The following is a 115,343-nucleotide window of genomic DNA, read 5'->3' on the forward strand; positions in this document are numbered from 1 at the left end:
TGGCGTAGGAAACGCTGGGCTTGGTTACGCCAAGTGCGCCGGCGATATCGATGGAGCGGATATACCCGTGCTCCTCCTTCATCATCAGCATAGCTTCCAGATAATCTTCCGCTGATTTATTGATTGCCATAATGTTTCCTCGATTCTTTCTGTTTTAATGCAGACTTTGTAGCTGAATACGCCCGGAACTCCGGGGACAGATGTTAAGCAATACCTTATTGTAGAGTATCATAATTCTCTTTTTTTTCAATAAATTTTCTCCGGGCAGGCTTTGACGTAAATTTCCCTGAGCTGACTTTAACGTTTTTTCGGGATGATTCAGTATGATTCGTGATAAAATGAAGCCTATGCCGAAAAAATTGTAAAATTTATACCCATTGCATTGTTATTATCGTTTATAATATATATAGTGTCTGCTCATTAAGTCCCCGTCGGACTTAATGAGCGCTGACGGCAGTTTGTCAGCAGCGTCGCGGCGCACCATCCAACGGAAGAGTGCGCCGGCAGACACTAATTGATGCTTGTGCTCAGGGATTCGGCCGTTGCCGAATCCCACTGCCGCAGGGTTTTCGGATGAAACGCCTGAAAACCTTGCGGCAGGCTACCGAATATGCTCTTTGTAGTATTGATATTTCAAGCATATTTGATAGCTGAGCACGCATCGGTCCGTGCCGGCTGGTTAATGCCCCGTCAGTATCGGGCCGGAACCGTGGAAATCCGGAAAGAAGGGTGAAAGAAGGGTGGATGATATGAAAAAAAAGAGAATAACAATTGCGGTCATACTTGTGGCGGCGGCATTGCTTCTGGCAATAATCGGATTTCTGTTTTATCAGCTGCGTGAAAGGGATATGCGTCTGACTGATCACATTCCGGGAAGCTATCAGACTGAGCATCCTGAGATAAACGGCCGGTATCTCGTGTTTAAGGATGACGGACATTTTGTCTTCTATCGGCAATTCGCGGTTCTCAGGAAAGGAACCTACAAACGCGAGGGAAAACACGCACACGTCTATATTTTGTTCTCATCGGACGGGAAAATATGGGGCCGGGTCGTATTATACGGTGAGAAGATATATTTAACAAAAAAAGACGGATTCAAGCTTCTCGAAATGGAAAAGATGAGCGACGAAATTATGTATATCAACGTGCAGGAAGAATAGAAGTGATGATTTTTCTCATTAGCGCTTGACAAAAGAGGTTAGAGGCATTAAACTAACAAGTGGTTAGAAAAGGCTAACCGCTGATTTCTGCGAAAGAGTTAGATGCAACTAACTATCGCGGACGCGCAGTGAGGCCGCCCGGTCTGCCCGCATCGCCGCCGGGGATGTCGGGGGGTATCGGAGAGTGCTGCGATAAACGCGTCCGGCACAGAATTTAAAATGTCTGTAGACGAAGGGAGTTGACTATGATGCCGATCACATTAGCGAATAAGGGTGATACTGTGGTGATTCGTAAAATAACCGGAGACGATAAGATACGGCAGCACCTCGCTGAGCTTGGTTTTGTAGTAGAAAGCAGAGTGACCGTGGTGAACGAGATCAAAGGAAATCTCATCGTTCAGGTAAAAGACGGCCGCATCGCTCTCGACAGGAGTATGGCCAACAGAATTATGATATAGAGGAGGCATGAGCATGAAGACACTGAAAGATGTGAAGGTGGGCGAGACGGTCAGGATTACCCGGATCAACGGTGTGGGGCCGACCAGACGGAGAATCATGGATATGGGACTGACGAAGGGCACAGAGGTTTTTGTCAGGAAGGTGGCGCCCCTCGGCGATCCCGTGGAGCTGACGGTCAGAGGGTATGAGCTGTCTGTCCGGAAGGCGGAGGCAGAGATTATCGAAGTAGAGAGGGTGTAGCCCTCTGCTCTTGTTCCGCACATGAGTTAGGCATATCTAACTGATGCACTGACGCGCGCAGCGACTGAATATGATTGGAATTCCAGAGCACAGGCTCTGACAACAAAGGAAGGAGAAGTTATTGATGGGTATCAAGATTGCTCTTGCGGGCAACCCGAACTGCGGTAAAACGACGCTGTTCAATGACCTGACCGGAAGCAGCCAGTACGTGGGCAACTGGCCGGGCGTAACAGTGGAGAAGAAGGACGGAAAGCTGAAGGGACATGAGGATGTGATCATCCAGGATCTGCCGGGAATTTACTCCCTGTCCCCCTACACACTGGAGGAGGTCGTCACCAGAAGGTATCTGGTCAGCGAGCGTCCGGACGTCATCATCAACATTATTGACGGAACCAATATCGAACGGAATCTGTACCTTACAACACAGCTGCTGGAGCTGAACATCCCGGTGGTCATCGCGCTGAACATGATGGATCTGGTTCGGAAAAGCGGTGATTTTATCGACACGGACAAGCTGCGCGAGCGTCTCGGATGCGAGATTGTCCCGATCAGCGCGGTCAAAGGCGAGGGCGGGCTGGCGCTCGTGGAGGAGGCGATCCGTACCGCGCAGAGCAAGGTGCCCGCGGAGCCGCCTCATGTGTTTACGGGCAGCGTGGAGCACGCCATCGCCCATATCGAAGAGTCGATTTCAGGCTTTGTGAACAAAGAAAACCTGAGATGGTACGCGATTAAGCTTTTTGAGCGTGACGAGAAGGTCATCGCAGAGCTTGGGCTGGACCGGTCGCTGATGGCGCATCTGGAGCAGCATATCGTGGACTGCGAAGAGGAGATGGATGACGATGCGGAAAGCATCATCATTAACCAGAGATATGCGTACATCAACACTGTCGTGGCGGATTCCATCCGCAAGAAGAGAGCGCGTCACGAGCTCTCCGTTTCCGACAAAATCGATCAGGTGGTGACTAACCGCATTCTGGCGCTTCCGATTTTTGCCGTCATCATGTTTTTAGTCTATTATATCTCAGTGACCACCATCGGTACGGTTGTTACGGATTTTACAAATGATACACTGTTCGGCGCATGGATTCAGCCGGGCGTGCAGAGCGCTCTGGAGGGAGCCGGCGCCTCCGGCTGGGTGGTTTCTCTGGTTGTGGACGGAATCATCGGAGGTCTCGCCGCGCCGATCGGATTTGCGCCGCAGATGGCGATCGTGTTCCTGTTCCTCTCGATTCTGGAGGACTGCGGGTATATGGCGCGTGTCGCGTTCATCATGGACCGGATTTTCCGCAGATTCGGACTTTCCGGAAAGAGTTTCATTCCGTTCCTGATTTCTTCGGGCTGCGGAGTCCTGGGAATTATGGCGACCAGAACCATTGAAAATGAGAAGGACCGGAGAATGACCATGATGACCACCACGTTCATTCCCTGCGGAGCCAAGCTTCCGGTCATCGCGACCATCAGCGGATATCTGATGGGAGGCGCCTGGTGGGTTGCTCCGACCATGTATTTCGCGGGAATCATTGTCGTCATCGTTTCCTGTATCATCATGAAGAAAATGAGAATGTATGCAGGAGAACCGGCGCCGTTCGTCATGGAGCTGCCGCAGTATCACATTCCTTCAGCAAAGGGCGTTCTGCTGCATGTCTGGGAGAGAGTCTGGGCCTTCCTGAAGAAGGCCGGAACGATTCTGTTCCTCTGCTGCGTGGTCATGTGGTTCCTGGCGAGCTTCGGCGTCAAGGACGGAACCTTCGGCCTGGTGGATTCGGAGGACAGCCTGCTGGCCGTCATCGGCGGAGCAATCGCATTTATCTTTGTTCCCCTCGGGTTCGGAACCTGGCAGGCCGTCGCCTCCTCCCTCAGCGGTTTTGTCGCGAAGGAGGGCATCGTTTCCACCATGGGAGTCCTGTCGGGTCTGGGCGAGATCGAAAGCTACGATTCCACGATGAGAACCGCCTTCGACGGGTTCTTCCCGACAAGCATCGCGGCAGTCTCGTTCCTGTTCTTCAACCTGTTTGATTCTCCCTGCCTCGCGGCGATCTCAACGCTTGCGAAGGAGATGGGAAGCAGAAGGTTCTTCTGGTTCGCTATTGCCTTCCAAAATGTGGCGTCTTACATGATCGCGCTGATGGTGTATCAGCTGGGGGGGCTGGCAATCGGGCAGGTTGCGTTCGGCCCTGCGACAGTGGTCGCCCTGGTCGTCGCAGTGTTCATTCTCTACCTGCTGTTCCGTCCGGATCCGAACAAAAGAGGACGTCTGCGGGTTCACGAGGGGGCGCCTGCTTAATAAACGCTGAGGCCGGAGACTGCAGGACTGATGTCCGGCCGAAAGATTATGCATCAAGAGGGGGGTGATGAGTATGACGGATATAATCATCTGTCTGATTGTCGCGGCGCTGATGGCGATGGCCGTCTTCCATATCGTCCGTGTCAAGCGGTCGGCGAAAGCCTGCGGCGACCGGTGTGCCGGCTGTTCCATGAGCGGCTCGTGCCACGCGGTGAAAATGCAGAAGGAACTGAAACGAATGGAGAAAATGAAAAAGGCGGGCACGAAATGAAGCTCACGAGTTCACATCTTAAATATCTGCTGGCGATTTATGAGATCGCGAAGGAGACGCCTGAGGTATCATCTTCCGGCATCGCCAGAAAACTGTCGGTATCGAAGCCTTCTGTGTCGACAATGCTGGTATCTCTTCAGGAGCGGGGCTTTCTGGTGAAGGAGCGGTACGGAAAGGTTCATCTGACCGACAGCGGATATCAGATCGCACGGAGGATCTCGGAAAATGTGGACACGCTGGTGGACAACCTGCCGAAAACAGGACTGGCGCTGACTTCCGGAGAGATTCACGCGATTGCCTGTATCGTCGCAACGGAAATGCCGGACAAAAACTTTACGTCTGTATAATTGTACCGGCGCTCCCGGATTCGGCTCCCGCCGAATCCGGCGACCGCAGGGTATTCGCGGGAACGCCAGGGCAACCCTGCGACCGGACGCCCCCTGCATTTTCTGCCGCTGAAACGGCGTACGACAACAGTACAGGAGATACGGGAGCGTTCAGAATGCCGGAGATTCAACTTCGGAAAACATATTTTTTTTAACTCCGGTTAGAGATGTTTAACCAAATGGATTGGACTGACTGACCGAGACTGAGGAAATGGAGGATCTAAATGAGCGTAGTAATCATCGGAGGCAATGAGTGCATGATTTGTCAGTACAAGGATCTGTGCAAGGAGTACAACTGCAAAGCGAAGGTGTTTGTAAACTATAATGAGGCGATGAAAAGAAAGATCGGAAGCCCGGACCTGATGGTCCTGTTTACCAGTACGGTTTCGCATAAGATGGTGAAATGCGCTCTGGCGAGAACGAAAGGAAAGGATACGGTGATCGTGCGCTCCCATTCCAGTTCCATGGCGTCTCTCAGGGACATTATGGAAAAGCACGCGTAGGGCTCCGGGCCCGCTCGCGGGATGATGAGGAGCGGGCGGCCGGGCATCAGGGAAGACGCCGGACCGGCATACAGACAGGAAGGAAATGACTATGACCAGAACATCAGAAGAGCTTTTGATTCGCCACTGTTCACCGACATTGGCAGGACTGAAGACCGGAAACATTTTCACATGCGCCGTGGAGGACCGGGAAACATTGTACCGTGACCTGCGGGAACTGAACCGGATGCTTTCACCGAAAGGGCTGCGCATTCTGCCGCTGCGTCATTCGGCGGAGAAAGCCATGCTGTATCTGTTTCGTCCGGTCCGCCTCGCATCAGACCTGGAGGATCCGCGGGCCAGGCGCATTCTGGACAGCTGCGGCTACTGCACTGACACGGTGAACGGATGCCTGATCCAGATGATGCAGAGAATGCGCCGCCTGGAGGGAAACCGGAGCTTTCCCCATGAGATCGGACTGTTTCTGGGTTATCCTCCGGAGGATGTGCGGGGATTTATTGAAAACGGTGCAGAGGGCTGCAAATTTGCAGGGTGCTGGAAGGTTTACGACGATGAGGAGCGGGCCCGGAAGATTTTCGATCGTTTTCGGAAATGTACTCGTGTCTATACGCGGCAGCTGACCTGCGGGAAGCCGCTGGACCGGCTCGCGGTTTCAGTGTGAACAGATATTCTGGGAGGGAAAACTGATGTATCTTGAAATGAATCACATCTTCAAATCCTTTGGAGATGGGGAGAATCGCACGGAGGTTCTGCATGACATTACCTGCGGCGTTGAGGAGGGCGATATCTGTGTGCTTCTGGGGCCTTCCGGGTCCGGAAAGTCCACACTGCTGAACATTCTGGGAGGCATTGAAACTGTGGACAGCGGTTCAGTCTGTATCGGAGGAGACGAGCTCATCGGGCTGGACGAGAAAGGCCTGTCGCGCTACCGGCGCAGGCATCTGGGCTATGTGTTCCAGGCATACAATCTGATTCCGAATCTGACTGTGAGAGAGAATATCGAGGTGGGGGCGTATCTGAGCGATCGTCCCCTTTCTGTGGATGAGCTGCTGCGGGTTCTCGGCCTGTGGGAGCACAGGAACAAAAAACCCAATCAGCTCTCCGGAGGACAGCAGCAGCGTACAGCCATCGGGCGCGCGGTGGTAAAAAAGCCGGACGTGCTTTTGTGCGATGAGCCTACGGGCGCCCTGGATTACAAAACCTCCGGGGAAATTCTGAAGCTGATCGAGGACGTCAACGAGATGTACGCGACTACCGTGATTCTGGTGACGCATAACGATGCACTGCGAAGGATGGCGGATCAGGTTCTGCGTCTGCGCGACGGAAGGATCCTGGAGAACACGCGCAACGCGGTGAAAACCGGGGCCGCGGATCTGGAGTGGTAACAGCCGCCGCAGATGCGGGACGATAACAGATGTTGAGGCTCTGAGCCAGTAACGGCTGCCGCGAACCCGGAATGATAAGGACTGAGGAGACAGCATGAAAAATCCGTTGAGAAAAAGGATCGGAAGAGAGTTGAGGGAGGAAGCGGGCAAGTATATTGCTCTTTTCCTGTTTTTGTCGATGACGATCGCGATTGTTTCCGGCTTTCTGGTCGCTGACGACAGTATGCGCTATGCCTACGAAGAGAGTTTTCAGAAGTATAATGTCGAGGACGGTCATTTTGAGATGAAGGAGAAGGCGGACGCGTCACTGCTCCGGGCGGTGGAGCGCCGCGGCGTCAGGGTGTATCCTTTGTACTACAAAGAAGAGTCGATGAGGAGCGGACGCACGCTCCGGGTGTTTAAGACTCGTACAAAGATAAACGGGCAGGATCTGCTGCGCGGCAGGATGCCGGCCACGTCGCGGGAAATCGCGCTGGACCGGCTCTTTGCAGTGAATAATGATATTGATGTCGGGGATACTGTTGAGGCAGGCGGACGTTCCTTCCGTGTCAGCGGATATGTGGCTCTGTCGGATTACAGCGCGATGTTTCAGAATAACGGGGACACGATGTTCGACGCGACGCATTTCGGGGTTGCGGTGGCGACGCCGAAAGGGTTTCAGCGGCTCGGGTCATCGCAGTTTCATTATCAGTATGCCTGGAAGAACAAAGACAGCAGTCTGACTGAGAAGCAGCAGAACAAACTGACGGATCGCATCGGGCGGACTCTGGTAAAGCACGGTGATGTGGAGAATCTGGTGCAGAGAGGTGATAATCAGGCGATTAATTTTACCGGCAACGACATGGGCGGAGACCGCAGTATGTTTATCACGTTTCTGTATATCATCATCGTGGTCATGGGCTTTATCTTCGGCGTCACAACCAGGACGACGCTGGAACGGGAGGCCGGAGCCGTCGGTACGCTTCGGGCGTCCGGATACACGCGGGGGGAGATGCTGCGACATTATCTTGCACTGCCGGCGACAGTGACACTGGCGGCCGCACTGGCGGGGAATCTTCTCGGCTACACGGTGATAAAGGGCTACATAGCGGACCTGTACTACAACAGTTATTCTCTGACGTCGTACCATACGCTGTGGAGCGGGACCGCCTTCCTCCTGACCACAGTGATTCCCTGCATCCTGATCACGATTATCGACGCCCTCGTGCTGCATCGGACATTCCGGATCGGGCCGCTGCAGTTTCTGCGCCGTGACCTGCATCGCAATGTGCGCCGCGACGGACACCGTGGCCCGCGCCATAACTTGGGCCGAGGCGGGGACCGCGACCTGCGGCAGGACGAGTACCGCGGCGAATATTGCAACGGGCGCCGCGACCTGAGCCGCGATGACCGTTCGCTGCGACTGCCGTTCCTCTCCCGTTTTCGTCTCCGAATCATTCTGCAGAATCGCACGGCATATCTGATCATGGCAGTTGGTATTTTTTTCGCCAGTGTTCTGCTTTTGTTCGGTCTGATGCTGCAGCCGCTGATTTTCCATTACAGCAGTCTGGTTGACAAATCCCAGATTGCCCGCTATCAGTATGTACTGAAGGCACCCGTTCCGGTCCGTACGCACAATGCGGAGAAATATGCACTGAAGTCTCTGAAGGTTAACGAAAAGGATGAAATCAGTGTTTACGGAATTCGCTATGGTTCTATCTATCTGGATTTGGAACTGCCGGAGAGGGACAGCGAGGTGATTGCCTCCAGCGGCTACATGGAGAAATATGGCCTGAAGACCGGAGACCGGATTGCGCTTCGGGAAAAATACAGCGGCAAGAAATACAGTTTCCGCATTGTCGGGGAATATGATTACGATATCGGTTTCGCACTGTTCATGTCGCGGCCTGCATTTGAAGCAACTTTTCAGGAATACGGCGGATATTTCAACGGTTATTTCTCCGACCTGAAGATCCGCGACCTGAAGGACAAATATGTTTCGACGGTGATTACGGAATCTGACCTGAAAAAGGTTTCTAACCAGATGGAGGATTCTATGGGCAGGATATTTGATGTCATCACCGGGTTTTCGGTGCTTCTGTATATGCTGATTATTTATCTTCTGGCGCAGCTGATTGTGAACAAAAACAGTGACGCGATTTCCATGATTAAAATTCTGGGATATTCGGATGAAGAGGTTGCGAAGCTGTACAATCGCGCTACCGGAATTATCGTAGTGCTGGCGCTGGTTTTCAGTACATTCTTCAGTACTCTGCTGCTCCGGGCGTTGTGGAAATCATTTCTTCTCAGCATGACAGGCTGGATCCCGTTCTACATTCCACTCCGCGTCTATCCGGAAATGGTGGCGATCGGCCTGGCGGCGTATTTCCTGATACAAAAAATCCTGATGCTTCGAATACGAAAAATCCCCATGGCCCGGGCCTTGAAGAATATGGACTGAAGTCGGCCGGCTGACTTTCGCACGGGCTGCGGCACCTGCGCAGGTGTTGTATTTGCGACCGGCCGTCCGACTCCCCACGCGACCAACAGCACTCGCGACTGACCGGCCGACTCCCCGCAACCGGCCGCAAACTCTAATATCTGTCATTCCCCAGTCTGCAATACCTGGCGGTATGATTCGACTTGGTCGGAGCTGATACCTCGCATCGTAAATTGACGATAACAAAGCCTCTTTAAAGCTCATCGGTCGGAAAATCTGCCACATTTCTCGAAAAAAACCAAAAATGTGGCAGAATTAAGTCCAGAATACAATGAATATTTCGTGTTTACTATGTATAAATGTACTAAAAGTGCAATTTACATGTCTCGTGTGCACTGCGACTTTACAAAATCAGGTACGAATGACTTAATTTAGATACTCTAATTACACGGCATATGTTATACATAGTAAAAAACCTCGAAAATCTGCCACATTTCTCGAAAAAAATCAAAAATGTGGCAACCTCGTCTGCTGTCTAACTCGAAACGGCCATAATATGAACATATAGTTCAAATTATCCCGAATGCGACAATGAATCAGTTTGGTTTTTGCAATAGGAAACGGCGGCCCATCCATCGGATCACCGCCGTATTCCTTTATGTTGAAGTTTGTTATGCATTGGCTTTGTTTTTTAGTACAAAGGCATCCGATTGGCTCGCTCGCCAACATGCTCGGCGCTCGTCGGCATCGCCAGTCTTCGCGCCTGCTGCTCGTTGTGTGCGCTCGATCGTTGCTCGCTCGCCAACCCGCGCCGTTCGCCAGTCTTCGCGCCCGCTGCTCGTTGTGTGCGCTCGCTCGGCGCTCGTCGACGTTGCCCGCTCGCCAACTCGTCGACGTCGCTCGCTCATGTTACTCGGGCGCCGTCTATTTCAGCGCTTCGCCGATTCCTTCGCTGAAGGTCGGGTGGGGGTAGATGGTTTTCGCCATGTCCTCCAGGGTCAGGCCGCTGACGATGGCCTGGGAGAACTGGCTGATCATGTCCGTTGCCCGGGCGCACATCATCTGGGCGCCGAGAATTTTGTGGGTGCCGGCGTCCGCGATGACCTTGATGAAGCCGCGCTTCTGAAGTGACAGGATAGACTTTCCGTTGCCGCCCATCGGGTATTTCTGGGAGACGATTTCGATTCCCTGCGCCTTGGCGTGCTCCGCGCTGATGCCGACACTGGCGATTTCGGGATTGGTGTAGATACAGGAGGGGATCGTGTTCATGTCTACCGGCGGCTCCGCGCCGTTCATGGCGGCGACGGCAGAGCGTCCCTCGGCAGTTGCCACGTGGGCGAGCTGGATGCCGCCGATGACATCGCCGATGGCGTAAATGCCCGGAACAGAGGTCCGGAAGTGAGAATCAACCAGAATCCGGCCTTTTTCCATTTTCATCGTACGGATTTCCTTGGAGGATTCCTCGGAAAAGAGCCCCTCAGTGTAAGCTCTGCGGCCGATGGAAATCAGGATCAGATCCGCGGTGACCTCCATGGGCTTGTCCTTCTCCGTAAAACAGCAGACCATTCCGTCTTCGCTTTTCCGGATTTCCGTTACCGTAGACTTAGTGTGGACATCGATTCCCTTGACACGTTTCATCAGCATCTTCAGATTCTGGCCGATTTCCTTATCCATGTTGGCGATGATGCGGTCCAGAGCTTCTACAATCGTCACTTTGACGCCCAGAGAACTGAATACCGACGCGAATTCGCAGCCGATAACGCCTCCGCCCACGATGAGCAGGCTGTTCAGCGGCCGGTTCCATTCCAGCATCTGGTCGCTGGTTACCACGCCCTCCTGATCCGCGCCCGGAATCGGGGGAAGCGAGGGGACAGAGCCGGTGGCGATCATGATATTGGTGCCCTCCAGCTCCTCCGTTCCGCCATCCGTAAGTTCTACGCGGACGCGGCCTTTGTCGAGAACAGTTCCGGTACCGTTATAGACTGTGACCTTGTTTGTCTTCATCAGCATCGCGATACCGCCCCGGAGCTGATCCAGAACGGCGTTCTTACGTTCCTGTATTTTTTCCAGATCAAATCCGTCGCCGTCAGTGCCGGTCAGACCGAGCTCCTCACCGTGCGCTTTAATCTCGTGGTACAGCGCGGCGGTGTGGAGAAGCGTCTTTGTGGGAATGCACCCGCGGTTCAGGCAGGTTCCTCCCAGCTGGCGGTTTTCAATCAGCGCCACCTTCATTTTGTACGTCTTTGCCGCATCGATGGCGGCCTCGTAGCCTCCCGGTCCGGCGCCGATGATGATCAGATCGTATTTTTCCATAGCTATATTTTCTCCCTTATCAGGTCAGTGATATCTTTTTTCATGGCGCGGGCGATTTCCGCCGGCGCCGCATTCTCCGGGATCCTGACGGCCTCTATAGCGCCGGTCATGTCAGCCTCCGTGTAGCGGCAGCCCGTAAGAGCTTCCGCGAACAAAGAAACTGCCGCCTGATCCATGGCGTCCGAGTAGAAGTTTATCTCACGGATGACGCCGCCGTTCACATGAAGCTGAAGCTGAACATCGCCCCAGTCGAACCGGTCAGAGATTTCGTGCTCAAAGGGGATTTTTCGGCCGTACTTCCATTCCCAGGATTCGAACTTCTCCGTAAGCTTCTGAATTTCATTTTGTGGAAGAGACTCGTCCCTGAACTCTTCGCAGGGCAGACCGTAGACCTCCGCAAAGGCCGATATCAGCGCCTCCGTCATCATTTCCACCGTGATATCCGGGCGGAACTCGATCAGGCTGGCGACCCGGGAGCGTACAGAATCGACGCCTTTAGAGGCCAGCTTTTTTTTGTCCACGTTCAGGTACTTTGCCATGTCTGCGCCGTTCACATTCAGCATCAGCGTGCCGTGATGGTAGCACTGGTCGCCGACCCGCAGAAATGCATTGCCGGAGAATTTGCGTCCGTCGACAGTGATATCGTTGCGGCCGGTTCGCTCGGCGTTCATGCCCAGCTTCCTGACCGCCAGGAGGATGACCTCCAGCTGCCGGTTCAGATCGTAATCCCCGGCTTTCACACAGAAAGTGAAGTTCAGATTTCCCAGATCGTGGAAAACCGCTCCGCCTCCGGAGAGGCGGCGGACCAGATATCCGCCGTCCTCCTCCAGCCGGCTGACTTTACATTCCTTCCAGCAGTTCTGATTCTTTCCGATTACGACCGTGTGTCTGTTCTGCCACAGATACAGGATGCATTCGCCGTCCTTCACATTCATGGTCAGATACTCTTCCATCGCCAGATTGCGATAGGGATAAGTATTTTCAGTGCGCATCCAGAGCAGTCTTCTGATCATAAATCAGTCCTCCCAGAGATAGCGCACGACCGGATGCCGGGCGGCTCCGACCTCGTCCGGTCGGCCGATGACCGTCGTATGGGGCGCGCTGTGCAGTGACTCCGGATCCGATTCCGCGGTTTCATAAAGCCTGCGCAGAACCTCGATGGCCTCGTCCAGAACCTCCCGCGGCTCCGTCTCCGTAGGCTCGACCATCAGCGCCTCGTGCACGATCAGCGGGAAGTACATTGTCGGCGGATGGATGCCGTAATCCAGCAGACCCTTGGCGACGTCCAGCGCCGAGCAGCCCGTCCGGTGCTTCAGCTCCGACAGATCCATGACGAATTCATGCATGCAGGTGGTGTCATAAGCCATAGTGTACAGGTCATCCAGCTTCCTGCGCATGTAATTCGCGTTCAGCACGGCGTTCGAGGACGCCTCCGGAATGCCTTCCTTCCCGAGGAACAAAATATAGGTCAGCGCTCTGACGACCACGGAGAAGTTGCCGTGGAACTGCTTGACCGCGCCCACGGTTTTGTCGCCGACCGCGTAATGGTACATTCCGCTGTCGTCCACCGTAATCTGATAACCCGGCAGGAAGGGCTTCAGGAATTCCTTGCAGCCCACCGGACCGCTTCCCGGTCCGCCGCCGCCGTGAGGTGTGGAAAAGGTTTTGTGCAGGTTGATATGGACACAGTCGAAGCCCATGTCGCCCGGACGGACAAGTCCCATGACTGCGTTCAGATTCGCGCCGTCATAATAGCAGAGACCGCCCGCCTCGTGGACGATTCTGGTAATCTCCGTAATGTTTTTGTCGAAAAGCCCGACGGTGTTCGGATTGGTCAGCATCAGGCCCGCGGTATCTTCGCCGACCGCTGCCCGCAGAGCGTCCAGATCCACGCAGCCGTCCTCAGCGGAGGGGATGCTGACGATTTCGTAGCCGCACATGGCCGCGCTGGCGGGGTTGGTGCCGTGAGCAGAGTCCGGAACGATGATCTTGGTGCGCTTGCTGTCATTGCGGTCCGTATGGTACGCTTTAATCAGCAGCAGTCCTGTGAACTCGCCGTGAGCGCCGGCTGCCGGCTGCATCGTGAAGGCGTCCATTCCGGCGATTTCGCACAGGGAATCGGAAATGGTCTTGATGACCTCCATGCTGCCCTGTACCGTGTCCTCCCGCTGCAGAGGATGGACCCGGGTGAAACCCTTCAGCGCGGCGGCTTCCTCGTTGACCTTGGGGTTGTACTTCATCGTACAGGAGCCCAGCGGATAGAACCCGTCGTTCACGCCGTGCGTGCGCTTCGCAAGCTTGGTATAGTGACGGCTGATTTCATTCTCCGAAAGGTGAGGGAGATGAAGCCCGCTTCTGCGTTTCAGTTTCTCCGGAACAGCCGTCTCCGGAACGTCGCATTCCGGAAGAAGGGACAGCTTTCTGCCTTCCGAACCGATTTCGAATATCAGTTTCATGCGTGCGCCTCCTTTCCTTCCATGACGGCCTTCGCGATGGCGACGACGTCGTCCATATCCTTCTTTGTATTCATCTCTGTAGCACACCAGAGGACCGCGTTCTCCGTGATGGGAAGACCTCCCAGAATCCCGTGGTTCTCCAGCGCCTTCATGAGCTTCTGTGAACCGCAGGGGCAGTCCGTGATGAACTCGTTGAAGAAGTCCTGACGGTACAGAGGACGGAAGCCCGCGCTTTCCAGCTGCTCAGCCAGATAGTGCGCCTTCGACATGCTCTGTGTGGCGACCGCCCGCATGCCGTCCTTACCCATCGCAGCCATATAGACAGAGGCGATGAGCGTGCAGAGATCCTGGTTTGAGCAGATGTTGGAGCTCGCCTTTTCCCGGCGGATGTGCTGCTCTCTGGCCTGGAGGGTGAGTACAAAGGCACGTTCGCCCTTGTCATCAGTCGTCTCACCGACGATGCGCCCCGGAAGCTTTCTCATCATCTTCGAGCCGGTGGCCATGAAGCCCACATACGGTCCGCCGTATGCGATCGGCATACCCAGCGGCTGTCCGTCGCCGACGGCGATGTCTGCGCCTGCTTCCGCCGGGGACTGGATGATGGCCAGAGAAATGGGGTTCACTCCCATGACCAGCTTGGCTCCGGCCGCGTGAGTAATCTCCGCGATTTTCTCGGCATCTTCAAAATTCCCGTAGAAGTTCGGCTGCTGAATGTAGACACACGCCGCTGCGGGGTCCTCCTTCAGCAGAGCTTCCAGCTCTTCCATGTCCGTCAGGCCGTCCCGCGCCGGAACCTCCACAAGTCTGGTGCCGCTGCCGAAGCAGTAGGTCTTCATCACCTGGATGACTCCGGGGTGCGCGGCCTCGGAGACATAGGCGGTCTTGCGCTTTCTGTCCTGGCACATCGGGATGGATTCCGCGGCAGCCGTCGCGCCGTCATAGTGGGACGCATTGGCCACGTCCATTCCCGTCAGCTCGCAGATCATGGTCTGGAACTCGAAAATCGACTGAAGGATTCCCTGGCTGATTTCCGCCTGGTACGGCGTGTATGTTGTGACGAATTCTTCTTTCGTGGACACGCTCTTCACGATGGCGGGGATATAGTGATTGTATGCGCCCGCGCCGCGGAAGATGCTCCTGAACACCGTATTCTTGTCCGCGATTTCCTCCATTTTCCGGAGGACCTCCATCTCGCTGAGCCCGGAGGGAATGTTCAGCGGCCGTTTCAGCCGGTTTTCCTCCGGAATACAGGAGAACATATCCTCGAAGTCGGAGTAGCCGGCCTCCTTCAGCATGGCCTCCTGTTCGGCTTTCGTATTCGGTACATATGAACCCATAGTTCTCTCCTTTGTTACTCTTCACTGAGGGTGCTCACGTATTCTTTGTAAGCGGCCTCGTCCAGGAGCTCTTCTTTGTCACTGATGTTCTCCACACGGATCATCCACGCCTCATAGGGCTCTTCATTGATGTTTCCCGGAGCATCCAGCAGTTCCTCGTTGATCTCCGCCACGGTGCCTGTGACCGGAGAATAGACATCGGAAACCGCTTTAACAGACTCGACGTCCGCAAAGGGAGTGCCAGCCTCGACGTCATCGCCCTCTTCCGGAAGGTTGACGAATACCAGCTCGCCCAGCTCGCTCTGCGCGTAGTCCGTCAGTCCGACCGTCGCGGTCGTGTCGTCGATCATGTTTACCCACTCGTGTGATTTAGAATAAAGAAGTGCCATTTTAAATACCTCCGATTTTACTTATGAATTATTATGATTTCCTGTAACTGATTCGTCTGCGGCTTTACGGAACGGCGGACCGTCCGGCCGCATTCTACTGTTCTCTTTTGTAAAACTGTGATTTCACCATCTTCGCCTTCACCATGCGGCCTCTCACCTCGACCTCGACCTCCTCGCCGAGCTCCCGTGCGTCCGCGTCGATCAGTGCACAGGCGACAGCCTTTTTAATGTAGGGGCACATGGTGCCGGATGTGGTGACTCCGATCTTCTTTCCGTCGCGGTATACGTTCATATGCTCGCGGATGATGCCGCGGCCGACGACCTCCAGACCGACCTTCTTGCGGGCGGGGGGCGTCTTGGCTTCGATGGCGGTCTTGCCGATGAAGTCCGGTTTGTCCATCTTCACAAAGATGCTCAGCAGCGCCTCCTTCGGCGTAATCGTATCGTCCATCTCGTGGCCGTACAAAGGCATGCCCGCCTCAAGCCGCAGGGTGTCTCTGGCGCCCAGGCCGCAGGGGATAAGACCTTCGTCCTTTCCGGCTTCCATCAGCGCCTCCCAGATTTCCGGCGCCTTCTCCATCGGCATGTAGATTTCCACGCCGTCCTCACCGGTGTAGCCGGTGGTGGAGATCATCACCTTTGTTCCGCACATGTCCTGATCAAAAGTGCAGGCATAGTATTCCTGCGGAACTGCATCCCCGGAAACCAGCTTCAGCAGAATCTTTCTGGCGAGGGGGCCCTGCAGCGCGATCTGACCGACCGTGTCGGAAATGTCCTCGAATGTGACGTCGCCGGACTGATGGGCTTTCACCCAGCTGAAGTCTTTGTCCTTGTTGGCTGCATTGACGACCATCAGATACTCCTCGTCGTTCTTTTTGTACACGATGAGGTCGTCGACGACGCCGCCTTCCTCATTGCACATCGGGCTGTAACGCGCCTGTCCGTCCGCCATTCCGGCGTAGTCGTTCGTAAGCAGCATGTTCAGGTTCGCCAGGGCATCCGGACCCTTGCACACGATCTCTCCCATATGAGATACGTCGAACATTCCCGCCTTCGTTCTGACCGCCATGTGTTCGCTGATCACGCCGGCCTTGTACTGAACCGGCATTTCCCATCCGGCGAACGGTACCATCTTCCCTCCGTATTTGACGTGCGTGTCGTACAGAGAGGTTCTCTTGAGTTTTTCTTCTGACATGTAATACCTCCTATGCTGTCAGCAGTGTCCGTTGGCGTCGCAGTGTGCAGTTATTAAAAAAGACACGCGAACTCACCTGTTCGTGTGCCCTGTCCGTTTACCTGAAAGATTGTCCCTCTTCGGTGCGCTACGCTCTCCAGGGGTCCGTCCGGATACAGTCCTTTTGCCTGAGAGTTTGCCCACGACGCCCCTTCGGCTCTGCTAACTGGTGCAGCATCTCCCGCATCCATCATTCGGAATAATAATCACCTATATTTTAGCATAGACAAAAAACGCGGTCAACAAATCAGAAACAAATAATTGTATTTTTCTGATAAACAAAGAACCGCCCGGGCCCGTGCGGGCGCGCCTGTCACACCGGCAAAGGCCGGGCCGGCGCAGGTTCGGAACCGGCCGGCACACGGGCGGCGCGGGCAGCTGAGGGGCCCGGCTTCGGCAGTCCCTGATCTTCGGCCGACGCGCCGGCGCTCACAGGGTCGCGTTTTCTGCAAGGTACTGCAGTCCGGCAGGAGTGATGGTCGCTCCGCGCCGGCCTTTGTGGATCTCGATGAATCCGCGCTGGTTCAGGTGCGCCAGCCGTTTGCGCAGCTGGATGTCGCTGACTGTGATGTGACCGGATTCCAGCAGATACTGAATCCGCGTCCGTCCGATTCCGCGTCCCACGGCGTTGGAATCGCTGATGATCCGCAGAATGGCGATATCGATCCGGGCCTGGGAGGGGAGTCCCTGCGGATCCTCCCGGACGCCGGCGTCCTCAGAAACTGTTTCCGGAAGAGTATGGAAGGTTTTGAAATACAGCGCGCAGTTCTCCAGCTCCCTGACATTGCCCGGCCAGCTGTGGCGCTGCATTTTTTCATACATCGCCTGAGTGGGAAGCGGACGGCTGTTTTCCAGAAAATAGTCAAACAGCGGGCGGATATCGGCCTTTCGCCTGCGCAGCGGCGGAATTGTGATCTGCATGACGTTCAGCCGGTAATAAAGGTCGTCGCGGAATTCGCCGCTTTGTACCTTCTCCGGAAGGTTGCGGTTTGTCGCAGCCACGACGCGGACGTCAATGTCGATTACCTGACTGCCGCCGACCCGCATAATCTGCTTCTCCTGAAGAACCCGCAGCAGGGAGGCCTGCATCTGAGGCCGGATATCGCCGATCTCATCCAGAAAGATGGTTCCGCCCCGGGCCCGCTCAAAAAGACCGGCCCGCCCGTGCTTCCGCGCGCCGGTGAACGCGCCCTCCTCATATCCGAAAAGCTCGGATTCCAGCAGACTTTCCGGAATGGAGGCGCAGTTCACGCCAAGAAAAGGCCGGTCCTTCCGGCCGGAGGCGTTGTGAATCGCCTGGGCAAAAATCTCTTTGCCCACGCCGCTCTCGCCGAGAATCAGTACGGTGTGGTCTGTGCCTGCGACGATCTGCGCCCGCCTGACGGTACGCTTCATCACTTCAGAGGTGTACATGATGTCGCTGAAGCGGTACCGCGCCACGAGCCCGCTTTTTTTCAGCGCGTTGGAAAGCACAGTTTCGCTGTTAACGATGGACATTTCGTCCCGCATGTTGACGGTGAACCCGATGCTGCGCTCCGCGCTGAGAAAACTCTTCTTATCCAGCGTATAGTGGGTCTCATTCAGTGTACAGGCGGCCTTCAGAATATTGTCTGCCGAATACAGCAGTGTCAGCAGTTCTTCCGGAATATGCTCCCGGAGCAGAATGCGGCGGTCATGGCGGAATCCGAACAGGCTCGCGGCTTTCTGATTGAAGAAGACCACTTCGCCGGCATCGTTGACAGCGAACGTCACATCCTCCGAATAATACAGATATTCGTCCAGAAGCTTCTCGCGGAGAAAGCGGTTCAGGTAATTCGCCGCAGAAGTCCTGGCAGGTTCAATGATCTTCATGCCGTAGTCGACGAGTCTGGAGGTAATCTCCGGATCATTCGCGCCGAGAAGCCGTTCAATCTCCATCATGGTTTCAAAACTGATTTCCCGGTATCCGCAGTCGATGACATGAGGGATATGAGACGGTACAAGGGCCGGTTCTGCGGGGGTGATGGCATATCTGACGCCGTCGTGGCCGTCCGGATTTTCCGGGTCGAAGAGGGTGAAGCGCACATGGTCCACGCCCAGTCCGTACAGCATGACTGCGGTCTCCTCTGCGGTGTCCCGCGTGTCGTTGACAATGAGTACCTCGCTGCCCGGCGGGATCGCCCGTATTTCGCCCAGACTGCTCCGGAGAATGCTCCGGTCCATGAACACGACGTTGTGCATGGAGACGGCGTGCTCCCGCAGATCGAAAATCAGCCGTCTGTCAGAGAGAAGATAGACGTCCGCATCGACCTGCTCTCCGGGCTTCAGCCGGCTGATATAGATTCCCCGAAGCTCCGCGGAATCGCGGAAGACGCTGTGAATTACGGCTTCCAGATGCTGCATCACAAGGCTGTTTTCTTCGTTTCGGTATACAATACTGATTCGTTTCATAGCTGAGTTCTCCTGACAAAAGAAAATACCGGGGGTTTTATTCCCCGGGTATTATTTTATCCTGTTTATATCCTGATTTCAATTATATTTCATACCCCGTCGGGAACACCGGCGTATCCGGCGGAGGACTGCGCTTCGCATCGGTCGCCCGGTTCGCGGTTCTGTCGCCGGCTGCCGCGCTGCGATGCTCGTCCGGACCGCAGTACTGTCACCGGCTGCCGTGCTGCGATGCTCGTCCGGTCAGCGCTTCTGTCGCCGGCTTTCGTGCTGCGACGTTCATCCGCCCCCGTCCTTATTCCGCTGCGGCGACCATTTCGCGAATGCTCCGCATGTCAAAGCCGGTGAGCTCCTCTATAAATTCATAGCAGGCTTCCAGTCCGTTAAAGCTGTTGGTATGAATCACGACGCCGTCCTTTGTTGCCGGATCCAGAATCACAAAGGCTTTGAAGCCGTCGTTGTCGCCCCAGTGCCAGAGCGTCTCGCGGCACAGCCCCCAGCCCAGGCCCCAGGAGACGCCCTCCGTAACCGGGTTCCGGAAGGAACGGATGCGCTCGACAGTTTCAGGCTCGCGGAGAAGCTGCAGAGCGAATTTCGTGTAATCGGATATCGTCACGCAGAGGCTGAAGGCCGCGTTGGGTTCGACGGCCACGGTTCTGCGGCAGGAGCCGCGGAGAGGTTCGATGACTCCGTCAGCGTCGAAGGTTCTGGACAGCGTCCGGTTGAGCGGCCCGGTCCAGATCATGGCGGCATCCTTCATTCCCAGCGGATTGAAGATTTCATCCTGAAGAAGCACATCAATCCGGGAGCCGGTGATTTTTTCAACGACATTCTGAAGAAATGTATAGGCCTTGCCGGAGTATCCGAAACCGGTTCCCGGCGCGAAAAGCAGGGGGAGAGGCGCGTCGCCCCAGTTCGGCAGGCCGGTGGCGTGAGTCAGCACATCCCGTGCGGTGACGTCGCGGAACGCGGGATCGTCTGTCGGCAGGGGTTCATCCGAATATTCCAGGAGGGGTCTGTCGAGACGCAGGAGCCCGCGATCCTCCAGCTTCAGTATACAGCGGGCGAATACAGTCTTGGTCAGAGATGCGATTTCAAAATGAGTAGATGCGTCTACGAGACGGTTCTCCTCCGGATCCGCAGCGCCGCAGAATCCGATGTGCGCAGGCTCTCCGCCGCGTATGAGGGCGAACGCCGCGCCCGCAACCCGATGCTTTTTCATCGATTCCGCAAGGAACATTTCCGGCGGATTTCCTTTGTCAGATAGTATGTTCAACAGTTATCTCCTCCTTATGATGCGCCCGGCTCTGGCTCCGGTATGAACTCCGTCTGAGGCGCTGAGAACGCCGTTGACAAAGACTGCGCGAATGCCTTCGCAGGGCTGTCCGGGATTGAAGTAGTCCGGCGTGTCCTCAATTTTGTCGTAATCGAAGAGGACCAGATCCGCATGCATCCCTTCTGCGATTTTTCCGCGGTCAGCGAGCCCGATTCTTTCGGCGGGCGCTCCTGTCATCTTCCGGACGGCCTGCTCCAGTGAAATCACGCCGCGTTTCCGCACATAACGGGAGATGATCCGCGGGAAGGTGCCGTAGATTCTGGGGTGGGGGACGCCGGGAAAATCGAGGGGCTCCGCTTCGCCGTCAGAACCCGTCATTCCGAAATCCTGTGACAGGATGTATTCGATGTCCTCCTCGCACATTCCGAAATTCACTTCGTTTGCCTGGAAATCTGAGGAAAGCACGATATCGAAGCACGCGTCCGCAGGGTCTTTTCCGGTCATCGCCGCGATCTCTGCGATGGAGTGGCCGACAAAGTCTTTGTTCGGGGCGCCTTCCGCGCGGGAGACAAAGATTTTGTCCCATCTGCCGGCGTGGCTTTCGTTGGCCTCATCGCGAAGGGCGGCTCTCTCCCGCGGGTCGAGCAGCCGTCTTCGGAGCTGCTCCTTTCCGCCCTCAAAGGCGTGTTCGGGAATATTGGTTTCCAGACCGGAGGCGGAAGCGGTATAGGGGTACTGGTCGAAGGCAATATCCAGTCCGCGGTCTCTCGCATCCGCGATGAGTTCCACCGCTTCCCGTACCGCGGTATGCCAGCACTCCTGACGGATTTCTTTCAGGTGAGAAATTTCGACCTTCACGCCGGTCCTCTCGGCCAGACGGATGACCTCCCGGACAGAATCTGTCAGCTGAAGCCCTTCGTTCCGCATGTGTGTCGTGTAGATTCCCCCGTACGGCAGGAGGACAGTACACAGCTCTTCCAGCTCCTCGCTCCGGGCGTAGGAACCCGGCGGATAGATGAGCCCGGAGGACATTCCGAAGGAGCCGTCCTGAAGGGTCTCCTCCAGCAGCCGTTTCATCGCGCTCATCTCCTCCCGTTCAGGTTTTCCCCTGCGAAAGCCCATGACAGAGAGCCGGAGGTTGCCGTGACCGGTGAGGAAGGCCATGTTCGTACTGTGCGTTTCTTCCTCGAGCAGTGACAGGAACCCGTTCAGATCAGAATACGGCAGCGGGTCATTTTTGTCAACATATTCGCTGAGGTAATACCGGAAGTCGTCCTTCCTGTCCCCACGGATGGGGAAGGCGGACATTCCGCAGTTGCCGCACAGCTCCGTTGTGATGCCCTGAAGGATCCGGCTGTCCGCAGCCGGAACGCGGAGCGCCGTGAGATCGCTGTGGGTGTGGATATCAACAAAACCGGGCGCCAGATAAAGCCCGGTTCCGTCTATGACCCTGCCTGCCCGGAGCTCCCGGCTGCCGCCGGGAACCACGGCCGTGATCAGGTCGCCGCTGACGGCCGTGTCGCCGGCGAACGCCGGCGCTCCGGTGCCGTCGATAATAGATGCGTTTTTAATCAGAATATCATATTCCATATAAAACTCCTGTAGATTGTCCGGTCCGGGCGGCCCGCCGTGAACTGCCCGCTGCTAATTGCTCCGGCCCGGGCGGTCCGACGCGAATCACTTCAACACGGACTGTCCGCCGTGGAAGCCCTGTTACGAACGTTTTTCGTTGCGGGCTGTTTTTTTGTCGAAAATAAACCAGGTGATGACGCCGAGAACGGGAACGATCAGTCCGATCGCCGCGGTTTTCGGGTCTGACATCAGTGTGTTGATCATCAGCGCGAAGAAAATCACCACTGCGAGGATGACTGTGACCGGATAGCCCCATGCTTTGTACGGGCGCTCCATGTCCGGGAATTTCTTCCGATAGATGATGACCGCAATGATACAGAGCGTGTTGTATACCATGCCGGCGAATACCACCAGCGAGGTGAGCTGGTCGAGGTTCCGCAGCATCACGAGGATGATGGAAATCACGGCCTGCGAAATCAGCGCCACCTGCGGGACGCCTGCTTTGTTCAGTCTGGCGTGGTTCCGGAAGAAGTGCCCGTCTTCCGCCATTTCATAATAGTAGCGGGAGAAGGCGATGATCATTCCGTTCAGTGCACCGAAGATGGCGATGAGCTGGGTCGCAAGGATCAGACCGCCGCCCGCGCCGCCGAAAATGGTTTTCGCGACGGTGGTGCCGAGGTACAGATCGTCGTTATTAATCAGCGAAACGATTTGCTCGTGCGGAAGCACCCGGTAAATGGAGAAGTTGAAGAGTGTATACAGGACGGTAATGCTGCCGATGCCGATGATCAGAGCACGGGGCAGGTCTCTGCCCGGATTTTTCATTTCCTCGGCTACAGGGTTAAGGTTCGTCCAGCCCTCATAGGCCCACAGTGTCGCGACGGTCGCGAAAGCGATCATTCCGAACATTCCGCCGAAGGATATGTCCGACCCCTCCGGCACAATGGAGAGGTCCGGATGCTGTTTCCCGAGAACCAGGCCGGCGAACAGAATCACGATGATCGGGATCAGTTTGGCGACCATGGAAATGTTCTGCAGGATGGAACCGTATTTGATTCCCAGGCAGTTGTATGCGGTGAGGACGATGATGATCACTATGGCGATCAGCTTGATTGTCATCTCCGACATGTGCATAAAGTTATTCAGCGCGGTTACCAGAGCGATGGCCAGTGCCGCGATGGAACCGGAACCGCTTATCAGCCAGCTCGTAAAACCGAAGGAATAGCCGACAGACGGGTGGTAGGCTTTGTTCAGATAGACAACCATGCCGCCTGATTTGGGATCGCTGGCGCCCAGCTCCGCGAAGCACAGTCCGCCGAGAATGGAAACAACACCGCCGATGACCCAGCACAGCAGAGCCATTCCCATGCTCATATCCGTCCGCTGCAGGACATAAGAGCCGAGGTAGAAGATGCCGGAACCGATCATGATGCCTCCGATGATGCTGATGCCGCCGAAGGTTCCGATCTCTTTCCGGAAACCGTTATTCTGTGTAGTCATAGTGACCTCCTTGAATGGTGAAAATTTTTTAATCGCAGTGAAAATTGCGACATTTGCATAAAGAGCAATGATCGTGCCAAACAAAGGTCACTTTTCAGGGTGGTCAACAGTCCTTTTTCTGCCGTCGCTCCTGCCACAAAGAAATACTCAGACAGGATATATCCTGTTTTTATCCCGTTTTTATCCTGCTTTTATCCAGATAAAGGCGCCGGCTGCCGAACATCCCGCGAGGCTCGCTGTCCCGTCCGACGCTGCCCGACCTGCCCCGTCAGTCCATATCGAGGAAATCCTTCAGCCCCATATACCGGCTGCCCCGGACGCCTTCTGTCGTTTTCGCGTGATACAGAGAACTGATCAGAGCTTCCTCGACAGCCTCCACGGACGCCTCGAACACGCGGTCGATGTTTTCGTCGAAAAACATTCCGTATTTCAGAAGATCGTTCTCGCTGTAATGGGAGCATCGGTTGGCTGTCGTGAAGGTGATCGCGATGTCTCCGCTTCCGTTTCCGCAGTAAGAGCCGGTTCTGGCGAGGGCGACCATGGCTCGTCTGGAGACCCGGGTGAGCTGCCGCTCTGAAAGAGGAAGATCAGTGGCGATGAGGATGATGACGGATCCCCGGTCTTTGTCCTCTCCGGCCGTATTGACCGCACGGGTTGTGCCGTCGGCGCATCCTGAGCTCTCGGCGGCGTTTTCGTGGTTCGCGCCGCGCATATTTCCCTCAGCGGCGCATCCGGCTGCCTTTGTGGTATCATAATGAACTCCGTCGATGACGAGATTGCCGGCGGAACCGTAATTGGTCATGACGAGCGCCCCGATCACGTACTCGCCGCCGTCCGCGGTGATCTTCCGGGAGGCGGATCCGATTCCGCCCTTCAGCCCGAGGCAGACCATTCCGGTTCCCGCCCCGACGGCGCCCTCCTCAAAATCCTCGGAGGCGCTGTCCAGTGCCTGACGGACATGCTCCTCCCGGACATGCAGTCCCCGGATATCATTGAGTCGCCCGTCGTTGCATTCGGTAACAAGACAGTTTACGGTTCCGGTGGATACGCCGATGTCCTCATTCTGTTCCAGCATATATTTTGTGAGAGCGGTAAACGCGGTTCCGATGCTGAGGGTATTGGTCATCACGATGGGAGTCTCAATAGTTCCCAGCTCCTGAATCTGCACCAGCCCGATGCTCTTGCCGAACCCGTTGAGGACGGAGCAGCCGGCCATGACTTTGTCCCTGAAAAGATTGCCGCCGTGCGGAAGAACGGCGGTTACGCCGGTGTTGATCTCTCTGTCCTGCAGAGTCACCTGACCGACCCTGACGCCCTGCACGTCTGTGATTTTGTTTCTGTCTCCCCGCTCAAACTTCCTGTGAAGCCGGATGGGGGCGTCCGATGGAATGCCCATAAAAAAATCCTCCTTGCTCATGATAATTTTCTGTCTGCAGGTTGTCTGCCCGTGTTTTGTTACTATTCTATCACAGCAAGATGTGTGCCACAAATTTTGTTCCGCGATTTACAGACAAAAGGCGTTTCAGGATAAAATATTAATTGAACCACAAACGCATCAAACTGTGATATAATGGCAGTAACAAAAGAGACGCCGTCTGCCGTATCGCCCCGGCGCTGCGGTCGGCAGGCAGGGTGAATTACAACGAAAGCGAGACAAGACATACATATGAAACTGATATCATGGAACGTGAACGGGCTCAGGGCCTGTCTGAAAAAAGGGTTTGAGGACGTGGTCCGGGAGCTGGACGCGGATTTTTTCTGTATTCAGGAGACAAAGATGCAGGAGGGGCAGGCGACGCTGGACCTTCCGGAGTATGAGGAGTTTTTCTGCAGCGCGGAGCGTAAGGGCTATTCGGGAACGGCGGTGCTTACAAAGAAAAAGCCGCTGCGTGTGCAGTATAATTTCGGGGAGCACACGGACGAGGGTCGCGGGATCATTCTCGAGTATGAGGATTTCTATCTGGTCAACGTCTATGTGCCTAACAGTCAGAATGAGCTGCGGAGGCTGGATTACCGGATGAAATGGGAGGATGATATCCGGGAACTGCTGGTGGAGCTCGACCGGGAGAAGCCCGTGATCCTCTGCGGGGACATGAATGTCGCGCATGAGGAAATCGACCTGAAGAACCCGAAGACGAACCGCGGCAACGCCGGATTTTCTGATGAAGAGCGGGCTAAGATGACGCAGCTCCTGGAGGCCGGCTTCACCGACACTTACCGGTATCTTTATCCGGATACTGAGGGAGTGTACAGCTGGTGGAGCTACCGGTTCAACGCCCGTAAGAACAACGCAGGCTGGCGCATCGACTATTTCATCGTCAGCGACCGTCTGCGGGATAAGATTGTGGACGCGAAGATCCACACGGATATCATGGGGAGTGACCATTGTCCGGTGGAACTGGAAATCAGACTTTGAAACGGGGGAGATTATGGAAAAAAGAATGACAGCGCGGCGCGCACTGACGGCCGCGGCAGCCGGAACTGTGGCCGGGGTCACCGCTTACGGTCTGTACAGGGGACTGAAGCACAGCAACAGGGCGCTGGTCGCAACGGAGTATCGTCTCCGCTCGGAACGTGTGCCCGAGGCATTCGAAGGATTTCGCATCGCGCACATTTCCGATCTGCAGAGTGAGTATTTCGGGGCGGAACAAAGGGATCTGCTGGAGATGGTCCGGAACGGGAATCCCGACCTCATTGCGATCACCGGGGATCTTGTGGATCGCAATCACACGGATTTCATGGCGGCACTGAAGGCGGTCTCCGGCTTTCTGAAAATCGCGCCGGTGTATTATGTGAACGGGAATCACGAGCTGCAGATCCGCCAGACCAGGATTCATCCGTTTTATGAGGAGCTGAAGCAGCTGGGGGTGCATGTCATGCTCGACCGCTGTGAGCAGTTTGAAAGGGACGGATCCCACATCAATATCATGGGTGTCGCGGAAACCAGCGTATACGCCGCCAAGGAGATCGGATGGGAGCTGGGAACCCGCTTTGAGTCTGCCGTGCTCCTGGAGAAGCTGCGGGATATCTGCGAGGAAAAGGACAGCGCCTTCACGATCATGCTGACTCACGAACCGCAGTACCTGACTGATTACGCGACGACTAACGTCGACGTTATCCTGTCAGGTCATGCACACGGCGGTCAGTTTCGTCTGCCGAACGGACAGGGCCTGTATTCCCCGGGGCAGGGCGTGCTCCCGAAACTGACCAGCGGCTTCCATATCGAAGGCCGCTCAGCCTTGCTGGTGAGCCGCGGACTGGGGAACAGCGTCTTCCCGTTCCGCCTGAACAACCGGCCTGAAGTGGTCTTCCTTACATTGAAGAGGTAGCCGCCGCGATGGATCTGCGGCAAACTGTCGACGGCCGCGGCAGGCCAACGCCTGAATCGCCTGCGCCGGCGCCTGCAGACCTGCGATGAACCGCCGACGGTCGCGGCTGGACTGTGCCTGAACCGTTCGCGCCGGTGGCCTGCAGACCTGCGACCGCAGCGCTTTTCGGCCCTGAAAATCATCGAAATCAAGCGGGTAAGAGAAAAGACTTTCTTTTTTCTCCCGCTGTTTTTTTGCGTCGATTTAATTGACATATTATACCAGTAATGGTAATATCGACCTTACAAAAGGGTTGCTTAAAAGAAGGAAAGGAGAACTTATTATGCCGAATGAATTTACGTTTGAAATCAGAAAACACCTCGGGACCCTGGCGGTCCGGAACAACGGCTGGAGCAAGGAACTGAACATCGTCTGCTGGAATGACCACTCAGTGCCGAAGTTCGATATCCGGGCCTGGGACAGGAATCATACGCATATGTCTCGCGGAATCACACTGTACGCAGATGAAATGCGCCAGCTGGTATCTCTGTACCTGGCGTATCAGAATCAGAAGACGGTGGATGAGGCGAAAGCAGATCAGGAGGCCGACCGGATGGAATATCTTGAGTATCGGAGGAAGACGGAGCAGTACCGCGCTGCTTCTGCCGCGGAGGAAACGGCTGCGTATGCTCCCAATAACCGGACCTCACCGGATATCGGTGCTCCCGACCGGAACGCCATGGCAGACGAGCCGCTTGCTTCCATGGAGGAGGGGGCGACGGAGGTTCCGGAGGAATCTGTACCCGGACCGGAAACGGATGAATATGCTCAGGATGTCCCAATGGATGTACCCATGCCGGTAAATCAGGACTCCGGTGCAGATGCGGCCTGCGCGGCGTTTTAATGAAATTTCGGAGGTGTGAAAAATGCTGAAAGGAAGGATAATGATTGAACGGTTTGTGATCTGTCTCATCGGTTTGAGTGTGGCGCTGACGCAGATCATGCCGGCCTGTGCGGCGGAATCCTCCGACGGAGCCGCATCGGCGCGTACAAAGGAAAGCCGGTCCGGGCTGCTTCTCCCGGACGGCGGACGGGAGAAGGCGGAAACGACTGTCCGGGTTTCTTACAACAAAAAAGAAATGAAGGAAATCAAAAAGGATCAGAAGGACGTTGTGAAGGAATTGAAGCAGGAGGATTTTTCGGGACTAGATCCGGGCGAGGTGGATGATGTAATGGAAAATGTTATGGAAGACTGCTACGATGACGCATCGCAGATCATGGAGGAGAAGACGTCAGAGCAGACCGCCGGGACAGCCGCGAAGCCTGTCAAAGCCGCAGGGAAGTCGGTAAACCCGGCAACGGGAGCTGCCAAAGCAACGGCGAAATCTGCCGAATCAACAGCGCGAACAGCCAAGGCTGCGGCGAAATCTGCCGGTCCGGCAACGGGAGCTGCCAAAGCGGGGAACCTCGTGTCAGTCGATTCCAATCTGAAACCGGCAACCTATAATATCGATGACAACGTGACTGTGACATTTGATGAAGAGAAAATTGCGCTTGATATTCTGGAAACCGGCAAGGAAGAGAGCGCTGGTGCCTCACACGGATTCCTTTCCCGGCTGACCGCTGTTTTCGCGGAACCGTGCTTCGCCGCCGGCGGAGATAAAACCAGGACGGCGTCTCACCGCACCAGAATCTATGACAGCTGGACGAAGAAAAAGTGCTTTGAGTGCTTTGTGGAAGCGCGTTTCACCTACAACAAGAAACGCAGGAGATGCACCGTGGAGACCCTGAGCCACTACGCCAAAAAGTTCTCAATCTTCACTTTGTTCTCCACCGTCCACGACAGAAAGTACACCGTAGATGACGACAGCCGCAGATCCCGGATCTGCCGTCAGGAGGGCTACATCCGGACAGGTATCAAGGTGCGCGGACAGCTGGTGGAACTGTCAGATTACTACGCCTGCGCGGCTCTTTCCTGCAATTACAAAGGCAAGGTCACCCGGAAAAGCAGAACAGCATGAAGCGAACGCCGGGTCAGAGCCGCGACCCGGAGACAGAGAACATGATACATGGAGGCGAGTAAGTTGAATGGAACATTTACGCAGCAGACGCTGCTTCTGACACTTCTGACCGCAGCACTGGCGGCCGCGGTCATATATTTTCTCGTGCGGCTGATCCGGGCACTGGAGTCCCGGAGAAATGACCGGAACGGGAAATGCGGAAAATGCAGCGAAGGCTGCTCCGGATCAAAGGATTCACCGGAACAGTCGAATTAGCGAAGCAGCGCGAACGGAATGAGTCTGCCGGCGGTACCGCAGCGCATCATCCGATGCCAAGTCCCCGCCGGCGATTGTTGAACTTTCACAATTATATATATTCCCCGTCCCGGTATTTATGGTATAATGTTTGTTCAGAGGATATCAGACTGCAGCGTATAGCATCAGGTCAGACATGGAACGGCATGGAGGTATGTATCTTGAAAATCAGACTGAAGACGGAACCCCGCGGCGAATTTCGGGACTTTGAGGTGAAGAAGGGAACCCGGATTGAGGAGATTTACAGGCAGGTGAGGGATGAGCTCCCTTATACTGTCCTGCTGGCGAAGGTGGGCAATGAGTATCAGGACCTTAATTTTGTGATAGAAGAAGAGTGCAGTGTGGAACTGCTGGATGTGCGGACGCAGGCCGCGAACCTGGTTTATCAGTATGGACTGGTTCTGATTTATCTGACAGCGGTTAAACATGTGCTGGGCGATACGGAGATGATAATCGACAATTCCCTGAATCAGGGGCTGTATGTCTACGCGCTGGAAGGTGCGTCCGGACGGGAAATTCACCAGATTGAGGATGAAATGCGGCGGCTGGTGGAGGAGGATATCCCCATCGAGCATCATCGCTATTCTTCGGAGGAGGGGATTAAACTTCTGATTGAGATGAAGCGCTACGCCAACCTGCGGGAGCTGCAGTTCCTGCCGGAGAAGGAGCATCTGGATTTCTACCGGCTGGAGGATTATCAGGATTATTTTTACGGTAAAATGGTTCCTTCAACCGGCTACATCCGGCACTTTGAGTTGCGGTCGTACCGCGGCGGCGTGCTGATCCGTTTCCCGCTCCCGGCGAACCCGGACGTGATCCCGGAGTACAAAGATCAGGTCAGGCTGGCAGAGGCCTTTGACGAGCAGGGACGCTGGGATCGTCTTTTGGGCGTGGATTATGTTGGTGATCTGAACAAAAAAATCGTCCGTGGTGAGGCGAAGGAGCTGATGATGCTTTCGGAGGCACTGCACGAAAAGAAGATTGCGGAAATCGCGGATATGATAATGAAGCGGAAGAAACGGATCATTCTGATTGCGGGTCCGTCCTCCTCCGGAAAGACCACATTCGCGCGTCGGCTTTGTATCCAGCTGAAGGTCAACGGCATGGACGCGCTGTACATGGGAACCGACGATTATTTTGTGGAACGCAGCCAGACGCCCCTGGACGAGCACGGCGAGCCGAATTATGAAGATCTGGACGCCATCGACATCGGACTGTTCAACCAGAACATGAACGATCTGCTGGCAGGACGGGAGGTCGATCTGCCGACGTTTAATTTCATTGAGGGAAAAAAAGAATACGGTAAGCGCATCACCAGACTCAGGCACGGCCAGCCCATTGTAATTGAAGGAATTCACGGTCTGAACGGGAAACTGACGGAGCAGATCCCGGCCGAGGAGAAATTCAAAATCTACATCAGTCCGCTGACCCAGCTGAATATCGATGAGCACGTGCGGATTCCGACGACGGACGAGCGAATGCTCCGGCGCATGGTACGGGACTATCAGTTCCGCGCCCACGACGCCCGGAGCACCATTGCGGACTGGCCCAAGGTCCGCGCCGGCGAGGACAAAAATATTTTCCCCTACAGCGACGAAGCGGATGTGCTGTTCAACTCATATCACGTCTATGAAATCTCCGTCCTGAAAAAATACGCACAGCCCCTGCTGGAGAAAATCCGTCCGGATGAGCCGGAATACGCAGAAGCCCAGCGGATTCTGAAGTTTTTGAACTTCTTCCTGCCCATCGAGGACGATTCCGTGATCGTCAACAATTCGATTCTCAGGGAATTCATCGGCGGCAGCGTTTTCGTCGAATAAACGCCGGGTTCGCCGCGCGCCGCGGGAGCACCGGAGCATTTCGCTGCGGGAGCGCCGTCTGAGGGGACCGTGCATCCTGCGCTGTCCGCCGCACGCCGCGGGAGCACCGGAAAGTGCGTTGAAAACAGGAAATAAAGACAGTAAAATACCGCCCGAAATGTTCGGACGGTATTTTTGGCATTTTCAATAAACTGTCTGGTGCATCTGCAAAACCGTAAATTTACAGGTCTGCCTTCCACAAACCGTGGAGTGTGCAGTATTCGTAAACGGCAACCGGTTTTTCTCCGGGAGCGACGGCAAAGACTGCCTCCGGCTTATCCGTGGGCTTCAGCCATCTGACCTGAAGGCTGTTTTCGGTTTCCAGCAGGATGCTGGCGATATAGTGCTCATCGGTCATCGGGTGCTCCACGCTGCCGACCTTGACGCTGACTTTGTCGCCTTCAACGGTCGCAACCGGTACGTGCTTCTCCTGTGCCGCATCGGTAGTGTTTGCTTTCAGGAGCTCCATGGGCTCCCCGCAACATACGATGGGAACTCCGGATTTATGAGCCATGATAACGATATTTCCGCAATGTGCGCATCTGTACATTTCTAACATAATGTTTCCTCCCTGTTAAGAACTTTAAGTTGTATGACCATTATATACCCCGCGGTGCACAAAGTAAACAGCAACAATTGCGGAAAATTCAGACGAGAGGGCAGATGAGGCGGCAACCGGGGCGGTACCCGAGCCGACAACCGAGCCGGCAACCGAGGCGGTGAGGATGCGAGAGAGATTCCTCCACACTCTTCGGGAAGGCCTTTGTACAAAAAGAAAATTTTGTAGGTTTTGTGGGTTAATTATTAACCTATAAAACCTACAAATCTGACTTTCCGGCATAAAGCATCCGGGAAGGACAGGGAGAACCTGCCACGTAATTCCCCGTTCGGGACCTGCCACGCAATTCCCCGGCCGGAGTTCGGCCGTAACTCGCCCGAGAAGCACATTTCCATGGATTGAGGATGATTGACGCAGCTGTCTGTGCATGGCATAATGGAGGAAAGTCAGAGCAGGGGGGATGCGAGATGAAAGAATACAAAAAGTTAGAGAAGAACGCGTTGAAGTACATGTACGTGGTTAACGGGATTGCCATTGCGATTTATGCGGTGGTATTTCTTGGCGTTGCGGCCGATCTCTGGTTCGGATGGATTTTCCCGGGAATCCCGCATCGGCAGATTGCGGCGGTCGTTGTGCTGGCGCTTTATGTGGCGCTTGCTGTGACGAAGATTTTGTCACCGAAAATACTTTATCACTGGTACAGGTATGCCATTGATGATGAAGAAATTAATATCCGTTCCGGAGTTTTTGTTAAAAAGACTGAAATCGTGCCTATCGAGCGGGTGCAGAAAATCGAGATGAGCCGGGGCCCTGTCGAGCGGAGGTACGGTCTGGCTTCGGTTTCAGTTGTGACTGCGGGCGGCGACGTGGATGTGCAGTATCTGCCGGCAGCGGAGGCGGAGGAAATTGCGGTATCGCTTAAGCGCAAGGTGAGCCGGATCGCTCAGGGAGAGGAGGTCCGGGCATGAATGAAAATGAGAGGATTGTTTACCGCAGTCATTTCAGCGTTCTGATTACCAAAGCGACCGGTGTGCTGGCCGCGCTGGCTGTAATCATTGTGACAAATCTGCGGGATGCGGAGACCCTTTTTCGTGAATTGCGAACGACCGGCGGCGTCCCGTCCCGGTACTGCCCGGTTCTGCTGGGGATCCTCGGGATGATTTTGTTCCTCGCGGCCCTTGCGGTGAGGCGCTGGCGGCGGACGTACATTATCCTTGACGGAACGAATCTGATTGTGCATCGTGCGACTATGGTTGACAGACAAAATATTATCGACCTGGCGACGGTGTCCAGTGTCAACCTTGAACAAAATCTTTTACAGATGATGCTCGGCGTCTATCGTATCCGCATCGATACTAATTCCGCCTCGACGGCTGAAGATACGGATGTAGACCTGGTTCTGGCCCGGGATAAGGCGGAGGAGTTTAAAAGGCTGGTGATGAGCCGGATGGGCTCGGAGAGTCCGGTGCCGGTCGATCCGCGGGAGCTGTATCATAACGGAATTTCCTATGGCACCGGAGCGGTGCTTCGCCATGCGCTGTTCTCCAACAGTATTGCCGGGCTCCTGATCGGCGTCGGCGGACTGATGCTGGGGAGCGGGATGCTGATTGATGATATTCGAGGTATTGATACCTCAGGCCTCGGGGAGTTTCTGACCAGCCTGGTGGTGCTGCTGGTGGCGGTCTGGTCGCTGGTCGGCACGCCCGTCAAAAGTTTCCTGCATCTCTATGATTTCCGCTGTATGCGGCACGAGGATTCGCTGCGCTTTGCATACGGTCTGACCAGGAGACGGGATTTCTCGATTCCGGTCAGTAAGATTCATGCCGTGACGGTGAATCAGGGTGTTCTGGCGCGAATTTTCGGCTGCGAGGAACTGAAAATCTCCGTGATCGGGATGGGTGATGATGACGACGAGGTATGTAATCTTTCCCTCTATCTGAGGAAGGACAAAGTCACCCCGCTTGTGAGCCGGCTGCTGCCGGAGTATGAGCAGCTTTATCAAATGAAATGGGAACGAAAGCGGACGATACTGACGGCGATAGACGCAGTTCGTTACGTGCTGATCTCGTCGGCGGTGATGGCGGCTGCCTGGCTTGTGATTCCATTGTCGTTCAACTGGAAACTGCTGATTGCGGCGGGCGTTCCTGCCGCCGCGGCGGTATGTTCTGTGTCTGCAGGCGCAACAGCGGGTCTCGCACTGGCAGAGAATGGCGTGGTAATCCGGGAGGGCATCTTCGATGCGACGCGGACGCTGGTCTTTTACAAAAAACTGCAGACGATGCGCTACGACGGAGGGCCGATCTGGCGTCATTTCGGCGTCAGTGAAGGAGTCCTCACGATGTTTGGCGGAATGTTCGGATCGTCGATATCGGTGGACGCTTTCCCGACCGAGAAATTTGAAGAGATCGCGCGCCGCATGTGCGAGGCGAGATGCTATTCGCCGCGTTTTGAACAAAAAAACGTCCGGAACGATCTCTCATAAGCTGAGACAATATGGGTCATCATGCTTCGCCATTTTCATAAATTCTTTTTCTCTCATATGAATTCCTCCTTGATTTTAGGCAAAACAAAACGACAGCCGGAATTGACTGCCGTAATAGTTTGCATGTATGTGCAGTTTGTAATGATATTGTATTGACATTAAACGAATAATTGCATATACTGACTACAGAAGAGAGGTGATTTTATGGCGACTACAAATTTGAATATAAGAACCGATAAGGAGATCAAAGAGCAAGCCGAGCAGATTTTTTCAGATCTTGGATTGAATATGACAACTGCAGTGAATATATTCCTGAGAGCAGTCATCCGAGAAAATGGAATCCCTTTTGATCTGAAACTGGAGGTTCCTAACAAAGTAACCGCCGCAGCGATTGAAGAAGGCAGACGGATTGCTTCAGATCCTGATGTAAAAGGCTATGCCGATATGGACGAACTTAAAGCGGCACTTGATTTCTGAACTCAGAAACGACGTGCTCGTATTGATGCTTTATCGACTCGGATCACATTCAGAGTTATTCAAAAAAATAGAATACTGAAAAATCGAAGAGAGGACGAGTCAGGTATATCTTTTGCCTGATCCCGTCCTTGCAGGGGAGCCGAAAAAAATCCGCTGACCATTGAAATCAGCGGAATTCGTTGCAATGCGCAGTCGGTTTCAACCGAATCGGAGATTCGGGAAACCGTTGCAGCTGACCTACCGCAGTGCTTTCGGCGCTTACGCTTGAAATCACTGGGTTAGGAGCAAGCAAAAGGTTCAGAGTTTTACCTCTGAACCTCAAAAAATGGTGGAGATGATGGGAGTCGAACCCATGTCCGAAAGCATTTCCGCAGCAGTTTCTCCGAGCGCAGCTGATGGTTTAGGTTTCGCTCGTCTGTCCGCCCGTCAGCAGGCTGATAGATCCGCTATCCCGTTGTTCCCTTGCAGATCCGGGAAAGTCTGTAAGGTTTTCCTGTATAATTCGATGCCAGGCATCCGGCCTACAGGGAAACCGGAGCTGACACGCAGCGCTGCTTATGCAGCCAGTGCGAAATTGTTATTATTATTTTTAGCGTTTATATTTAAACGGCCCTTTTTAACGCAGACTGGGCGACTGCGGCTCGCTTCTGCTGTTTCTACACCCCCGTCGAAACCTTTACACCCCCGCAAAGATCCGCCGGATATGGCGAACTGAATTTGTACTAATATTATACACGACTTTCACAAAAAGTAAACAGATCATCAATCGTTTATCGCCTCGCAAGTATTAATCGCCTATAATCTCACAAGTCGCTCCCGCAAGGCATCCACAGATCATCAATCGTTTACTGCCTCATAAATCGACGACGTTTACTGTATAATCGAGGGATTCGATGAACCGGATCACGTCGCCGGTGCGAAGGAAAACCGTTTTCTCATTGGTGTTCGGATGGAAACTCATGCGGTCAGCCGAGATGATTTCCCGGTCGATGAAGACGCGGATGTCGTGATCCGCGTTGCTGAGGAGCCCGAAAGGTGATACGACGCCCGGCGGAAGCAGCATCTTCTCGTAAAGACTGTTTTCCGACGCCATCCGGATACCCTTTGTCTGCGTCAGGTCCCCGAAAGCTTTCATATCCAGGCGTTTCCGGTCATCCATGATTACGAGAAAAAACTGAGTCTTCTTTTTGTTCGTAAGGAACATCGTTTTGGTTCTTACGCCTTCGATACCTTCGATGAAACGGTCCGCCTGTTCGGTTGTGAGCGCGGCTTCGTGTTCCACAAGCTGAAACGGAATGTTCAGTGCGTTCAGATGTTCTTCCACGGTTTTGTAACGATCCATGGTGTGCCTCCTTTGTGAGACGGCTGCGCAATCTCCGCAGAGTCGGTTCACGGTTTCAGCGAGATGAATTCACAGGGAAAAGTTGATGATCACGTTCAGCGCATGCTCCGGATCCGACGCACGCTGAATCGCAGAGTCAATGTCATCAAGCGGATATTCGTCGGTGATGAGGGTTTCCAGAGCTGCGCCCTCCGATGACATGATGCGGAAGACGTCTCGAACATCCTCCGGCGCGTAGCCTCCGGAGCCGATAATGCTCTGCTGTGCATAAGTCATATGAAGGAGATCGATGCTTCTGGCAGTGTTGTTTACCGCGACCGAGACGAATCGGCTTTCGATTTTTCCGTGTACAAAGAACAGGTCCAGGAGCGCAGACGCTCCGTCGGCGTCCAGCATGATATCGATATCGGCGGTTTTTCCTGTCAGCGACGGTGCTTCGTCGAAATATTCGCAGGCTTTGGAAACAAAGTTTTGTTCGTCCCTCATATTAAATACTTCGAACCCGAGCCCGGCAGCGATGCCGAGCCGGAGCTCCGACAGATCGCAGATCATGACTTTGTCTATGCCGAAATAGCGAAGAGCCGCGACCGCGGCAATGCCGATCGTCCCCGCACCGAATACCACGGCGTGTTCGCCCGCTTTCGGCTGTGAGCGGCGGGCGGCGCGGCAGCCTACAGTGAAAGGCTCCGTCAGGCAGGCGAGTCGATCGGAGATTTTTTTCGGTACCGGATAAAGGGAATGCTCCGGCTTTGCCTCCGGAATGAGAATGTATTCTGAAAATCCTCCCAGAGTTCCGGCGCGGGAAGTGTCATTTTTTGCGTACAGAGGATAGGGATATACGCGGTCACCGATATGAAAGTCTGTCACGTCGCATCCGACGGCAGAGACGACGGAGACGGTTTCGTGACCGAATTCGCCGCCGACCGTGATGCGATGACCGGTCCCCGGACCATGAGTATAGACGGCGGCATCCGTTCCGCATATACTGGAAAAGATATTGCGAATCACAACATCCCGCGGCCCCGGTACGGGGACCGGGACTTCCCGCACTTCGACAGATTTTTTTCCAAGATAAACGGCAGTTTTCATATTGTTTCTCCTATTGATTTCAGCGTTTTGACAACTCCATATTACAGTAGTGACATTGACTTTGCAATCGGCAATAATGAGATAAATGTTGAAAATTTCACCCGGCTTATGGCCGCCGGGCGCTGCTGCAGGTCATGTAGATGATCTGGGTTTCACTGCTTAGTGTCTGCAGCAGGTCGAGCGCTTTTCTGATGTGGCGGTCATCCAGATTGACAAACGGGTCGTCCAGAATCAAAAAAGGCTTTTCGTTTCTGAAGAGGGAGTCGATCAGGGCGAGGCGCAGGCAGATCATGACCGTATCTTTCTGTCCGGCGCTGAAATATTGCAGACTGCGTCGCTGCTCGCTGCGGCTGATCTCCACATTCAGATCTGTATCGAGATAGAGACGGTTCTCCGCTTCTGAAAGCGTGTTCACATAATGCGAAAGTCTCCGGAGGATCGGTCCGGAATAGCGTGCGGAAAGAGAATCCTTCGCTTCTGCGAGAAACTGCATGGCTGCATCCAGTAGATCTGCCTGCCGGTTTTCTTCCCGGATCCGAGCGGTGAGGACAAAAATTTCGTCTGTCTTTGCGGGAATCTCATCCAGTTGCCGATAAAGCGTCCGCAGCGTGTTTTCAATTTCTCCGATGCGCTGACGATCCCTGCTGATTCGGACCGACAGCGCGTGGAACTGCTCTGTCGGGTCGAGCTGCGCTGTCGTGTCAGGCCGCGCTGCCGGGTCGAGCTGCTCTGTCTCTGCCGGGTTGCTTTGCGGCGTGGATACGCACTCCTCAGAGGGAATCTCTGTGGGGGTGTCGTCTTTCTCGCAGAGGTTTTCTGAGAGCTCTGCCTGATGCTCCCTGCGGAATTGCTCCAGTCGCTGTCGGGATTCGTCCCGGCTCTTTTTTAATGCGCCGGTGATCTGGCGGCGTCTGACGGCGAGAGCATCAGACCGGTTTTTTTGTGCCCGCAGTTCTGCTACAGCGCTGCTCAGATCCTCCGCATTGTCGAGAAACGGCGACATTTGATGCACAAGCCGGTAGGAAAGGCGGTCGATCTGACTGTGCAGACCGTCCTCCGGATCGCTGATCAGTCGGAGCCGGCGCTGAAGCTCGCAGAACTCTGCCAGCAGTGCGGGATCCTCGACGGCGGGGCCCGGGGCTTCAGTGTGCGGCGAGCGGGGGATGCGTCCTATGACGGACGGGATACAGCCGAAAAGCACCGCAAGGATACCGGCAAACACAAGCAGGCCTCCGGGGAGCAGTGATGCCTGATGCGACAGCAGCATCAGAAGGATTCCGCCGATGATTGCGCATATGCCGGGGAGAACAGAGAGACGCCGCCGAAGCCGGCGCGGCGAAGCTGCGGCTTGTCTGTCGGATTGCTCCCGGTTCTCCGGGGCGGCTGAACCGTCCGGAGACCCGCTGCCCCGAGCAGGAGAGTCAGTCCGGAGGTGACCGGAAGGGCTGTCCGGGCGGCTGAACCGCCTGCTCAGTTCTGCGTATCGCTGCTGCTCCTGCGGGGAAAATTCCAGCAGCTCAAGCTGACTGTTCAGCCGGTCAATCTGCCGCACTATCGTTTCTGCCTGCTGCAGCAGATCTTCGGAGGGAGCACCGTCAGGAAAGCCGTCGTCGCTGAGAATTTCAGACGCATGTGCATATTGTCTGTCTGCCTCCTCACAGGCCAGCTCGAGATCCCGGGCCCGTTCCCGGACGGAGCGGACAGAAGCTCTTTCTGAACGTCGGACAGCTGACTGCTCGAGGGCGTCCCGGCGCTGCAGATTTTCCCGGAGACGGGAGCTTGTCTCCGATGCTTCGTTTTCCAGCCGGCGGATCTGATTTTTCAGACTGTCTTTGACGCTGACCTCACTGTAAAGCTCCCGGAGCCGTCTTTGTGATCCGGCGATGCTCCCGCCCTGACCGCGGAAAGGACGCAGTCCTGTCCGAAGCTCCCGGAGTTTTGCGACGGCGGAATCGTAATTGTTAATGTCATCGGTATCCTCCACCAGTCCGCTGATCTTGCTCTGGATGTCATTGGTGAGCAGCGGAGAATGTCCGGAGGCGCTCCTGCCTGCGGAACTTTCCGCGGTCTGCGGCATATATGTGCTTCGGCGGAAGGAGTCGGCGTCGATTCCGAACAGCTCCGTTCCGATGTTTTCGGAGAAGTCGGAGGATCTCCGGTCTGTGCTGCCGCTGTACAGCGCAAAACGGTCTTCGCGGGGAGTAACGCCGAAACTTCGCTCAATCCGGTAGGGCTGTTTTCTGTACAGGAATTCCAGACTACCGCCGAAGACGCCGCCTTGCCACGGCGTATACAGCTCACGGTAATTATCGGGAGCATTGTGACGTTTCTTTTTGGAGAATCCGTAGAACATGGCGGTGATGAATTCCGCCAGTGTGGTTTTTCCGAACCCGTTGGGTTCGTCGATGACAGTCAGATGCTCCCGGAAATCCAGAGAGCAGTCATGGAGACCGCCGAAGTTTTCAATATGACAGCGAAGCAGCCTCATAATGTGATCTCCTCTCCGCCGAGCGCCTGAAGACCGGCCCGGATCACAGCGTCTTTATCCCGTTCGGGGAGCTTCGATGCGAGTACTTTTCGGATGAATTCTCCCTTCAGGGAAACGTCGCCGAGGAACGTTGCGGGATCGATGGAAACGGAGGTTTCGTTAAGGATTTCCGCATAGAAAAAAAGCGGCGCAAGCTCCTGCTCCAGGGCAGGGAGATCAATCTGTGCATCCGGGGCACACGCTCCGGTCAGAATAAACCGGACCAGGCTTTCCGGGGGGATTCCCTCCGCCGTGTCCCGCAGCCGCTGCAGAATATCGGGGAATGTACGGCAGTCCGTGATGTCGGTGGGGACGCGGAAGAGCATTCTCTGCGCATGAGGAACAAAGGTATGTTCCAGATGATTTCCGGAGACGCTCAGGAGAACAAAGCCCTTCTCTCCGCATTCATCAAATCCGCGGCCCTCCGGGCAGCCGCAGTAGCAGTAAATCCCCCGTTCGTCCAGTGTTCCGTGCCGGTAGCTGTGCAGGTGGCCCAGGGCAAGATAGTCGATTCCTCTGTGCTGCAGAGCAGGCAGCGGAATCAGATCGGGACCGGCCTGGGATGAAAAGCTGACCGTGCAGCGTGACGATATTGACCTGATCCGGATCCGGCGAGAGGGCGTCGAAGCAGCCGGAACTGCTCTGCGGGTCCGGTTCGACGCCGGTAATGTCGACGTTTCCGTAACGATAGGTCTGCCACTGACTGCGGAATGTCAGGAGGTTTTCCGGGAGCCCTTGCAGTGGAAAAACACGTTCGGCGCTGTCATGATTGCCGCTGAGGTACAGATAGTCGATTGCCGGAGTCCGTCGGATAATGTCCAGCACGGTTTCCCTTGTTCGGGCCGTGACGATGTCCGCATCAAACATATCGCCGGCAATGATGATTCCGGTCACATGCTGCTCCTCAGCCCGTCTGACTATGCGCTCAAAGGCCCGGACGATTTCATAGCGCCGTCTGCGTGCATCCTCGCCGGACAGTTTCGTCTCCAGACTGGAATCCAGATGCAGGTCGGAACAGTGAATGAATTTCAGCGGTTCTCCGTCGGACTTTCCGGCAGCTCCGGGTGCTCTTGCAATAATGTTCATCGGTCCTTCCGTCATTGAAAACTCCTCTTCACAAATGAATTTTGCTGTAGCTATAGTATAGCGAACATTTGTTCTTTTGTCAATCGGAAGAGCGTTGACTCCGGCGGGAAGGGCTGTGCGGATCTGATCGGGCAGAGGGGTGCCGTCCGGCGTATTTTCAGTGATTCGGGGTGCTGCGTTCGACGGGGGGACAGGCGGAGCACTCCAAAAAAATAAAAAGAATCAGTAAAACCCCTTGCAAAATGAAAAATATTTGATAAAATATATTTGTACAAAATAAAAATCGAAACAACAGAACGTCGGCGAACCGATGAACCGGTGAACCGGGAAAACCAACGGAACGAGCGCCGGCCGATAAGAGGCAGGCCGGAAACAGAAGGAGGAAGACAGAATGAGTATATATGATTACAGTGTGGAAAAACCGAACGGAGAACAGCAGGCTCTCGCGGATTACAAAGGGAAGGTCATGCTGATCGTCAACACAGCGACAGGATGCGGATTCACGCCGCAGTACGAGGATCTGGAAGCGATGCACCGTGATCTTCACGAAAAGGGTCTGGAAATCATCGATATCCCGTGCAACCAGTTTGCCGGACAGACGCCAGGGACCGATGAGGAAATTCATCAGTTCTGCACACTCCACTATAACACGGAATTTCCGCAGATGAAGAAGGCGGAGGTGAACGGCGAGAATGAACTGCCGCTGTATCGTTATCTGAAGGAGCAGAAGGGGTTTGAAGGGTTCGGTCACGGACCTAAGGCTCTGGCGATGAGCGCAATGCTGAAGAAAATCGATAAGGATTATAAGGACAATCCGGACATCAAGTGGAATTTCACGAAATTCCTGGTGGACCGCGAAGGAAATGTGGTCGCGCGGTTTGAACCCACGGCGAAGATGCAGGATGTCCGGCAGGCCGTAGAGGAGCTGCTGGGATGAGCGCTGACCGTAAACGGGAGACAGTGATGACAAAGGATACAGCTGCCGATGCAGACGAGGCGCTGAAGCTTGAGAATCAGCTTTGTTTCCCGCTCTACGCCGCCGCTCGGAGCGTGGTCGGCGCCTACACCCCGCTGCTGAAACCGCTGGGTCTGACCTACACGCAGTATATCGTAATGATGGCACTGTGGGAGAGGGACGATGTCACTGTGGGGGAACTGGGAAAACGACTGCGTTTGGATAACGGAACCCTGACGCCTCTGCTGAAGAAGATGGAAAAAGCAGGACTGGTGGAGAGGAACCGGAGTGCGGAGGATGAGCGGCGCGTCAAGATCACCCTGACAGACAAGGGCCGCGATTTGAAGAACGGGGCGGGCAGGGTTCCCGCCGAAATGAGGCGATGCATGCCGGCGGATTTTACGCCGGAGGACGCACGGACGCTGTATGCTTTGTTATATAAATTACTGGGAGATTAATAATAAAAACGGCGGCGGCCCTGTAAGGGGAGCGCCGTCGATTGCCGGGGAGGCGTAATATATGGGAAATTCAGAGAATAAAGTTCCGCAGAATCTTATGGAGAAAAAAGAGGATCGGGACAGGATCATCGTCCGCACAAGTGTGATCGGAATACTGGCGAATGTGTTCCTTGCGGCGTTCAAGGCCGCGGCGGGAATCATGTCGAATTCCATCGCGATTCTTCTGGATGCGGTGAACAATCTGTCCGACGCATTGTCGTCGGTCATTACGATCGTGGGAACAAAGCTGGCGTCTAAGGCTCCGGACAAGAAGCATCCGCTCGGATACGGCAGGATTGAGTATCTCAGCGCCATGATCGTGTCGGCAATCGTGCTGTACGCCGGAATCACTTCAGCCGTGGAGTCTGTCCGCAAGATCATCCATCCGGTGAAGGCGGAATATACGATGGTTTCGCTGATTATCATCGTAGTGGCGGTTCTTGTGAAGCTGATACTGGGGAGCTATGTAAAGAAAAAGGGAAGGGATGCGAAATCCGGAGCTCTGACCGCTTCCGGTGCGGACGCACAGTTCGATGCGGTTCTGTCTCTTTCTGTTCTTTTGTCCGCGCTTCTGTATATTGCGACGGGAGTGTCGCTGGAGGCGTGGGTAGGCGCTGTTATCTCCGCGGTGATCATCAAGGCCGGCGTCGAGATGATGATCGATACGCTGAACGACATTCTGGGGAAGCGGGCGGATCCCGAGACCACGGTCAGGATCAAACGCCTGCTGTCGGAGGAGCCGGAGGTGCGCGGCGCATACGATCTGTTTCTGAATAATTACGGACCGGATAAAAATTACGGTTCGGTGCATCTGGAGCTTCCGGACACGATGACGGTGGAGGAGGTGGATGTGCTGACCCGCAGGGTTCAGGAGAAAATCTATGCGGAGACCGGAGTCATCCTGACCGGCGTGGGGGTCTATTCCTATAATACCGGAGATAACGAGGCGGCCGGGATTCGCAACCGTGTAATGGAGACGGTTCTGTCCCACGACTGGGCGCTGCAGCTTCATGGATTTTTCGTGGACATGGAGAACAAAGAGATGCGCTTTGATGTGGTGATGAGCTTCGAAATAGACCGACAGGAGGGCGTAGAGGCATTAACGGAAGAAATCCGGAAGCTTTATCCGGATTTCCGTGTGAGCATTGTTTCAGATGTGGATATATCGGACTGATTCCCGCGGCATCAGTTCACAAAGACTGCGTCTTCAATGATATCCCGGAGCGGGCCCGTCAATCATGTTCCCGCTGTGCGGAAAGACTTTCCTGCAGCCAGCGCCGGAGTGCCAGCGCATGGTTGCAGGCCGGATCCTTCGCCGCATACAGAAGAGTGATGTTTTCATGAAGAAGTGTTTCGCTGCAGAGACGGACGAAATCCGGAGCATCCGGATTTTCGTCCAGCTCCTGGCAGTATCGGTCGCAGAATTCCCGGAATTTCTCAGGATCGTGACCGAACCATTTACGCAGTTCGCCTGTCGGCGCGATTTTTTTTGCCCACAAATCAAGCCCGGCGGTCTCTTTTTTTACGCCTCGGGGCCAGAGACGGTCCACCAGCACGCGGAAGCCGTCGTCGGGCTCCGGAGCGTCATATATTCGTTTACATAAAATCTCATTCATCCGGCAGTATCTCCCTTCTGAAACGGTTCAGCAGACGTCAGTTATTTTCAATGAAATCCAGCAGATCCTGCGCGGAGGTCTGGATACCGGCGCGATCCTCCGGATCCCGTCCCAGTCTTGTATACACCTCTCCGACAAAGACGCCTGTATCTGCGAGACACCGGAACACATCATCGATGATTCCGCGGCAGATTTCCCGCTGCTGCATGGGACCGAAGGGATTGGCGAAATAGGTCTCGGAGAATCCGGTTTCCTGCGTGGTCCCCTTGGCCATGCGCCTGCTCCGGATAAAGATTTCCTTGGCTTCCTCGATGTCCTCGATCCGGCGCATTCCGGTCATGTCGTCGTAATTGTTGGCGTAGACGAACAGATCTACCGGGTGCAGATCGGTGATGACCGAATAGGGCGCTGCCGGTGTGATGACTCTGGCGTTAGACTGGTCCGGATTGAAGAAAATCGAGCGGTTCATATCCCGGTACGGGGTTCCCGGATCCAGATCGTCCAGCCGGACGAAGGCGCCGGTTTCCGTTCCCTGTGCATAGACTCTGCCATCCCGGATCTGAAAGCTTCCCATATCGTCGAAGACGATTTCGATGTTCTTGATTTTGTCACTGCCCAGGTTTTTCAGCGCTTCGATGGTTTCTGACTTCCCTGCGCCGGAATCGCCCATGAGACAGATGCCCTTCTTTTTGTCATTCTCCAGTGTGATGTTGACGAACGCCCCGTGGATGGGCAGCCGTCCGCGCTGCATCATCGCGACATTGTGCAGGGTGAGAACGGTTTTCTTCATGTATCCGAAGTAGGAGATTTTGTCACTGTAAGAAACGCTGCCGACCCAGAGATCTTCTTCGGTATCGTGATAGAAGGTGCACTTGTCTTTGTTGTCGCGGTTCCCGAAAATCAGGATGCAGTCCGGCTTGCGGGAGGCTTCCTCCTGCGTGGCGATTTCGAACAGATTGGCGCAGCTGACGCCGTTCGACATGAAATCACGGTGAAAATAGATGAATATGGTCAGTGTTCCCACCTTGGCCGGGAAACAGAAGTAGATATCCGGATTTCCTTCGAAGGTCGTGATGGGATTGACGGAGACTTCCTCAAAGGGCCATTCCCGTTTGTTTGATTTCGGGTGAAGGATCATCGGCGTCCGCATCATGACCGAGTCGATGAACAGCACGTTTTTCAGCACGGCGTATCTGTCGCTGAGCCGGAAGGAATCGTGCCGGTAGCAGGCCAGACTGGCGTTCGTGCCTGCGTTCTGCTGACGGAAAACCTTGTTCGGGCGGCCCATCAGAGTCTGCTCGATGCGGCGGAATGTGTTGATGATCAGGTGGTTGAAGGCGGAGTCGTTTGATACAAAGGCCGTGGATTCCGCGTCGCCTCTGCGGTTCGTCGTCACGGAATAGCGCTCCAGAGTTCTCCAGTAATCGTAAAGGCGCTCTACGAATTCCAGTGCGGTTTCGCGGTTCCGGACCAGAGAGGAGTCCGCCTCGTCGATGTCGAAGACCAGCAGCTCCCGTGCGGTTTTGCTGATGTTTTCCACTGCGGCGTCCTCGTTCCCGTCGGGACAGGCCCAGGCACAGAGCTTTTCGTCTTTTTTCTGCAGTTTGCGCAGAAACTGGCGAACCACCGCCTGAAATTCGGCGGATTTGATCAGATTGGATTTTGTTTCAGGATAGGACAGATCGAAGTTCATGATGACTTCGCTGTCTGTGAGGTACAGTTTTTCTTTCATTTTATTATCCTCCAGAACAGATTGGCGCTGCCGTCCGGCTGTTGTCTGATTAATGCGTGCTCAGCGGCGCTGCTTCTGAATTATTGTCTTGTGTCTCGTTGTCTTGTCTGTCGGCGTGTCAGTTTCCGTCAAGTTCGACGCGGGCTTAACTCACAGATGTTGGTTATAGATATCATACTATATTCCGCGTTTTTTTTAAAGGATTTATTCGCACTTGAGGAAGACCCTGAGGGCAGCTTGCGCCAGCCTTAAGACGAACGCGCAGCCGTTCCTGCGGACAGTTTCGCGAACAGCCTTGCGGCCGCCTCGCGGGTCGGTTCTGCCCGGATTCGCGCCCGGCTTTGCGGCTGGACTTGCGGCCGCCCCGGTCTGTGATATAATGAAGAACAGCGAAAATAACGGAATGAAAACATTCCTGTAAGCAGGAGGAAGTTTAATTGAAAAAGATTCGGACGACGGTTTCCGTCGCTGCGGTGATTCTGATCGCCTGCTGCCTGCGCGCGCCTTTCACGGGTACAGGTTCGATTGTCGGCATGATTCAAGAGGAACTTAGTCTGAGCAGCGGCAGCGCCGGGCTTCTGACCAGTATTCCTCTGCTTACATTTGGACTTTTGTCTGCATGCATGGGTCTGATTGGAAGAAAATACGGCGCCGGCCGCGTCATGGTGACGGGCGCCGGACTGATGATTGCGGGGATTCTGATCCGATCGTTCCTCGGAACAGCAGGGCTGTTTGCCGGAACCGTGATTCTGGGCGGCGGTATCGTAATCGGTAATGTGCTGGTGCCTGCCGTGGTAAAAGATTTTTTTCCGGAGCGCAGCGGCGAGATGACCGGTATATACACTACGGTAATGTCGGTGATGTCCGGGATCGCGGGAGGCGTCAGTGTGCCACTGGCAGAATGCGCAGGCTGGAGAACGGCTCTTGCGGTATGGGCGGCTCCTGCCGTACTTGCAATGATGTCCTGGATCCCATGTCGGAGGATACGTCTTTGCGAGGGGGCGCGGAGCAGCACATTTTCTGCGGTGCTGCGCTCTCCTGTAGCCTGGGCGGCAGGTGTGTATATGGGGCTGCAGTCTCTGATATTCTATTCCTTTGTTGCCTGGTTCGCGACGATTCTGCAGAGTCGCGGATTCAGTCTGGACGCGGCAGGATTCTACAACTCATTGTACCTGTTTGCCGGGCTGATCGGATCATTTGCGGCACCCGTCATTGCGGAGCGCTGTGTGAACAAAGTGCGGTTCGGCGGGTTTCTCGGAATCCTTTACGGCACCGGGATGCTGTTTCTCATTTTCGGAACCGGAGCTGCCGGAGTCTGGATGGTGATTCTGTTCTGCGGATTTTGTCAGGGCGCATGCTTCAGCTATTCCATGCTGATGTTTGTGTTTCATACGGAAAGTGCATCGGCAGCTGCGCTGATGTCCGGGTTCGGACAGTCGGTCGGATACCTGATCGCCTGTGTCGGCCCCGTTTTGTTCGGGGCGATTTATGATGCGGCCGGCAGATGGGAGCCCGCGATGTGGATCATGCTGGCGGTCTGCGGGGTGCTGGCCGTTCTGGGGGCGTACATCGGACAGGAAAAATATGTAGGATAGCATTCTGAGGTGAAAGATGATATAATATCGAATAGATTTTTCGAGAGATGAGGGAGTGGAATGTTAGAAAAACCAATCAGAGAAATGACGACGCGGGAGAAAGCCGCCCGGGCGTACAGGCTTTTGTCGGAGGATGAAGCGGTTCGGGGACAGGCTCGGGCTGCGCGGACTCTCCTGGAGAAACTGGAGGACCAGGATATGACGGTAGCCGTTGTCGGCCAGTTCAAGAGAGGCAAAAGCGCACTCTCTAACCGCATCCTTGGAGAAGATGTGCTGCCGGTGGGAATTGTACCCATTACCAGCGCAGTCACCCGCGTGAAATACGGAGAGCGGCGGGTAGAGGTCCGCTATGAGAACGGGATATGTGAAGAGATCCCTGAGTCTGACCTGCATCGTTTCATCAGCGAGCAGGAGAACCGGAACAACGAGCTTGGGGTTGCGGAGGTCGTGCTTCAGGCGCCATCCGGCTTTCTGAAGAGCGGACTGACCTTTGTAGATACGCCGGGCGTGGGATCCTTTCACAAAAACAACACTGAGGTGGCCTACGACCACATGAAGGAAAGCGATGCGGTGATTTTTCTTCTGTCGGTGGACAGCCCAATCAATCAGATTGAAATCGACTTTCTGCGGAACACCAGAAATTTCGCGGCCCGGTTCTATTTCGCAGTCAACAAAATCGATACCGTGAGTCCGGCGGATCTGGGGGAGTACCTGAAGTACTGTGAGAGCGTTCTGGAGCAGCTGATGGGCGAGAAGGAGATTCGGATATTTCCGGTGAGCGCCCGGACCGGAGAAGGCGTGGAGGAACTGAAGGCGGTGATTCAGGCTGATCTGGGAGAGCAGGCCCGCTCGATTATGGAAATGTCCACGGCCAAGAAACTGATTGATGTGATCGACCGGGCCGTGGAACAGCTGGACTTTTACTGGAAAGCCATGAATATGGAGTATAAAGAGCTGGACCGGCGGTTCGAGGAAATCGAAAAGACGATGACGGACATCCGTGCCAGAGCCGCTGCGTGCGAAGGCGGGTTTCATCTTCATCTCAATGAATACAAGATGGAGCTTTCCCGGAGGGTAAAGGAGCTTTTCGGAATGGAATATCATTATGATATCGATATGCTGAAGCTGGGAATTCTGGATATGGACCGACAGACCTTTGTGCAGAAAACAGAAGAACTCTGCAGCGACCTGAAGCAGACGCTGGACCGGATTCTGCTCTACCGGGAGGAAAACGCCTATACGGTATGCCACAGGATCAACGCCATCAACCGGCTGCTCCGGGAGCTGCGGCGCATCCGTGACAGTCTGGCGCAGGATCTGAGTCAGACATAGGCGAGGTATTATAATACATATGCGATTTGAAGGGGGAGGTAACCCATGTCACTTCTGACAGAAAAAGCCCTGGCGGCGTCACTGAAAAAGCTGCTGGAAAAGAAAACCCTGAATAAAATTACCGTGCGGGATATTACAGATGACTGCGGCGTCAACCGTCAGACCTTTTACTATCATTTTCATGACGTCTACGATCTGGTGGAATGGATCTTCACACAGGAGGCGCAGAAATATCTGTCGGACGGCATCGACGCGAAGAACTGGCGGGAAGTAATTTCAGATCTGATGGAAGGGCTCCTGGAGGAAAAATCCTTTGTCATGAATGCGTATTATTCCCTGAACAGACGACAGCTGGAGGAATTCATGCAGAAGCTGGCCAGACCTGCGATCAGCGACCTGGTGAGGCAGGTTGAGGGCACGCGGATCATCAGCGAGGAGGATCTGGAATTTGTGATCGATATCGCGACCTTCAGTCTTGTAGGCATCATCACGGAATGGGTAGCCGGAGGGATGAAGCCGGAGTACAAAGAAAAGCTGGACCGGCTGTTTGTGCTGCTGGACGGCACGCTGGAGGGAATGCTCGACAGAGTCGCAAAACGGTGAAATATTGTACATTTGCCGCCGGCTGTCCTGTTTTGCGGCAGGCGGAAGAAAATTGTCTATTGAAAGCTGTATCAGAGGGCACTATGCTGAAAAGCAGAAACGTATTTTTTAAGGAGAAGGATAAAAATGAGTGCAGTTGGAAATGAAATCAAGAAACTGGGGCTGATGAAGGCCTATGAGTTTCTGGACAGGAATCCGGAGGCGAATCTTCCCAAGCTTCTGGACTGGTTTGATACATATGCGCCGAAGGATGTTCTTTCCGTGCAGAGGGACGTCATCAGGGATATCGTGACCCGGAAGGACGGGAACTGGTATAATCTGCTGATCAGTCTGTGGAGTGATATCGACGACGATGTGCGGAAAACGATCTTTGAGAACATGCTGATCAACGCCAATGCGCTTGCGGCGCCGCAGGCGAATGAGAACAGAGAGAAATACGGATGCAATATTCCCTGGGTCATCGCGCTGAACATCAACGGGAGCGGCGACCGCCGGTATCTGGACTTCGACGAATGGGATGATGTGATCGAACAGGCAAAGGCGCTCGGAACCTTTATGTTTTTCATTGAGGGTGAGGAACCGCTGAAGTACCCTGAAGAAATCATCGCCCTGTGCAATAAGCATTATGAGTGCGAATTTCTGATGTTTACGGACGGTATGGGAATTACAGAGGCATTCGCCGATGAGATGCTGCGTGTGAAGAATCTGATCGTCGCTGTGGAGGTCTCCGGTACGCCGGAGGATCAGAAACTGGCTGAGACCGCGGAAATCCTTCATCGCAAGAAGCTTCCATACTGCGTGTCCTGCACTTATGATGAAGAGAGTCAGGAACGTTTTGACCGGGAGGATTTTTTCGACAAAATGATCGAATACGGCGTCAAGCTGTGTCTGTTCTTTTCCGCCGCGCCGGCCGGAAAGGACCGCGTCTATGACCGGATTGTGGAATATCGCAAGAAGAAACCGATCATGACGATCAACTTCTGCAAGGATTCTACCATTACCGGGGGATGTGTCGCCGGCGGAAGATATTACTGCAGCATCAGCGCCACCGGCGATGTGGAGGCGTGTTTCTTCTATCGGGAGTCTGACAGCAATGTGCGAGAGAAAAGTCTGGTGGAGTGTCTTCAGTCGCCGCTGTTCATGAAATTTCACGATAAAAATGTTCAGTGCGTGCTGAACCGGTAGACGGCAGGAATAGATGCGGCGGCCGGAGGGAAATCCCCGGGCCGCCGCGTTTCTTTGTTATCAGACTGTTTATGGACTCCGCCCTCTACGCCTCAATGCCCAGCAGGAGACGGTCCAGAATCTCTACCGCGTCCTGAATGCAGCCGTCGCAGCTGCGGAGGGGTTCGCCGGTGTCCACGCCTTTCAGCTGCCGACAGACGATGGACCTGTTTTTGTTCAGGAAAGCCTCTGTCGCTTCCTTCATCATCTGGTAGCATTCGCGTTTGGTTTTCGGGTGATCCATATCTCCGTCGGAAATTTTCATTCCGATTACCATGGCCATCGCGCTGACCGCGCCGCAGGTGCCCATGCTGCCCATGCCGAGTCCGAAGGGCTCTGCCATACGGAACACCTGTCTCGGGTCAGTGCCCATAACATTGCAGTAGGAGCAGGCGACGGCCTGCGCACAGTTGAAGCCCTGTTTGTGAAGCCTTGCGGCGAGTTCTTTTCTGTTCATATAGCGTATTCTCCTTTGTCCTTGGATGACCGGCGGAAACCGGCCGGTTTCAGTATACCGCAGCAAAGCACGGATTGCAAGGATACAGCGCTGTGTGATATAATCAGTGCATATAGAAATTAGCATTGAGGATGTGTGAATCATGAAGTATCAGGTGTTGAAAACAGAGGATTTCAGAACTTCCCGCTGGACAGGCGGAACGACGACGCAGCTGGCGATTTGGCCGCAGGACAGCGAATATCTGGAGCGTAATTTTGTCTGGAGACTGTCAACGGCCACCTGCGAAAAGGAGGAGTCGGTATTCTCCAGGCTGCCGGATTTCAACCGGGTTCTGGTGGTGCTGTCCGGCAGTGTGGTTCTGGCTCATGAAAATGTCCGGTCGGCCCGGCTGCGGGAACTGGAGCAGGACGCCTTTGACGGCGCGTATAGAACAAAGAGCTTCGGGGCGATCACCGACTATAATCTGATGGTGCGCAAGGGGAACGAAGGCAGCGTGGAGGTTATAGCGCTTTCTGAAGAGAACCGGACGCTGACCGTGGAGGACAAAGAACAGTACGCCATGGGAACGCAGGCGTTCTATTGCAGGGACGGATATGCAACTGTCGATATCAGCGGAACGATGGTAATGCTGAAGGAGGGAGAACAGCTGGTAATCGATTATGACCGGCGGGAATCTCTGCGGCTGTCCGTCATGGGAGAGGGTCATCTGATCCGGTGCAGTATCTGGTATAACTACGAGGAAGGAAGCTTCGGACCGACCCGGATCGAAAAAAAACCGGCGACGGCAGAGGATTTCCGCCAGTGTATCTTTATCGCCAACACGCAATACCGCTTCTCGAAGTATACGAATAAACGGCTGAAAAGCGTATGGTATGATGAGGAACTGCAGAAGGGTATCCGTGCGGTCAACCGGTTTGCCATCGCGGACATTCTGTTTTTCGCAGGAATTGCTCTGGTGGGTTTTCTGGGAGCGGGTCGCTTTCATTCGCCGATTCTCTGGATTGCGGCTTTCGTTGTCTGGTTCCTACTGTATTCTCTGCTGGTGGCGCCGGCCGTGTATTTTCTTGCGGTGCCTAAGCCGGTCGCGGCGCATATCAAGGATGTCAGCAGGCTGACGCCTTATGAGAGAGAGCTGAGGGAAAAACAGATGAACACCAACGAACGCGTGACCAGAATCCTGAACAGATATAAATTCAGCGGGACCGCGGAATACGATGAAGACGGGAACCGGCTGGACGACCTCAGCAGTAAAAAATTCTGAAAACATTTGCGAACAGGCTGAAACAAAAAAAGCGCTTCCGCGGCGGGCCAGGTTTGCGGCCGAAGACCGGGAAGCGGGGGGCAGTCCGCAGCCCGCCGGAGAAGCGGTGTATACGCTCCGGCGGAGTTCGGACCCGCCGGCTGCCGGAGCGCAGATATTCCGGGCCGGAACTCAGGCGGTTTCTGCACCGAGTTCGGAGGTGCAGTGGGGGCACCTGGTGGCGTCTGCCGGAATTTCACTCTTGCAGTAGGGGCAGATTCTGGTGGCCGGCGCGGCTTCCTCCTCCGGCGCCTTCCGGAGACTGCCGAGCTTGTTCAGAGCGCGGATAATGCAGAACAGCACCAGAGCGATGAGAATAAAGTTGATCACCGCCATGATGAAATTCCCGTATGCAAAGTGCACGTCGCCGATGTCGGCGGTCAGACGGGAAAAATCCTTTCCGACGACCAGACCCAGCAGAGGGTTCAGGATGTCGTTGACCAGTGAGTTGACGATGGCTGTAAACGCACCGCCGATGATAATGCCGACAGCCATGTCCATCACATTGCCCTGCATGGCAAATTCTTTAAATTCCTTTAAAAATGTTTTCATTAAAATTTCCTCCTGTCCTGAATACATTAGCTTCAATATCGTTCTGCTTCGGTAATTGCCGGACGACTGTTGTGCAGGCACCGGAAATGTACGGAGCCGGAGCACGGGCGTCAGATGTCTGCCGGCGCACCCTTCCATCGGATTGCTGTGCGCCGCGGCGCCTCCGGCATCACTTGACATCACTTATTGTATACTATACATTGTTTTTCTGAAAAAAGAAAGAACTTTTATTGCCTGTCGAATCGAAATCTGCCTGAGAACCTGCCGGAAATTTTTGCTGAAAGAGAGAAAAATTTCGCTGAAAGAGAGAAAAATTCATGGATTTTTGCTGCCGGCTGTTGTATAATATTCCAGTAATATTTTTTGCAGAAAATACAAGGACAGGATGGCGAGGCGAGAGTCGGCGGGATCTTATATCTCCTACTCACTCCTCAGGGCTTTCCGCCTTGTTTTTTGTTTTATCAGAAGCGGAACCCTATGGAAGGAGTGAGTATGAAAAAGTATATTTTTGTGACCGGAGGCGTAGTTTCAGGACTGGGAAAAGGCATCACGGCGGCGTCCCTGGGCCGCCTGCTGAAATCCAGAGGACTGAAGGTGGCCGCGCAGAAGCTGGATCCCTACATCAACATTGACCCTGGGACCATGAGTCCGTATCAGCACGGGGAGGTATTTGTGACAGAGGACGGCGCGGAGACCGATCTGGACCTGGGGCATTATGAGCGGTTTATCGACGAGAACCTGAACCGGTTCAGCAATCTCACCACGGGCAAGGTGTACTGGAACGTCTTGAACAAAGAACGTAACGGCGATTTTCTGGGGAGCACGGTGCAGGTGATCCCGCATATCACTGATGAGATTAAATCGTTTATTTACGAAGTGGGACGCCATTCAGACGCGGATGTCATCATCACAGAGATCGGCGGAACCGTCGGAGATATTGAAAGTCAGCCGTTTCTGGAGGCAATCCGCCAGGTGTCTCTGGAGGTCGGGAAAGAGAATTCTCTGTTCATTCATGTGACGCTGGTGCCGTACCTGCAGAGCTCCGGCGAGCACAAATCCAAGCCCACCCAGCATTCGGTCAAGGAGCTCCGGAGTCTGGGGATTTCTCCGGATATTATCGTGCTCCGCGCCAACGAGACCATCGATCAGTCGATCGTAGAGAAGATTTCGCTGTTCTGCAATGTCAAAAAAGACTGTGTGATTCAGAATATCACACTGCCGGTGCTCTATGAAGCGCCTGTCATGCTGGAGCGTTCCCGGTTCAGCTGGATCGTCTGCCGCGAGCTGGGAATCAACGCGGGTCCCTGTGAGATGGAGGACTGGATGAAAATGCTCGACCGCGTACATAATCGGGAAAAGGAAGTGCGGATAGGCCTGATCGGAAAGTATGTCAAGCTCCACGATGCGTATCTGTCCGTGGCGGAGGCACTGCGGCACGGCGGATACGAAAACGGGACGAATGTAGAAATCGAATGGATTGAAGCGGAGAGTGTGACGGAGGAGACGGCAGAGAAACTGCTTGGCGCGCTGGACGGCATTCTGGTGCCGGGAGGTTTCGGAGACCGGGGAATTGAAGGCAAGATTCAGGCGGCGAAATACGCCAGAGAAAATGATATCCCGTATCTCGGAATATGTCTCGGCATGCAGACCGCAGTCATTGAATTCGCCCGCGATGTGCTGGGATACAAAGACGCCGGCTCCGGTGAATTCACGCCGGGAGGCGCGCATAATGTCATCGATCTGATGCCGGACCAGCAGGGGAATATCCCAAAGGGCGGGACTATGAGGCTGGGAGCCTACCCGTGTGTGGTCGGCGAGAATACAAAGCTGCGGGAGGCCTACGGGAAGGCGGAGATCGCGGAGAGACACCGGCACCGTTACGAATTCAACAATCTCTACCGGGAGGAGATGACAAAGGCGGGTCTGGTGATTTCCGGAACCTCTCCCGACGGCAGACTGGTGGAGGCGGTGGAGCTTCCGGACCGGAAATTCTTTGTGGCCGTTCAGTATCATCCGGAATTCAAATCCCGCCCCAATGACGCGCATCCTCTGTTCCGCGAGTTCATCCGGGCGGCGTTGAAGTAGCGAGTGTATATGTCCTGCCGCGGCTCTGAAGCAGCGGGTGCATGCTCGGCTGCATCGCTGAAACGTTCTGCCGCGGCTCTGAAATGCCGGAGAATGTATGCTTCCGCATCGCCGCGGCGGCCGTGCTTCACATGCAGTTGATGTTTACATGGATTTTACATCAATTTTACATCGGAAAGATGGCTTTTTTTCTGATATCATAGTACACTTGTGGCAGGAAGGATGGAAACTATGATTTATCTTGTAGAAGACGATGGGAGCATCAGGGAACTGGTGACCTATACTTTAACAAATGAAGGATTTGAAGCCCGCGGCTTCAGCCGTCCCTCGGAATTCTGGAAGGGACTGGAGGAGGAAACGCCGGACCTCATTTTGTTAGATATCATGCTCCCGGAGGAGAGCGGCCTTGACATGCTGAAAAAACTGCGGGCACTGCCCCGCACCGCGAAGGTGCCGATCATGATGCTGACGGCCCGGGGCACGGAATATGACAAGGTGATCGGTCTGGACTACGGAGCGGACGACTACCTGCCCAAGCCCTTCGGCATGATGGAACTGATTGCGAGGATCAAGGCGCTTCTCCGGCGGACGCAGCCCTCTACGGGTGATGAGGAATATACGGCTGGCGACATTTCTGTCTCACTGGCGCGTCATACGGTGACGGTGAAGGGCCGGGATGTTGTGCTGACCCGGAAGGAGTTTGAGCTTCTGGAGCTTCTGGTGGAGAACAAAGGAATCGTGTTTACCCGGGATCAGCTGCTGACAAAGATCTGGGGCTACGCCTTTGACGGCGAGAGCCGGACGGTGGACGTCCATATCCGTTCTCTGCGGCAGAAGCTGGGCGAAGCGGGGCATCAGATTCAGACGGTGCGCGGGATCGGATATCGCATGGAGGAAACGGCGAAATGAGGAACCGGATCTTTTACGGGATTTTCAGCGTGGCCCTGCTGGTGCTGGTCGCCAGTATGGTCCTGATTTTCAGTGCGCTTTATACACAGTATTCCAAGGAATATGAGAAGAGTCTGCAGAACGAGGCGTATCTGGTGGCCGCGGCCATCCGGCACACCGGATCGGGATATTTTTCCGACCTGAAGGTGGATAAGCGGTACCGGATCACATATATCGCCAGGTCGGGCAAGGTCATCTACGACACAAGCGTCGATGCGTCTAAACTGCCGAACCACGCGTCGCGTCCGGAGGTGAAGGAGGCGATGAAAACCGGATACGGATCGGATACCCGGTATTCCAAGACCCTTTCTGAGAAGACTTCATACAGCGCGGTGCGGATGGAGGACGGGAGAGTGCTCAGGGTATCCATCACGCAGTTCACCCTGCTGACGCTGCTGCTGCGGCTGATGAAACCGATTCTGCTGGTGCTGCTCCTGACGATCATGACGTCACTGCTTCTGGCGTCGCGGATTTCCCGTCGTATCGTTAAGCCGATCAACGAGATTGATCTGGATGCCCCGACAGAGAATATGACATATCCGGAGCTGGAGCCGCTGCTCGTCCGCATAGAAGAGCAGAATGACATGCTGAATCAGAGAATTGACAAGCTGCGGGGCGATGTGGATGAGAAAACGCGGGAAGCGGAGTTCCGCAAGGAGTTTACCGCAAATGTTTCGCATGAATTGAAAACGCCCCTGACATCGATTTCCGGATTTGCCGAGATTATGAAGAACGGAATCGTCCGTCCTGAGGATGTGGAGAAGTTTGCCGGACGCATTTATGAGGAGGCGCAGAGGCTGATCGTTCTGGTGGACGATATTATCAAGCTTTCTCAGCTGGATGAGAATCAGATTACGGCGAAGAAGGAACGGCTGGATCTTTACGGTGTCGCGGAGGAGGTGCTGTATACTCTGAACGCCGCCGCGAAGGGAATGGACGTGAAGGTGGATCTCAGCGGAAAGCATGTCCATGTGGACGGAGTCTACCAGATTATAGAAGAAATCGTTTACAACCTGTGTGATAATGCGATAAAATATAATAAGAAGGGCGGGACGGTCCGGGTTTCCACCGGGATGGCGGAGGGCCGGCCGTATATCTGCGTGAAGGACACGGGCATCGGGATTCCGCAGGAGGATCTGGACCGGGTGTTCGAGCGGTTTTATCGCGTGAACAAAAGTCATTCCAAGGAGATCGGCGGCACCGGCCTCGGCCTTTCGATCGTGAGGCACGGCGCCGCGTACCATAACGCGGATATCCGGATCCAGAGCAGGCTGGGAGAAGGAACCGAAATCACCGTGCTGTTCTGACCGGCCGCGGAGGCTTCGCCTCCGTTTTCTGAAGAATGCGCGGAGAAGTGTGATGAGACTTAAACTGATTGCGACGGCGACGTTCGGCCTGGAAGCCGTCGTGAAGAGAGAAATACAGGCGTTGGGATATGACATCATCAGTACGGAGAACGGTCATGTCATGTTCTGGGGAGACGAGCGGGCGATCGCGCGGTGCAACCTGTGGCTGCGCTGTGCGGATCGGCTGCTTCTTTTGATGGGTGAATTCAGCGCCGTTACGTTCGAGGAGCTCTTTCAGCAGACCGGCGGGCTGCCCTGGGAACAGCTGATTCCGCCGGACGGAAGGTTCACGGTGATCGGAACCTCGGTGAAATCGCGGCTTCACAGTGTCCCCGCCTGCCAGAGCATCGTCAAGAAGGCGGTCGCCCGGCGGCTGGGGGAATGCTACTGTATGGACCAGCTGCCGGAGACGGGAGCGGAATACCGGATTAAAATCGGAATGATGAAGGACCGGGCGCAGCTGACGGTGGATACCAGCGGCGTCGGCCTGCATAAGAGAGGCTACCGGACCTCGGACGTGGCCGCACCCATCAAGGAAACGCTGGCGGCGGCGCTGGTGCAGCTGTCCTTCTGGAATCCGGAAAGGGTTCTGGCGGATCCCTGCTGCGGTTCGGGAACGATTCCCATAGAGGCTGCGCTGATCGGCAGGAACATTGCGCCCGGGATCTCCCGGGGGTTTGCCTCGGAGGGCTGGGAGCTGATTCCGGCTGAGGTCTGGAAGGAAGAGCGAAGAGAGGCGTTTAAGGCCATCCGCAGCGATGTGGAGCTGAAAATTCTGGCGGGAGACATCGACCGGAGGGCGATCTCCGCGGCGAGGGCGAACGCAGAAAAGGCCGGGGTGGACGATTGTATCGTCTTCCGGCAGATGGATGCGGCGCAGCTGCAGTGCAATGAAGAGGGCGGAGTCATGATCACTAATCCGCCCTACGGACGGAGAATCGGAGACGACCGCGAGATCCGGAGGATCTACCGGGCGCTGCAGGCGTTCTTCCGAACGCGCCCGACCTGGTCTTTGTTCCTCGTCACTGCGGACAAATCCGCGGAGAGAAATCTCTTCGGAAGGAAGGCGGATCGCCGGCGGAAGCTCTTCAACGGACGGATGGAGGTCTGCTATTATCAGTTCCACGGGGAAAAACCGGGAAAGGCCGCCCGGCGCAGCCCGGGAGAAAGGCGGGGAGAACATCTTGAGGATCGAGATCAATAAAAAGAGAAAGATTCCTCTCTATCTTCAGATTGAAAGTCAGCTGAAGCGCATGATCCTTGCGGGAAACATTCTGGACGGGGCGGTGCTGCCGTCGGAGCGGAAGCTGGCGGAGCAGCTGGGAGTTCACCGGAATACGGTGATTCGGGCCTATGCGGATCTCAAGGACATGGGGCTGGTGCGTTCGGATCGGGGGAAGGGCTACTCGGTCTGCTACAGTCTTCCGGAGGATCGCCCGCTGACGGCGGAGGAGCAGCGGCCGGTGAACTGGAGTCACGTGATCAAGGATGAATATCTGGACATGGAGGAACTCTATGACGATATTTTCCAGCGCTTTTCGACGGGGAAGGGAATTTCGCTTTCGGCGGGGATGCCGCCCTTTGTTTATCCGGAGGAGGAGATCGCAGACGATATTGTTGCGATTATGAATGAAAATCAGCTGCTTCCGGCCTACTCGGCGACGTATCAGGGGGACGGCGAGCTGCTGAGGCGGCTGCAGGATTATGTGCGTACAAAGGGCATCGAGGCGGGGCTCCGCCAGATTCAGGTGCTGAAGGAAACCAATCAGGCGCTGGATTATATCATCACCGCGATGACGGAGCCGGGGGACTGCGTGTTCATTGAAGAGCCCTGCTCGCCGGACGTGTACAGGATGATTGCACTGTCCGGCTGCGAGTTCTTTACGGTTCCGGTGGATCTGGACGGCATGGTGGTGGAGCAGCTTGAGCCGCTGATTGAAACAAAGAAGCCGAAGTTTATTTATGTGAATTCCAGTTACCAGGATCCGACGGGAAATATTCTGAGTCTGGAGCGCCGCCGGAAGCTGCTGGAGCTTTCCAACCGGTACCGGATTCCTATTGTGGAGGACGATGCGGGATCGGAGATGTATTTCGAGGATCGGCCGACTCCGCCGATCAAGTCGATGGATCGCTGCAGCAATGTGATATATATTTATTCGTTCTCGCTGACCTTTGTTCCCGGCATGACGCTGGCCTTTGTCGTCGCGGATGAAAAGCTGGTGCGCGCCCTGAGCTACCTGGTCTCCATTCACATCGTCTCCATCGGATGGATTACACAGAAGCTGCTGGCGCGGAATCTGAAAAACGGAACTTATCAGAGGAAATGCAGAGAAATAGCGGATCACAGCCGTCGGAACCGTGATATCATGTGCGCCATGCTTGACCGGCTCTCCGATATCGACGTCCGGTACATCAAGCCCAGAGGGGGCGTATATATCTGGGTCAGGCTGCCGCCGGGGCTCAGCGGACGGAGAGTGGCAGAGGAGGCGTCACGCTGTGATGTCGCCGTCGTTCCCGGGGAAGTGTTCTATCCGACCCGGAGAGGTGGCAAGGAGTTTATCCGCCTGAATTATTCCTATGAATCTGCGGAATGGCTGACGGAAGGAATGGACCGCCTGGTGCGGGTCATCAAAAAAACATACAAAGAAATTTCCGGAGAAAATCCATGATTTTCAACGGTTCGGGGCGACACAGGTACTGGTACTTAAAAATGGTTAAGCACTGGTACTTTTTTATGAAAACGAAATATTGTAAGATGGAAATATCAAAATTGACAGTTAATTATCGATGTACACTTAAATGAAAAAGGAGAATTATTATGGCAGTTAATCTTAAGGGAAGACATTTTCTGACACTGATGGACTTCACACCGGCTGAGATCCGTTACATGCTGGATCTGGCTCATGATCTGAAGGCCAAGAAGAGAGCCGGCATCTGCAATCAGGTGCTGAAGGGCAAGAACATTGTTCTCCTGTTCGAGAAGACTTCCACCAGAACCAGATGTGCGTTCGAGGTTGCCGCAATGGACGAGGGCGCAGGCGTCACGTTCCTGGACAGCAAGTCTTCCCAGATGGGAAAGAAGGAAACCATCGCGGATACCGCCAAGGTTCTGGGCAGATTCTATGACGGAATCGAGTACAGAGGATTCAAGCAGAGTGTTGTGGAAGAGCTGGCGGAGAACGCTGGCGTACCGGTCTGGAACGGCCTGACTGACGTCGACCACCCGACGCAGATCCTGGCGGATATGCTCACCATCGAGGAGCATGTGGCGAAGCCGCTGAACAAGGTCAAGGTTGTCTTTGTCGGCGACGTCAGAAACAACATGGCGTATGCGTGGATGTACGGCTGTGCCAAGATGGGCATGGAGTTCGTCGCATTCGGACCGAAGGAACTGGCCGCTGAGGTTGACAAGGATGTTCTGGCGAGAGCGCAGAAGGTTGCCGAGGAGACCGGAGCGAGCATCAGCGTAAGCAGCGACGAGTCCTGCCTGGCGGGCGCCGACGTGATCTACACTGACATCTGGGCTTCCATGGGTGAAGAGGATCAGATTCCGGAGAGAGTCAGACTGCTGACCCCGTTCAAGGTGACCAGAGAATTCCTGGACAAGACCGGAAATCCGGACGTGATCTTCATGCATTGTCTGCCGAGCTTCCATGACTTCGACACCACGATGGCGAAGGATCAGAAAGAGCTGGGATATGACATCCGCGAGGTGACCGACGAGGTGTTCCTGAGCAGAAATTCTGTCGTGTTTGACGAGGCGGAAAACAGAATGCATACGATCAAGGCGGTTATCGTCGCGACCATCGCATAAGAATCGTAACGGGTGCGTATTACTTACGCGGAATCAGGAAGGAGAAAAATATGTATCCCGGAATTCACAATTTCTCGGAGATCGGGAAGCTGAACAAGGTTCTGCTTCACCGGATCGGACACGAAGTGGAAGGCCTGGTGCCGGACAACTTCGCGAGACTGTTGTTCGACGATATTCCGTATTTGAAGGTTGCGGAGCAGGAGCACGACAGGTTTGCGCAGGTGCTGCGCGATAACGGCGTAGAAGTCATCTATTATGTTGACGAGACAGCGAAGGCGATCAGGGATCCTGAGGTAAAAAAGGCGTTTCTTAACGACATCCTTGACGAGAGCGATCTGAATTCAGAGGGCATCAGGGAGGCGATCTATGATTACCTGATCCGGATGCCGGAGAGAGAAATGGTCGCCAAAATCATCGCCGGCGTCAGAAAAACAGATATTCCGAATGTGGAGTCCAGGACTCTGGCGGATCTGATTTCGTCCTCGTATCCGTTCTATATGGATCCGATGCCGAATCTGTATTTCACCAGAGACCCGGGCGCCTGTGTCGGAAACGGTCTGAACGTGCATCACATGAGCACGGTGACCCGGAGACGTGAATCTCTGCTGCTGAAGTATATGTTCATGTATAACAAGGACTTTGCTCCGGAGGGATCGCAGCTCTGGTACGATTATGACGATCCGGCCTCCATCGAAGGCGGAGACGTGCTGGTGCTGAATTCGGAGACGGTTGCCATCGGTCTCTCGCAGAGAACGACGGCGCTGGGAATCGAGCGCTTCGCAGAGAATGTTCTGCATAAATCCACGTTCAAGAGGGTGATCGTGTTTGACATTCCCAAGAGCAGAGCGTTCATGCACCTTGATACGGTTTTCACGATGGTGGATTTCGACAAGTTCACCATTCATCCGGAAATCGAGGGCCCGCTCCAGCTGTTTGAGATCACGCTCAATGCGGAGGGGAAGGCTCATTTCGAGTCTGTGACGGACGAGCTGAGTCACCTTCTGGCCCGCGTTCTGAAGGTTCCCGCGGTGGAACTGATCCGCTGCGGCGGGAACGACGCCATGGCCGCGCAGAGAGAGCAGTGGAACGACGGCTCCAATACGCTGTGCATTGCGCCGGGAACGGTTGTGACCTATGAGAGAAATTATGTAACAAATGACCTGCTGGACAAGAAGGGAATCAAGGTTCTGACCATTCCGAGCTCGGAGCTTTCCAGAGGAAGAGGCGGCCCGCGCTGCATGTCCTGCCCGGTCAACAGAGATGATCTGTAACTGATGTAGATTTATTAAGAGATAGTGAGGAATTAAAATGGCAGAGAAAATTGTAATCGCGCTGGGCGGAAACGCCCTTCAGTCCGGAAAGGGCGAGGCGACCGCGGAAGCACAGCTGAAGGTCGTGAAGAAGACCTGCGAGCACATTGCGGATATCAGCTGCGCGGGATATGAAATCGGTCTGGTGCACGGAAACGGTCCCCAGGTAGGGAGAATCCTCCTGGCTTCCGAGACCGCGAAGGACGTCACTCCGGCGATGCCGTTCGACGTCTGCGGCGCGCAGTCTCAGGGATATATCGGATATCACATTCAGCAGGCTCTGAGATATGCGCTGGCGAAGAGGAACCGCAATATTCCGGTCGTCACGATTGAGACTCAGACTATTGTCGAGCGGAAGGATCCCGCATTCAAGACGCCGACGAAGCCGATCGGTCCTTTCTATACAGAGGAAGAGGCGAAGCGGATGCAGGAGGAAAAGGGATATACGATGAAGGAGGACGCCGGAAGAGGCTGGAGAAGAGTCGTCGCGTCCCCGCTCCCCCGCAAGATCGTTGAGATCGACGCGATTCGGACCCTGTGGCCTTCAACGATCACGATTTCTGTCGGAGGCGGCGGAATCCCCGTGGTCGAGAAGCGCAACGGCGCGCTGGAGGGCGTTGCCGCGGTTATCGACAAAGACTTCGGCGCCGAGCTGCTGGCTGAAGAAATCGGTGCGGACATTCTGATGATCCTGACCGAGGTGGAGAACGTTGCCATCAACTTCAACAAGCCGGATCAGAAGAACCTGACCTCCATGACGCTGGAGGAGGCGGACCGGTATATCGAAGAAGGCCAGTTCGCTCCCGGAAGCATGCTTCCCAAGGTCGAGGCGGCGATGAAGTTCGTCAGAACGTATCCGAACAAGAAAGCCATCATCACTTCTTTGGACAAGGCGGTGGACGCCCTGAACGGGAAGACGGGTACTGTCATCACTTTCGCATAATAAAATCACTGGAACGACAGAAACAGAAAGTAACACGGGTTGCTTTCTGTTTCTGTGATTAGAGGCTCTCCGCGCCTGAACGGGAAGATAGCGGGTGTGCGGCAGGCAGTGTGCCTGCGTGTGTTGTGTCTGTGTGCAGATATGGATGTCTGTATATGTGTATGTACGTGTGTGCATGTGTGTATGTGTGTGTCGCGGGAACATCGAATCTGAAATAAATGTCCTCAGGATTTTAGCAGCATTTGTTGACATGAGGAAAAGTATATTATATATTGTATTTAATGCGTGATCAGGAACGGAGTATGCCTGATTGCGGTGTGATATGCTGCACAGGGTATCTGACTCAGGGCATCCGGCCCGGTGACGGTACTCTGTGAACAGAGAAAGTATCAATTTATGTGTTCTGCAGCTCCGGCCGTTTGCGCGGTTTTCTGACGGGAACCTCAGGGGCTGCAATTTGGAGGAATTGTTGTTATGGAAAAAGAAAAGAATCTTGGCATAGGTAAGCTTACCTTATTTGCCATCAGTACGACGCTCGCATCGGGAGTGTTTTCTCTGTCAGGAGACTTCGCGGCCGGCGGTGCGCACACTCTGGCTGTCCTGATCGGATGGGCAGTCTGCGGAATCGGAATGGCGGGACTTGCAGTTTCCTTTTACAGGCTGTCTGTTGTCAAGCCGGAGCTGTCCAGCGGAATATTCAATTACGCGAAGACCGGATTCGGCGATTATATTGGATTTATCAACGGGTGGGGATACTGGATCAGCGCAATTCTCGCGCCGGTATCCTATGTGGCGCTTCTGTTCGCCACATTGGGGAACTTCTTTGACGCGTTCGGCGACGGGAACAATCTGCTTTCAGTAGTTGTCGGATCCCTTTATGTGTGGTTCCTGATTCTGCTGGTGTACAGAGGCGTGAATTCCGCGGTCGGCATCAACGCGGTCGTGGTCATCGCCAAGCTGGTTCCGATCATCTTTACGGTCTTTGCGATCATTCTGATGGGCGCGTTCAAGCCCTCCGTGTTCATGGAGAACTTCGCGGGCGCTCCGGACAGCCCCTCGCTGCTCACGCAGGTGAAGGGTACCGTTACGACGACGGTATGGACGTTCATCGGAATTGAGGGCGCCGTGGTGCTTTCAGCCCGTGCGAAGAACACAAAGATCGCGGGAAAGGCGACGATTAACTCGTTCCTGGCTCTGCTGATTCTGTACGTGCTCATCTCCGTACTCTCCATGGGCGTCATGCCGCAGGAGGAATTGGCTAAACTGAGCAATCCGCCGATGGCTGGAGTAATGGCCTATGTGGTGGGGCCCTGGGGCGCAACCCTCGTGAACTGCGCGGTCATCCTGTCCGTTGCCGGAGCAATGCTCTCCTACGTGATTCTTTGTACCGACAGCGCCTATCAGCCGGCAGTGAACGGTCTTTTCCCGAAGTTTTTGAGCAGGCTGAACCGTCACGACGCGCCGACCTGGTCCGTTCTGGGAACCGGCATCGTTCTTCAGTTCTTCATCATCATGATCTATGTGGCCGCAAGCTCCTACCAGAAGCTGTACGCGGTCTCCACCAGCACGATCATGTTCCCGTATTTCTTCTCGGCGCTGTATTATCTGAAGCTTTGTATTCAGGGACACGGCTGCGATAACGATGCAGGCGGAAAAGCCGGTGCGTGGCTGGCCGCCGTCGTGGGAACGATCTACGGTCTCTGGCTGCTGTACGCCACGGGCTGGCAGTATATTCTGATTACGACGCTGTGCTATGCGCCTGGCACGATTCTCTACTACTGGAGCAAAAAAGAGAGACACGAAAAGGTCTTTCCGAAAACAAGTGATCTGGCGGCCTTCATCGTGGTCATGGTGCTGTTCGTGATTTCCGTTATCCTGCTTGCAAACGGTACGATCAGGCCGTTCTAGGATAAACGTCGTCTGCTGACGGCGAGGCGGCCGGGGCGGCGAGGGCCGTTGGAACAAAGGCGGCCCGGATAAATCAGAAGACATAAAATAAAGCCTCTCGCAGAGTTCTGAAAGGTACTGAAGCGAGAGGCTTTTAGGTTGAGGACGTTTATTATGGCATATCGGGCCGCGCGCCGTCTGAGGAAGTATCAGCCTGTGCGCCGCCCGCTGTCGGCTGTCTGTGTCCGCAGTGCCGGACTGTGCCGTCACTGCTTGAAGTCGCCGCCTTTGATGATTTTTTTGTCGAATTTCGCCTTCTGTGCCGCAGGCACGCCTTCCAGACTTTGTTTCTGGATGGCCCGGATCTTCAGCGGCAGAGACCACAGATTGATGAAGCCCTCTGCGTCGCTCTGGTCGTAAACCTCATCCGCGCTGAAGGTGGCGAATTCTTCGTTATACAGAGAATATGGCGATCTGCTGGCAACCGGCCATGCGGTTCCCTTATACAGCTTCATTTTCACATCGCCGGTCATCAGTTCCTGGGTTTTGTCCACAAAGGCGGAAATCGCCTCCCGGAGCGGAGTAAACCAGAGACCGTCATAGCACAGCTCCGCGAATTTCTGCGCGACGATCGCCTTATAGGCCATGGTGTCGCGGTCCAGAATCAGTTTCTCCAGATCCCGGTGCGCCTGGTAGAGGATCGTGCCTCCCGGTGTCTCATAGACGCCTCTCGACTTCATTCCCACCAGCCGGTTCTCGATGATGTCGATGGTGCCGACGGCGTTTCTGCTTCCCATTTCGTTCAGCCTGGTCAGAAGCTCGATCGGTCCCAGCTTCTCGCCGTCAATCGCGACCGGTTCTCCCTTTTCAAAGGAAATCGTCACATATTCCGGCTCGTCGGGAGCGTCCTCCGGTTCGCAGGACAGAACGTGAATCGTCTTTTTATGTTCATTCCACGGGTTCTCAAGCTCACCTCCCTCGTGGCTGATGTGCCAGATGTTCTCGTCTCTGGAGTAGATTTTCTCCGTTGTCTGCTCAATCGGAATATTGTTCTGGTGAGCGTATTCGATGAGATCCTCGCGGGACTGGAAGTCCCAGGTTCTCCACGGTGCGATGATCTGCATAGCGGGATTGATGGCCTTAATCGCGGTCTCGAATCTGACCTGATCGTTGCCCTTCCCGGTGCAGCCGTGGCAGATGATGAACGCGCCCTCATCTACGGCGAGTTCCACGAGCTTCTGCGCCATCAGCGGTCTCGCCATGGAAGTTCCGAGGAGGTAATCTCCCTCGTAAATTGCTCCGGCCTTCAGGGTCGGGTAAATGTAGTCGGTGATAAACTCTTCTCTGATGTCGATCGTAACAGCCTTCGATGCGCCGGTCGCGATCGCCTTCTTTTCTATTGCATCGAAGTCTTCTCCCTGACCGGCGTTGCAGCAGGCAGCGATCACTTCGTAATCGAATTCTTTAATCAGCCATTTGAGAATAACGGATGTGTCCAGCCCGCCGGAGTAGGCAAGGACGACCTTTTCTTTAGACATATCGGGTTCCTCCTGAGATTGTTTTAATAAATATTAAACACATTGAATTTTATTTCGTGTATGTAATATAGCATATAGTGAATGAAGAATCAAGGGTATTTATCAAAAAATCAATAAAAATTTTACGAAATTTGTTTTTGAACAATAAATATTGTATTTTTATTGTTTCGGGGTTGAATAAAAATAGATATTAAATTATAATTTTCCCAATGCAATTTTGTCTGGAGGGAATAAAAATATGAAAGGTACGATTTATCTCGAAGACGGTACGGTCTATAAGGGCACCGGATTCGGATTCCGGGGGACCCGGGCGGGCGAGCTGGTTTTCAATACATCGATGACGGGATACCAGAAAACTATGACGGATCCGTCCTATGAAGGGCAGATTATCGTGATGACGTATCCGTTGATCGGAAATTACGGAGTCAATGACGTGGACTTTGAATCCGACAGAATCCACGCCTTCGGACTGGTGGCCAGAGACGTGTGCTTCCGCCCGTCGAACTGGCGGTGCGTCAGGACGATCGATCAGTGGATGCGGGACGAGCAGATTCCGGGCGTATACAATGTAGATACCAGAGAGATTACGAGGCGGCTCCGGCGTATGGGCAGCCAGAAATGTGTCATATCCACGGAGGATCTCGGCGTCGAGGAGCTGGCGCGGATCTGCGGGGAGTATGAGATGCGCGGAGATGCGATGAAAACGGCGGGCGTGTCCGAGGTGACAGAGTGGAAGGCGGAGCATCCCAGGTACCGCGTCGCAGTGATGGATTTCGGCGTCAAGCGGAGCATCCTGAAGGAGCTGGCGGCCAGAGGCTGTGACCTGACTTTGTTCCCCTACGGCACAAAGGCCAGGACGATTCTCGACATGCATCCTGACGGAGTCTTCCTCACCAACGGGCCCGGCGACCCTGAAGAGGCGGCAGAGGCGGTGAAAATTACAGAGAAGCTCGTCACAAACAGTAATTATGGAGAGCAGGCCATGCCGATCTTCGGGATATGCATGGGACACCAGATTATTGCGCTTTCTCAGGGGGGAGAAACCTACAAGCTGAAGTACGGACACCGGGGCGGCAACCACGGAGTGTTCGACAAAAATACCGGGCGCAGTTATATCACCTCGCAGAACCACGGATATGCGGTGAAGGCGGAAAGCATCATTCTTCACGGGCTGGAGGTGACGCATCTGAATCTGAACGACGGGACTGTGGAGGGGATGCAGGCCATCAGCAAGCCGGTCTTTTCGGTGCAGTTCCATCCGGAATCCAGTCCGGGACCCAACGACGCGGGATATCTGTTCGATAAATTTATTGAGTTGATGGAAGGAGGACGCTTATAATGCCGAGGGACTATTCATTGAAGAAGGTGCTGATTATCGGTTCCGGGCCGATTATCATCGGGCAGGCGGCGGAGTTCGATTACGCCGGGACACAGGCGTGCAAGGCGATTTCGGAGGAAGGGATTGAAACCGTCCTGATTAACAGTAATCCCGCCACGATCATGACAGACAAGGGCATCGCGGACAAAGTATATCTGGAACCGATTACTGAGGACGCGGTTACAAAAATTATACAGCAGGAGCGACCGGACGGCGTGCTGGCCGGCTTCGGAGGACAGACCGGTCTCAATCTCGCGATGGCGCTGGATGAAAAGGGGATTTTCGAAAAATACGGGGTCAAGCTTCTGGGCGTCAATAAAGAAAGTATTCATAAGGCCGAGGATCGGGAGGCGTTCAAGGAGCTGATGGATCAGATCAAAGAGCCGGTTCCGCCCAGCATCATCGCCACAGGCTATGAAGAATGCCGGGCTTTCGCAGAGGAAATCGGTTATCCTGTCATCATCCGGCCCGCCTATACCCTGGGCGGTACCGGAGGCGGAATCGCCCATAATGAGCGGGAGCTGCGGGAGCACTGCGATATGGGCGTCGCGAAAAGCGCCATCGGACAGATTCTGGTAGAGAAATCCATAGCGGGCTGGAAGGAAATCGAATACGAGGTGATGCGCGACAGCAAGGATAACTGTATCGTCGTCTGCAACATGGAGAACCTGGATCCGGCGGGGATTCACACCGGCGACAGCATCGTCGTGGCGCCGACGCAGACCCTCAACGATACACAGTATCAGATGCTCAGGGATTCGGCGCTTAAGATTATCCGCAGTCTGAAAATTGAGGGCGGCTGCAACGCCCAGTTCGCCCTGAATCCCGACAGGGATGAATACATCGTCATCGAGGTCAATCCCAGAGTCAGCCGGTCCTCTGCGCTGGCCTCGAAGGCGGCCGGCTATCCCATCGCCAAGATCGCCGCGAAAATCGCCATCGGCTATTCGCTGGATGAGCTGAAGAACTATGTTACAGAGGGCTCCAGCGCGTGCTTTGAGCCGGCGCTGGATTACTGCGTGGTCAAGATTCCCAAATGGCCCTTCAATAAATTCCGCACCGCCTCGCGGAAACTGGGAACACAGATGAAGGCCACCGGTGAGATTATGGCGATCGACCGGTATTTCGAGGCGGCGCTGTCCAAGGCGATTTCCTCTCTGGAGCTGGAGGGTACCGGACTGCGGATTCCCTATGTGACAGGACTCAGCAATGAGAAGCTGACTGAAAAGCTCCGGGCCTGCGACGATGAACGGATTTTCTGCATCGCGGAGGTTTTCCGCCGTCAGCTCATGACACTGGAGGAGGTCTTCGCGGAAACAAAAATCGATCGCTGGTTTCTGAACAAGCTGAAGGGCGTTGTCGACATGGAGGAGCTTCTGCGGAACTCGGAGGTCACGGCGGAGCTGATTGAAGAGGCGGAGCACCGGGGCTTTGAGGAGGAGGAGATCATGGCGCTCACCGGCGTTCCACGGGACGTCCTGCAGGATATCCGGATCTATCATGATATTTATCCGGTCTACAAGGTGGTGGACACCTGCGCCGGAGAATTTGAGGCGCTTACGCCCTACTATTACTCCAGCTACGGAGGAGAAAATGAGAGCGTTCCTTCCGGACGGGACAAAATCCTCGTGGTGGGTTCCGGCCCCATCCGCATCGGTCAGGGAATCGAGTTCGATTACTGCTGTGTACAGGGCGTGTGGGCGCTCCGCGAAGCGGGCTATGAATCGATTATCATCAACAACAATCCGGAGACGGTGAGCACCGACTTTGATACCTCGGACAAGCTGTATTTCGAGCCGCTCCACACCGATGACGTGATGAATGTCATCAAGCAGGAGCACCCTGAGGGAGTCATCCTGCAGTTCGGCGGACAGACCTCGCTGAATCTCGCGTCCCGTCTGGCGGCCCGGAGCATCAATATTCTGGGAACAAAAAATAAGTATATCGATCTGGCGGAGGATCGGGAAAAGTTCTCGGAGCTGCTGGATCTCCTTGATATCGCGACGCCGAAGGGCTGTGCGGTACGCACGGAGGAGGAGGCCTTCGAGGCGGTGGAGAGACTGGGATACCCGTTGGTCGTCCGGCCGTCCTTTGTCATCGGCGGCAGAGCCATGCAGGTGGTGTACAGCGACGCGGAGCTGAAAAAATATCTGAAGGAAGCAGTCCGGATGTCTCACGAGCACCCTGTCCTGATCGACAAGTACGTGGAGGGCCGTGAAATGGACGTGGACGCCGTCGCTGACGGTGAGGACGTGCTGATTCCGGGGATTATGGAGCATTTCGAGCGGACCGGCGTTCATTCCGGCGACAGCTGCACATCCTATCCGCCGTATGATCTCCCGCGGGAGGTAATCGCGGAGCTTGTGGAGAGTACAAAGAAAATCGCGAAGGCGCTGCACATTGTGGGACTGGTGAATATTCAGTACGCCTGGGACGGAGAACAGGTGTATGTGATTGAGGTGAATCCGAGAGCGTCACGGACGGTACCGATTCTCAGCAAGGTTACCGGAATCCCGATGGTCAAAATCGCGGTGGAGGTTATGACCGGATCCAGGCTCGCGGAGATGGAGTGGGGAACCGGACTGTATCCGGACGCGGATTACTATGCCGTCAAAATCCCGGTGTTCTCAGACGCCAAGCTGACCGATGTGGATGTCGCCGTGGGTCCGGAGATGAAATCCACAGGAGAGGTTCTGGGGATAGATCCCGACTTTTCCACGGCGGTGTACAAAGGCTTTCTGGGCGCCGGCGGCAGGATCCCCACGGCCGGATCAGCCTTTGTGAGCCTGAAGGATCACGACAAGACGGAGGAATCGGCAGAAATTATCCGGGAATATGAAAAGCTGGGTTTCCGGCTGCTTGCATCCCGCGGAACCGGCGAATATCTCCGGGAGCACGGACTGAAGGCGGAGCAGATCGATTACGGGGAGGTGATTCCCCGGATCGTGAACGGTGAGATTCAGATCGTAATCAATACACCGAAGGCCGTCAACCGGATCGGCGCGGACACATTCCCGATACGGCGCGCCGCTATCGAGAGGAATCTGCCGGTGATGACCTGCATGGACACGGCGGGGCTGTTCCTGCACGCCGTCCGGCTGCGGCAGGAAGGGAAGGAGCTCACGTACAGCGCTTTGTAACGGCGGGAGTCCGGCCTTTGCAGCAGCGAGAGCCTGACCTTTGCACCGACGGGAAACAATGCTTTCAGACGCCGGGAGAGCCTTGCGCCTGCGGCGCCGCCGTTATATAATGGAGACATGGACAGGAAATGTGAATTGCTGGTCCCTGCGGGAGGGACGGAACAGTTGATTGCGGCGGTAGAAAACGGCGCCGATGCAGTGTACATCGGCGGCCGCCTTTTTAATGCCCGGATGAATGCAGGAAATTTTGACGACGAAACACTGCGGCGGGCGGTGGATTTCGCGCATCAGCGGGGCGTCAGCGTGCATGTGACGATGAATACACTGCTGCGGGACGAAGAGATGGGAGATGCGCTGAAATATGCGGCCTTTCTGTACGAGACCGGCGTGGACGCCCTGATCGTTGCGGATCTCGGGCTCGGAAAGCGGATTTCGGAGCTGATGCCGGATTTTCCGCTGCATCTTTCCACGCAGGGGACGATTTACAGTCTTGACGGCGTGGAGGCGGCCGGCCGGCTGGGCTTCGAAAGGGTTGTGCTCGCACGGGAGCTGAGTCTGCATGAGATACGGACGATCTGTGAAAATACTGCGATGGAAATCGAGGTTTTCGTTCACGGAGCGCTGTGCATCTGTTATTCCGGGCAGTGTCAGCTGAGCCGTTATTTCGGCGGACGAAGCGGAAACAGGGGGCAGTGTGCTCAGCCGTGCAGACTCGGGTACCGCAGCCTGACGGATACGGGTGCAGAAGAACCCGCACCGGCTTATCCGCTGAGTCCCGGAGATCTCTGCCTGGTTGATCATCTGGGGGAACTGGTTTCCGCCGGCGTGACGTCTCTGAAGGTGGAGGGCCGAATGAAATCCGCCGACTATGTGGGCGTGGTGACATCTGTCTACCGGAAATATCTGGACCGGGTCTGCGCAGGGAAAAGCGGCAGAGTTGAGCCGGAGGATCGTGAGGCGCTTGCTCAGATTTTCAACCGGGGAGGGTTCACGGATGCGTATATCCGCGGCGAATCGGGTGCGGAGCTGATGTCCGGAGACCTTCCGAAGCACGGCGGAATCTATATAGGCAAGGTGCTCCGCCGGATCCCCAGAACGGATCTTCTGGAAACAAAGGAGGATCTGCCTGTTTCTCTGGGGGACGGAGTGGAGATCCGCGGCGCAGAGCTGTGCGGAAATGTCGTTACGTATTGCCGGAAAACAAAGGGAAAGCTTCACATCGGAGATATACGGGGCAGCGTGAAGCCCGGCGATCCGATCTACCGTATTTCTTCGGCGTCACAGCTTGCAGCGGTCCGGAAAACATATCAGCACACAGGACTTGACGGAGGAAAGGAACAAAGGAAAACCCGCGTGGATCTCCGCATCATCGGCAGAGGAACCCGCATCACGGCGATCGGCATCCATGAGTCCGGTAAAAGGGCGGAGGTGCGCTCCGGGGCTTTTGAACCTGCCGCAGAGCCGCTGGATCCGGAGCGGCTGGAGGCGGCGCTGCGCAGGAGCGGAAACACGCCGTTTTACATCGGCCGGATACGGTTCGACGGGGATTTCGGTATGCGCATGAAGGCTTCTCAGATGAATGAACTGCGCCGGCGCCTGCTGAAGGAGGTAGGGGACTCGCTGACCGTGCGCCGACCGAAACCGGAGGTGGTGGACTTTTCCTTTGTGCAGGAAACGCAGCCCCGGGCGATGGAATATTATTTCTATACATGGGATCGGTATCTGCAGAGCAGAAACGGGCTCCCCTCTCACGGGCTTCCTGTGGTCTGTGTGGTGCCGCTGGCGGAATATTTCCGACGGTTCCGGGAGGCGGGAGACGGTGCGAATATCGTTCCTTATGTTTCCAATGTGACGAGAGGAAGGGAAGAATCCGTATTGCGGGAAAACTTCGCTGAGATCTGCGAAATCTGCCGTGAGACGGGGGTTTATGTAGGGAATCCGGGATGGATCCGGCCCTTCCGGAGCGCCGGAGTGCCGGTTTACGGCGACTATGGACTTAATGTGTACAATTCGCAGGCGCAGGCGGCGCTGGACATGCTGGGCGTGCGCTTCAGTGTGCAGAGTCTGGAATCCGATGACCGCAGTAACGGGGCCGTTCCTCTGATGACGCTGCAGCATGAACCCGATGGAAGATATCTCGTTTCTGAGAGATACGGCGTGCTGGAAAAGGTGGATCGTCCATGGTCGGACCAGACACTGCTGGTGGCGAAGGATGCGGATGAGCCCTCGGAGGACCGTCTGCCGGCCCGTGACGCCGGCTGTGAGGTGTTCCGCTATTACTGGAAGTGATGGTATGGCGCCGGAGGTGAAGCGTTTCGTTACTGCTGAGGATGCCGGTATGATACCGGCTGCTGACAAAATATGACTGGACAGAATATAACGCCGTGGAACAGTCTGCGAAAATGTGTTTCAAATGTGTTTCACCGGATTTTAAAAGAGGATGTTGCGAAAACATCCTCTTTCAGGTTTCATTCTATTTTACTAACGGTTCTATGCTTCCAGATTGGCAAGAGCTTCCTGCTTTTCCTTCTCTCTGGCCTGCATAACCTTTTCATATTCTTCGTCGGTCATCTTCATCATGGTGATGCCGGTGAATCCGTAGAAGATGGATACGAGCGGATTGATCAGGTTCAGGAACGCATAGCGTCCATAGCCTCCGCCCGGGCCGCCCCAGGTCTTGACGCCCAGGAACTTCTGCATCGTAGCGCCGCAGGTGTTCCACGGGACGAGGCAGGATGTGATTGTACCGGAGTCTTCCAGTACACGGGAGAGGTTTCTCGGTGCCAGACGTCTGTCCTCATAGGTTTCCTTGTACATTCTGCCCGGAAGTACGAGGGACAGGTACTGGTCTCCTGCGATGATGTTCATGATGATGCAGCTGATAACGGTGACGGTAACCAGTCCGCCGGTTCCCTTTGCGAAGTGCAGCAGGGACTGTGCGATTTCGCCCAGCATGCCGGAAGCGTCCATGATGCCTCCGAAGCACATTGCGCAGAGGATCAGGTTGATGGTCCACATCATGGAATTCATACCGCCCTTGCCGTCGATCAGCTTGTCGATGTTGTACTCGCCGATGATGGAAGTGCTCAGACCCTGTTCCTTAGCAAGAGCTGCGAAGTCTCCGGCGTCCATTGACAGGAAGCTGTCTGCATCATAGGATGCGATCTGATCCGCCAGCTTGTCCTGCGCCTGTGTGTAAGCGTCGGTGAATCCCGGTACGGAATAGCCGTAGTGCAGGATTCCCGGCCAGTCGGCCAGACCGATTCCGTTGAAGATGGAGCCGATGATCATACCGGCGACGATACCGCCCATGATGCCCGGGATCGCGGGGATCTTCAGAGCAACGATGACGATAACCAGAATCGGCGGGATCAGCATCCACAGGTTCAGCTTGAAGTTGATCAGGCAGGCCTGTCTCATCGGTTCAACGATGTCCAGATTGTTTCCGCTGGCTCTCATACCCAGAACCAGGTAGATGACCAGAGCGATGATCAGAGACGGCGTAACCGTATAGATCATATGGCGGATGTGATCGAACAGCGTGGCGCCCGCCATGGCAGGAGCCAGATTGGTGGTGTCAGACAGCGGCGACATCTTGTCTCCGAAATAAGCTCCGGAGACGACAGCGCCGGCTGCCATGCTGGACGGGATTCCGAGTCCCGTCGCAACGCCGATCAGTGCGATACCGATGGTTCCGGCGGTGGTCCAGGAAGAACCGGTCGCCAGTGCAACGATACAGCAGAGCAGGCAGGCTGCAAACAGGAAGATGCTCGGCTTCAGAATCAGCAGTCCGTAGTAGATCATCGCGGGAACGACGCCCGCGGCGACCCAGCATCCGATCAGCAGACCGACCTCAGCGAGGATCAGAATGGCCTGCATGGAGCGGTTGATGGAAGCCAGCATGCCGGCCTCCAGGAATGACCATTTGTAGCCGTTCAGAGCGGCCACAATCGCGGCAAATGTCGCGGAAGTAAGAAGTGCGATGTGTACTTCGCCATAGTCACAGGCGAGTGCATCCCCAAATAATTTTCCAAGGATGCCCAGACAATACATTAATACGATCAACGTGAAGAAGAAACATAATAATGCTTGCCATAGAGGTATCTTTCTACCCATAATAAGTCCTCCTCAATAAAGACAAGTAAAATAAAATAAACCCATGCCCTCAGGCATTATTTATTATAAGAGACGCTTATTGATTTGTCAAGATTATGTGAAAATTCCGAGAAGCAATAACACAAAAATAACAAAGTGATGCGGTATCGACTCATAATAAAATGTTATCGATTCGGAGACGCAGGGAAAACGGGACGAGAGAAAGAGACGGCAGAAAAGGGCAGAGGGGAACGGGGAAAGAGTGGAGAACGTGATCGGCGACGGGCTCCGGAGGGGGTACAGGAAAAGCGGACAACAGACGAAGCGGCCCTGTGAAATCACGGATCGGCAGCCGCCGGGGGAGGGTCGGGTGAACCGGCCCCGTGAAATCGCGGATCGGCAGGCGCTGAGACCCGGTCAGGTGAACCGCGCCCCAGAGGCCGGAGACCCGGGTTTTGCTTCGATATATATAATGTAAGGAAAAGAAAATCAAAAAAACGTAAAATTAATTTTAAAAAGATGTTGACAAGGGAGTGAACAGGTGGTAATATATTAAATGTTCGCGGCACACGCGAGCACGGAAACCTTGAAAAATGAAGGGTTCCGGAAGAACCTAGAAAACCACATAGACAGGAAACGAAAGTCAAACAAGACAAAAAGAAACAGGTTGAAACAACCTTGGATCATGTACCAAATGATCCCCAAGATTTCCTAAAACAGTAATACGGTAACAGAAACAACTGTAGAAACAGACGTTAGCGTCTGACCGGATTAAACGGAAGGAAAGAGATAGTAAGCCGAAAGGCTTAATATACCATTTTCATTAAGAGTTTGATCCTGGCTCAGGATGAACGCTGGCGGCGTGCTTAACACATGCAAGTCGAGCGAGAAATCGCGGAAGGAAGCTTCGGTAGAATTCCGGGATGGAAAGCGGCGGACGGGTGAGTAACGCGTGGGAAACCTGCCCTTGACAGGGGGACAGCCGAGGGAAACTTCGATTAATACCCCATAACGCAGAGAGACCGCATGGTCCATCTGCCAAAGATTTATCGGTCAGGGATGGTCCCGCGTCTGATTAGCTGGTTGGTGAGGCAGCGGCTCACCAAGGCGACGATCAGTAGCCGGCCTGAGAGGGTGAACGGCCACATTGGAACTGAGACACGGTCCAGACTCCTACGGGAGGCAGCAGTGGGGAATATTGCACAATGGGCGCAAGCCTGATGCAGCAACGCCGCGTGAAGGAGGAAGGCCTTCGGGTCGTAAACTTCTGTCCAAAGGGAAGAAGAATGACGGTACCTTTGGAGGAAGCCCCGGCTAACTACGTGCCAGCAGCCGCGGTAACACGTAGGGGGCGAGCGTTATCCGGAATTACTGGGCGTAAAGAGTGCGTAGGTGGCTTTGCAAGCGTAGGGTATAAGGCGACAGCCCAACTGTCGTTGGCCCCGCGAACTGTAAGGCTTGAGTACAGGAGGGGAAGGCGGAATTCCTAGTGTAGCGGTGAAATGCGTAGATATTAGGAGGAACACCGGTGGCGAAGGCGGCCTTCTGGACTGTAACTGACACTGAGGCACGAAAGCGTGGGTAGCAAACAGGATTAGATACCCTGGTAGTCCACGCTGTAAACGATGAGCACTAGGTGTCGGGCTCGCAAGAGTTCGGTGCCGGAGCAAACGCATTAAGTGCTCCGCCTGGGGAGTACGCACGCAAGTGTGAAACTCAAAGGAATTGACGGGGACCCGCACAAGCAGCGGAGCATGTGGTTTAATTCGAAGCAACGCGAAGAACCTTACCAGGGCTTGACATCCCTCTGAAAGGCCGGGTAATGCCGGTTCCCTCTTCGGAGCAGAGGAGACAGGTGGTGCATGGTTGTCGTCAGCTCGTGTCGTGAGATGTTGGGTTAAGTCCCGCAACGAGCGCAACCCCTGCCATTAGTTGCCATCATTCAGTTGGGCACTCTAGTGGGACTGCCGGGGACAACCCGGAGGAAGGCGGGGATGACGTCAAATCATCATGCCCCTTATGTCCTGGGCGACACACGTGCTACAATGGCCGTCACAGAGGGAGGCGAAGGCGCGAGCCGGAGCGAAACCCTAAAGGCGGTCCCAGTTCGGACTGCAGGCTGAAACCCGCCTGCACGAAGCCGGAGTTGCTAGTAATCGCGGATCAGAATGCCGCGGTGAATGCGTTCCCGGGTCTTGTACACACCGCCCGTCACACCATGGAAGCCGGGGGTGCCCGAAGTCGGTCGAAAAGGCTGCCTAAGGCAAAACCGGTGACTGGGGTGAAGTCGTAACAAGGTAGCCGTATCGGAAGGTGCGGCTGGATCACCTCCTTTCTAGGGAGACACGTTTGCTGTCTATGGGTTTACTATGGGCTTGTAGCTCAGGTGGTTAGAGCGCACGCCTGATAAGCGTGAGGTCGGAGGTTCGAGTCCTCCCAAGCCCACCAAAATCCTTTTTAAGGATTTTATTTATCACGGGAAACCGTGGAAGTACCTTGAAAATCGAACAATGGAAAATGCAAACAATGCATCACAGAAAAGAGATCGAGATGAAATATCGTATAGGTATTAGCGAAGAAGCTAAGCAAATAGGGTAAGAAATCTACGATTTCAACCGAGAAGCCAAGAAAGCGAAAAACAGGAAAAGTTTTTTGACAAAGAAAGCCCATACATGAGCGCCATGTATGGCAGCCAAGGAGAACCGTATGAAGCGCGAAAGCGCGGCATACAGGAAAAGGCCAAGCAAAGAAGGGCATAAGGCGGATGCCTTGGCACTGGGAGCCGAAGAAGGACGTGACAAGCTGCGAAAAGCTGCGGGAAGGAGCACATATCCGGTGATCCGCAGATATCCGAATGGGGGAACCCGCCTGAGGTAATGCTCAGGCATAGTCATGCGAGTAAAGTAGTATGACATAAGGCAACGCGGGGAACTGAAACATCTAAGTACCCGCAGGAAGAGAAAGCAAACGCGATTTCCCAAGTAGCGGCGAGCGAACGGGAAAGAGGCCAAACCGGGTGCTTGCACCCGGGGTTTAGGACCATCAGAAGACAGTAACATCCTAGTGGAACATGACTGGAAAGTCAGAGCGAAGAGGGTAAAACTCCCGTAGACGAAAGGATGAGCTGCAGGATGGGATCCGGAGTAGGGCCGGACACGTGAAACCCGGTCTGAAGAAGGGGGGACCACCCTCCAAGCCTAAATACTACCCAGTGACCGATAGAGAAGAGTACCGTGAGGGAAAGGTGAAAAGAACCCCGGGAGGGGAGTGAAAGAGAACCTGAAACCTTATGCCTACAATCGGAGGGAGCGAAAGTGACCTCGTACTTTTTGTAGAACGGGCCAACGAGTTATGGTGTGCAGCGAGGTTAAGGTGCTGGAGCACCGGAGCCGAAGGGAAACCGAGTCTTAACCGGCCGCAGTTGCATGCTGTAGACCCGAAACCGGGTGACCTATCCATGTGCAGGTTGAAGTGTCCGTAAAAGGACATGGAGGACCGAACCCGTATCTGTTGAAAAAGGTTGGGATGACGTGTGGATAGCGGTGAAATTCCAATCGAACCCGGAGATAGCTGGTTCTCCCCGAAATAGCTTTAGGGCTAGCCTCGTGGAAAGATGCCTGGGGGTAGAGCACTGAATGTTCTAGGGGCCTTCACCGGTTACCGAAAACTATCAAACTCCGAATACCAGAGCATCATACACGGGAGTCAGACCATGTGAGATAAGTTTCATGGTCGAAAGGGAAACAGCCCAGACCGCCGGCTAAGGTCCCGAAATTCAGGTTAAGTGGAAAAGGATGTGGGGTTGCTTGGACAGCTAGGATGTTGGCTCAGAAGCAGCCATTCATTCAAAGAGTGCGTAATAGCTCACTAGTCGAGTGACCCTGCGCCGAAGATGAACGGGGCTGAAACCTGATACCGAAGCCGCGGATACTGAGAAGTATGGTAGGGGAGCATCGTGTGCAGGCAGAAGCGGAATTGAAAGAGACCGTGGACAGTACACGAGAGAGAATGTTGGCATGAGTAGCGCAAGGCAGGTGAGAATCCTGTCCACCGAAAATCCAAGGTTTCCTGAGGAAGGTTCGTCCACTCAGGGTTAGTCGGGTCCTAAGGCGAGGGCGAAAGCCGTAGTCGATGGAAAACAGGCAGAGATTCCTGTACCACCGAAGGTCGCAGAGTGAAGCGGGGACACGGAAGGATAGGCTGAGCGCGCCGCTGGTCGAGCGCGTCCAAGCGTTGAGGGAGCATGAGCAGGGAAGTCCGTTCATGTGGAACTGAGGCGTTAAGGGGAGGCAAGAGAGCCGGAAGCAGCCGATTTCACGCCGTCAAGAAAAGCCGCTGGCGAGACCCAAGGTGCCCGTACCGCAAACCGACACAGGTAGATGAGGAGAGAATCCTAAGGTGAGCGAGAGAACCATTGTCAAGGAACTCGGCAAAATGACCCCGTAACTTCGGGAGAAGGGGTACCACGGAGACGTGGTCGCAGTGAAAAGGCCCAGGCAACTGTTTACCAAAAACACAGGTCTCTGCGAAAGCGAAAGCTGAAGTATAGGGGCTGACGCCTGCCCGGTGCTGGAAGGTTAAGGGAAAGTGTCAGAGCAATCGAAGCACGGAACTGAAGCCCCAGTAAACGGCGGCCGTAACTATAACGGTCCTAAGGTAGCGAAATTCCTTGTCGGGTAAGTTCCGACCCGCACGAAAGGCGTAATGATCTGGGCGCTGTCTCGACAATGGACTCGGTGAAATTGTAGTGCCGGTAAAGATGCCGGCTACCCGCAGCAGGACGGAAAGACCCCATGGAGCTTTACTGCAGCCTGATATTGAGCCTCGGCGCTGCATGTACAGGATAGGTGGGAGACTATGAATTAAGTACGCCAGTATTTAAGGAGTCATCGTTGGGATACCACCCTTGCAGCGTTGGGGTTCTAACCGTGCGTCGTAAGCCGGCGCCGGGACAGTGGCAGGCGGGCAGTTTGACTGGGGCGGTCGCCTCCTAAAGAGTAACGGAGGCGCCCAAAGGTTCCCTCAGCGCGGACGGAAATCGCGCGAAGAGTGCAAAGGCAGAAGGGAGCTTGACTGCGAGACAGACAGGTCGAGCAGGGACGAAAGTCGGGCTTAGTGATCCGGTGGTTCCGAGTGGAAGGGCCATCGCTCAACGGATAAAAGCTACCCTGGGGATAACAGGCTGATACCCCCCAAGAGTTCACATCGACGGGGGTGTTTGGCACCTCGATGTCGGCTCGTCTCATCCTGGGGCTGGAGTAGGTCCCAAGGGTTGGGCTGTTCGCCCATTAAAGAGGTACGCGAGCTGGGTTCAGAACGTCGTGAGACAGTTCGGTCCCTATCCGCTGTGGGCGTTGGAGATCTGAGTGGGGCTGTCCTTAGTACGAGAGGACCGGGACGGACTTGCCTCTGGTGCACCAGTTGTTCTGCCAAGGGCACAGCTGGGTAGCTACGCAGGGACGGGATAAGCGCTGAAAGCATCTAAGTGCGAAGCCCTCCACGAGAAGAGATCTCCCCCGCAAGGTAAGGTCCGTGGGAGACTACCACGTTGATAGGTCGGAGGTGTAAGTACGGCAACGTATTGAGCTGACCGATACTAATAGACCGAAAGCTTGGCCGGAAGGCATTCCGGAATGTGATGAAGAAGCAGGAACCATTGTTCGGTTTTGAGGGTACCAATTCTCAGAAGAACTGAATCCGGTGGCAATAGCGAGGAGGTCACACCTGTTCCCATCCCGAACACAGAAGTTAAGCTCTTCAGCGCCGATGATACTTGGCGGGTGACTGCCCGGGAAAGTAGGACGCTGCCGGTTCAGAAATCAGAAGACAGGTCAGAAATGACTTGTCTTTTTTTTCGCGCGTTTTCATTCCGGCGAATCGAAAATGTTTTTTTGCTCGGCGGACGCAGCTGCGGCAGAATCTTTTTTGTTTATTAAATTTTCTTAACTCTATTGAATTAGGTTATTTTTGTGTTAATATTTAGGTAAAGACCGATTCGGCACAGGCTGTTTTTCACAGGCAGGGGCCGATCCGGCCAGAAACTGTTTTTCAGGTGACAATTATGTGAGAGGGAGTGACATTTATGAAAAAGAAAAGTAACATTGTCAGTGTCATCGTCCTGATTGTTGTCGTTGCGGTTCTCGTTATCGCGGCGTTCACAACCGACGCCAAGAGCGTTCAGAAAACCTTCTGGGCTCTTGTTCCGCCGGTCATAGCGATTGTCCTGGCACTTGTCACCAAAGAAGTTTACAGCTCATTGTTTATCGGTATAGTTGTGGGAGGTCTTTTGTATTCCGGCTTCAGCTTTCCGGGTACGATCAAGCACGTCTTCACCGACGGAATCGTAGCTCAGCTTACGGATGCGTATAACGTCGGCATCCTGATCTTCCTGGTCATTCTGGGAATCATGGTATGCCTGATGAACAAATCCGGCGGATCCGCAGCGTTCGGAAGGTGGGCGCAGAAACACATCAAGACCAAAAAAGGCGCACAGTTCGCCACCATCGTCCTGGGTATTCTGATTTTCATCGACGATTATTTCAACTGTCTCACAGTGGGAAGCGTCATGCTTCCGGTCACAGACCGTTTCAAGATTTCCAGAGCCAAGCTGGCATATCTGATCGACGCGACCGCGGCCCCGGTATGCATTATCGCACCGATTTCTTCCTGGGCCGCTGCAGTATCGGGTTTTGTCCCCGGCAACCAGAACGGAATCGCGCTGTTCTGCAGCTGCATTCCATGGAATTTCTACGCGCTGTTCACGATTACGTTCATGTTCGCTATTACGGCAATGCAGGCTGATTATGGCTTGATGGAGCTGCATGAGCTGAATGCGACGACAAAGGGCGATCTGTTTACGACGCCGGAGCGTCCGTATGCGGAGGCGGACAAAGCCAAGCTGAAAGAGGACGGAAAACTGTTCGACATGCTGATTCCTGTCATTGTGCTGGTCATCTGCTGTGTGATCGGTATGCTCTGGAGCGGCGGAATGTTCTCCGGAAAGAACTTTGTAGAAGCCTTCGCCAACTCAGATGCTTCCGTAGGACTCGCGGTCGGTTCATTCTTCGCCCTTCTCATTACTCTGGTCATTTACATGGTAAGACGTGTAATGAATTTCACAGAGTTTATGGCCTGTGTCCCCGACGGATTTGCAGCGATGATCGCGCCGATTCTCATCCTGACCTTCGCCTGGTCACTGAAGGGCATGACGGACAGCCTGGGCGCGTCTGTCTATGTCGCGGATCTGATTAAAAACAGCGCGAGCAGTCTGATGAACCTGCTGCCGTTTATTATCTTCCTTATTGCGGTCGGCCTGTCCTTTGCCACCGGCACCTCTTGGGGAACGTTCGGAATCCTGATCCCGATCGTTGTTACGGCGTTCAAGGACACCGATCCGAACCTGATGATCATCGCGATGTCCGCCTGCATGGCCGGCGCTGTCTGCGGCGATCACTGCTCGCCGATTTCGGATACCACCATCATGGCTTCCGCGGGAGCCCAGTGCTACCACATCAATCACGTCAATACGCAGTTGCCTTATGCGATGACTGTCGCGGCGATTTCCGCGGTCACGTACATTGTGGCGGGATTTTCGCGCAACGTGGTCGTGTCGCTGGTATTTGGCTTTGTCGTACTGATCGTTCTGCTGTACTTCCTGAAGAAGAGGGAACAAAAGAAATACGGCGCGGCCTGGGCAGACTGATTCTGCGCCCCGGCGCGTCCGGAACACGAGCCCCGGCTGTATATGAAGCCCCCGTCTGTCTGTGCTGATTGCAGACAGACGGGCTTTTGCTGTTTCTGCAGAAATCACATAAATTGGCAATTATTACCAACAATCTATGGACGGAATTTACATTTTATGCTATAATTAGCGCATGCTCATTATGTTCCTGCCGGACTTAATGGGCGCTGACAATGATTTGTTTGCAGCGCGCGGCGCACAGCCGGCTGCAGAGGGCGCCGGCATGCGCTGACTGATGCCTGCGCTGTGTATGCTATGCTGCGCCCGGCTCAGGTGAGGGAGGTCGTTACATGATCGTATTGAAAATTATATTTTGTGTGATGATCTGCGTACCGCTGGCCTGTGTGGGATGGTTCCTCTTTGAAAAGCTTCTGGAATCTGCCACCGGCGGCAGAGAATAAACGGGAGTTATTGATGAACAGAGGGCTTTTTATATCATTTGAGGGGCCGGACGGCTCCGGAAAATCCACGCAGATTGAGTATCTGAAAACCTATTTCCGGGAACGGGGGCTCGACTGCGTGTTTACCCGTGAGCCGGGAGGCACAGAGATTGGAGAAAAACTCCGGGAGGTGATCCTGGATAAGTCGAATAACGAAATGTGTGATATGACAGAGGCCCTGCTGTACGCAGCCAGCCGGGCGCAGCACGTCTGTCAGCTGATCGGCCCCGCGCTGAATGAAGGAAAGATCGTCGTCTGCGACCGCTTCATGGACTCCAGCATCGCCTATCAGGGCTGCGGGCGACAGCTGGGAGACAAGGTCAGAGTGATTAACGAATATGCGGTCATGGGCATAATTCCCGACCTCACATTCCTGCTGGAAATCGATCCGAGAGTCGGAAAGGGAAGAATCCGGGCGGACGAGAGAGACAGGCTGGAGAATGAAAAACTCCGGTTCCATAAACGCGTGTACCGGGGTTACCTGCAGCTTGCGGAACAAGAGCCGCAGAGAATTGTGCTCATCGACGGGAGCCGCAGCCGCGAGGAGATGAGAGCGGAAATCACGGGGCACATTGAGAGACTCCTGGAACAAAGGGAAGGGCAATGAAGCTGACGGATTACAGAAAATATGGAAACGCGGCGGAGCAGCTGTCAAAGGCGATTCTGTGCGGTCATATCTCACACGCATATATTTTTGAGGGTGACAATGACGTGGACAAGGTCGGATTCGCCAGAGCCTTTGCCGGCGCAATTCTCTGCAGAAACGCTCCGGGTGAGGGCTGCGGCCAGTGTCCCGTCTGCAGAAAGATCGCCGGAGATAATCATGAGGATGTCTATCACATCGTGCCCGTGGAAGAAAAGAAAGGCTATCCTTCGGTGAAGGACGGCGCGATTGAAAAGCTTCTGGAGGATCTGAAAACCATACCGACAGCGGGAGACCGGAATATCGCCATTATTGAAGGCGCGGATACGCTGACGCCGAAGGCGAGGGGCCATCTTCTGAAAACACTGGAGGAACCGGCGCCCGGAACGGTGATCATTCTTTTGTCAGAGAACGTGTATAACCTGTCGCCACCCATCAATTCCAGATGCGTCCGGTATCATCTGATGAATTTCACCGATGCGGCAGATACGGAGATGGATGCGTTTGCCGATGAAATACTGCGGATGACCCTCAGCGGAGCGTTCTTCTTTGACATTTGCAGGAAACTGGACGGTGAGATTAAGGGCAGGCCGGACGCCTTCACATTTCTGGATGCGATGGAAAACCGGATCGGATATCATCTGCGTGAACAGACGCCGGAATTTCAGAGCGCGCGACTGGCGAAAGGAGTCCGTGACGCGGAAAAGGCGAAGGAAAGGCTGCGGCGGAACATAAACTATAAATATGCGATCAGGGAGCTGATTTTAAAACTGGAGGAAAATAAATGGTAAATGTTGCTGGGGTGCGGTTCAAAAGTACCGGGAAGGTCTATTACTTTGACCCCTGCGATCTGGATGTACAGCCGGGGCAGGGCGTGATCGTCGAGACGGCAAGAGGGATGGAATTCGGCACAGTAACGATGGGAATCACGCCGATCAAGGAAGAGGATGTCACGCGTCCGCTGAAGAAGATCGTACGGATTGCCGGAGAGAAGGACATCGCACGTCACGAGGAAAACGAGAAGAAAAAATCCAGGGCGATGAAGACGTGTCAGGAGAAGATTCAGAAGCATCACCTCGAGATGAAGCTGATTGATGTGGAATACACATTTGATAATAATAAGATTATCTTTTACTTTACGGCGGACGGACGTGTGGACTTCCGGGAGCTTGTAAAGGATCTGGCCGGCGTTTTCAAGATGAGGATTGAACTGCGTCAGATCGGCGTGCGGGACGAGGCGAAGATGCTGGGAGGCGTGGGCTCCTGCGGAAGAGGGCTCTGCTGTGCCACCTGGCTGTCGGATTTTCAGCCCGTTTCCATCAAGATGGCGAAGGTGCAGAATCTGTCACTGAACCCCGCAAAAATCTCCGGCGTATGCGGCAGGCTGATGTGCTGTCTGAAGTATGAAAACGACGTCTACTCCGAGCTTCGGAAGGGAATGCCGGATGTGAACGAGCGTATCGAGACGCCGGAGGGGCTCGGAAAAGTTATCGAATCCGACGTCCTGACCGGAAAGATACGGGTGCGGATCTACACCGGAGAAAAAGACGATACCGGTGCTGACAAGCTCAGCGCTGATGTTTACACCTATAAAAAGGACGAGATAGAAAGATTTGACAAAAAAGACCGGAAACCGCAGAACGGCGGAAACAGCGGTGCCCACGGAAAGGGACACGACAGATCCGGAAAGCATCATCAGGAGCACGCTGCGCCGCGGAACGGTGCCGGAGGAGATAAGAGTTTAGGGAACGGAAAGGCCGGAAACCGCCGTCGCCGCCGCCGGAAGAACAGGAGAAACGACGGAGGAATGAATCCGCAGGAGTCCGGCGGAGGCGTCAGAGGAACCGGAAATGACAGAGACGGAAATGAAAGAGAAACGTCCGCTGAGAATTGACGATACCGGCTTCGGCAGCGTTCGCATTCTTCAGGATCCGGAAACGTTCTGCTACGGGGTCGACGCCGTGCTTCTCGCGGGATTCGCGGCTGCGCGTCTGAAGGGCAGGAGCCGGCCATCAAGACTTTGTGATCTGGGAACGGGAAACGGGATCGTTCCGCTGATTCTCTCGCACAAAACGCATATAGGCGATATGTGGGGCGTCGAGGTCCAGGAAGAGGTCTGGCGTCTTGCCGTGAAGAACGTTGAGCTGAATGATCTGGAGGACAGGCTGCATTTTCTGCACGCAAATGTCCGCGATATCCGGACGAGACCAGTCGAATGTCAGAGTCCTGCCGGTCAGCCGGTTTTCCCGGCAGAACTGGGAGGACCGGGAAGCTTTGACGCGGTGACTATGAACCCTCCGTATACGGCAGCCGGGAGCGGACTGCCGGCCGGAAACGAGGCCAGGACCATCGCCCGCCATGAGGTTGCGGGAAGTCTGGAGGACTTCCTGAGGGCAGCGTCCGCGCTTCTGAAAGACAAAGGGCATCTGTTTATCGTACATCGGCCTTCCCGGCTTATTGACCTTTGCGAGCTGTGCAGAAGGCTCCGGCTGGAGCCCGGAGAAATTGTCTTTGTGAGCGGAAAACCGATGGAGAAGCCGAATATCGTATTGATGCACTGTGTGCGGAACGGTAACCGCGGCCTGCGCATACTGCCGGAGATGCATGTGAGAGAACCGGACGGGAGCTTCTCCCATGAGATGCTGAAGCTTTATGAACGGGAAACGCCTGTGCGGGATGCGGCCTCCGCGATGCGGAAAGACAGAGAGGGACCGCCGCTGCGGTCGGAGAACGACATACCCGCAGCCGGAGGGAAACCCGGTGCAGAAGCTGAATGTAAAGATAGTGTAAAATAGCAGTTGCTATTATTTGGAAATTTGTATATAATATTCCACAAGGGAAGACGGGTGTATCGCCCGTCAGGAGTTTGGAGGTTTGAGCCATGATAACAATTGATCTGAAGTACACATTGATCTGCCTGGTGTTTGTTGCGCTGATCATCCTGCTGATCTTTCTCTGTGTCCTCGCGAAGAACCTGATCACAACGGTGAAAAACGTGAATAAGGTCGTCGATGACGCCTCGGTGGTGTCCGGCGTTGCCTCGGATAAGGCGATGCAGGTGGACGGAATTGTCGGGGATCTCGGTAGCGCGCTGAATGACCTCACCGCGGCCATGAAGGGGAATCAGAGCCTGGTGGGCGCCATGACGAACGTCGCCAAGGCGGCGGCGTCGACGGTGTCCTATTTCAAAAGTTCGGATCCTGCGGAATACTACAATGAAGAGGAAAAGAAAAAGTGGAAGAAGCACTGAATTTGGAACCGGACCGGAGAGGCCCTGAAAGGAGACGTGAGAAATGAAAGCTACTGGTATCGTGAGACCGGTTGATGCGCTTGGCAGGGTTGTGATCCCTGTGGAACTGAGACGTAATCTCGGGATAAAGACAGATGATTCGCTGGAGGTCTTTGTCGATGGGCAGTATATCATGCTGAAAAAGTACGAACCATCCTGCATTTTCTGCGGCGATATCGATGATATCCGGCTCATTCACGGAAAGAGCGTATGTGCGAAATGCATCGAGGAAATGAAAAAACTGTAATGTTTTCTTAAGAATAATTAACCTGCCCCGTGCAGGTTATTTTAGTTATCTTTGTTGAAACCGCCGGCGATAATTAGTATACTAATAGATGGAGAAAAAAAGCAACTGTTTTGGAGGGAAATGTGGCGAAATTTTTAGTACAGAAAAGTGAACCGTTAAACGGAGAAGTATATATCAGCGGCGCAAAGAACGCGGTGCTTCCTCTGATGGCGGCGGCGCTCCTCAGCGGAGAAACCTGCCGGATCGAGGACGTCCCGGATCTGCGGGATGTGGAAGTGATGAAGGAAATTCTGACCTCGCTGGGGGGAAATATCAGGGAATCAGAGGACTCGGTTCTTGAAATCACCTGTGACTCCATAACGACGAACGAGGCTGATTATGAGCTGGTGCGGAAAATGAGAGCCTCCTTTCTGGTTCTCGGGCCGCTGCTTGCACGCACGGGCAGAGCCAAGGTGCATATGCCGGGCGGCTGCACGATCGGTGCGAGACCGATTGACCTTCATCTGAAGGGCTTCGAGGCGCTGGGCGCGGAGGTCATTCAGAAGGATAATTATGTCGAGGCGCTTGCGCCCGCCGGCGGTCTCAGAGGAGCCAGCGTTTATCTGGATTTTCCGAGTGTGGGAGCAACGGAGAACATTATGATGGCGGCGGGGCTTGCGAAGGGAACCACCTATATCGAGAACGCCGCGGAGGAACCGGAAATCGTTGATCTGGCGAACTTTATGAACAAAATGGGAGCCCGGATTAAAGGCGCCGGTACGGATACAATTAAGATCGAGGGCGTGGAAAGCCTGAAGGGCTGCTTCCATACGGTTATTCCGGACCGGATCGAGGCGGGGACCTTCATGCTGGCAGGCGCGATCACCCGGGGACAGGTTCTGATCAAGAACATTGTTTCCGACCATGTCAAGCCTATTACCGCCAAGCTTCGCGAATGCGGCGTGACTGTGGAAATGGGTGACGAAGGCATGTATGTGGTGGCAGATCAGGGACCGCTGAGCTCTACGGACATCAAGACGCTCCCGTATCCGGGCTTTCCGACGGACATCCAGTCGCCGTTTATGGCGTTTCTGACTACGGTAGAAGGCTCCAGCACAGTGATTGAAACGGTGTTTGAGAATCGTTTCATGCATGTGGCGGAGCTGAACCGGATGGGTGCTAACATCCAGACAGAGGGAAACAAGGCGTACATTCAGGGCGGAAAAACCCTGGAGGGAGCACAGGTGATCGCAACAGATCTGCGGGCCGGCGCAGCGCTCGTTCTGGCCGGTCTGGTGGCGAACGGAACTACTGAGATCTCCGAGATCTATCACATCGAACGCGGCTACGAGAAGTTCATGAAGAAATTCAAGGCGCTGGGTGCGAACATTCTGAGAATCGACGATTAAATTAACAGTCGTCTGCGGTCGGATTACCGGCCGTCCGGCACAGATCCGAAGCAGACGGGAAAGAACAAAAACGGAAAGAAGCGGAGGGAGAAAATGGCGGATTTAAAGTATCTGGAACTTCTGGCTAAGGACTATCCGAATCTGGAGGCTGCATCGGCAGAGATCATCAACCTGAATGCGATTCTGGCGCTGCCGAAGGGCACGGAATATTTCCTGAGCGATCTGCACGGTGAGCATGAGGCGTTCATCCACATGCTGAAGAGTGCGTCGGGGACGATCCGGATGAAAATCGACGAACACTACGGAGGCATTCTCAGCGAGCAGGACCGGGACGATCTCGCAGCGCTGATCTACAATCCTCAGGCGGAGCTCAAGCGACGCCATAAAAGCGAAGCCGACTTCAACAAATGGTGTACCACTGTGATATATCGCCTTATTACGATATGCCAGTCGGTGTCAACAAAGTATACCCGCTCCAAGGTCCGGAAGCGCCTGCCCGGAAATCTGGCCTACGCGATGGACGAGCTGCTGCACGCAGATGACGAGGCGAACAAGAATCACTATTATGAAGCGATTATCAGTTCGATTATAGAATGCGGAATCGCGGACCGCTTCATCGTGGCGATGGCGGAGGCAATTTCCGATCTGGCGGTGGATCATCTTCACATTATCGGAGATATTTTCGACAGAGGGGCGCATCCTGACCAGATCATGGATTTCCTGATGAATTATCATGATGTGGATTTTCAATGGGGCAATCACGATATCGTCTGGATGGGGGCGGCCACAGGAAACTGGGCCTGCATTACCAATATTCTCCGCATGAACATCAGCTACAACAATTTCGATATGCTGGAGGTGGGCTACGGCATCAATCTGCGTCCGCTGGCAACCTTCGCGGAACGCGTCTACGGCGACGACCCCTGTGAGAAATTCATGCCCCACATCCTGGATGAGAACATCTACGACCCGGTCAGCCCGCTTCACGCGGCGCAGATGCACAAGGCGATTGCAATCATGCAGTTCAAGATTGAAGGACAGCGGATCAAGGCGCATCCTGAGTATGGCATGGAAAAGCGGCTTCTTCTGGATAAGCTCAATCTGAAGGAGGGAACGGTTACCGTCGAGGGAAAGGTCTGGCCTCTGCGTGACACTAATTTCCCGACGGTTGATCCGGAGGATCCCTATCGCCTCACTCCGGAGGAGGAGCAGGTCATGGACAGCCTGGAGGCCTCAATCCTGAATTCCGAGAAGCTTCAGCGCCATATCCAGTTCCTGTTCAGCCACGGAGCTTTGTACAAAAAAATAAACGGGAATCTTCTCTATCACGGCTGTGTGCCTATGGACGAGCAGGGCGAGTTCGTGGACGTCACCCTGGGAGGCGGGACCTATCGCGGAAAAGCCCTGATGGACTACCTGGACAAGCAGGTGCGCGCGGCCTATTTCTCGCCGGACGAGTCTCAGGAGGTAGGGCGCTCCGGCGATCTCATGTGGTACCTCTGGGAAGGAAGCAACTCTCCTTTGTTCGGCAAAGAAAAGATGACCACGTTTGAGCGTCTGTTCATCGCGGACAAAGCCAGTCACAAGGAGCCCACACGCCCGTATTACAAGCTGATTCGTCAGAAGGAGCCTGTGCAGCATATTCTGAGGGAATTCGGGCTGGATCCCAATCACGGTAAGATTCTGAACGGTCACGTTCCGGTCAAGATCAAGGACGGCGAAAGCCCGATCAAGGGCGGCGGACTGCTGTATGTGATCGACGGCGGAATTTCCAAGGCCTATCAGAAGCAGACCGGAATCGCGGGCTATACCTTTATTTTCAATTCGCGGTTTATGGCGCTGGCAGAACATAAGCCCTACACGCCGCTGCAGCCGGACGGTACGCAGACCTTCACCTCACCGACCCTGCAGATTGTAGACACCCTGCCCGAACGTATGCTGATCATCGACACCGATCAGGGCGCCGAGCTCGTGGAGCAGGTAAACGACATGAAGGCTCTCTGCGACGCATACCGCCGCGGTCTGCTGAAACAGCAGTATTAGGTATTAAAGGACGTTGATTTGCCGACGGCTCGGTCGGCGGACTGATGTCGGTAATAAGCGACAAAAGCATATTAAAACCCCTTGCAATCGTTGAAATTGCAAGGGGTTTTAATTGGTGCGCCACGGGAGACTCGAACTCCCAACCTACTGATTCGTAGTCAGGTACTCTATCCAATTGAGCTAGTGGCGCTTACGCATCTCACGTACCTTTTAATTATAACGTGTTTCAGCGCGTTTGTCAAAGGATATTTTTGTAAATTTTGGGTAATTGGAGCGTGTCGGCAGACGCTGACTGATGCCTGTGCCCAGAATTTCGGATGAAACGCCTGAAAAAGACCGCACCCCGTATCGTTGTCGTACGATACGGGGTGCGGCGCGTGTTTAAGGATAAACGATATGAGTTGTTATGCAGTGATAGCGTCTTCTTTCTTTACGTTCTTTTTCAGCTGTACGTCCGGTTCCTTCGGCAGGTGGAACAGCGGGATGAAGCGGTCCAGACCGGTGAAGGTCAGGATCAGCAGTGAGAATACCGCGATGATCGCCATGAAGTTATACCGGATGAAATCCGTGTTCGCGAATTTGTACAGCGGGTAAACGTTGGCTGCGATACCTACGTAGAATGCGAGGTAGACGTGCCACGGAATCAGCTGAGAACCGAATACGCCCATGGCGTCGCCGAAGGTGGCGTTTCTGAGCTTGATGCGGTACATGTCCTCTTCGCTCGCTTCGATGTTCTCCTCCGCGATGTCCTTGATAATCGGTCCGACCGTTACGATCTGAGCCATCTCGTCGGACAGAATCGCGTTACCGATGATGCACAGCAGTCCGTTGCAGGTCATCAGCTGGCGTACGTTCCTGGAAATCGCAACGATGCCCTTGGCAATCGGGTCGAATGCGTTCATGGCAGCCATGATTCCGCCGAACGCGGCAACCCACATCATCATGACGACAACCCAGGAACCGGCGTCAGAGAATCCGCTCATGCACATATCCAGGTACTTCTGCAGACCGCCTTTGAAGAAGGAAGTGGTTCCGGCCGGAATGCCCAGGATGTAGGCGGACAGGATTCCGGAGCCGATGCAGACGAAGGTGTTCAGGCCGATGACAGCCAGAACGATAACCAGAATCAGCGGAATGATCATGTACATCGCGACCGCATTGTCAGTACCGACCTGTGAAAGCAGGTCCACAGCCTGAGGACGCTCTGTCTTCAGGTACTCCATGGCGCTGTCCGGAATTGTGGACATGACGGCGGAGGTATCTGCGTGCGTCGTGGGCAGACCCATGACGATTCCCGCGATGACAAAGCAGATTGCCGCTGCGATCAGGCACAGGATTGACCACACTCCCTGATAACGGATACGGTCGATAACCTCGACGCCCTGAATACCGGAGGATACGATCGTCGTATCGGAAATCAGACCGATGTTGTCGCCGAAGCAGGCGCCGCCCGCAGTCGCGCAGGTAACCAGCAGCAGACAGCCGTCCGTTGTGCAGGACGGGTCTACGATGTGGCAGAGCCACAGGAAAATCGGCGCACAGGCTGCGAATGTTCCCCAGGAGGTTCCGGTCGCAACAGACAGAACCGCGGTGGACAGCAGTCCGACAACGGCGATGTAACGGGCAGTGATACCCGCCTTCAGCGCCAGATTAATAACAGAGGCGCCGACGCCGGTGGACATGAATGAGTTCGCCATTGCGTAAGCGAACATCAGAATAAATAACGCTACAATAATGTTGGTAACGCTTTTGATGGCGGCAGACTGGCATTCCTTGAATGTCAGGTGCTCGGTGAAACGCGCGATGATAATTGCGGCGATGGTTGCCAGCGGCGCAGCGATCAGCGCGTTCTGCCCGGCGATCATGAGCCCCGCAAGGACGATGATCGGCAGGAATTTGATAATTGCTTTCAGGATTTTCATTCTCCCTCTCCTCGTTGATTAGTGATAACAAATAACAACTCGTTATATTTTTAACGCAAGACTTGTGCCATGACGTCAGATATGAAGAAAAGGAGATACCCAAAAAAGGATTCGCCGCAAGTTGTGAGAATATGCGGACAGACAGAGGCAGATCCTCTGAAATAGATCAGTAAAGAATGAATATCAACTGCAACACGACCCATAAATGAGATTTATCAAAATAAATCGACCCATAAACGGGTCATAAAATGAGAGGATGAGAAAGAGAGAAGACTGAGAAGATAAGAAAATGAAAAAACTGCGGCTGTGAATCCCTGTCGCGAGATCCGCAGCCGCAGGTTGCGAGTGCTTTGTCATATTGCAGCTATTATATCAGAGCCCTCTTATATCAGAGTCTTCATCACGAGTTAGAAATCATCTGAAAGAATTCCTTAAAGGTGATCGGCGCCTGAAAGGCCTCCTGCATGACGTAGGCCGCCAGTCCGAGCGTCGCCACGATAATCAGGAACACGAAGATTATGATTCTGATAAATTTCCACATTATATTACCCTCACTAACAGCCGTTACGGCTTCATTACTTCACTAATGGACAAGCCATGTGATGACGAACAGCAGTACGGAGAAAGCCGCAAAGCAGTAGGAGATAATTCTCCAGAGCTTGTACTGTTTGTCCAGACTGGTTCTCTCCTCGGGAGTCGGTTCCGCGGTTGCGAGAGCCAGAGCTTCCACATCCAGAGCCTCCTGGGGAATCGGGCGCTTGCGTACATAAATCAGGTAGTATGCGATCGCCAGAACGTCCCAGATGATGTTGTACCAGATGGCGACAGGGTCGTAAGCCAGAACCAGCAGAATCGCGAATGTGATGATGCTGAACCATGCGCCGAAGGTACCGGCCGGGCACTTCCACGGTCTCGGAAGATCAGGCTCCTTCTTACGCAGCATCAGGAACGAGATATATCCGATGATGTAACACTGAATCTGGTTGTAGGAGCACATCATGGCAACGATCTTGATGGAGCCGGAAAGGATGAAGAAGATTCCCAGAACGCCGCAGAGAACAACTGCACGGTGCGGGCTCTTGTATTTCGGATGCACCTTGCCGAAGTATTTCGGGAAGTTGCCGTCCTCCGCCATGATATACATATAGCGCGCCGGTCCGGCGATACACGGGTTCATGGTGGAGAAGTCTCCGCCGAGTGTAATGCCCAGGCACAGGATGATCAGAGGAAGTCCGACGATTCCCGCGTACTGCATTGCGGATGCATATGGTGCCGCAGCGGTGTACAGGTCCGGAATATGCTCGGACGGCGTCAGTGCACAGAGGAACCACTGGAACAGCAGGTTAACCGCCAGAACGCAGAACGGTGAGATCAGCAGAGCTCTCGGCAGAGTGATCTGCGGGAACTTGACCTCAGAGCCCATTCCGACGATGGTCTCAAATCCGAAGAAGCACCAGAGTACCAGCAGCACGGCCTGTGCGAACGCATTGACTCCGTGGGGGATTCCCACGCCTGCGACCAGCGTGGTTACGCTGGAGAAATCCGCCTTGGCCAGTACTGTGGCAAACCATACCAGAGAGCAGGCCCAGAAGAAGAACATGAAGAAGTTCTGCGTCTTCCCGTTCATCTCGATGCCTCTGTAGGAAATTACAGTGAACAGGATGAACAGACCGATCGCGGGCATGATCTTCCACAGGAAGAGGTTCATATCAACATTTCCCTGGAACAGGTCGATCAGAGAGTAATCGTTGTCGTCCGTCGGAATATGCATTCCGCAGGCGTTCAGCAGTCTTACAAAGTAGTTGGAGAACGCCATGGACTCGGACGCGCCGATGCCGACCTGCGCCAGCGTGTAGTTCCAGCTTTCGAATACAGCGACAGGATAGTTGATTGCACGCTTGGCGAAGGAATACGTTCCGCCTGCCAGCGGCAGCGCAGCGCCCATTTCGCCGTACATTGCGCACGGCCAGAGAATGAGAACGAACGAAATCAGTGATGCGAGAATGACGGTACCGCCCATAAGCCCGACAATCTGCGAGCCTACAGTGAACAGTCCCACGCCGATGACAGCGCCGGCTGTAATGGTGACGCATTCCGCAAGTCCCAGAGTCCTGCTTAAGGATTGGGATTGAGCTTTGTCATCCATAAGATAATACCTCCTTACAATAAATAACAATTAATGGAAAACATAGTGTTATATATATCAGTTAATATATATACGAATCAGTGAACGGCTCCGGATGCCGCTTCCCCGGAGGATTTCCGCGCCTGCTCCTGCTGCAGCCGGGCGGCTCTGAGTCTTCTGCGCTGGCTGAAGTAGGGGAACATGAAAACAATAGTTGGTATGTTGAAGGTGAGCCACATCCGCAGGCAGAACAGACCGAGACCCTCGTACTGCCCGGGCTCCGACACGAGCAGGGGCCGAACTGCGAGGATCGTGGCGGCGACAAAGCAGACAACCGGAATGAGAAGCCCCGGATAACGGCTTTCGCGTCCGCTGAGATATTTCTGCAGACTGATGATCAGATACATTGCGACAAGTGCCGACGGCAGAATGATGACCATCTGATTTGTACTCATATTCAATAAAGCCTGCATCTTTGCGCTCTCCTTTCTCTGCACCTCTGGTTTACGCACGGTTTTGCAGCAATCTGTATGCGAAATCCCCGCAGTATGTGGGGATTCTGAATTTTATCTGAAGTTTGCCCGAAATATTACCGAAATATTATATACAGAATTTTATACTTCTTTCCGAATAAAGGCATAGTACAAAGCGGAAATTGACAGAAAAAAATGAAAGTGATATGATTAAATTATAAAAAAGAAGTTCCGATTTTTACCAATAATCTGATCATCGGCGCTGCGAGTGTAAGATATCGGTGCTGCGGATGCAGGATATAAGATGTAAGATGATGTGATAACAGGAGGCGACGGGAGGCGATATGGCATACTTCATCAGTGACAGACAGGCCCTGGCATCGGATCGGGAGCGCTCGGCCTATACGCCTTTTGTTCCTGAGATCCGGGGCTGCAAGAGAACCGAGGAAATGATCGCCAAGGGACATCCTTTGTACACCGCGCTCTGCAGTATTTCGACGCTGGAGAGCACGTCCAGTGAGATGGTGGTCTATCCGGTTGTCCCGGACGGCTGCATCAAGATGTTCTTTTATACGAGAAACAAACTGAATTACGCGAAGCTGTGCGGCGTGACAGACAGCCTCCGGAAATTCATCATCTATCCGGGAGATCAGATTCTGATCTTCAGTTTTATGCCGGGACACTGTGAATCCTTTGTGAAATGCGACGGCTGCGAGCTGACGAACAAGGCGGTCGACATTCAGGAGGGAATCCGGAACGGGCAGAGACTGACGGAGATCGCCAAGAGGGAAATCTCCATCGAGTGGAAGGCGCTGCTGATGTCCCGCGTTCTTCGCATGGAAACGAATGAGCGCGACACGGACTACCTGATTCGTTTCTGCACGGAAGCGATTCTGCGGAACAACGGCAACATTCAGGTGGCAGAGCTGGCGAAAAAGAGCGGTTTTTCCCAGCGGTACCTGGGGAAGATTTTTGAGCGGTATATCGGCATTCCGCCCAAGACCTACGCGGAGATCATCCGGCTGCAGCGGTCGCTGCGTATGATTTTCGATCCGGAGAACAAATCCTCCCTGCTGGAGATCGCCATGGACAACGGATACTTCGATCATGCGCACATGAACCGGGCGTATAACCGCTATCTGAACTGTTCATCGGGAGCTTTGAGGAAATCAGGGTTCTCAATTATAGATTACAACAAAGTTGAATCGTTGATTTAACAGGAAGGAGCCAGGAAAATGGCTGGAAAATATTATCTCGGTCTTGACAGCGGTACGACGGGAACCACGGCTCTTGTCATGGATCAGGACTGGAATGTGGCCGGCAGAGGCTACAAAGAACTCACGCAGCGTTATCCGCACCCGGGCTGGGTGGAGCACGATGCGATGGAGATCTGGGACAGCGTGCTGTACGCGGTTTCGGAGGCGTGCAGGAAGGCCGGCATCGATGCGACACAGCTTCGCTGCATCGGTATTGACAACCAGGGTGAAACGGTGGTGCTGTGGGACAAGACGACCGGAATACCGGTCTATAACGCGATCGTGTGGCAGGACAGACGGACCGCCAAATATGCGGATTCCATCACAGAGAAATACGGGAATATGGTGCGGGAGAAGACCGGACTGATGATCGACGCGTATTTCTCAGCCACAAAGATTCGCTGGATCATCGATAACGTACCGGGCGTCAGGGAAAAGATAAAAGAAAAGAAAATTCTCGCCGGCACGTTGGACACCTGGCTGATCTGGAAACTTACCCACGGGCGGGTCTTTGTGACAGATGTGACGACGGCCAGCAGGACGATGCTGATGAACATTCATACCGGCCAGTGGGATCAGGATATTCTGGACGCGCTGGACATCGACAGGAGCATGCTGGCGGAGATCTGTGACAGCTCTCATATCTACGGGAAGACAGATCCGCTGGATTTCTTCGGAACGGAGATCCCCATTTCCGGATCCGCCGTGGACCAGCAGGCTGCGCTTTTCGGTCAGGCCTGCTACAAGCCGGGTTCCATCAAGTGCACCTACGGCACGGGTTGCTTCATGCTGATGAATACGGGCGACAAGCCGATTTATTCCAGAAACGGAATTCTGACGACGGTCGCCTGGGGACTGAACGGAAAGATGACCTTTGCGCTGGACGGCGGCGTATACGTAACCGGAGCTGCGACACAGTGGCTGCGGGACGGGCTGAAAATCATCGACAGCGCGGACCAGACGGAGGCGATGGCGGTCGCGGCCGGAAACAACGGCGATGTATATTTTGTTCCCGCATTCTCGGGACTGGCGGCGCCTCACTGGGACTCCTACGCGAGAGGCACGATCATCGGCATCACCGGAGGCACCACGAGAGAGCAGATCGTCCGGGCGTGTCTGGAAGCCACGGCTTATCAGGTCAAGGACAATCTGGACGTGATGAAGCTGGACGCCAACATTCCGATCACTGCGATGCGAGTGGACGGCGGAGCGGTTGCGAACGGGTTCCTGATGCAGTTCCAGGCGGATATTCTGGGAATTCCGGTCGATATTGCGGCGGTGCATGATACAACTCCTCTGGGAGCGGCGTATTTGGCTGCACTGGCTATCGGCGATTTCGACGACCTGGATGAGATTCAGGCCAAGTGGAAGCTGGAGCGCAGCTACGAGCCGAAGATGAGCGTGGACGAGAGGGAAACTCTTTTGTACAAATGGCACAAGGCCGTGGAGAGATCGAAAAACTGGGCCGAGGATTAAAGCACGGCTCTGTTGATAAACAGTGTCTGCTCATTAAGCTCCGTCGGACTTAACGGGCACGCATTAAATATTACAACGACGACAAAGGTTTACAGCTTTTATGGAGGGTAAAAAATGAGTAAGCAAATGCTGTTCAGTCCTGGCCCTGTTATGACCAGAGATAATGTGAGAGCATCCCTGATGCATTATGACATCTGTCATCGCAGCAAGGAGTTCGAGGCGATGTACGCCGGTCTGCAGCAGAAGATCCTGAAGATTTTCAACGCAGACGACACCTATAAGGCAGTGGTCGTATCCGGTTCCGGAACCGCCGCGAATGAGACGGTGCTGTCCTCGATTTTCAACGACGGGGATAAAGCCCTGCTGATCCGCAACGGAGAATTCGGAAACAGACTGAAGCAGATCCTGGATCAGTACAGGATCCCTTATGTGGACTGTGCCTTCGACTGGGGCAAGCCGGTGGATGTCGATGCGGTAGAAAAGGCGCTGGCGGAAAACCCGGACGTGAAGGTCATCTGCATGGTCTTCCACGAAACCTCCTCCGGCATGATCAACCCGGTTCCGGAAATCGGCAGACTGGCGGACAAATACGGCAAGATGTATTCCGTTGACTGTGTATCCGCAGCGGCGGGACAGAATATCGACGTGGCGGAAAATCACATTACATTCGCGACCTCCGTCGGCGGAAAATGCGTCGGAGCCTATCCGGGAAGCGCTTACGTCTGCTTTAAGGAGGACGTCGCGAAGACGCTGACTCCGGAGATGGGTAAGAATGTCTACCTGAATCTGGCGAGACATTATCAGAAGGCGGCGGACTGCAATCAGACGCCGAATACGCCGAATGTCACTCTGTTCTGGGCGCTGGACAAGGCGATGGAGAACATCCTGACCGAGGGTCTGGACAAGCAGATTGCCAGATACCGTGAGTGTGCCGGAATCCTGAGGAAGGGCATGAAGGATCTGGGACTGCGCATGCTGCTGCCTGAGGAGCAGATGTCTAACACTGTGACCTCCGTGTTCCTGCCCGAGGGCAAGGATCTGGAGTCGTTCCTGGCGGCGATGGAGGCCGACGGCTATACCGTTTACGCCGGCAAGGGCGTGTTCTATGAGCAGAACATGTTCCAGGTGGCGAACATGGGCGAGATTTATCCGGAGGACTGCAAGAAGTTCCTGGAGGTTCTGGCGAAGAACATCAAATAATCAAACAGATTAAAACAGATTTAATCAGACCATACATATAATGCCTTTGAACGGCGTGTCGCTTTACCGCGGCACGTCGTTCGTGCTATAATGGGCCCATGAGATTACATTACAAAGGACAATTCAGCGGCGACCTGCGGTCGCTGCCGCGCGGGGAGCGGCGGCCGGGTGCGGTACCCTTCCGGGAGCCGGAGTCGATGGGCGAGCTGGCGAAGCTTACCTCCGTTATCGCGGTGGTCTGTTTCGTTCCGCTGTTTCTGCTGTATGAATGGCTGGGACATGTACCGCCGTTTTTCGCAGCCTGCTTCGGCGTGCTTCTCTCCTTCGCGGCGGCGCTGCCGCATGAGCTGCTGCACGCGGTCTGCTTCCGGGAGGACGTTTATTTGTACCACAACCTGAAACAGGGCATGCTTTTCGTGGTCGGACCGGAAACCATGAGCCGGAGCCGGTTTATCCTGATGTCGCTTCTGCCTAACCTGGCGTTCGGAATTCTGCCGTTCGCGGTTTTCCTGCTGGATCACGAGATGACGGTTCTGGGCGCGATGGGAATGACGGCGGTTCCGATGGGCGCGGGGGACTATCTGAACGTCTGGCACGCGGTGCGTCAGATGCCGAGAGGAGCCCGGACGTACCTGGACGGATTCCATTCCTGGTGGTACATGCCGGCAGAGGGTCCGACTGATGAAAATGGGAACAATAGAACGCTGTAAAAATATTACGTTCGCATATAAACGAACGATACCGCCGGAGACATTCGATTTTTTTCTTTTATGAGCAGGCTTCCGGAGGCGTTCCGGTCACCCTGTGATATAATGACTGTGTATTTTTTGACTGCACAAATCAGAGTCGGAAACGAGTATTAACCACAGATATATTGTAGTAGACAGAAAGGAAGTAAACTATGGGCGGTTTCTTTGGAGTGGCTTCTAAGACGAGCTGTACCAATGATTTGTTTTTCGGGATCGATTATCATTCTCATCTGGGCACGCGCCGGGGCGGCATGGCCGTATACGGAGAAGACGGATTTCACAGGTCCATTCACAATATAGAAAATTCTCCGTTCCGGACCAAGTTCGACGGAGATCTGGATGAGCTGGAGGGGAGAATGGGAATCGGATGCATTTCGGACATGGATCCGCAGCCGCTTCTGATCCGGTCTCACCACGGGAGCTACGCCCTGACCACGGTGGGAAAAATCAATAACGTGGAAGAACTGGTGAATCGGGCCTATGAGCGGGGGAATTCCCACTTCATGGAAATGAGCGGCGGCAAGGTCAACGATACAGAGCTTGTCGGCGTAATTCTGGATCAGGCCGGAAACCTCGTGGATGGACTTCGTCTGGTGCAGGAATCGGTAGACGGTTCCATGTCGATTCTTCTGATGACGCCCGCCGGAATATACTGCATGAGAGACCGCCTGGGAAGAACACCGGTGGTGATCGGCAGAAAAGACGGTGCGTTCTGTGCATCCTTTGAAAGCTCCGCATACATCAACCTCGGCTATGAGGATTACTATGAGCTGGGTCCCGGTGAAATTGTCCATATGACCTGCGAAGGAATTGAAACACTGAGTCCGGCCGGAGAGGAAATGAAAATCTGCACCTTCCTGTGGGTGTATTACGGATATCCGACTGCCGCCTATGAGGGTGTCAATGTGGAGGCTATGCGGTACCGGTGCGGGAGCATGCTGGCGAAACGGGACGATGTGGACGCGGATATCGTCGCGGGTGTGCCGGACAGCGGCATCGCCCATGCTATCGGGTATGCAAATGAATCCGGGATTCCTTACGCCCGTCCGTTTATCAAGTATACGCCGACCTGGCCGCGATCCTTCATGCCGACCCGGCAGAGTCAGAGAGACCTTATCGCGCATATGAAGTTGATTCCGGTCCAGTCGCTGATTCACGACCGTTCCCTGCTGCTCATCGATGATTCCATCGTCCGCGGCACGCAGCTGGGACAGACCGTGCAGTACCTGTATCAGAAGGGAGCGAAGGCGGTGCACATCCGTCCGGCGTGTCCCCCGCTGATGTACGGCTGCAGATATCTGAATTTCTCCCGGTCCAGATCAGAGTATGATTACATCACCCGCCGGATTATCCGGGAGAGAGAAGGCGAGGACGTGAAACCTGAGGTTCTGGCGGATTATGCGGATCCCGACAGCACGAACTACTGCGAGATGCTGGAGGAAATTCGTAAACAGCTTGGCTTTACGTCCTTGGCGTACCAGCGCCTGGACGATCTGATCGAGTCCACCGGCATCGAACCCTGCAAGCTGTGCACCTACTGCTGGAACGGCGCGGAGGACTGACACATCGAGCGGCGTTCTACGGCGCGGAAGGCTGACACGTCGAGCGGCATTCTACGGCGCGGAGGCCTGACACGTTGAGTGGCGAGCCGGAGGCGAAGGCAGAGAGAGGTAATACAAAATGAAACAGAACGTGAAAGACATAACTGTGGTCATCGGGCATAAGAATCCGGACACAGATTCCATCTGCTCCGCAATCTGCTACGCGGAGCTGAAGCACCGGATCGACGGCAGAGAATATATCCCCGCGCGGGCGGGCGAGGTCAACAATGAAACAGCCTTTGTGCTGGATTACTTCGACGTAAAAGCCCCGAGGATCATCACCAACATCACCACACAGGTCAGAGATATCGAAATCCGGGACACCCCGGGGGTGAACAGGACTTTGTCGATTAAAAGAGCCTGGCAGATGATGCAGGAACGGGACGTGGTGACGCTTCCCATCGTTGACGGCGAGGGAGAGATGGAAGGTCTGATTACGGTCTCGGACATCGCTCACAACATCATGGATGTGTACGACAACCGGATTCTCTCGCGGGCGCACACTTTGTACTCCAATATCCTCGACACCATCGACGGCGAGATGATCCTGGGAGATCCCTCGGTCGTTCTGGACGAGGGAAAGGTGCTGATCGCCGCGGCGAATCCGGATCTGATGGAAAACTATATTGAGAAAAACGACATCGTCATCGTGGGAAACCGTTATGAATCCCAGCTCTGCGCCATCGAGATGGAAGCGCGGTGCATCATCGTCTGCGAGGGCTCGCCGGTATCCAAGACCATCCGGAAAATGGCTCAGGCACGAGAGTGCTACATCATCAGCACGCCCTACGACGCGTTCACGGTATCCAGCCTGATCAATCAGAGCATTTCCATCGGGTATTTCATGAAGGACGCCAAGAAACTGACCATGTTCGACGACACAGATTATATCGACGAGGTCAGCGATGTCATGAAGAACAAAAGATACCGGGATTTTCCGATCATCGGCGGAGACGGGAAATACATCGGCATGATTTCCCGGCGTAACCTGCTGGGCGCTCAGGGCAAGAAGGTTATTCTGGTGGATCACAATGAGCGGAATCAGTGTGTCAGCGGCATTGAGTACGCCGATATTCAGGAAATTATCGACCACCACAGGATCGGAGCGCTGGAAACCATCTCGCCGGTTTTTTTCCTGAACCGGCCGGTGGGGTGCACTGCGACGATTATTTATCAGCAGTACAAGCAGTACGGCTTTGATTTCGACCGGAAAACGGCAGGACTGCTCTGCAGCGCGATTCTTTCGGATACGCTGATGTTCCGTTCGCCCACCTGCACCGAGATAGATGAGGCGGCGGTCCGGGAGCTGGCTCCGATTGCGGGAATCAATGTGGAGGAGTATGCGGATCAGATGTTCTCGGCGGCCGGCGATCTGGAGGGAAAGTCCATCGACGAGATTTTCTATCAGGACTTCAAGCGGTTCAATGCCGGAAACGTGAATTTCGGCGTCGGCCAGGTTGTGTCCATGAACCGGAACGAGCTGCTGGGGCTGAAGGAGCGCCTGCTGCCGTTCATGGAACAGGCGCGGGAGGATCTGAAGCTGGATATCATCTATTTCATGCTGACGAACGTGCTCTCCGAGGCGTCCAGCATCATCAGCGCGGGCGAAGGCGCATCTGAGCTGATATATGATGCGTTCCGGGGCAGTGCGGTCAGCGCGGTCCCGCATCCGGAGGACCCGGAGCTGATTCACCTCATCGGAGTCATGTCGAGAAAGAAGCAGCTGGTTCCCAGAATCATCACTGCTCTGCAGGATCGGAAATCGTAGGAAACAACGTAAGTCCGGCGAGACGGTTCTGTTCCGCGCGCCGGAAGACGTCTGTCGCGGTTTCGCGAAGCAGCGGAGCGGCATTTTTAATCGCGTCCTCGATGCTGCGGCTGCCGCGCAGAGTGACGATTTCAGTCAGGCCCCGGGACAAAAGAAGATCCGCATCGGGCGTCCGGTCGCCGCACACGGCGACGCAGGGGACGCCGGCGGCTCTGCACCGGCGCGCGACGCCCTGACAGGCTTTGCCGCCGGCCGTCTGACCGTCAATCCGACCTTCTCCGGTGACGACGAGATCAGCGCCCGCAAGCCTGCGGTCGAACTCCAGAAGATCCAGAACAGCGTCGATGCCGGAGCGTATCTCCGCATGACAGAACGCAAGGAGGCCGAACCCCAGTCCGCCGGCAGCACCGGAGCCGGGGATTTCATGGAGACCGGTTTCCGTATACCGTTCAACGATATCTGCATAATGTGTGAGCCCCTCCTCCAGCAGAAGCTGCTCGGCGGGGGAGGCGTTTTTTTGTGCGCTGAAAACCATGGTGGCGCCGTCGGGACCGAGGAGCGGGCTGGTGACGTCACAGAGAACCGTGACCGTGACGTTTTTCAGGAGCTCATCGCAGGCTGTCTTGTCGAGGAACGCGATTTTCCTGAAATTGGACGGAAAGGGCGGCAGGACTTGTCGATGAGAGTCAAGAAAGCGCACTCCGAGAGCCGCAGCCATGCCCATGCCGCCGTCATTTGTAGCGCTTCCGCCGATCCCGATGAAAATGTTACGGCAGTCTCGCAGCACTGCGTCCTGCAGCATTTCACCGGTTCCGTATGTGTTGGAGCGGAGGATGTCGCGGTCATGCGGAGATACCCGCATCAGACCGGAGGCCGCGGCCATTTCCATCACAGCAGTATTCCCGCGTATTCCGTAATCCGCTGTGATTCTGCGTCCGAGAGGATCGTGGAGACGCGCGTGGATCCGGCGCGCCCCTGTGGCGGACAGAATACAGTCCACCGTGCCCTCTCCGCCGTCCGCCAGCGGGAGGGTCAGAATTTCCGCGTCAGGCCAGACCTCGGCTGCGGCGCGCGCGATGATGCCGGCGGCGTCAGCGGCACACAGCGATCCTTTGAATGAGTCCGGCGCGATAATGATTTTCATGGCAGCCTCCTTATGCAACGGTAACTTTCTTTCTGCTACTCAACGGAAATATACTCAGTTTACTATATATTTGCACATTTTTCAATCAATTCCCTTTACGCATTGTACGCTCAGCCATCGTGTGCACAGCAATCGAATGCGCCTCAGATATCAATAATACAGGGAGCCTGTTCGATGGCCTGCCGTGAGGTTTTCAGGAGATTTATCCAACAACCCTGCGGCAGCGGAATTCGTAAACGTCTGAGCGGAATTTTGATTCGGAAATGACCGGCCGGAATTTTGTTGACAAACCGAGACCCGGGTGCTAAGATTATTGTTAGCCAATTAAAAATTAAAAGGGTGACAATATGAAGAGGGATGACGGGGCCCCGCCGTCCGGTGGGAAAACGCCGGGCTGCGGCCCTCCGGAGATGTCCCGGGAGGAGAGAACCATGAACAGAAACCGTACACAATACCTGATTCTGACTGCTTTGTTCACGGCGCTGACGGCAGTCGGAGCGTTCATCAGAATTCCGGTGGGACCGACGCCGATTACGCTTCAGCTCCTGTTTATCGCACTGGCCGGGGTTCTGCTGGGGCCCCGGTGGGGAGCGCTGTCCCAGCTCCTCTATGTGGGGATGGGACTGGCCGGCGTGCCGGTTTTCACCGGAGGCGGAGGGCTTTCCTATGTGTTCAGCCCCAGCTTCGGATATCTCATCGGGTTTATCTTTGTGCCCGTCATCATTGGGTTTATCACTCAGAGGGAGACAAGGCCGGGATTCCTGCGGATTTTCCTGGCGACTATGCTGGGAATCTTCGTTTGCTACTGCATCGGCGTTCCATATATGTACATAATTATGCGGAATGTGATGAACGTGGACATCAGTTTTGCCCGGACAGTCATGATCGGATTCGCGGTATTCATTCCGGGAGACATCGCCAAGAGCCTGATTACGGGATACCTTGGAAAACGGCTGGTGCCGGCCATTCGGAGAAGCACCGCCGGAGCGGAGAAGGAACAAAGAAAACAGCGGGCGGCGTAGGGCAGACGGCCCGCGGAGTGTGCGCACCTCGGAGAAATGAAGAGAAATGATTCGGAAAAGAACACTCGCGGGTAGGATATGGAAAAATATCCCATGGGAGATCTGCCGGCCCGCTGAGAGCGCCGGTGCGAGTGAAAAATTGGTAAAATAAACAGCGATACCATTTATCAGAAATTTCGCGTTAGACGCATTAAACTTCAGAGGCAAGTGTTTGCAAGGGGAGCATGAAAGGTTGAAATTCCGTGCCTCCTCTTTTTTGTGTAGGAAAAAATACATTGTATACCACCTTAATTTGCAACTGATTCCGTTGACTTTGAGAATCATAAAGAGTAAACTAAAGTTGACTTTGTATACACAATAATGGTCAGACTTATTCGTCGCCGCCACAGGCTGATGCGGCGGGACGTAATTTACTATTAAGTAAAGGAGGAGTTAGTAGTTATGAGTACTAATCAAGGCGGAACAGCTACGGGCAACGAAAACCTGATCGCTTTTGTTTTCTGTAGTGGCGATGCTGCCGGCAAAGAGAGACTTGCGAACTGTGGTTCCTGCAAGGAAGCCGTTGAAAGCGGATTCCTGCGCGACGAGTGCAAGAACGGATGCGTGGGAATCGGATCCTGCATCGAGGCCTGCAAACAGGATGCAATGAAACTTGTAGACGGCAAAATCATCATCGATCCTGAGAAGTGCGACGGATGCGGCGATTGCGCCAAGGAGGACGTCTGCCCGCAGCTTCTGATCCGGATGATCCCCAGAGATGCGACCAACTTCATCCCATGTTCTTCTAAGGAAGAAGATGACGATCGGACGAGAGAGATCTGCGGATACGGCTGTATCGCATGCGGGGACTGCGTAAGAGCATGTCCGGAGGGCGCTGTCGATATCATTGACAACCATGCGGTTATCGATTATGACAAATGCGTCGGCTGTGTTTCCTGCACAGTGAAATGTAAGAAAAAGATCATTGTGGATACGCTGCACGATCTGACCGCTCTGAAAGAGAAGGTCGCCTTCGTGAGATGCAGCGGCGGCTATAAGCCCAACAAAAAGTATCAGGAACTGGGGTACGAGGACTGCTGTGACGTTGTGAACAACGTGAATCCTAAGGACTACGATCTCTGCACCACAGGCTGCACCGGCCTGGGGAACTGCACCAGAGTATGTCGCTACGACGCCATCCATGTCGTAGACGGAACCGCGATCGTCGATCCCGACAAATGCGTCGGCTGCAAGGACTGCACCTATGCATGTCCGAAGGGCCTGATCACGATGGTGCCGTATGGCGGGACCAAGCTCGTTCCATGCTCCTCCACGGCAGACTATGAGGATAAGGCGGCGGTATGCGATTCCGGCTGCATCGCCTGCGAGGACTGCGTGAACAACTGTCCGAACGACGCGATCTATATGGATGAGAAGCACGCGGTCGTCGATCCTGAAATCTGCGAGGACTGCAACATGTGTCAGTACATGTGCACCAGATACGTTATCAGAGAACAGGTCGTTCCAGAGAGCATCTTCCTGCAGAGAGAAGCTCTCGGTCTGACGGAAGGAGAGTGATCACGGTGAGAAATCTCAAGACAATGGACGGAAACGCGGCAGCAGCTCACGTAGCATACGCATTCTCGGAAGTTGCGGCTATTTATCCGATCACGCCATCCTCGCCAATGGCTGAGAACATGGATGAATGGGTTTCCCAGGACAGAACGAACATCTTTGGTGAAAAAGTCAAGATCATTGAAATGGAATCTGAAGCGGGCGCGGCAGGCGCCGTTCACGGCTCCGTCGTAACCGGATCGTACACTTCCACGTTTACGGCTTCACAGGGTCTTCTGCTGATGATTCCGAACATGTATAAAATCGCGGCAGAGCAGACGCCGACTGTTTTCCATGTGGCGGCCCGCTGCGTATCCACTCACGCGCTGAATATTTTCGGCGATCATTCCGACGTCATGGCGTGCCGTCAGACCGGCTTCGCGATGCTGGCTTCCAACAGCGTCCAGCAGGTTATGGATCTGGCAGCCGTCGCTCACCTGGCGACTATTGGCGGACATCTTCCGATGCTGCATTTCTTTGACGGGTTCAGAACCTCTCACGAGCAGCAGAAGATCGAGACATGGGATTACGATGAGCTGAAATCCATGGTGGACTGGGATGCGGTCAGACATTACAAGCAGAATGCTCTGAATCCGAATCATCCGAAGGCGATGGGATCTGCGGAGCAGCCGGAGGCGTTCTTCCAGCACAGAGAAGCGTGCAACACCGTTTACGATGAGACGCCGGACATCGTCAACAAATATATGCAGATGGTCAACGAGAAGATCGGTACCGACTACAAACCGTTCAACTACTACGGTGCGCCGGACGCGACCGACATTATCGTCGCGATGGGTTCCGTGTGCGACGCTGCGGAGGAACTGATCGACCATATGCTGAAGGACGGCAAGAAGGTCGGCATCCTGGAGGTGCATCTGTACAGGCCGTTCTCTGCGAAATACATGCTGGCGGAGATGCCGGAGACCGTAGAACGGATTTCGGTCCTCGACAGAACCAAGGAGCCGGGCGGCATCGGCGAACCGCTGTATCTGGACGTGGTTTCCGCGCTGAAGGGGACTAAATTCGAGACAGCGACGGTATGCAGAGGCCGTTACGGACTGGGCTCCAAGGACGTGCAGCCGGGCGACATCCTCGCGGTGTATGAGAACATGGCCGCGGCGGAGCCGAAGCCGGAGTTCACTTTGTCCATCAATGACGACGTCACTCACCTGTCGCTGACGCCGAGCCATTATCCGGACACCGCTCCCGAAGGCACAAAGGCCTGCAAGTTCTGGGGTCTGGGTGCAGACGGCACAGTCGGCGCCAACAAGAACAGCGTCAAGATCATCGGCGACCATACCGACAAAAAAGTACAGGCATACTTCCAGTACGACTCCAAGAAGTCGGGCGGCGTCACCATTTCGCATCTGCGTTTCGGCGACAAACCGATCAGATCCACATATTATGTCAAGCAGGCAGACTTTGTGGCGTGTCACAATTCCGCGTATCTGCAGAAATATGACATGGTGCAGGACGTCAAGCCGGGCGGATTCTTCCTGCTGAACTGCGTCTGGAATGACGAGGAGCTGGAGGAGCATATTCCGGCAAAGGTCAAGAGATATATCGCAAAGAACAACGTTCAGTTCTACACCTGCGACGCCGTTTCCATCGCAAAGGAAATCGGTCTGGGCGCACGGAGAACGAATTCCATCCTTCAGGCTGCGTTCTTCAAGCTCGCGGATATCATTCCGATCGACGAGGCGGAAGGCTACATGAAGGAAATGATTAAGAAGAGCTACGGCAAGAAGGGTCAGAACATCGTCGATATGAACTGCGCTGCAGTGGACGCCGGAATCAAGAACGTCCACAAGGTGGAAGTCCCCGCTTCCTGGGCGGAGGCTCCGGACGATCCGGAACCGGCGAAGCTGGTCGGCCGTGATGAAGAGATGTCGACCTTCCTGAATGACATCCTGGTGCCGATGGCGACCATGAACGGAGACAATATTCCGGTATCGGCGTATATGACTTCCGCAGACGGAACCGAACCTTCCGGCACGGCTGCCTTCGAGAAGCGCGGCATCGCCACGGATGTTCCGAAATGGATCAAGGAAAACTGCATGCAGTGCAACCTGTGCTCCTATGTCTGCCCCCACGGCGTCATCCGGCCGTTTGTCATGGATGAATCCGAGGTTGCGGGAGCGAACGGTGATTACCTGCCGATGAAGGGTACAAAGGACAAGTTCTTCTCCATCGGTATCTCCGCTCTGGACTGCTCCGGCTGCGGATCCTGCGCGGACGTATGCCCGGCCAGGAAGAAGGCGCTGGAGATGAAGCCCGCGGAGGACGAGATCGTTCAGAGCAGTCAGAAGAAATTCGATTACCTGTTCAAAGACGTTCCGGAGAAGGAGGTTCCCTTCAAGTCGAATACAGTCAAGGGATCTCAGTTCCTGCGGCCGCTGCTTGAGTTCTCAGGCGCCTGCCCGGGATGCGGAGAGTCTCCTTACGCCAAGCTGGTTACACAGCTTTTCGGAGACAGAATGTACATCGCGAACGCGACGGGCTGCTCCTCCATCTGGGGACACAGTGCTCCGAGCACGCCGTACACGGTCAACAGGGACGGACGCGGTCCGGCATGGTCCAATTCCCTCTTTGAGGACAATGCGGAGTTCGGACTCGGTATGGCGACATCCGTAAACAACAGAAGAGATGAAGTGAAGCACGCGGCGGAGAGACTCGTGGAGACCATCGGAGTACCGGCCAAGGCGTGGCTGGCGACCATGGATGATGCGGAATCCTCCGGCATTACCGGCGACAATCTGGTCGCTGCCTGCGAGAAGATCGCGGACAGCAATGAGGACGCCCGGTTCGTTCTGGACAATAAGGATATGCTGGTCAAGCCGTCCATGTGGATCTTCGGCGGCGACGGCTGGGCTTATGACATCGGCTACGGCGGACTGGATCACGTCATCGCCTCCAGACAGAACGTGAATATCCTGGTATTCGATACCGAGGTTTACTCCAATACAGGCGGACAGGCCTCCAAGTCCACCCCGACCGGCGCTGTGGCGAAATTCGCAGCTTCCGGCAAAGAGGTCAAGAAGAAGGATCTGGCGCAGATCGCCATGGCTTACGGCTACGTATATGTCGCCAAGATCGCGATGGGAGCCAATCCTGAGCAGACGCTGAGAGCGCTGAGAGAGGCCGAGGCTTACGACGGACCTTCCCTGATTCTCGCGTATGCGCCGTGCATCAACCACGGAATCAAGAAGGGCATGAACAAGGCCATGCTTGAGATGAAGGAAGCGGTACGCTCCGGATACTGGAATCTGATGAGATTCAACCCGGCGGTCGCTGAGGAGGGCGGCAACCCGCTGTTCCTCGACAGCCACAAGCCGACCGACAGCTTCCGTGACTTCATCATGGGCGAAGTCCGTTACAACTCGCTGAAGCTGAAATTCCCGGAGAGAGCGGAAGCTCTGTTCACGCAGTCCGAGAAGGAATCTGTGGAGAGGTATGAACATCTGCTTCAGGAAAAGAAGAGCTACGACAATTAGGAAAGGAGGGTTCTGAAGATGAAAAGGTTTGAAATTCTAAGTAAGAGAAAACTTAACGATAATATCACCTGGCTGGTGATCAGCGCACCGCTGGTCGCCAGAAAGGCGAAACCGGGTCAGTTCATTATCCTTCGTACTGACGAATATGGTGAGAGAGTTCCTCTCACCATGGCGGGGCATGACTCCGAGAAGGGCACTATCGACCTGATTTACGCGGCGGTCGGCAGATCCACCATGCTGATGGATCAGATGGAGGTCGGCGACTGCTTCGCAGACATCGTCGGGCCGCTGGGAAAACCGACGAACATGGAAGGACTGAAAAAGGTCTGCGTCGTCGGCGGAGGCACCGGAAACGCTCTGGCGTATCCTCTCGCAGTCGGAATGCATAATCACGGCATCCACGTGGATATGATCACCGGCTTCAAGAACAAAGATCTGGTCATCCTGCAGGATGAATTCGCGGCGGGTACAGACCGTCTGTTCCTGGTGACCGATGACGGAAGCGCGGGAGAGAAGATGTTCACCACCGAAAAGCTGGAGCAGCTGATCAATGAAGGCAACGAATACGACGAAATCGTTGCGATCGGACCGCCGATCATGATGAAGTTTACCTGTCAGATTGCAGAGAAGCACGGAATCAAATCCATTGCCTCCCTGACGGCTTATATGATCGACGGAACCGGAATGTGCGGCGGCTGCCGCGTCAACATTGACGGCGAGGACAAGTTCGTCTGCGTGGACGGACCGGAATTCGACGGCTCCAAGGTTGACTGGGACGAGGTGCTGCAGAGAAGCGCGTACTATGGCGAGCAGGAAAAATACGACAGAGAACACGTTTGCCGTCTGACAGGAGGTGTACGTTACTATGATTAATTTGAGAACCACCAAGAATCCGATGCCGGAGCAGGATCCGAATGTCCGCAACAAGAACTTTCTGGAGGTAACCCTGGGCTATACTCCGGAGCAGGCGATCAGCGAGGCGATGAGATGCGTCCGGTGCAGAAAGAAACCCTGCATGTCCGGATGTCCGGTCATGATTAAGATTCCTGATTTTGTGGCAAAGGTCGCAGAGGGAGACTTCGAGGCGGCGTACCAGATCATCAGCGAGGACAGTTCCCTTCCTGCGATCTGCGGACGTGTCTGCCCGCAGGAGAACCAGTGTGAGGGCGAGTGTGTCCGCGGCGTCAAGGGCGAGCCGGTTTCCATCGGCCGTCTGGAGCGCTTTGTTGCGGACTGGCACGCGGCGAACTATGGCGACGAGGAGATTCCGAAGGCAGAGAGCAACGGCCATAAGGTTGCGATTATCGGAGCGGGCCCTGCGGGACTGGCGTGCGCCGGCGATCTGATCAACAAAGGCTATGAGGTGACGGTCTTCGAGAGTCTGCACAAGACCGGCGGCGTGCTGGTGTACGGTATTCCGCAGTTCCGTCTGCCGAAGGAAATTGTGGCTGCAGAGGTGTCCAAGCTGGAGGCAAAGGGCGTCCGGTTCGTTACAGACGCCATCATCGGAAGGGCGATTACGGTAGATGAGCTGATCAGGGACGAGGGATATGAATCCGTATTCATCGGAACCGGCGCAGGTCTGCCGTCCTTCATGCATATTCCGGGAGAGAACCTGCTGGGCGTTGTCTCCGCGAATGAGTACCTGACCAGAATCAATCTGATGAAGGCCTATAAAGACGAATATGATACGCCGATCATGCACCGCAAGCGCATCGCAGTCGTCGGAGGCGGAAACGTCGCGATGGACGCCGCCAGATGTGCCAAGAGAATGGGCGCGGACGATGTGTACATCATTTACCGCCGGTCCGCGGATGAGATTCCCGCCAGAGCCGAGGAAATCCATCACGCGGTGGAGGAAGGAATTATCTTCCACTATCTGACGAATCCGGTCCGTATCCTGGACGACGGCAACGGCGACGTCAAGGGCATCGAATGCGTTAAGATGGAACTGGGTGAGCCGGACGCCTCCGGCAGAAGACGCCCGGTTGAGATTAAAGGCTCCAACTTCGTCGAGGACGTGGATTACGTCATCATGGCGATCGGAACCAAGCTGAACAAGCTGATTCTCGATACCACAGAGAATCTGGAGCCCAACGAGAGAGGCGGAATCGGGACCGACGAGAAGGCCAACACCAACCGTCCGGAGATCTTCGCGGGCGGAGACGCGGTGACAGGAGCTGCGACCGTCATCAAGGCGATGGGCGCAGGCAAGGTTGCCGCGGCCGGAATCGACGAATATCTTTCCAGATAAGCCTGAACAAAGGCTGATTCGGGCGCACAGAAGCGCCGGAATCAGAAACGGCTGAAATGCAGCCGCCGCACGAAGCGATTCGTGTGGCGGCGCTTTTATTGTTCGGAAGAAACAGCCGGATCCGTCTTTTGTGCGACATCACAGAGGAAACTCTATAATATAACAGAAATTTGTGTTACAATAATACTGCGGTCTAATCATTGAGAGGAGAAAGCTCATGAAAAGAAGAATCAGACTGATCGTGTGTATGACGGCATTTGCCATGGTCATGACGACTGCGGGCGCATTCGCCTGCACGGGTATGTACGTCGGCAGAGATGTCAGTAAAGAGGGAACAACACTTATCGCGCGGAGTGAGGACCAGGGCGGCGGAGCCTATAACAAGATGTTCAAGGTCCAGAAGCGAATCACCAGATCCGGCCGGTATTATAAAGACACCGGTACCGGCTTCAAGGTTAAACTGCCGAAGACCACCTACAAGTTCACCTACGTTCCGGATTCCTCCGACGCAGAGGACGGCCAGTATCCGGCTTCCTGCACCAACGAATACGGCGTAGCTGTGGTCGGAACAGTTTCCACGGAGGTCAGCGAGGAATACGAGAAGGCCGATCCGGTGAAGGACACCGGAAAGGGTCTGCGTGAGGCGATCCTTCCGGGACTCGTGGCGTGCCAGGTGAAGTCCGCGAAACAGGGCGCGCAGCTGCTTGCCCGTCTCCACGACAAGTACGGTGCAGAGGAATGGAACACCATCCTCCTGTCCGACAAAAAAGAAGCGTGGATCTTTGAAAACTACGGGGGACACACATACTGCGCCATGAAGCTGCCGACGGATAAGGTGGCGGTATTCGGCAATCAGATCATGATCGGCACAGTGGATCCCGGCGACAAGTCGAATTACATTTTCTCGAAAAATCTTTTCTCTACAATCGACAAGGTGGGAGCCGTGAAGGAGGACGGAAAATACAATCTGGCCAAATCCATCGCGGGATTCCGGGAGGAATACTCCAATATGAGAACCTGGGAGGGCCACAGAGTTCTGGCGCCGTCCGACGCGGGAGATTACGACAATGACAAGTTCTATCCGCTGCTGTATTCTCCGGACGAAAAGGTTTCCGTGACACAGATTATGAAGCTGTTCCGCGACCGCTATGAGGGAACCAAATATGATATGTCGGATGCGGCCAACGCGACGAGACGGCCGATCGGCACCACGCGATCCTCCGACGTTCATATCATCCAGACCTACGCGAAGCTTCCGACAGACGCCTGCCAGGTGCAGTGGCTGCTGATGGGGAATGCGGAGCATTCAGTCTTTGTTCCCAGCTTCAGCGGGATCACAGACACTGCCGCGGAATACAAGGTGGACGGCTCCGCGGTGAGCACCGGAAGCGCATACTGGATGTTCAAGAGAAACGCAACCCTGGCGCAGTCCGACCGGAAATTCCTGAGTAAGGGCACCAAAGACTTCTGGAGCAGACAGGAGGCGAAGGAGAACGCACTGGTGCAGAAACAGCTGAAAACGGTGACGGCGAAGTACAAGAAGAGTAAGAAGACCGGACGCGCATATGTCACATCCATCGGAAAGGCGGCGGCGAAGAAGCAGCTGAACAATTCCACCGTGCTGTACCGGGCTCTGGAGTACACCGCGACGAATAATGATAATGACCGCGGCAGCGACAAAGGAAAGGTCACATTTACCCGTCCGGTGTCCCTGAAGACATACGCCGAGGCGAAGGGGTTCAAGGTCACGGTGAAAGGAAACCGCTATACACTGAAAAAAGGTAAAGATACCTTTGTTCTGAAAAATAAGGCGAAATCTGTTTACAAAAACGGCGAATACACGGACGATCTGATCTATCCGGTTTACAAAGTCGGAAAGACCGTCTACGCGCCGGCCGGATTTACCGGATATCTGAAATAGACAGACAATAGACAGACATGAGACGCTGTTACAGGATTTGAACTGAAAATGATCAGACCGCATATCGGGGAAGTCTCCGTTTCGGACGGGCATGACGACAGAGCGTGCCTGCCGGGGCGGGGCTCCTTTTTTTACGATTTTTACGTTCATTTAACACTACTATGGTTACGGTCTTTACATTCGATCGCTATTATATAGCTGTAAACAGAAAAACGATCGCCGGTCCAAAAGCGTGGCTGGTCGGATCGGTGAAAATGAAAAAAATAAATTAGGAGGAATATCATAATGGAACTGAAGAGAATGAAAAAGGTACTTGCAGTCGGCGTGATTGCCGCGATGGCAGCCACAATGTTCACTGCCTGCGGGAGCAGCTCATCCGGGTCGTCCGGCTCAGACTCATCGGGGAAGATCAGCGTCATCTCCAGAGAAGAGGGATCCGGAACAAGAGGCGCGTTCATCGAGCTGTTCGGCATTGAGACGAAGGACAAGGACGGAAACAAGACGGACAACACGATCAAGGATGCAGAGATTACTAACAGCACCGCGGTCATG

General features: G+C 54.5%; 90 protein-coding genes, 2 tRNA genes, 3 rRNA genes, 1 other RNA gene and 1 riboswitch (2 of these 97 cut by a window edge). Of the genes, 65 read left to right on the top strand and 31 right to left on the bottom strand.

Translation table 11 applies throughout. The annotated features are described in order from the left end of the window. Positions 1-130, bottom strand: partial view of a metal-dependent transcriptional regulator gene (locus tag BHK98_RS10410; protein ID WP_075714045.1) — the start only. It extends 242 nt beyond the left edge of the window; the window shows 130 of its 372 coding nt (coding positions 1-130); the start codon lies at positions 128-130; its stop codon lies off the left edge, out of view. Positions 131-749: 619 nt separating this feature from the next. On the opposite strand from BHK98_RS10410, the gene BHK98_RS10415 reads away from it, so the two are divergent. The 10 genes from BHK98_RS10415 (at position 750) to BHK98_RS10465 (ending at position 9,128) form a co-directional block, all read left to right on the top strand. Beyond that, entirely contained in the window at positions 750-1,160 is a 411-nt protein-coding gene (locus BHK98_RS10415; protein ID WP_075714047.1) for a hypothetical protein, read from the top strand. 248 nt (positions 1,161-1,408) lie between these two features. Next, a complete protein-coding gene (locus BHK98_RS10420; RefSeq protein ID WP_465250948.1) occupies positions 1,409-1,618 on the top strand; it encodes a FeoA family protein in 210 nt (69 codons plus the stop codon). A 13-nt stretch (positions 1,619-1,631) separates the two neighbouring features. Then, positions 1,632-1,859 (top strand): FeoA family protein, encoded by a 228-nt coding sequence (locus tag BHK98_RS10425; RefSeq protein ID WP_075714051.1) that lies wholly within the window; start codon positions 1,632-1,634, stop codon positions 1,857-1,859. A gap of 124 nt (positions 1,860-1,983) precedes the next feature. Next, entirely contained in the window at positions 1,984-4,143 is a 2,160-nt protein-coding gene (gene feoB, locus BHK98_RS10430) for a ferrous iron transport protein B (protein ID WP_075714053.1), read from the top strand. Between the two features lie 73 nt (positions 4,144-4,216). Next, the gene (locus BHK98_RS10435) at positions 4,217-4,414 is read left to right on the top strand and encodes a FeoB-associated Cys-rich membrane protein (RefSeq protein WP_158024496.1); all 198 of its coding nucleotides are present in this window, start codon (positions 4,217-4,219) and stop codon (positions 4,412-4,414) included. Next, positions 4,411-4,761, top strand: coding sequence for a metal-dependent transcriptional regulator (locus BHK98_RS10440; protein ID WP_075714057.1), 351 nt, complete (start codon positions 4,411-4,413; stop codon positions 4,759-4,761). Before BHK98_RS10435 ends, BHK98_RS10440 begins: the two co-directional genes overlap by 4 nt. 263 nt (positions 4,762-5,024) lie before the next feature. Continuing rightward, positions 5,025-5,303, top strand: a complete 279-nt coding sequence (locus BHK98_RS10450; RefSeq protein WP_075714062.1) for a DUF2325 domain-containing protein — start codon at positions 5,025-5,027, stop codon at positions 5,301-5,303. A 91-nt stretch (positions 5,304-5,394) separates the two neighbouring features. Continuing rightward, positions 5,395-5,964 carry a DUF3793 family protein gene (locus BHK98_RS10455; protein WP_083628239.1) on the top strand — a complete coding sequence of 190 codons (570 nt, stop codon included), beginning with the start codon at positions 5,395-5,397 and terminating at the stop codon, positions 5,962-5,964. 25 nt (positions 5,965-5,989) lie between these two features. Next, complete coding sequence (locus tag BHK98_RS10460) at positions 5,990-6,688, top strand: ABC transporter ATP-binding protein (protein WP_075714066.1); 699 nt, start codon at positions 5,990-5,992, stop codon at positions 6,686-6,688. A gap of 94 nt (positions 6,689-6,782) precedes the next feature. Further along, the gene (locus BHK98_RS10465) at positions 6,783-9,128 is read left to right on the top strand and encodes an ABC transporter permease (protein WP_075714068.1); all 2,346 of its coding nucleotides are present in this window, start codon (positions 6,783-6,785) and stop codon (positions 9,126-9,128) included. 903 nt (positions 9,129-10,031) lie between these two features. On the opposite strand, the gene lpdA is transcribed toward BHK98_RS10465, so the two are convergent. The 11 genes from lpdA to BHK98_RS10520 form a co-directional block, all read right to left on the bottom strand. After that, positions 10,032-11,420 carry a dihydrolipoyl dehydrogenase gene (gene lpdA / locus BHK98_RS10470; RefSeq protein WP_075714070.1) on the bottom strand — a complete coding sequence of 463 codons (1,389 nt, stop codon included), beginning with the start codon at positions 11,418-11,420 and terminating at the stop codon, positions 10,032-10,034. 2 nt (positions 11,421-11,422) lie between these two features. After that, positions 11,423-12,433: a lipoate--protein ligase gene (locus BHK98_RS10475; protein WP_075714072.1), complete on the bottom strand. Its 1,011-nt coding sequence runs from the start codon at positions 12,431-12,433 to the stop codon at positions 11,423-11,425. A gap of 3 nt (positions 12,434-12,436) precedes the next feature. Further along, the gene (gene gcvPB / locus BHK98_RS10480; RefSeq protein ID WP_075714074.1) at positions 12,437-13,876 is read right to left on the bottom strand and encodes an aminomethyl-transferring glycine dehydrogenase subunit GcvPB; all 1,440 of its coding nucleotides are present in this window, start codon (positions 13,874-13,876) and stop codon (positions 12,437-12,439) included. Further along, a complete protein-coding gene (gene gcvPA / locus BHK98_RS10485) occupies positions 13,873-15,213 on the bottom strand; it encodes an aminomethyl-transferring glycine dehydrogenase subunit GcvPA (RefSeq protein ID WP_075714076.1) in 1,341 nt (446 codons plus the stop codon). The genes gcvPB and gcvPA overlap by 4 nt, the downstream gene beginning before the upstream one ends. 14 nt (positions 15,214-15,227) lie before the next feature. Continuing rightward, positions 15,228-15,602 carry a glycine cleavage system protein GcvH gene (gene gcvH / locus BHK98_RS10490; protein ID WP_075714078.1) on the bottom strand — a complete coding sequence of 125 codons (375 nt, stop codon included), beginning with the start codon at positions 15,600-15,602 and terminating at the stop codon, positions 15,228-15,230. 94 nt (positions 15,603-15,696) lie between these two features. Further along, complete coding sequence (gcvT, locus tag BHK98_RS10495) at positions 15,697-16,797, bottom strand: glycine cleavage system aminomethyltransferase GcvT (RefSeq protein WP_075714080.1); 1,101 nt, start codon at positions 16,795-16,797, stop codon at positions 15,697-15,699. Between the two features lie 145 nt (positions 16,798-16,942). Continuing rightward, positions 16,943-17,030: riboswitch (glycine riboswitch) on the bottom strand. Positions 17,031-17,265: 235 nt separating this feature from the next. Beyond that, positions 17,266-19,266, bottom strand: coding sequence for a sigma 54-interacting transcriptional regulator (locus BHK98_RS13955; RefSeq protein ID WP_075714082.1), 2,001 nt, complete (start codon positions 19,264-19,266; stop codon positions 17,266-17,268). A gap of 292 nt (positions 19,267-19,558) precedes the next feature. Next, positions 19,559-20,539: a serine hydrolase domain-containing protein gene (locus BHK98_RS10505; RefSeq protein WP_075714084.1), complete on the bottom strand. Its 981-nt coding sequence runs from the start codon at positions 20,537-20,539 to the stop codon at positions 19,559-19,561. A 3-nt stretch (positions 20,540-20,542) separates the two neighbouring features. After that, the gene (locus tag BHK98_RS10510) at positions 20,543-22,129 is read right to left on the bottom strand and encodes an N-acyl-D-amino-acid deacylase family protein (RefSeq protein ID WP_083628241.1); all 1,587 of its coding nucleotides are present in this window, start codon (positions 22,127-22,129) and stop codon (positions 20,543-20,545) included. A 123-nt stretch (positions 22,130-22,252) separates the two neighbouring features. After that, positions 22,253-23,611, bottom strand: coding sequence for an APC family permease (locus BHK98_RS10515; RefSeq protein ID WP_075714087.1), 1,359 nt, complete (start codon positions 23,609-23,611; stop codon positions 22,253-22,255). Positions 23,612-23,879: 268 nt separating this feature from the next. Next, positions 23,880-25,007: a DmpA family aminopeptidase gene (locus BHK98_RS10520; protein ID WP_075714088.1), complete on the bottom strand. Its 1,128-nt coding sequence runs from the start codon at positions 25,005-25,007 to the stop codon at positions 23,880-23,882. A gap of 270 nt (positions 25,008-25,277) precedes the next feature. Between BHK98_RS10520 and BHK98_RS10525 the strand changes: the two genes are divergently transcribed. The 6 genes from BHK98_RS10525 (at position 25,278) to BHK98_RS10550 (ending at position 31,054) form a co-directional block, all read left to right on the top strand. Continuing rightward, positions 25,278-26,027 carry an exodeoxyribonuclease III gene (locus BHK98_RS10525; RefSeq protein WP_075714090.1) on the top strand — a complete coding sequence of 250 codons (750 nt, stop codon included), beginning with the start codon at positions 25,278-25,280 and terminating at the stop codon, positions 26,025-26,027. Positions 26,028-26,040: 13 nt separating this feature from the next. Continuing rightward, positions 26,041-26,940: a metallophosphoesterase gene (locus BHK98_RS10530; RefSeq protein ID WP_083628243.1), complete on the top strand. Its 900-nt coding sequence runs from the start codon at positions 26,041-26,043 to the stop codon at positions 26,938-26,940. Positions 26,941-27,262: 322 nt separating this feature from the next. After that, positions 27,263-27,823, top strand: a complete 561-nt coding sequence (locus BHK98_RS13390; protein ID WP_075714092.1) for a YdbC family protein — start codon at positions 27,263-27,265, stop codon at positions 27,821-27,823. Between the two features lie 22 nt (positions 27,824-27,845). Beyond that, the gene (locus BHK98_RS10540; protein WP_075714094.1) at positions 27,846-28,940 is read left to right on the top strand and encodes a hypothetical protein; all 1,095 of its coding nucleotides are present in this window, start codon (positions 27,846-27,848) and stop codon (positions 28,938-28,940) included. Between the two features lie 63 nt (positions 28,941-29,003). Continuing rightward, positions 29,004-29,195, top strand: a complete 192-nt coding sequence (locus tag BHK98_RS10545) for a hypothetical protein (protein WP_075714096.1) — start codon at positions 29,004-29,006, stop codon at positions 29,193-29,195. Positions 29,196-29,395: 200 nt separating this feature from the next. Then, the gene (locus BHK98_RS10550; protein WP_083628245.1) at positions 29,396-31,054 is read left to right on the top strand and encodes a nucleoside kinase; all 1,659 of its coding nucleotides are present in this window, start codon (positions 29,396-29,398) and stop codon (positions 31,052-31,054) included. A 220-nt stretch (positions 31,055-31,274) separates the two neighbouring features. Here the strand turns inward: BHK98_RS10550 and BHK98_RS10555 are convergent, their stop codons facing one another. Beyond that, complete coding sequence (locus BHK98_RS10555; RefSeq protein WP_075714100.1) at positions 31,275-31,652, bottom strand: desulfoferrodoxin family protein; 378 nt, start codon at positions 31,650-31,652, stop codon at positions 31,275-31,277. 467 nt (positions 31,653-32,119) lie between these two features. Between BHK98_RS10555 and BHK98_RS10560 the strand changes: the two genes are divergently transcribed. The 3 genes from BHK98_RS10560 to BHK98_RS10570 all read left to right on the top strand — a co-directional run bounded on the left by BHK98_RS10560 (position 32,120) and on the right by BHK98_RS10570 (position 34,611). Beyond that, positions 32,120-32,620 (top strand): PH domain-containing protein, encoded by a 501-nt coding sequence (locus BHK98_RS10560; RefSeq protein ID WP_075714102.1) that lies wholly within the window; start codon positions 32,120-32,122, stop codon positions 32,618-32,620. Further along, on the top strand, positions 32,617-34,134 hold the full coding sequence (locus tag BHK98_RS10565) for a PH domain-containing protein (RefSeq protein WP_075714104.1): 1,518 nt from the start codon (positions 32,617-32,619) through the stop codon (positions 34,132-34,134). The genes BHK98_RS10560 and BHK98_RS10565 overlap by 4 nt, the downstream gene beginning before the upstream one ends. Before the next feature lie 204 nt (positions 34,135-34,338). Then, the gene (locus BHK98_RS10570) at positions 34,339-34,611 is read left to right on the top strand and encodes a type II toxin-antitoxin system RelB/DinJ family antitoxin (RefSeq protein WP_075714106.1); all 273 of its coding nucleotides are present in this window, start codon (positions 34,339-34,341) and stop codon (positions 34,609-34,611) included. A 326-nt stretch (positions 34,612-34,937) separates the two neighbouring features. Here the strand turns inward: BHK98_RS10570 and ssrA are convergent. From ssrA to BHK98_RS13240, 6 genes are all read right to left on the bottom strand, one after another. Continuing rightward, positions 34,938-35,297: a transfer-messenger RNA gene (gene ssrA, locus BHK98_RS10575) on the bottom strand. A gap of 167 nt (positions 35,298-35,464) precedes the next feature. Continuing rightward, complete coding sequence (locus BHK98_RS10580) at positions 35,465-35,953, bottom strand: prolyl-tRNA synthetase associated domain-containing protein (RefSeq protein WP_075714108.1); 489 nt, start codon at positions 35,951-35,953, stop codon at positions 35,465-35,467. A gap of 69 nt (positions 35,954-36,022) precedes the next feature. Beyond that, the gene (locus BHK98_RS10585; protein WP_075714110.1) at positions 36,023-37,042 is read right to left on the bottom strand and encodes a zinc-dependent alcohol dehydrogenase; all 1,020 of its coding nucleotides are present in this window, start codon (positions 37,040-37,042) and stop codon (positions 36,023-36,025) included. Between the two features lie 106 nt (positions 37,043-37,148). Next, on the bottom strand, positions 37,149-39,530 hold the full coding sequence (locus tag BHK98_RS10590) for an ATP-binding protein (RefSeq protein WP_075714112.1): 2,382 nt from the start codon (positions 39,528-39,530) through the stop codon (positions 37,149-37,151). Then, the gene (locus tag BHK98_RS13235; protein WP_083628250.1) at positions 39,527-39,895 is read right to left on the bottom strand and encodes a hypothetical protein; all 369 of its coding nucleotides are present in this window, start codon (positions 39,893-39,895) and stop codon (positions 39,527-39,529) included. Before BHK98_RS13235 ends, BHK98_RS10590 begins: the two co-directional genes overlap by 4 nt. An 82-nt stretch (positions 39,896-39,977) precedes the next feature. Continuing rightward, positions 39,978-40,670, bottom strand: a complete 693-nt coding sequence (locus tag BHK98_RS13240) for a metallophosphoesterase family protein (RefSeq protein WP_083628253.1) — start codon at positions 40,668-40,670, stop codon at positions 39,978-39,980. 376 nt (positions 40,671-41,046) lie between these two features. On the opposite strand from BHK98_RS13240, the gene BHK98_RS10600 reads away from it, so the two are divergent. The 3 genes from BHK98_RS10600 to BHK98_RS10610 all read left to right on the top strand — a co-directional run bounded on the left by BHK98_RS10600 (position 41,047) and on the right by BHK98_RS10610 (position 43,281). Further along, positions 41,047-41,592, top strand: a complete 546-nt coding sequence (locus tag BHK98_RS10600; protein WP_075714114.1) for a glutathione peroxidase — start codon at positions 41,047-41,049, stop codon at positions 41,590-41,592. Then, complete coding sequence (locus tag BHK98_RS10605; RefSeq protein WP_281247624.1) at positions 41,589-42,068, top strand: MarR family winged helix-turn-helix transcriptional regulator; 480 nt, start codon at positions 41,589-41,591, stop codon at positions 42,066-42,068. Before BHK98_RS10600 ends, BHK98_RS10605 begins: the two co-directional genes overlap by 4 nt. Positions 42,069-42,129: 61 nt before the next feature. Continuing rightward, positions 42,130-43,281 (top strand): cation diffusion facilitator family transporter, encoded by a 1,152-nt coding sequence (locus BHK98_RS10610; protein ID WP_245796874.1) that lies wholly within the window; start codon positions 42,130-42,132, stop codon positions 43,279-43,281. Positions 43,282-43,339: 58 nt separating this feature from the next. Here BHK98_RS10610 and BHK98_RS10615 read toward each other — a convergent pair whose 3' ends face one another. Then, positions 43,340-43,723 carry a DUF488 domain-containing protein gene (locus tag BHK98_RS10615; protein WP_075714116.1) on the bottom strand — a complete coding sequence of 128 codons (384 nt, stop codon included), beginning with the start codon at positions 43,721-43,723 and terminating at the stop codon, positions 43,340-43,342. A 37-nt stretch (positions 43,724-43,760) separates the two neighbouring features. Further along, positions 43,761-45,455, bottom strand: a complete 1,695-nt coding sequence (locus BHK98_RS10620) for a hypothetical protein (RefSeq protein WP_075714118.1) — start codon at positions 45,453-45,455, stop codon at positions 43,761-43,763. A 437-nt stretch (positions 45,456-45,892) separates the two neighbouring features. Here BHK98_RS10620 and BHK98_RS10625 point away from each other — a divergent pair, with 437 nt between their 5' ends. The 4 genes from BHK98_RS10625 (at position 45,893) to BHK98_RS10640 (ending at position 50,170) form a co-directional block, all read left to right on the top strand. Beyond that, positions 45,893-47,050: a CynX/NimT family MFS transporter gene (locus BHK98_RS10625; RefSeq protein WP_083628255.1), complete on the top strand. Its 1,158-nt coding sequence runs from the start codon at positions 45,893-45,895 to the stop codon at positions 47,048-47,050. A gap of 60 nt (positions 47,051-47,110) precedes the next feature. Further along, entirely contained in the window at positions 47,111-48,382 is a 1,272-nt protein-coding gene (locus tag BHK98_RS10630) for a dynamin family protein (RefSeq protein ID WP_075714120.1), read from the top strand. Between the two features lie 45 nt (positions 48,383-48,427). Then, positions 48,428-48,985, top strand: coding sequence for a TetR-like C-terminal domain-containing protein (locus tag BHK98_RS10635; protein ID WP_075714122.1), 558 nt, complete (start codon positions 48,428-48,430; stop codon positions 48,983-48,985). Positions 48,986-49,111: 126 nt separating this feature from the next. Further along, the gene (locus tag BHK98_RS10640; RefSeq protein ID WP_075714124.1) at positions 49,112-50,170 is read left to right on the top strand and encodes a radical SAM/SPASM domain-containing protein; all 1,059 of its coding nucleotides are present in this window, start codon (positions 49,112-49,114) and stop codon (positions 50,168-50,170) included. A gap of 85 nt (positions 50,171-50,255) precedes the next feature. Here the strand turns inward: BHK98_RS10640 and BHK98_RS10645 are convergent, their stop codons facing one another. Further along, the gene (locus tag BHK98_RS10645; RefSeq protein ID WP_075714126.1) at positions 50,256-50,666 is read right to left on the bottom strand and encodes a C-GCAxxG-C-C family protein; all 411 of its coding nucleotides are present in this window, start codon (positions 50,664-50,666) and stop codon (positions 50,256-50,258) included. A 142-nt stretch (positions 50,667-50,808) separates the two neighbouring features. On the opposite strand from BHK98_RS10645, the gene BHK98_RS10650 reads away from it, so the two are divergent. Further along, positions 50,809-51,927, top strand: coding sequence for a HutD/Ves family protein (locus BHK98_RS10650; protein WP_075714128.1), 1,119 nt, complete (start codon positions 50,809-50,811; stop codon positions 51,925-51,927). A 171-nt stretch (positions 51,928-52,098) separates the two neighbouring features. Here the strand turns inward: BHK98_RS10650 and mscL are convergent, their stop codons facing one another. Next, positions 52,099-52,518, bottom strand: a complete 420-nt coding sequence (gene mscL / locus BHK98_RS10655) for a large conductance mechanosensitive channel protein MscL (RefSeq protein WP_075714130.1) — start codon at positions 52,516-52,518, stop codon at positions 52,099-52,101. A gap of 492 nt (positions 52,519-53,010) precedes the next feature. Between mscL and BHK98_RS10665 the strand changes: the two genes are divergently transcribed. The 9 genes from BHK98_RS10665 (at position 53,011) to BHK98_RS10705 (ending at position 64,872) form a co-directional block, all read left to right on the top strand. Then, positions 53,011-54,603 (top strand): CTP synthase, encoded by a 1,593-nt coding sequence (locus BHK98_RS10665; protein WP_075714134.1) that lies wholly within the window; start codon positions 53,011-53,013, stop codon positions 54,601-54,603. Between the two features lie 231 nt (positions 54,604-54,834). After that, a complete protein-coding gene (locus tag BHK98_RS10670; RefSeq protein ID WP_075714136.1) occupies positions 54,835-55,512 on the top strand; it encodes a winged helix-turn-helix domain-containing protein in 678 nt (225 codons plus the stop codon). Further along, positions 55,509-56,858, top strand: a complete 1,350-nt coding sequence (locus BHK98_RS10675) for a sensor histidine kinase (protein ID WP_075714138.1) — start codon at positions 55,509-55,511, stop codon at positions 56,856-56,858. The genes BHK98_RS10670 and BHK98_RS10675 overlap by 4 nt, the downstream gene beginning before the upstream one ends. Before the next feature lie 52 nt (positions 56,859-56,910). Next, positions 56,911-58,101: a THUMP domain-containing class I SAM-dependent RNA methyltransferase gene (locus tag BHK98_RS10680; protein ID WP_083628257.1), complete on the top strand. Its 1,191-nt coding sequence runs from the start codon at positions 56,911-56,913 to the stop codon at positions 58,099-58,101. Then, a complete protein-coding gene (locus BHK98_RS10685; protein WP_075714142.1) occupies positions 58,082-59,566 on the top strand; it encodes an aminotransferase-like domain-containing protein in 1,485 nt (494 codons plus the stop codon). The genes BHK98_RS10680 and BHK98_RS10685 overlap by 20 nt, the downstream gene beginning before the upstream one ends. Before the next feature lie 149 nt (positions 59,567-59,715). After that, positions 59,716-60,711 carry an ornithine carbamoyltransferase gene (gene argF, locus BHK98_RS10690; RefSeq protein ID WP_075714144.1) on the top strand — a complete coding sequence of 332 codons (996 nt, stop codon included), beginning with the start codon at positions 59,716-59,718 and terminating at the stop codon, positions 60,709-60,711. A 50-nt stretch (positions 60,712-60,761) separates the two neighbouring features. Then, on the top strand, positions 60,762-61,982 hold the full coding sequence (gene arcA / locus BHK98_RS10695; protein ID WP_075714146.1) for an arginine deiminase: 1,221 nt from the start codon (positions 60,762-60,764) through the stop codon (positions 61,980-61,982). A 37-nt stretch (positions 61,983-62,019) separates the two neighbouring features. Further along, positions 62,020-62,964, top strand: coding sequence for a carbamate kinase (gene arcC, locus BHK98_RS10700; RefSeq protein WP_075714148.1), 945 nt, complete (start codon positions 62,020-62,022; stop codon positions 62,962-62,964). A 474-nt stretch (positions 62,965-63,438) separates the two neighbouring features. Continuing rightward, entirely contained in the window at positions 63,439-64,872 is a 1,434-nt protein-coding gene (locus BHK98_RS10705) for a basic amino acid/polyamine antiporter (protein ID WP_075714150.1), read from the top strand. A 245-nt stretch (positions 64,873-65,117) separates the two neighbouring features. Here the strand turns inward: BHK98_RS10705 and BHK98_RS10710 are convergent, their stop codons facing one another. Then, positions 65,118-66,389, bottom strand: coding sequence for an argininosuccinate synthase (locus tag BHK98_RS10710; protein ID WP_075714152.1), 1,272 nt, complete (start codon positions 66,387-66,389; stop codon positions 65,118-65,120). Between the two features lie 238 nt (positions 66,390-66,627). Between BHK98_RS10710 and carA the strand changes: the two genes are divergently transcribed. The 3 genes from carA (at position 66,628) to BHK98_RS10725 (ending at position 73,196) form a co-directional block, all read left to right on the top strand. Continuing rightward, the gene (gene carA / locus BHK98_RS10715) at positions 66,628-67,728 is read left to right on the top strand and encodes a glutamine-hydrolyzing carbamoyl-phosphate synthase small subunit (RefSeq protein ID WP_075714154.1); all 1,101 of its coding nucleotides are present in this window, start codon (positions 66,628-66,630) and stop codon (positions 67,726-67,728) included. Then, the gene (gene carB, locus BHK98_RS10720) at positions 67,728-70,907 is read left to right on the top strand and encodes a carbamoyl-phosphate synthase large subunit (protein ID WP_075714156.1); all 3,180 of its coding nucleotides are present in this window, start codon (positions 67,728-67,730) and stop codon (positions 70,905-70,907) included. The genes carA and carB overlap by 1 nt, the downstream gene beginning before the upstream one ends. A 117-nt stretch (positions 70,908-71,024) precedes the next feature. Then, a complete protein-coding gene (locus BHK98_RS10725; protein WP_075714158.1) occupies positions 71,025-73,196 on the top strand; it encodes a peptidase U32 family protein in 2,172 nt (723 codons plus the stop codon). 201 nt (positions 73,197-73,397) lie between these two features. Here BHK98_RS10725 and BHK98_RS13850 read toward each other — a convergent pair whose 3' ends face one another. Then, complete coding sequence (locus BHK98_RS13850; protein ID WP_083628259.1) at positions 73,398-75,023, bottom strand: Na+/H+ antiporter NhaC family protein; 1,626 nt, start codon at positions 75,021-75,023, stop codon at positions 73,398-73,400. A 798-nt stretch (positions 75,024-75,821) separates the two neighbouring features. Between BHK98_RS13850 and BHK98_RS10740 the strand changes: the two genes are divergently transcribed. From BHK98_RS10740 to BHK98_RS10800, 13 genes are all read left to right on the top strand, one after another. Beyond that, positions 75,822-77,337 (top strand): 16S ribosomal RNA (locus tag BHK98_RS10740). A 36-nt stretch (positions 77,338-77,373) separates the two neighbouring features. Further along, positions 77,374-77,450, top strand: a tRNA-Ile gene (locus tag BHK98_RS10745). A gap of 289 nt (positions 77,451-77,739) precedes the next feature. Continuing rightward, positions 77,740-80,622: ribosomal RNA gene (locus BHK98_RS10750) — 23S ribosomal RNA — on the top strand. Between the two features lie 76 nt (positions 80,623-80,698). After that, positions 80,699-80,815 (top strand): 5S ribosomal RNA (gene rrf, locus BHK98_RS10755). Together the 16S, 23S and 5S rRNA genes with 1 tRNA gene alongside form the textbook arrangement of a ribosomal RNA operon. A 269-nt stretch (positions 80,816-81,084) precedes the next feature. Beyond that, a complete protein-coding gene (locus BHK98_RS10760; RefSeq protein WP_075714165.1) occupies positions 81,085-82,704 on the top strand; it encodes a Na+/H+ antiporter NhaC family protein in 1,620 nt (539 codons plus the stop codon). A gap of 453 nt (positions 82,705-83,157) precedes the next feature. Next, positions 83,158-83,790, top strand: coding sequence for a dTMP kinase (tmk, locus tag BHK98_RS10765; protein ID WP_075714167.1), 633 nt, complete (start codon positions 83,158-83,160; stop codon positions 83,788-83,790). After that, positions 83,787-84,617, top strand: a complete 831-nt coding sequence (locus BHK98_RS10770) for a hypothetical protein (protein WP_075714169.1) — start codon at positions 83,787-83,789, stop codon at positions 84,615-84,617. The genes tmk and BHK98_RS10770 overlap by 4 nt, the downstream gene beginning before the upstream one ends. Continuing rightward, positions 84,611-85,720 carry a PSP1 domain-containing protein gene (locus tag BHK98_RS10775; protein WP_075714171.1) on the top strand — a complete coding sequence of 370 codons (1,110 nt, stop codon included), beginning with the start codon at positions 84,611-84,613 and terminating at the stop codon, positions 85,718-85,720. The genes BHK98_RS10770 and BHK98_RS10775 overlap by 7 nt, the downstream gene beginning before the upstream one ends. Further along, on the top strand, positions 85,677-86,621 hold the full coding sequence (locus tag BHK98_RS10780) for a tRNA1(Val) (adenine(37)-N6)-methyltransferase (RefSeq protein WP_075714173.1): 945 nt from the start codon (positions 85,677-85,679) through the stop codon (positions 86,619-86,621). The genes BHK98_RS10775 and BHK98_RS10780 overlap by 44 nt, the downstream gene beginning before the upstream one ends. A gap of 86 nt (positions 86,622-86,707) precedes the next feature. Continuing rightward, positions 86,708-87,076 (top strand): hypothetical protein, encoded by a 369-nt coding sequence (locus BHK98_RS10785; protein WP_075714175.1) that lies wholly within the window; start codon positions 86,708-86,710, stop codon positions 87,074-87,076. Positions 87,077-87,119: 43 nt separating this feature from the next. After that, a complete protein-coding gene (locus BHK98_RS10790; protein WP_075714177.1) occupies positions 87,120-87,362 on the top strand; it encodes an AbrB/MazE/SpoVT family DNA-binding domain-containing protein in 243 nt (80 codons plus the stop codon). 122 nt (positions 87,363-87,484) lie between these two features. Continuing rightward, positions 87,485-88,750 (top strand): UDP-N-acetylglucosamine 1-carboxyvinyltransferase, encoded by a 1,266-nt coding sequence (gene murA / locus BHK98_RS10795; RefSeq protein WP_075715154.1) that lies wholly within the window; start codon positions 87,485-87,487, stop codon positions 88,748-88,750. 93 nt (positions 88,751-88,843) lie between these two features. Further along, positions 88,844-90,793 (top strand): fructose-1,6-bisphosphatase, encoded by a 1,950-nt coding sequence (locus tag BHK98_RS10800; protein ID WP_075714179.1) that lies wholly within the window; start codon positions 88,844-88,846, stop codon positions 90,791-90,793. Positions 90,794-90,906: 113 nt separating this feature from the next. Here BHK98_RS10800 and BHK98_RS10805 read toward each other — a convergent pair. From BHK98_RS10805 to BHK98_RS10820, 5 genes are all read right to left on the bottom strand, one after another. Next, a tRNA-Arg gene (locus BHK98_RS10805) sits at positions 90,907-90,983 on the bottom strand. A gap of 214 nt (positions 90,984-91,197) precedes the next feature. Beyond that, the gene (locus tag BHK98_RS10810) at positions 91,198-92,715 is read right to left on the bottom strand and encodes a Na+/H+ antiporter NhaC family protein (RefSeq protein WP_202816878.1); all 1,518 of its coding nucleotides are present in this window, start codon (positions 92,713-92,715) and stop codon (positions 91,198-91,200) included. A gap of 400 nt (positions 92,716-93,115) precedes the next feature. Next, positions 93,116-93,256, bottom strand: a complete 141-nt coding sequence (locus tag BHK98_RS13575; RefSeq protein WP_158024497.1) for a hypothetical protein — start codon at positions 93,254-93,256, stop codon at positions 93,116-93,118. 42 nt (positions 93,257-93,298) lie between these two features. Beyond that, entirely contained in the window at positions 93,299-94,861 is a 1,563-nt protein-coding gene (locus tag BHK98_RS10815) for an APC family permease (RefSeq protein WP_075714181.1), read from the bottom strand. Between the two features lie 77 nt (positions 94,862-94,938). Further along, complete coding sequence (locus tag BHK98_RS10820) at positions 94,939-95,295, bottom strand: hypothetical protein (protein WP_143404586.1); 357 nt, start codon at positions 95,293-95,295, stop codon at positions 94,939-94,941. Between the two features lie 362 nt (positions 95,296-95,657). On the opposite strand from BHK98_RS10820, the gene BHK98_RS10825 reads away from it, so the two are divergent. The 6 genes from BHK98_RS10825 to BHK98_RS10850 all read left to right on the top strand — a co-directional run bounded on the left by BHK98_RS10825 (position 95,658) and on the right by BHK98_RS10850 (position 103,363). After that, entirely contained in the window at positions 95,658-96,530 is an 873-nt protein-coding gene (locus BHK98_RS10825; protein ID WP_075714185.1) for a helix-turn-helix transcriptional regulator, read from the top strand. A gap of 18 nt (positions 96,531-96,548) precedes the next feature. Next, positions 96,549-98,045, top strand: a complete 1,497-nt coding sequence (glpK, locus tag BHK98_RS10830) for a glycerol kinase GlpK (protein ID WP_075714187.1) — start codon at positions 96,549-96,551, stop codon at positions 98,043-98,045. A 114-nt stretch (positions 98,046-98,159) separates the two neighbouring features. Continuing rightward, entirely contained in the window at positions 98,160-99,245 is a 1,086-nt protein-coding gene (locus BHK98_RS10835) for a pyridoxal-phosphate-dependent aminotransferase family protein (protein WP_075714189.1), read from the top strand. A 98-nt stretch (positions 99,246-99,343) separates the two neighbouring features. Continuing rightward, the gene (locus BHK98_RS10840) at positions 99,344-99,955 is read left to right on the top strand and encodes a DUF3267 domain-containing protein (RefSeq protein WP_075714190.1); all 612 of its coding nucleotides are present in this window, start codon (positions 99,344-99,346) and stop codon (positions 99,953-99,955) included. A 191-nt stretch (positions 99,956-100,146) separates the two neighbouring features. Then, positions 100,147-101,556 (top strand): amidophosphoribosyltransferase, encoded by a 1,410-nt coding sequence (locus tag BHK98_RS10845; protein ID WP_075714192.1) that lies wholly within the window; start codon positions 100,147-100,149, stop codon positions 101,554-101,556. 118 nt (positions 101,557-101,674) lie between these two features. Then, a complete protein-coding gene (locus BHK98_RS10850) occupies positions 101,675-103,363 on the top strand; it encodes a putative manganese-dependent inorganic diphosphatase (RefSeq protein WP_075714194.1) in 1,689 nt (562 codons plus the stop codon). Here the strand turns inward: BHK98_RS10850 and BHK98_RS10855 are convergent. Next, on the bottom strand, positions 103,335-104,507 hold the full coding sequence (locus BHK98_RS10855) for a glycerate kinase (protein WP_075714196.1): 1,173 nt from the start codon (positions 104,505-104,507) through the stop codon (positions 103,335-103,337). The genes BHK98_RS10850 and BHK98_RS10855 overlap by 29 nt on opposite strands. Before the next feature lie 431 nt (positions 104,508-104,938). Here BHK98_RS10855 and BHK98_RS10860 point away from each other — a divergent pair, with 431 nt between their 5' ends. From BHK98_RS10860 to BHK98_RS10890, 7 genes are all read left to right on the top strand, one after another. Next, entirely contained in the window at positions 104,939-105,529 is a 591-nt protein-coding gene (locus BHK98_RS10860) for a biotin transporter BioY (protein ID WP_075715158.1), read from the top strand. A gap of 441 nt (positions 105,530-105,970) precedes the next feature. After that, the gene (locus tag BHK98_RS10865) at positions 105,971-107,086 is read left to right on the top strand and encodes a 4Fe-4S dicluster domain-containing protein (RefSeq protein ID WP_075714198.1); all 1,116 of its coding nucleotides are present in this window, start codon (positions 105,971-105,973) and stop codon (positions 107,084-107,086) included. Between the two features lie 23 nt (positions 107,087-107,109). After that, positions 107,110-110,616 carry a pyruvate:ferredoxin (flavodoxin) oxidoreductase gene (gene nifJ, locus BHK98_RS10870; protein ID WP_075715160.1) on the top strand — a complete coding sequence of 1,169 codons (3,507 nt, stop codon included), beginning with the start codon at positions 107,110-107,112 and terminating at the stop codon, positions 110,614-110,616. A gap of 18 nt (positions 110,617-110,634) precedes the next feature. Further along, on the top strand, positions 110,635-111,489 hold the full coding sequence (locus BHK98_RS10875) for a sulfide/dihydroorotate dehydrogenase-like FAD/NAD-binding protein (protein WP_075714200.1): 855 nt from the start codon (positions 110,635-110,637) through the stop codon (positions 111,487-111,489). Then, on the top strand, positions 111,482-112,870 hold the full coding sequence (gltA, locus tag BHK98_RS10880) for an NADPH-dependent glutamate synthase (RefSeq protein WP_075714202.1): 1,389 nt from the start codon (positions 111,482-111,484) through the stop codon (positions 112,868-112,870). The genes BHK98_RS10875 and gltA overlap by 8 nt, the downstream gene beginning before the upstream one ends. Positions 112,871-113,087: 217 nt before the next feature. Then, the gene (locus BHK98_RS10885; RefSeq protein WP_075714204.1) at positions 113,088-114,791 is read left to right on the top strand and encodes a C69 family dipeptidase; all 1,704 of its coding nucleotides are present in this window, start codon (positions 113,088-113,090) and stop codon (positions 114,789-114,791) included. A gap of 285 nt (positions 114,792-115,076) precedes the next feature. Then, positions 115,077-115,343, top strand: partial view of a substrate-binding domain-containing protein gene (locus tag BHK98_RS10890; protein WP_245796876.1) — the 5' portion only. Its footprint extends 627 nt past the window's final position; only the first 267 of its 894 coding nucleotides appear in the window; the start codon lies at positions 115,077-115,079; the stop codon falls past the right edge of the window.

The organism is Hornefia porci (genome assembly GCF_001940235.1).
GTDB classification, from domain to species: Bacteria; Bacillota; Clostridia; order Peptostreptococcales; family Anaerovoracaceae; genus Aminicella; species Aminicella porci.

What these genes read in the sequence shown, in the direction of transcription:
- BHK98_RS10650 (WP_075714128.1), top strand. Translation starts at nt 50,809, where the DNA reads ATGAAGTATCAGGTGTTGAAAACAGAGGATTTCAGAACTTCCCGCTGG.
- BHK98_RS10705 (WP_075714150.1), top strand. Translation starts at nt 63,439, where the DNA reads ATGGAAAAAGAAAAGAATCTTGGCATAGGTAAGCTTACCTTATTTGCC.
- BHK98_RS10615 (WP_075714116.1), bottom strand. Translation starts at nt 43,723, where the DNA reads ATGAATGAGATTTTATGTAAACGAATATATGACGCTCCGGAGCCCGAC.
- BHK98_RS10420 (WP_465250948.1), top strand. Translation starts at nt 1,409, where the DNA reads ATGCCGATCACATTAGCGAATAAGGGTGATACTGTGGTGATTCGTAAA.
- BHK98_RS10820 (WP_143404586.1), bottom strand. Translation starts at nt 95,295, where the DNA reads ATGAGTACAAATCAGATGGTCATCATTCTGCCGTCGGCACTTGTCGCA.
- BHK98_RS10455 (WP_083628239.1), top strand. Translation starts at nt 5,395, where the DNA reads ATGACCAGAACATCAGAAGAGCTTTTGATTCGCCACTGTTCACCGACA.
- BHK98_RS10475 (WP_075714072.1), bottom strand. Translation starts at nt 12,433, where the DNA reads ATGATCAGAAGACTGCTCTGGATGCGCACTGAAAATACTTATCCCTAT.
- BHK98_RS13390 (WP_075714092.1), top strand. Translation starts at nt 27,263, where the DNA reads ATGCCGAATGAATTTACGTTTGAAATCAGAAAACACCTCGGGACCCTG.
- BHK98_RS10875 (WP_075714200.1), top strand. Translation starts at nt 110,635, where the DNA reads ATGAAAAGGTTTGAAATTCTAAGTAAGAGAAAACTTAACGATAATATC.
- argF (WP_075714144.1), top strand. Translation starts at nt 59,716, where the DNA reads ATGGCAGTTAATCTTAAGGGAAGACATTTTCTGACACTGATGGACTTC.
- BHK98_RS10670 (WP_075714136.1), top strand. Translation starts at nt 54,835, where the DNA reads ATGATTTATCTTGTAGAAGACGATGGGAGCATCAGGGAACTGGTGACC.
- BHK98_RS10605 (WP_281247624.1), top strand. Translation starts at nt 41,589, where the DNA reads ATGAGCGCTGACCGTAAACGGGAGACAGTGATGACAAAGGATACAGCT.
- BHK98_RS10630 (WP_075714120.1), top strand. Translation starts at nt 47,111, where the DNA reads ATGTTAGAAAAACCAATCAGAGAAATGACGACGCGGGAGAAAGCCGCC.
- BHK98_RS10510 (WP_083628241.1), bottom strand. Translation starts at nt 22,129, where the DNA reads ATGGAATATGATATTCTGATTAAAAACGCATCTATTATCGACGGCACC.
- BHK98_RS10520 (WP_075714088.1), bottom strand. Translation starts at nt 25,007, where the DNA reads ATGGGCATTCCATCGGACGCCCCCATCCGGCTTCACAGGAAGTTTGAG.
- BHK98_RS10800 (WP_075714179.1), top strand. Translation starts at nt 88,844, where the DNA reads ATGGCGGATTTAAAGTATCTGGAACTTCTGGCTAAGGACTATCCGAAT.
- glpK (WP_075714187.1), top strand. Translation starts at nt 96,549, where the DNA reads ATGGCTGGAAAATATTATCTCGGTCTTGACAGCGGTACGACGGGAACC.
- BHK98_RS10810 (WP_202816878.1), bottom strand. Translation starts at nt 92,715, where the DNA reads ATGAAAATCCTGAAAGCAATTATCAAATTCCTGCCGATCATCGTCCTT.
- BHK98_RS13575 (WP_158024497.1), bottom strand. Translation starts at nt 93,256, where the DNA reads ATGTGGAAATTTATCAGAATCATAATCTTCGTGTTCCTGATTATCGTG.
- BHK98_RS10645 (WP_075714126.1), bottom strand. Translation starts at nt 50,666, where the DNA reads ATGAACAGAAAAGAACTCGCCGCAAGGCTTCACAAACAGGGCTTCAAC.
- BHK98_RS10710 (WP_075714152.1), bottom strand. Translation starts at nt 66,389, where the DNA reads ATGTCTAAAGAAAAGGTCGTCCTTGCCTACTCCGGCGGGCTGGACACA.
- BHK98_RS10560 (WP_075714102.1), top strand. Translation starts at nt 32,120, where the DNA reads ATGAAAGAATACAAAAAGTTAGAGAAGAACGCGTTGAAGTACATGTAC.
- BHK98_RS10640 (WP_075714124.1), top strand. Translation starts at nt 49,112, where the DNA reads ATGAGTGCAGTTGGAAATGAAATCAAGAAACTGGGGCTGATGAAGGCC.
- BHK98_RS10865 (WP_075714198.1), top strand. Translation starts at nt 105,971, where the DNA reads ATGAGTACTAATCAAGGCGGAACAGCTACGGGCAACGAAAACCTGATC.
- BHK98_RS10460 (WP_075714066.1), top strand. Translation starts at nt 5,990, where the DNA reads ATGTATCTTGAAATGAATCACATCTTCAAATCCTTTGGAGATGGGGAG.
- BHK98_RS10860 (WP_075715158.1), top strand. Translation starts at nt 104,939, where the DNA reads ATGAACAGAAACCGTACACAATACCTGATTCTGACTGCTTTGTTCACG.
- BHK98_RS10440 (WP_075714057.1), top strand. Translation starts at nt 4,411, where the DNA reads ATGAAGCTCACGAGTTCACATCTTAAATATCTGCTGGCGATTTATGAG.
- BHK98_RS10435 (WP_158024496.1), top strand. Translation starts at nt 4,217, where the DNA reads ATGACGGATATAATCATCTGTCTGATTGTCGCGGCGCTGATGGCGATG.
- gcvPB (WP_075714074.1), bottom strand. Translation starts at nt 13,876, where the DNA reads ATGAAACTGATATTCGAAATCGGTTCGGAAGGCAGAAAGCTGTCCCTT.
- BHK98_RS10465 (WP_075714068.1), top strand. Translation starts at nt 6,783, where the DNA reads ATGAAAAATCCGTTGAGAAAAAGGATCGGAAGAGAGTTGAGGGAGGAA.
- BHK98_RS10425 (WP_075714051.1), top strand. Translation starts at nt 1,632, where the DNA reads ATGAAGACACTGAAAGATGTGAAGGTGGGCGAGACGGTCAGGATTACC.
- arcC (WP_075714148.1), top strand. Translation starts at nt 62,020, where the DNA reads ATGGCAGAGAAAATTGTAATCGCGCTGGGCGGAAACGCCCTTCAGTCC.
- BHK98_RS13850 (WP_083628259.1), bottom strand. Translation starts at nt 75,023, where the DNA reads ATGGGTAGAAAGATACCTCTATGGCAAGCATTATTATGTTTCTTCTTC.
- nifJ (WP_075715160.1), top strand. Translation starts at nt 107,110, where the DNA reads ATGGACGGAAACGCGGCAGCAGCTCACGTAGCATACGCATTCTCGGAA.
- BHK98_RS10570 (WP_075714106.1), top strand. Translation starts at nt 34,339, where the DNA reads ATGGCGACTACAAATTTGAATATAAGAACCGATAAGGAGATCAAAGAG.
- BHK98_RS13235 (WP_083628250.1), bottom strand. Translation starts at nt 39,895, where the DNA reads ATGCTCTTCCGCGTCCCCACCGACATCACGGACTGCCGTACATTCCCC.
- BHK98_RS10675 (WP_075714138.1), top strand. Translation starts at nt 55,509, where the DNA reads ATGAGGAACCGGATCTTTTACGGGATTTTCAGCGTGGCCCTGCTGGTG.
- BHK98_RS10815 (WP_075714181.1), bottom strand. Translation starts at nt 94,861, where the DNA reads ATGGATGACAAAGCTCAATCCCAATCCTTAAGCAGGACTCTGGGACTT.
- gcvT (WP_075714080.1), bottom strand. Translation starts at nt 16,797, where the DNA reads ATGTCAGAAGAAAAACTCAAGAGAACCTCTCTGTACGACACGCACGTC.
- BHK98_RS10590 (WP_075714112.1), bottom strand. Translation starts at nt 39,530, where the DNA reads ATGAGGCTGCTTCGCTGTCATATTGAAAACTTCGGCGGTCTCCATGAC.
- BHK98_RS10635 (WP_075714122.1), top strand. Translation starts at nt 48,428, where the DNA reads ATGTCACTTCTGACAGAAAAAGCCCTGGCGGCGTCACTGAAAAAGCTG.
- tmk (WP_075714167.1), top strand. Translation starts at nt 83,158, where the DNA reads ATGAACAGAGGGCTTTTTATATCATTTGAGGGGCCGGACGGCTCCGGA.
- BHK98_RS10515 (WP_075714087.1), bottom strand. Translation starts at nt 23,611, where the DNA reads ATGACTACACAGAATAACGGTTTCCGGAAAGAGATCGGAACCTTCGGC.
- BHK98_RS10850 (WP_075714194.1), top strand. Translation starts at nt 101,675, where the DNA reads ATGAAACAGAACGTGAAAGACATAACTGTGGTCATCGGGCATAAGAAT.
- BHK98_RS10775 (WP_075714171.1), top strand. Translation starts at nt 84,611, where the DNA reads ATGGTAAATGTTGCTGGGGTGCGGTTCAAAAGTACCGGGAAGGTCTAT.
- BHK98_RS10415 (WP_075714047.1), top strand. Translation starts at nt 750, where the DNA reads ATGAAAAAAAAGAGAATAACAATTGCGGTCATACTTGTGGCGGCGGCA.
- gcvPA (WP_075714076.1), bottom strand. Translation starts at nt 15,213, where the DNA reads ATGGGTTCATATGTACCGAATACGAAAGCCGAACAGGAGGCCATGCTG.
- BHK98_RS10770 (WP_075714169.1), top strand. Translation starts at nt 83,787, where the DNA reads ATGAAGCTGACGGATTACAGAAAATATGGAAACGCGGCGGAGCAGCTG.
- BHK98_RS10600 (WP_075714114.1), top strand. Translation starts at nt 41,047, where the DNA reads ATGAGTATATATGATTACAGTGTGGAAAAACCGAACGGAGAACAGCAG.
- BHK98_RS10760 (WP_075714165.1), top strand. Translation starts at nt 81,085, where the DNA reads ATGAAAAAGAAAAGTAACATTGTCAGTGTCATCGTCCTGATTGTTGTC.
- BHK98_RS10620 (WP_075714118.1), bottom strand. Translation starts at nt 45,455, where the DNA reads ATGAAAGAAAAACTGTACCTCACAGACAGCGAAGTCATCATGAACTTC.
- lpdA (WP_075714070.1), bottom strand. Translation starts at nt 11,420, where the DNA reads ATGGAAAAATACGATCTGATCATCATCGGCGCCGGACCGGGAGGCTAC.
- gcvH (WP_075714078.1), bottom strand. Translation starts at nt 15,602, where the DNA reads ATGGCACTTCTTTATTCTAAATCACACGAGTGGGTAAACATGATCGAC.
- feoB (WP_075714053.1), top strand. Translation starts at nt 1,984, where the DNA reads ATGGGTATCAAGATTGCTCTTGCGGGCAACCCGAACTGCGGTAAAACG.
- arcA (WP_075714146.1), top strand. Translation starts at nt 60,762, where the DNA reads ATGTATCCCGGAATTCACAATTTCTCGGAGATCGGGAAGCTGAACAAG.
- carA (WP_075714154.1), top strand. Translation starts at nt 66,628, where the DNA reads ATGAAAGGTACGATTTATCTCGAAGACGGTACGGTCTATAAGGGCACC.
- BHK98_RS10780 (WP_075714173.1), top strand. Translation starts at nt 85,677, where the DNA reads ATGACAGAGACGGAAATGAAAGAGAAACGTCCGCTGAGAATTGACGAT.
- BHK98_RS10790 (WP_075714177.1), top strand. Translation starts at nt 87,120, where the DNA reads ATGAAAGCTACTGGTATCGTGAGACCGGTTGATGCGCTTGGCAGGGTT.
- BHK98_RS10725 (WP_075714158.1), top strand. Translation starts at nt 71,025, where the DNA reads ATGGACAGGAAATGTGAATTGCTGGTCCCTGCGGGAGGGACGGAACAG.
- BHK98_RS10580 (WP_075714108.1), bottom strand. Translation starts at nt 35,953, where the DNA reads ATGGATCGTTACAAAACCGTGGAAGAACATCTGAACGCACTGAACATT.
- BHK98_RS13955 (WP_075714082.1), bottom strand. Translation starts at nt 19,266, where the DNA reads ATGAAACGAATCAGTATTGTATACCGAAACGAAGAAAACAGCCTTGTG.
- BHK98_RS10530 (WP_083628243.1), top strand. Translation starts at nt 26,041, where the DNA reads ATGGAAAAAAGAATGACAGCGCGGCGCGCACTGACGGCCGCGGCAGCC.
- BHK98_RS10610 (WP_245796874.1), top strand. Translation starts at nt 42,130, where the DNA reads ATGGGAAATTCAGAGAATAAAGTTCCGCAGAATCTTATGGAGAAAAAA.
- BHK98_RS10885 (WP_075714204.1), top strand. Translation starts at nt 113,088, where the DNA reads ATGAAAAGAAGAATCAGACTGATCGTGTGTATGACGGCATTTGCCATG.
- BHK98_RS10845 (WP_075714192.1), top strand. Translation starts at nt 100,147, where the DNA reads ATGGGCGGTTTCTTTGGAGTGGCTTCTAAGACGAGCTGTACCAATGAT.
- BHK98_RS10785 (WP_075714175.1), top strand. Translation starts at nt 86,708, where the DNA reads ATGATAACAATTGATCTGAAGTACACATTGATCTGCCTGGTGTTTGTT.
- BHK98_RS10565 (WP_075714104.1), top strand. Translation starts at nt 32,617, where the DNA reads ATGAATGAAAATGAGAGGATTGTTTACCGCAGTCATTTCAGCGTTCTG.
- BHK98_RS10665 (WP_075714134.1), top strand. Translation starts at nt 53,011, where the DNA reads ATGAAAAAGTATATTTTTGTGACCGGAGGCGTAGTTTCAGGACTGGGA.
- gltA (WP_075714202.1), top strand. Translation starts at nt 111,482, where the DNA reads ATGATTAATTTGAGAACCACCAAGAATCCGATGCCGGAGCAGGATCCG.
- BHK98_RS10840 (WP_075714190.1), top strand. Translation starts at nt 99,344, where the DNA reads ATGAGATTACATTACAAAGGACAATTCAGCGGCGACCTGCGGTCGCTG.
- carB (WP_075714156.1), top strand. Translation starts at nt 67,728, where the DNA reads ATGCCGAGGGACTATTCATTGAAGAAGGTGCTGATTATCGGTTCCGGG.
- BHK98_RS13240 (WP_083628253.1), bottom strand. Translation starts at nt 40,670, where the DNA reads ATGACGGAAGGACCGATGAACATTATTGCAAGAGCACCCGGAGCTGCC.
- BHK98_RS10585 (WP_075714110.1), bottom strand. Translation starts at nt 37,042, where the DNA reads ATGAAAACTGCCGTTTATCTTGGAAAAAAATCTGTCGAAGTGCGGGAA.
- BHK98_RS10835 (WP_075714189.1), top strand. Translation starts at nt 98,160, where the DNA reads ATGAGTAAGCAAATGCTGTTCAGTCCTGGCCCTGTTATGACCAGAGAT.
- BHK98_RS10825 (WP_075714185.1), top strand. Translation starts at nt 95,658, where the DNA reads ATGGCATACTTCATCAGTGACAGACAGGCCCTGGCATCGGATCGGGAG.
- BHK98_RS10525 (WP_075714090.1), top strand. Translation starts at nt 25,278, where the DNA reads ATGAAACTGATATCATGGAACGTGAACGGGCTCAGGGCCTGTCTGAAA.
- BHK98_RS10555 (WP_075714100.1), bottom strand. Translation starts at nt 31,652, where the DNA reads ATGTTAGAAATGTACAGATGCGCACATTGCGGAAATATCGTTATCATG.
- BHK98_RS10855 (WP_075714196.1), bottom strand. Translation starts at nt 104,507, where the DNA reads ATGAAAATCATTATCGCGCCGGACTCATTCAAAGGATCGCTGTGTGCC.
- mscL (WP_075714130.1), bottom strand. Translation starts at nt 52,518, where the DNA reads ATGAAAACATTTTTAAAGGAATTTAAAGAATTTGCCATGCAGGGCAAT.
- BHK98_RS10450 (WP_075714062.1), top strand. Translation starts at nt 5,025, where the DNA reads ATGAGCGTAGTAATCATCGGAGGCAATGAGTGCATGATTTGTCAGTAC.
- BHK98_RS10680 (WP_083628257.1), top strand. Translation starts at nt 56,911, where the DNA reads ATGAGACTTAAACTGATTGCGACGGCGACGTTCGGCCTGGAAGCCGTC.
- BHK98_RS10540 (WP_075714094.1), top strand. Translation starts at nt 27,846, where the DNA reads ATGCTGAAAGGAAGGATAATGATTGAACGGTTTGTGATCTGTCTCATC.